The 115,343-nt window shown below is 32.7% G+C and carries 97 protein-coding genes (2 of these 97 running past the window's edge); 54 read left to right on the top strand and 43 right to left on the bottom strand.

Annotated elements, in window-relative coordinates:
• Window positions 1-908 carry the final stretch of a KUP/HAK/KT family potassium transporter gene (locus tag OYT91_RS07505; RefSeq protein ID WP_269222349.1) on the top strand. Its footprint begins 1,063 nt before the window's first position, so the window shows 908 of its 1,971 coding nt (coding positions 1,064-1,971); its start codon lies beyond the left edge, outside the window; it ends in the stop codon at window positions 906-908.
• A 99-nt stretch (window positions 909-1,007) separates the two neighbouring features.
• On the top strand, window positions 1,008-2,225 hold the full coding sequence (locus OYT91_RS07510; protein ID WP_281240143.1) for an RsmB/NOP family class I SAM-dependent RNA methyltransferase: 1,218 nt from the start codon (window positions 1,008-1,010) through the stop codon (window positions 2,223-2,225).
• Between the two features lie 88 nt (window positions 2,226-2,313).
• Here OYT91_RS07510 and rho read toward each other — a convergent pair whose 3' ends face one another.
• Window positions 2,314-4,155, bottom strand: a complete 1,842-nt coding sequence (gene rho / locus OYT91_RS07515) for a transcription termination factor Rho (protein WP_281240144.1) — start codon at window positions 4,153-4,155, stop codon at window positions 2,314-2,316.
• A gap of 183 nt (window positions 4,156-4,338) precedes the next feature.
• Between rho and OYT91_RS07520 the strand changes: the two genes are divergently transcribed.
• The 3 genes from OYT91_RS07520 to OYT91_RS07530 all read left to right on the top strand — a co-directional run bounded on the left by OYT91_RS07520 (window position 4,339) and on the right by OYT91_RS07530 (window position 7,325).
• Window positions 4,339-4,752, top strand: coding sequence for a DUF4293 domain-containing protein (locus OYT91_RS07520; protein WP_281240145.1), 414 nt, complete (start codon window positions 4,339-4,341; stop codon window positions 4,750-4,752).
• A 156-nt stretch (window positions 4,753-4,908) separates the two neighbouring features.
• On the top strand, window positions 4,909-5,571 hold the full coding sequence (locus OYT91_RS07525) for a response regulator transcription factor (RefSeq protein WP_269224618.1): 663 nt from the start codon (window positions 4,909-4,911) through the stop codon (window positions 5,569-5,571).
• Between the two features lie 50 nt (window positions 5,572-5,621).
• Complete coding sequence (locus tag OYT91_RS07530; RefSeq protein ID WP_281240146.1) at window positions 5,622-7,325, top strand: tetratricopeptide repeat-containing sensor histidine kinase; 1,704 nt, start codon at window positions 5,622-5,624, stop codon at window positions 7,323-7,325.
• Here the strand turns inward: OYT91_RS07530 and OYT91_RS07535 are convergent.
• Window positions 7,322-7,819: a metallophosphoesterase family protein gene (locus OYT91_RS07535; RefSeq protein ID WP_281240147.1), complete on the bottom strand. Its 498-nt coding sequence runs from the start codon at window positions 7,817-7,819 to the stop codon at window positions 7,322-7,324. The genes OYT91_RS07530 and OYT91_RS07535 overlap by 4 nt on opposite strands.
• Before the next feature lie 260 nt (window positions 7,820-8,079).
• On the opposite strand from OYT91_RS07535, the gene truA reads away from it, so the two are divergent.
• From truA to cysK, 5 genes are all read left to right on the top strand, one after another.
• Window positions 8,080-8,820, top strand: coding sequence for a tRNA pseudouridine(38-40) synthase TruA (truA, locus tag OYT91_RS07540; RefSeq protein ID WP_281240148.1), 741 nt, complete (start codon window positions 8,080-8,082; stop codon window positions 8,818-8,820).
• An 85-nt stretch (window positions 8,821-8,905) separates the two neighbouring features.
• Window positions 8,906-10,660: an ABC transporter ATP-binding protein gene (locus OYT91_RS07545; RefSeq protein ID WP_281240149.1), complete on the top strand. Its 1,755-nt coding sequence runs from the start codon at window positions 8,906-8,908 to the stop codon at window positions 10,658-10,660.
• Window positions 10,661-10,792: 132 nt separating this feature from the next.
• Window positions 10,793-11,377: an NUMOD4 domain-containing protein gene (locus OYT91_RS07550; RefSeq protein WP_281240150.1), complete on the top strand. Its 585-nt coding sequence runs from the start codon at window positions 10,793-10,795 to the stop codon at window positions 11,375-11,377.
• A gap of 374 nt (window positions 11,378-11,751) precedes the next feature.
• Complete coding sequence (gene lpdA / locus OYT91_RS07555; protein ID WP_281240371.1) at window positions 11,752-13,140, top strand: dihydrolipoyl dehydrogenase; 1,389 nt, start codon at window positions 11,752-11,754, stop codon at window positions 13,138-13,140.
• Between the two features lie 205 nt (window positions 13,141-13,345).
• Window positions 13,346-14,260 carry a cysteine synthase A gene (gene cysK, locus OYT91_RS07560; RefSeq protein ID WP_269222342.1) on the top strand — a complete coding sequence of 305 codons (915 nt, stop codon included), beginning with the start codon at window positions 13,346-13,348 and terminating at the stop codon, window positions 14,258-14,260.
• A gap of 56 nt (window positions 14,261-14,316) precedes the next feature.
• On the opposite strand, the gene OYT91_RS07565 is transcribed toward cysK, so the two are convergent.
• Window positions 14,317-14,769 carry an Lrp/AsnC family transcriptional regulator gene (locus OYT91_RS07565; protein WP_281240151.1) on the bottom strand — a complete coding sequence of 151 codons (453 nt, stop codon included), beginning with the start codon at window positions 14,767-14,769 and terminating at the stop codon, window positions 14,317-14,319.
• Between the two features lie 154 nt (window positions 14,770-14,923).
• Here OYT91_RS07565 and OYT91_RS07570 point away from each other — a divergent pair, with 154 nt between their 5' ends.
• Entirely contained in the window at window positions 14,924-16,084 is a 1,161-nt protein-coding gene (locus OYT91_RS07570) for a histidine decarboxylase (protein WP_281240152.1), read from the top strand.
• A 109-nt stretch (window positions 16,085-16,193) separates the two neighbouring features.
• Here OYT91_RS07570 and OYT91_RS07575 read toward each other — a convergent pair whose 3' ends face one another.
• Window positions 16,194-17,462: an NRAMP family divalent metal transporter gene (locus tag OYT91_RS07575; RefSeq protein ID WP_269222340.1), complete on the bottom strand. Its 1,269-nt coding sequence runs from the start codon at window positions 17,460-17,462 to the stop codon at window positions 16,194-16,196.
• 168 nt (window positions 17,463-17,630) lie between these two features.
• Here OYT91_RS07575 and OYT91_RS07580 point away from each other — a divergent pair, with 168 nt between their 5' ends.
• The 6 genes from OYT91_RS07580 (at window position 17,631) to OYT91_RS07605 (ending at window position 22,576) form a co-directional block, all read left to right on the top strand.
• The gene (locus OYT91_RS07580) at window positions 17,631-18,314 is read left to right on the top strand and encodes an SGNH/GDSL hydrolase family protein (protein WP_281240153.1); all 684 of its coding nucleotides are present in this window, start codon (window positions 17,631-17,633) and stop codon (window positions 18,312-18,314) included.
• A gap of 157 nt (window positions 18,315-18,471) precedes the next feature.
• On the top strand, window positions 18,472-19,263 hold the full coding sequence (gene epsC / locus OYT91_RS07585) for a serine O-acetyltransferase EpsC (RefSeq protein ID WP_269222338.1): 792 nt from the start codon (window positions 18,472-18,474) through the stop codon (window positions 19,261-19,263).
• Window position 19,264: 1 nt separating this feature from the next.
• Window positions 19,265-20,152 (top strand): cysteine synthase CysM, encoded by an 888-nt coding sequence (gene cysM, locus OYT91_RS07590; protein WP_281240154.1) that lies wholly within the window; start codon window positions 19,265-19,267, stop codon window positions 20,150-20,152.
• Window positions 20,153-20,542: 390 nt separating this feature from the next.
• Complete coding sequence (locus OYT91_RS07595) at window positions 20,543-21,529, top strand: aldo/keto reductase (RefSeq protein ID WP_281240155.1); 987 nt, start codon at window positions 20,543-20,545, stop codon at window positions 21,527-21,529.
• Window positions 21,530-21,545: 16 nt separating this feature from the next.
• Window positions 21,546-22,100, top strand: coding sequence for a hypothetical protein (locus OYT91_RS07600; protein ID WP_281240156.1), 555 nt, complete (start codon window positions 21,546-21,548; stop codon window positions 22,098-22,100).
• 44 nt (window positions 22,101-22,144) lie between these two features.
• Window positions 22,145-22,576: a hypothetical protein gene (locus OYT91_RS07605; RefSeq protein WP_281240157.1), complete on the top strand. Its 432-nt coding sequence runs from the start codon at window positions 22,145-22,147 to the stop codon at window positions 22,574-22,576.
• A 153-nt stretch (window positions 22,577-22,729) separates the two neighbouring features.
• On the opposite strand, the gene OYT91_RS07610 is transcribed toward OYT91_RS07605, so the two are convergent.
• Entirely contained in the window at window positions 22,730-23,140 is a 411-nt protein-coding gene (locus OYT91_RS07610) for an OsmC family peroxiredoxin (protein ID WP_281240158.1), read from the bottom strand.
• 206 nt (window positions 23,141-23,346) lie between these two features.
• Here OYT91_RS07610 and OYT91_RS07615 point away from each other — a divergent pair, with 206 nt between their 5' ends.
• The 5 genes from OYT91_RS07615 to OYT91_RS07635 all read left to right on the top strand — a co-directional run bounded on the left by OYT91_RS07615 (window position 23,347) and on the right by OYT91_RS07635 (window position 28,032).
• A complete protein-coding gene (locus OYT91_RS07615) occupies window positions 23,347-24,411 on the top strand; it encodes an AI-2E family transporter (protein ID WP_281240159.1) in 1,065 nt (354 codons plus the stop codon).
• Window positions 24,412-24,548: 137 nt separating this feature from the next.
• Complete coding sequence (locus OYT91_RS07620) at window positions 24,549-25,013, top strand: hypothetical protein (protein ID WP_281240160.1); 465 nt, start codon at window positions 24,549-24,551, stop codon at window positions 25,011-25,013.
• Window positions 25,014-25,238: 225 nt separating this feature from the next.
• Window positions 25,239-26,651 carry a 23S rRNA (uracil(1939)-C(5))-methyltransferase RlmD gene (rlmD, locus tag OYT91_RS07625; RefSeq protein ID WP_281240161.1) on the top strand — a complete coding sequence of 471 codons (1,413 nt, stop codon included), beginning with the start codon at window positions 25,239-25,241 and terminating at the stop codon, window positions 26,649-26,651.
• Between the two features lie 42 nt (window positions 26,652-26,693).
• Window positions 26,694-27,233 carry a DUF6452 family protein gene (locus OYT91_RS07630; protein ID WP_281240162.1) on the top strand — a complete coding sequence of 180 codons (540 nt, stop codon included), beginning with the start codon at window positions 26,694-26,696 and terminating at the stop codon, window positions 27,231-27,233.
• The gene (locus OYT91_RS07635; RefSeq protein WP_281240163.1) at window positions 27,205-28,032 is read left to right on the top strand and encodes a DUF6048 family protein; all 828 of its coding nucleotides are present in this window, start codon (window positions 27,205-27,207) and stop codon (window positions 28,030-28,032) included. The genes OYT91_RS07630 and OYT91_RS07635 overlap by 29 nt, the downstream gene beginning before the upstream one ends.
• Before the next feature lie 91 nt (window positions 28,033-28,123).
• Here OYT91_RS07635 and OYT91_RS07640 read toward each other — a convergent pair whose 3' ends face one another.
• Window positions 28,124-28,360, bottom strand: a complete 237-nt coding sequence (locus OYT91_RS07640) for a hypothetical protein (RefSeq protein ID WP_269222328.1) — start codon at window positions 28,358-28,360, stop codon at window positions 28,124-28,126.
• A gap of 402 nt (window positions 28,361-28,762) precedes the next feature.
• Between OYT91_RS07640 and OYT91_RS07645 the strand changes: the two genes are divergently transcribed.
• The gene (locus OYT91_RS07645; protein WP_281240164.1) at window positions 28,763-29,170 is read left to right on the top strand and encodes a hypothetical protein; all 408 of its coding nucleotides are present in this window, start codon (window positions 28,763-28,765) and stop codon (window positions 29,168-29,170) included.
• Between the two features lie 42 nt (window positions 29,171-29,212).
• Window positions 29,213-30,463: a hypothetical protein gene (locus OYT91_RS07650; protein WP_281240165.1), complete on the top strand. Its 1,251-nt coding sequence runs from the start codon at window positions 29,213-29,215 to the stop codon at window positions 30,461-30,463.
• 123 nt (window positions 30,464-30,586) lie between these two features.
• Here OYT91_RS07650 and OYT91_RS07655 read toward each other — a convergent pair whose 3' ends face one another.
• Window positions 30,587-31,759: a THUMP domain-containing class I SAM-dependent RNA methyltransferase gene (locus OYT91_RS07655; protein WP_281240166.1), complete on the bottom strand. Its 1,173-nt coding sequence runs from the start codon at window positions 31,757-31,759 to the stop codon at window positions 30,587-30,589.
• A 94-nt stretch (window positions 31,760-31,853) separates the two neighbouring features.
• On the opposite strand from OYT91_RS07655, the gene OYT91_RS07660 reads away from it, so the two are divergent.
• The 14 genes from OYT91_RS07660 (at window position 31,854) to OYT91_RS07725 (ending at window position 42,453) form a co-directional block, all read left to right on the top strand.
• Window positions 31,854-32,642, top strand: a complete 789-nt coding sequence (locus OYT91_RS07660) for a class I SAM-dependent methyltransferase (protein WP_281240167.1) — start codon at window positions 31,854-31,856, stop codon at window positions 32,640-32,642.
• A gap of 37 nt (window positions 32,643-32,679) precedes the next feature.
• On the top strand, window positions 32,680-33,348 hold the full coding sequence (locus OYT91_RS07665; RefSeq protein ID WP_281240168.1) for a ZIP family metal transporter: 669 nt from the start codon (window positions 32,680-32,682) through the stop codon (window positions 33,346-33,348).
• Window positions 33,349-33,771: 423 nt separating this feature from the next.
• Window positions 33,772-34,194: a hypothetical protein gene (locus OYT91_RS07670; RefSeq protein ID WP_281240169.1), complete on the top strand. Its 423-nt coding sequence runs from the start codon at window positions 33,772-33,774 to the stop codon at window positions 34,192-34,194.
• Window positions 34,195-34,562: 368 nt separating this feature from the next.
• Window positions 34,563-35,378 carry an N-acetylmuramic acid 6-phosphate etherase gene (gene murQ, locus OYT91_RS07675; protein WP_281240170.1) on the top strand — a complete coding sequence of 272 codons (816 nt, stop codon included), beginning with the start codon at window positions 34,563-34,565 and terminating at the stop codon, window positions 35,376-35,378.
• Between the two features lie 35 nt (window positions 35,379-35,413).
• Window positions 35,414-35,632: a DUF6095 family protein gene (locus tag OYT91_RS07680; RefSeq protein ID WP_281240171.1), complete on the top strand. Its 219-nt coding sequence runs from the start codon at window positions 35,414-35,416 to the stop codon at window positions 35,630-35,632.
• A 26-nt stretch (window positions 35,633-35,658) separates the two neighbouring features.
• Complete coding sequence (locus tag OYT91_RS07685) at window positions 35,659-35,889, top strand: hypothetical protein (RefSeq protein WP_281240172.1); 231 nt, start codon at window positions 35,659-35,661, stop codon at window positions 35,887-35,889.
• Window positions 35,874-36,188: a type II toxin-antitoxin system RelE/ParE family toxin gene (locus tag OYT91_RS07690; RefSeq protein ID WP_281240173.1), complete on the top strand. Its 315-nt coding sequence runs from the start codon at window positions 35,874-35,876 to the stop codon at window positions 36,186-36,188. The genes OYT91_RS07685 and OYT91_RS07690 overlap by 16 nt, the downstream gene beginning before the upstream one ends.
• The gene (locus tag OYT91_RS07695; RefSeq protein WP_281240174.1) at window positions 36,176-36,748 is read left to right on the top strand and encodes a pentapeptide repeat-containing protein; all 573 of its coding nucleotides are present in this window, start codon (window positions 36,176-36,178) and stop codon (window positions 36,746-36,748) included. The genes OYT91_RS07690 and OYT91_RS07695 overlap by 13 nt, the downstream gene beginning before the upstream one ends.
• 93 nt (window positions 36,749-36,841) lie before the next feature.
• On the top strand, window positions 36,842-37,849 hold the full coding sequence (locus OYT91_RS07700) for a PDDEXK nuclease domain-containing protein (RefSeq protein WP_281240175.1): 1,008 nt from the start codon (window positions 36,842-36,844) through the stop codon (window positions 37,847-37,849).
• Window positions 37,850-37,852: 3 nt separating this feature from the next.
• Entirely contained in the window at window positions 37,853-38,428 is a 576-nt protein-coding gene (locus tag OYT91_RS07705; protein WP_281240176.1) for a DUF1572 family protein, read from the top strand.
• 182 nt (window positions 38,429-38,610) lie between these two features.
• Complete coding sequence (locus tag OYT91_RS07710) at window positions 38,611-38,985, top strand: DNA topoisomerase IV (RefSeq protein ID WP_269222314.1); 375 nt, start codon at window positions 38,611-38,613, stop codon at window positions 38,983-38,985.
• Between the two features lie 31 nt (window positions 38,986-39,016).
• On the top strand, window positions 39,017-39,793 hold the full coding sequence (locus OYT91_RS07715) for a TerC family protein (RefSeq protein ID WP_269222313.1): 777 nt from the start codon (window positions 39,017-39,019) through the stop codon (window positions 39,791-39,793).
• Between the two features lie 72 nt (window positions 39,794-39,865).
• Window positions 39,866-41,785, top strand: a complete 1,920-nt coding sequence (locus OYT91_RS07720) for a DUF294 nucleotidyltransferase-like domain-containing protein (protein WP_281240177.1) — start codon at window positions 39,866-39,868, stop codon at window positions 41,783-41,785.
• Window positions 41,785-42,453, top strand: a complete 669-nt coding sequence (locus tag OYT91_RS07725; protein ID WP_281240178.1) for a 3'-5' exonuclease — start codon at window positions 41,785-41,787, stop codon at window positions 42,451-42,453. Before OYT91_RS07720 ends, OYT91_RS07725 begins: the two co-directional genes overlap by 1 nt.
• Before the next feature lie 30 nt (window positions 42,454-42,483).
• On the opposite strand, the gene OYT91_RS07730 is transcribed toward OYT91_RS07725, so the two are convergent.
• The 8 genes from OYT91_RS07730 to ychF all read right to left on the bottom strand — a co-directional run bounded on the left by OYT91_RS07730 (window position 42,484) and on the right by ychF (window position 52,036).
• Entirely contained in the window at window positions 42,484-45,207 is a 2,724-nt protein-coding gene (locus tag OYT91_RS07730) for a DNA gyrase/topoisomerase IV subunit A (protein WP_281240179.1), read from the bottom strand.
• 16 nt (window positions 45,208-45,223) lie between these two features.
• On the bottom strand, window positions 45,224-45,526 hold the full coding sequence (locus OYT91_RS07735) for a nucleotidyltransferase domain-containing protein (RefSeq protein WP_269222311.1): 303 nt from the start codon (window positions 45,524-45,526) through the stop codon (window positions 45,224-45,226).
• On the bottom strand, window positions 45,526-45,936 hold the full coding sequence (locus OYT91_RS07740; RefSeq protein ID WP_281240180.1) for a nucleotidyltransferase substrate binding protein: 411 nt from the start codon (window positions 45,934-45,936) through the stop codon (window positions 45,526-45,528). Before OYT91_RS07740 ends, OYT91_RS07735 begins: the two co-directional genes overlap by 1 nt.
• A gap of 135 nt (window positions 45,937-46,071) precedes the next feature.
• Window positions 46,072-46,956, bottom strand: a complete 885-nt coding sequence (locus OYT91_RS07745; RefSeq protein ID WP_432419418.1) for an IS982 family transposase — start codon at window positions 46,954-46,956, stop codon at window positions 46,072-46,074.
• 252 nt (window positions 46,957-47,208) lie between these two features.
• A complete protein-coding gene (locus OYT91_RS07750; RefSeq protein ID WP_281240181.1) occupies window positions 47,209-49,074 on the bottom strand; it encodes a DNA topoisomerase IV subunit B in 1,866 nt (621 codons plus the stop codon).
• Window positions 49,075-49,274: 200 nt separating this feature from the next.
• Window positions 49,275-49,796 (bottom strand): NADPH-dependent FMN reductase, encoded by a 522-nt coding sequence (locus OYT91_RS07755; protein ID WP_269222308.1) that lies wholly within the window; start codon window positions 49,794-49,796, stop codon window positions 49,275-49,277.
• An 11-nt stretch (window positions 49,797-49,807) separates the two neighbouring features.
• Window positions 49,808-50,725, bottom strand: a complete 918-nt coding sequence (locus OYT91_RS07760; protein ID WP_281240182.1) for a YihY/virulence factor BrkB family protein — start codon at window positions 50,723-50,725, stop codon at window positions 49,808-49,810.
• A gap of 216 nt (window positions 50,726-50,941) precedes the next feature.
• Complete coding sequence (gene ychF / locus OYT91_RS07765; RefSeq protein WP_281240183.1) at window positions 50,942-52,036, bottom strand: redox-regulated ATPase YchF; 1,095 nt, start codon at window positions 52,034-52,036, stop codon at window positions 50,942-50,944.
• A gap of 537 nt (window positions 52,037-52,573) precedes the next feature.
• On the opposite strand from ychF, the gene OYT91_RS07770 reads away from it, so the two are divergent.
• Window positions 52,574-55,438, top strand: coding sequence for a TonB-dependent receptor (locus tag OYT91_RS07770; RefSeq protein WP_281240184.1), 2,865 nt, complete (start codon window positions 52,574-52,576; stop codon window positions 55,436-55,438).
• A gap of 92 nt (window positions 55,439-55,530) precedes the next feature.
• Window positions 55,531-56,277 (top strand): class I SAM-dependent DNA methyltransferase, encoded by a 747-nt coding sequence (locus OYT91_RS07775; protein ID WP_269222304.1) that lies wholly within the window; start codon window positions 55,531-55,533, stop codon window positions 56,275-56,277.
• 55 nt (window positions 56,278-56,332) lie between these two features.
• Here the strand turns inward: OYT91_RS07775 and OYT91_RS07780 are convergent, their stop codons facing one another.
• Entirely contained in the window at window positions 56,333-56,683 is a 351-nt protein-coding gene (locus OYT91_RS07780; RefSeq protein WP_269222303.1) for a 4Fe-4S dicluster domain-containing protein, read from the bottom strand.
• A 129-nt stretch (window positions 56,684-56,812) separates the two neighbouring features.
• On the opposite strand from OYT91_RS07780, the gene OYT91_RS07785 reads away from it, so the two are divergent.
• The 7 genes from OYT91_RS07785 to bcp all read left to right on the top strand — a co-directional run bounded on the left by OYT91_RS07785 (window position 56,813) and on the right by bcp (window position 62,730).
• Window positions 56,813-57,871: an acyl-CoA reductase gene (locus OYT91_RS07785; protein ID WP_281240185.1), complete on the top strand. Its 1,059-nt coding sequence runs from the start codon at window positions 56,813-56,815 to the stop codon at window positions 57,869-57,871.
• 192 nt (window positions 57,872-58,063) lie between these two features.
• Window positions 58,064-59,134, top strand: a complete 1,071-nt coding sequence (gene serC / locus OYT91_RS07790) for a 3-phosphoserine/phosphohydroxythreonine transaminase (protein WP_281240186.1) — start codon at window positions 58,064-58,066, stop codon at window positions 59,132-59,134.
• A gap of 107 nt (window positions 59,135-59,241) precedes the next feature.
• On the top strand, window positions 59,242-60,207 hold the full coding sequence (locus tag OYT91_RS07795; RefSeq protein WP_281240187.1) for a D-2-hydroxyacid dehydrogenase: 966 nt from the start codon (window positions 59,242-59,244) through the stop codon (window positions 60,205-60,207).
• 107 nt (window positions 60,208-60,314) lie between these two features.
• A complete protein-coding gene (locus OYT91_RS07800; RefSeq protein ID WP_281240188.1) occupies window positions 60,315-60,872 on the top strand; it encodes a DUF937 domain-containing protein in 558 nt (185 codons plus the stop codon).
• Between the two features lie 158 nt (window positions 60,873-61,030).
• Window positions 61,031-61,462 (top strand): DUF6146 family protein, encoded by a 432-nt coding sequence (locus OYT91_RS07805; protein ID WP_281240189.1) that lies wholly within the window; start codon window positions 61,031-61,033, stop codon window positions 61,460-61,462.
• Between the two features lie 395 nt (window positions 61,463-61,857).
• Window positions 61,858-62,163, top strand: a complete 306-nt coding sequence (locus OYT91_RS07810) for a DUF6787 family protein (protein ID WP_281240190.1) — start codon at window positions 61,858-61,860, stop codon at window positions 62,161-62,163.
• A 114-nt stretch (window positions 62,164-62,277) separates the two neighbouring features.
• Window positions 62,278-62,730 (top strand): thioredoxin-dependent thiol peroxidase, encoded by a 453-nt coding sequence (gene bcp, locus OYT91_RS07815; protein ID WP_281240191.1) that lies wholly within the window; start codon window positions 62,278-62,280, stop codon window positions 62,728-62,730.
• Window positions 62,731-62,832: 102 nt separating this feature from the next.
• Here the strand turns inward: bcp and OYT91_RS07820 are convergent, their stop codons facing one another.
• A complete protein-coding gene (locus OYT91_RS07820) occupies window positions 62,833-64,293 on the bottom strand; it encodes a TonB-dependent receptor (RefSeq protein ID WP_281240192.1) in 1,461 nt (486 codons plus the stop codon).
• A gap of 99 nt (window positions 64,294-64,392) precedes the next feature.
• Here OYT91_RS07820 and OYT91_RS07825 point away from each other — a divergent pair, with 99 nt between their 5' ends.
• Window positions 64,393-65,157 (top strand): MBL fold metallo-hydrolase, encoded by a 765-nt coding sequence (locus tag OYT91_RS07825; protein WP_281240193.1) that lies wholly within the window; start codon window positions 64,393-64,395, stop codon window positions 65,155-65,157.
• A 10-nt stretch (window positions 65,158-65,167) separates the two neighbouring features.
• Window positions 65,168-65,671 (top strand): hypothetical protein, encoded by a 504-nt coding sequence (locus tag OYT91_RS07830; RefSeq protein WP_269222295.1) that lies wholly within the window; start codon window positions 65,168-65,170, stop codon window positions 65,669-65,671.
• A 38-nt stretch (window positions 65,672-65,709) separates the two neighbouring features.
• On the opposite strand, the gene OYT91_RS07835 is transcribed toward OYT91_RS07830, so the two are convergent.
• The 4 genes from OYT91_RS07835 to OYT91_RS07850 form a co-directional block, all read right to left on the bottom strand.
• Window positions 65,710-66,384: an alpha/beta hydrolase gene (locus OYT91_RS07835; RefSeq protein ID WP_281240194.1), complete on the bottom strand. Its 675-nt coding sequence runs from the start codon at window positions 66,382-66,384 to the stop codon at window positions 65,710-65,712.
• A gap of 64 nt (window positions 66,385-66,448) precedes the next feature.
• Window positions 66,449-66,775, bottom strand: coding sequence for a hypothetical protein (locus tag OYT91_RS07840; RefSeq protein ID WP_281240195.1), 327 nt, complete (start codon window positions 66,773-66,775; stop codon window positions 66,449-66,451).
• Window positions 66,776-66,784: 9 nt separating this feature from the next.
• Window positions 66,785-68,038 carry a dihydroorotase gene (locus tag OYT91_RS07845; RefSeq protein WP_281240196.1) on the bottom strand — a complete coding sequence of 418 codons (1,254 nt, stop codon included), beginning with the start codon at window positions 68,036-68,038 and terminating at the stop codon, window positions 66,785-66,787.
• Between the two features lie 33 nt (window positions 68,039-68,071).
• On the bottom strand, window positions 68,072-70,000 hold the full coding sequence (locus OYT91_RS07850) for a vWA domain-containing protein (RefSeq protein WP_281240197.1): 1,929 nt from the start codon (window positions 69,998-70,000) through the stop codon (window positions 68,072-68,074).
• 299 nt (window positions 70,001-70,299) lie between these two features.
• Here OYT91_RS07850 and OYT91_RS07855 point away from each other — a divergent pair, with 299 nt between their 5' ends.
• Window positions 70,300-71,424, top strand: a complete 1,125-nt coding sequence (locus OYT91_RS07855; RefSeq protein ID WP_281240198.1) for a lactonase family protein — start codon at window positions 70,300-70,302, stop codon at window positions 71,422-71,424.
• A 145-nt stretch (window positions 71,425-71,569) separates the two neighbouring features.
• Here the strand turns inward: OYT91_RS07855 and OYT91_RS07860 are convergent, their stop codons facing one another.
• The 8 genes from OYT91_RS07860 to OYT91_RS07895 all read right to left on the bottom strand — a co-directional run bounded on the left by OYT91_RS07860 (window position 71,570) and on the right by OYT91_RS07895 (window position 82,430).
• Window positions 71,570-72,922: a DEAD/DEAH box helicase gene (locus OYT91_RS07860; protein ID WP_281240199.1), complete on the bottom strand. Its 1,353-nt coding sequence runs from the start codon at window positions 72,920-72,922 to the stop codon at window positions 71,570-71,572.
• A 440-nt stretch (window positions 72,923-73,362) separates the two neighbouring features.
• Window positions 73,363-73,806: a response regulator transcription factor gene (locus OYT91_RS07865; RefSeq protein ID WP_269222289.1), complete on the bottom strand. Its 444-nt coding sequence runs from the start codon at window positions 73,804-73,806 to the stop codon at window positions 73,363-73,365.
• Window positions 73,807-74,213: 407 nt separating this feature from the next.
• Window positions 74,214-76,433: a glycoside hydrolase family 20 protein gene (locus OYT91_RS07870; protein ID WP_281240200.1), complete on the bottom strand. Its 2,220-nt coding sequence runs from the start codon at window positions 76,431-76,433 to the stop codon at window positions 74,214-74,216.
• A 238-nt stretch (window positions 76,434-76,671) separates the two neighbouring features.
• Window positions 76,672-77,943 (bottom strand): YaiO family outer membrane beta-barrel protein, encoded by a 1,272-nt coding sequence (locus tag OYT91_RS07875; RefSeq protein ID WP_281240201.1) that lies wholly within the window; start codon window positions 77,941-77,943, stop codon window positions 76,672-76,674.
• A gap of 42 nt (window positions 77,944-77,985) precedes the next feature.
• The gene (locus OYT91_RS07880) at window positions 77,986-79,356 is read right to left on the bottom strand and encodes a glycosyltransferase family 2 protein (RefSeq protein ID WP_281240202.1); all 1,371 of its coding nucleotides are present in this window, start codon (window positions 79,354-79,356) and stop codon (window positions 77,986-77,988) included.
• 50 nt (window positions 79,357-79,406) lie between these two features.
• Window positions 79,407-80,468, bottom strand: a complete 1,062-nt coding sequence (locus OYT91_RS07885; RefSeq protein WP_281240203.1) for a HEAT repeat domain-containing protein — start codon at window positions 80,466-80,468, stop codon at window positions 79,407-79,409.
• A gap of 433 nt (window positions 80,469-80,901) precedes the next feature.
• Window positions 80,902-81,666, bottom strand: coding sequence for a TIGR02757 family protein (locus tag OYT91_RS07890; RefSeq protein WP_281240373.1), 765 nt, complete (start codon window positions 81,664-81,666; stop codon window positions 80,902-80,904).
• A 65-nt stretch (window positions 81,667-81,731) separates the two neighbouring features.
• The gene (locus tag OYT91_RS07895; protein ID WP_281240204.1) at window positions 81,732-82,430 is read right to left on the bottom strand and encodes an ABC transporter ATP-binding protein; all 699 of its coding nucleotides are present in this window, start codon (window positions 82,428-82,430) and stop codon (window positions 81,732-81,734) included.
• Between the two features lie 150 nt (window positions 82,431-82,580).
• On the opposite strand from OYT91_RS07895, the gene folE reads away from it, so the two are divergent.
• The 3 genes from folE (at window position 82,581) to OYT91_RS07910 (ending at window position 84,364) form a co-directional block, all read left to right on the top strand.
• A complete protein-coding gene (gene folE / locus OYT91_RS07900) occupies window positions 82,581-83,252 on the top strand; it encodes a GTP cyclohydrolase I FolE (RefSeq protein WP_269222284.1) in 672 nt (223 codons plus the stop codon).
• 40 nt (window positions 83,253-83,292) lie between these two features.
• Entirely contained in the window at window positions 83,293-83,613 is a 321-nt protein-coding gene (locus OYT91_RS07905; RefSeq protein WP_281240205.1) for a hypothetical protein, read from the top strand.
• Between the two features lie 100 nt (window positions 83,614-83,713).
• Window positions 83,714-84,364, top strand: a complete 651-nt coding sequence (locus OYT91_RS07910) for an endonuclease III domain-containing protein (protein WP_281240206.1) — start codon at window positions 83,714-83,716, stop codon at window positions 84,362-84,364.
• A gap of 84 nt (window positions 84,365-84,448) precedes the next feature.
• On the opposite strand, the gene OYT91_RS07915 is transcribed toward OYT91_RS07910, so the two are convergent.
• The 14 genes from OYT91_RS07915 to OYT91_RS07980 all read right to left on the bottom strand — a co-directional run bounded on the left by OYT91_RS07915 (window position 84,449) and on the right by OYT91_RS07980 (window position 113,842).
• Complete coding sequence (locus OYT91_RS07915) at window positions 84,449-84,592, bottom strand: hypothetical protein (protein ID WP_281240207.1); 144 nt, start codon at window positions 84,590-84,592, stop codon at window positions 84,449-84,451.
• Between the two features lie 51 nt (window positions 84,593-84,643).
• Complete coding sequence (locus OYT91_RS07920; RefSeq protein WP_269222280.1) at window positions 84,644-85,228, bottom strand: RNA polymerase sigma factor; 585 nt, start codon at window positions 85,226-85,228, stop codon at window positions 84,644-84,646.
• 570 nt (window positions 85,229-85,798) lie between these two features.
• On the bottom strand, window positions 85,799-87,361 hold the full coding sequence (locus OYT91_RS07925) for a sugar porter family MFS transporter (protein ID WP_281240208.1): 1,563 nt from the start codon (window positions 87,359-87,361) through the stop codon (window positions 85,799-85,801).
• A 271-nt stretch (window positions 87,362-87,632) separates the two neighbouring features.
• Window positions 87,633-89,060 (bottom strand): MFS transporter, encoded by a 1,428-nt coding sequence (locus tag OYT91_RS07930; RefSeq protein ID WP_281240209.1) that lies wholly within the window; start codon window positions 89,058-89,060, stop codon window positions 87,633-87,635.
• A gap of 335 nt (window positions 89,061-89,395) precedes the next feature.
• Window positions 89,396-90,670 carry a glycoside hydrolase family 17 protein gene (locus OYT91_RS07935; protein WP_281240210.1) on the bottom strand — a complete coding sequence of 425 codons (1,275 nt, stop codon included), beginning with the start codon at window positions 90,668-90,670 and terminating at the stop codon, window positions 89,396-89,398.
• A 1-nt stretch (window position 90,671) separates the two neighbouring features.
• A complete protein-coding gene (locus tag OYT91_RS07940; protein ID WP_281240211.1) occupies window positions 90,672-94,073 on the bottom strand; it encodes a 1,3-beta-D-glucan phosphorylase, GH149 family in 3,402 nt (1,133 codons plus the stop codon).
• 44 nt (window positions 94,074-94,117) lie between these two features.
• Window positions 94,118-95,386 (bottom strand): glycoside hydrolase 5 family protein, encoded by a 1,269-nt coding sequence (locus OYT91_RS07945; RefSeq protein ID WP_281240212.1) that lies wholly within the window; start codon window positions 95,384-95,386, stop codon window positions 94,118-94,120.
• A gap of 267 nt (window positions 95,387-95,653) precedes the next feature.
• Complete coding sequence (locus tag OYT91_RS07950; RefSeq protein WP_281240213.1) at window positions 95,654-97,306, bottom strand: family 16 glycosylhydrolase; 1,653 nt, start codon at window positions 97,304-97,306, stop codon at window positions 95,654-95,656.
• A gap of 15 nt (window positions 97,307-97,321) precedes the next feature.
• On the bottom strand, window positions 97,322-98,929 hold the full coding sequence (locus tag OYT91_RS07955; RefSeq protein WP_281240214.1) for a hypothetical protein: 1,608 nt from the start codon (window positions 98,927-98,929) through the stop codon (window positions 97,322-97,324).
• A 12-nt stretch (window positions 98,930-98,941) separates the two neighbouring features.
• Window positions 98,942-100,420 carry a RagB/SusD family nutrient uptake outer membrane protein gene (locus tag OYT91_RS07960; protein ID WP_281240215.1) on the bottom strand — a complete coding sequence of 493 codons (1,479 nt, stop codon included), beginning with the start codon at window positions 100,418-100,420 and terminating at the stop codon, window positions 98,942-98,944.
• An 11-nt stretch (window positions 100,421-100,431) separates the two neighbouring features.
• Window positions 100,432-103,476, bottom strand: a complete 3,045-nt coding sequence (locus tag OYT91_RS07965) for a SusC/RagA family TonB-linked outer membrane protein (RefSeq protein WP_281240216.1) — start codon at window positions 103,474-103,476, stop codon at window positions 100,432-100,434.
• A gap of 243 nt (window positions 103,477-103,719) precedes the next feature.
• Entirely contained in the window at window positions 103,720-106,521 is a 2,802-nt protein-coding gene (locus OYT91_RS07970) for a triple tyrosine motif-containing protein (protein ID WP_349293198.1), read from the bottom strand.
• Between the two features lie 419 nt (window positions 106,522-106,940).
• Entirely contained in the window at window positions 106,941-107,627 is a 687-nt protein-coding gene (locus OYT91_RS07975; protein WP_269222268.1) for a glycoside hydrolase family 78 protein, read from the bottom strand.
• 2 nt (window positions 107,628-107,629) lie between these two features.
• Window positions 107,630-113,842, bottom strand: a complete 6,213-nt coding sequence (locus OYT91_RS07980) for a T9SS type A sorting domain-containing protein (protein ID WP_281240217.1) — start codon at window positions 113,840-113,842, stop codon at window positions 107,630-107,632.
• 792 nt (window positions 113,843-114,634) lie between these two features.
• Here OYT91_RS07980 and uvrA point away from each other — a divergent pair.
• Window positions 114,635-115,343, top strand: the 5' end (the start) of a protein-coding gene (gene uvrA, locus OYT91_RS07985; protein WP_281240218.1) for an excinuclease ABC subunit UvrA. The gene runs 2,087 nt beyond the window's last position; only the first 709 of its 2,796 coding nucleotides appear in the window; the start codon lies at window positions 114,635-114,637; its stop codon lies beyond the right edge, outside the window.

Raw genomic sequence — 115,343 nt, forward strand, 5'->3', positions numbered from 1 at the left:
TGCATTTTGAAGAATCAAGTAATATGGAACATGCTTACGGTTTAGCGATTATTTTATGTATGATAATGACAACTATTTTGCTAAATTATTATTTAATCATGAAACGAGTAAAATGGTATTTCTTTGTGCCTCTAATTTCCATTTACTTATGCATTGAATTAAGTTTTCTAGCAGCAAATATCACAAAGTTTGCCGAAGGTGGATACGTAACACTTTTAATAGCCCTTATCCTAATTGGTATAATGACCGTTTGGTACAGAGCCAAACAAATTAATAAAAGCTACACTAAATTTGTAAAAATTGACGATTATAAAAAAGTTCTTAGCGAATTAAGTGCCGATTTATCTATTCCAAAATACGCAACCCATTTGGTTTATATGACAAATGCAAATCGCTCTGACGAAATAGAGGAAAAAGTAATGTTTTCTATATTACAAAAAAGACCTAAAAGAGCCGATATTTATTGGTTTGTTCACGTAAATATTTTGTCTGAACCCTATAAAACCGAATACAAAGTAAAAGAAATCTTAAAAGACGATTTATATAGAGTTGACTTTAATTTAGGATTTAGAGAACCTACAAAAATAAACCTAATGTTTAGGGAAGTTATTAAAGATATGGTGAAAAATGGCGAAGTTGATATCACAAGTAGATATGAATCCTTGAATAAAAACAACATCATTGGAGATTTCAAATTTGTATTGTCAGAAAAATTCCTTTCCAATGACAGTGATTTATTATGGCATGAAAAATTGATAATGAACTCCTATTTCTTTATTAAAAAATTAAGCCTTTCCGAAGAAAGTGCTTTTGGATTAGACAGTAGCTCTGTAAAAATCGAGAAATTTCCAATGGTGCTGCATCCACCAGAAAATATTGGACTAACGAGAGTTTATGTTAAAAACTAAAATATAAAAACACTGTTTACATGCAGTGTTTTTTTTTGATTAAAATATAAAACTTAGAATTAATCAATAAATAGTACCTTTGCAATTCAATTATTTAAAATGAGATTACACAGAAATTTAGTTTATACTACTATCGACGCCCTGAATGCTATTTTTAACGAAGGAGAATATGCAGACAAAGTAGTAGCACGATCCCTAAAAAAAGACAAACGTTGGGGAAGTTCAGATAGAAAATTTGTAGCAGAGACCATATACGAAATCGTACGTTGGAAAAGGTTATATGGCGAAATTGCAGAAGTCAAAGAACCTTATAACAGAGACAATCTTTGGAGAATGTTCTCTGTTTGGGCTGTATTAAGAGGATATCCTATTCCAGATTGGAGACAATTAGAAGGAACTCCAGAACGAAAAATAAAAGGTCGTTTTGATGAACTTTCAAAAGTAAGAGCCCTAAAGGAATCTATTCCGGATTGGATGGATGAATTAGGTGTAAAAGAATTAGGCGAAAAAGTTTGGGCAACAGAAATTGCAGCCCAAAATCAACCAGCTAAAGTTATTTTGAGAGTAAACACTCTTAAAACCACTAAAGAAAATCTTAGAGCTATTTTGATGGATTTAAACATCGAAACTGAGTTCTTAAAAGACCAACCAGATGCTCTAGTTCTAAAAGAAAGAGCCAATGTATTTCTAACCGATGCTTTTAAACAAGGATTCTTTGAAGTTCAGGATGCTAATTCACAATTAGTAGCGCATTTTCTGGATGTAAAACCGGGCATGAGAGTTGTAGACACTTGCGCTGGTGCAGGTGGAAAAACTCTTCATATTGCTTCTTTGATGGAAAACAAAGGACAATTGATTGCAATGGATTTATACGAAAGTAAACTAAAACAATTAAAAATTAGAGCCAAAAGAGACGGGGCTTTCAACATTGAATACCGCATTATAGACTCTACAAAAATCATCAAAAAACTTCATGAAAGAGCAGACAGGGTCTTGATTGATGCTCCTTGTAGTGGATTAGGTGTTTTAAAAAGAAATCCAGATTCCAAATGGAAATTAAAACCTGAATTCATAGATAACATTAGAAAGGTACAATCAGAAGTATTGGAAAGCTATTCTAAAATTGTAAAACCAGGCGGAAAATTAGTTTATGCAACTTGCTCTATTCTTCCTTCTGAAAATCAAGAACAAATTGCTCGTTTTCTAACAACAGATATTGGAAAACAATTTAATTTTATAAAAGACCAAAAAATATTGGCATCAGAATCTGGTTTTGATGGTTTTTACATGGCTTTGCTAGAGAGAAAGGTAATTTAGAAAGCAGTTTGCAGTTTATACACAAAAAAGTCCTCAATTGAGGACTTTTTTGTGTATACTTATATATTAAATATTGAAAACTTTCTTATTAATCATTCATTGAAATCAAGAATTCATCGTTAGTTCTGGTTTGTTTGAAGCGATCATTTATCAAAGTCATTGCCTCAACAGGATTCATATCAGAAAGCATTTTTCGCATAATCCACATTCTTTGCAATGTTTTTGGATCCAATAATAAATCATCACGTCTTGTACTGGATGAAGTTAAATCAATAGCAGGGAATATTCGTTTATTCGCAATCTTTCTATCCAACTGCAATTCCATATTACCCGTTCCTTTGAATTCCTCAAAGATAACCTCGTCCATTTTAGAACCAGTTTCTGTTAGAGCAGTAGCTATAATACTCAAAGATCCCCCGTTTTCTACATTACGCGCGGCTCCGAAGAAACGTTTTGGTTTTTGCAACGCATTAGCGTCTACACCACCACTCAATACTTTACCAGATGCTGGTTGTACCGTATTATAAGCACGAGCCAAACGAGTAATTGAGTCTAATAAAATAACCACATCATGACCACATTCTACCAAACGTTTTGCTTTTTCAAGAACGATATTAGCAATCTTTACATGCTCTTGAGGTTCTCTATCAAATGTTGAAGCAATAACTTCTCCACGTACACTACGTTGCATATCTGTTACCTCTTCAGGACGCTCATCTATCAATAATACTATTAAATAAATCTCAGGATGATTTGCTGCAATTGCATTGGCAATTTCTTTCAACAGCATTGTTTTACCTGTTTTAGGTTGCGCCACAATCATACCACGTTGCCCTTTTCCTATTGGAGAAAACAAATCAATTATTCGGGTAGATATTGTGCTTTGTTTTTCGGCCAGTCTAAACTTTTCAGAAGGAAAAACAGGTGTTAAGTGTTCGAAAGAAACTCTATCACGAACTACTTGTGGATCATGACCATTAATTTTTAAAACACGTACAAGAGGAAAAAATTTTTCTCCTTCTTTTGGAGGACGTACAACACCTTTTACGGTATCACCAGTTTTCAATCCAAATAATCGAACTTGAGATGTAGATAAATAAATATCATCTGGAGAAGCCAAATAATTATAATCAGAAGAACGCAAAAAACCATAACCGTCTGGCATCATTTCTAACACACCTTCACTTTCTATAATACCATCAAACTCAAAATCAGCATCTTTGAAATTACTTTTTTTGTTCTTAAAATTTGGATTTTGATTGGGGTTTTGGTTGGGATTTTGATTAGGATTCCCATTTTGATTGGGATTTACTTTTGTAATTTGAGCTGGTCCCTTTTTATTCAATTGACCTACTTCGCCAGTACGTTTGGATTCGTTTGGATTCCCTTTTTTTTCTGGAGTAGAACTTTCAACTTTTTCAACCGTTACTTCTATTTTACTATCCAAAGAAGTTTCTTCAACAACAGCAGTTTCTTTCAAAGCTTCCTTTTCTCTTTGCAAGGCCATTTTTTTCTCGTAGGCTGATTTACTAAACTTTACGACTTTTATATCTTTCTGGGGAGCTGGTTCACTCTCAGCAACATCACTTGTATCATTCGAAATAATTTTTTCCTTTTTTTGAGGTACCACAACCACTTCAGGTACTTCTATATTTTCATCATTTACGAATAAAGAAGGAGAATCTTTTTTTGGAGTGATTCCCTTTTTTACAGCCGTAATTCGAGCTCTTTTGGGTTTATCTTCCTCATTATTATTTTCTGATTTTTTGTCTATTGTTGATTCTGATTCAACAGTAGCTGCTTGATGTTCTAAAATCTGGCTAATCAAAGTCTCTTTTTTAACACCGTTGAATTTTATAGTTTTAGCCGCTTTAGCTATTTCTTGAAGCTCAGCAAGCTTCATTTCTTTTAATACAGAAATATCAAACATGAATGTTCTATTTGTTTAATTAATTTGGAAATAATACAAAAGATTTTTTTTAGGTAGTATCTTATCTAAATGACCCGCAGTATGAAGTGCTTACGGAATTGTCATGCAATAATACAAATAAATTTTATCATACAATAGTATTTATTAAAAAGAAAATATATTTTTGTAAAACAATAGAAAGACATGATACAAAGAATTCAAACTATATATTTAATCCTAACCTTTTTGATAATAGGAATTTTGCCATTTGTTTTTCCATTATGGGTATTAAAAGATGGCAAAGAATTTTATTTTATGCAAAATCAATTTTATGTGATTTTGTTAGGATTAAGTACTGCAATTACAATTTATAGTATAGTATCCTTTAAGAAAAGACAAACTCAATTTGTTGCTAACAGATTGAACATAATATTAAATTTGATTTTATTAGGATTATTTGTTTATCATTCACTAAATTTATCTGGAGAGACAGTAATTGTTTCTGAGAAAGGTATTGGGATGTTTCTACCTATCTTGGCTATCGTTTTCTTAGTTTTAGCAAACAAAGCCATCAAGAAGGATGAAGATCTTGTAAAATCTGTGGATCGATTGAGGTAAACCTATAAAATTAATTTATTAATGTGCGAAGAGAACCCGAATGTAATATTCGGGTTTTTTTATTCAAAAAACAATTTTAGAATATTTGTTAAATAAAAAAATTAGTACGTAATAAGAACCTTTTTTTTTATAAATTTGAATACAGTAATTGATAATATGACAAAGAATATTAGAATTCACCTCGCAGATGATCATCAAATAATTATCCACGGAATTCAAACCTTACTCCATACCGTCCCAAATTTTGAAGTAGTAGGTTTCTCTCTTAACGGGACTACTATTTTTGAAGATGTAACTAACAACAAAGCAGATGTTTTGGTGCTAGACATCAGTATGCCAGAAAAAGATGGCATTGAAGTAATTAAAGAATTTGCAGAAAAAGGTTTTCCGTGTAAAGTAATTATACTTTCAAGCTATGATGACTTAAAATTAATCAAAGAAATCATGGATTTGGGAGTTAGTGGTTATTTGACTAAACAATGTGCTGGCGATAGCATTATCGAAGCCGTGCAAGCTGTAGCTAATAATGAGGAATATTTTTGTGAATCCATTAGAGAAAAAATCTTTAGCAACGCCACTAGAAATAACCCAAAGTTAAATACATATAAACCCAATGTCAATCCATTATTAACAGAGCGTGAAATAGAAATCATCATTTTGATTGCTCTTGAATACAGTGGAAAAGAAATAAGCGAACAACTTTTCATAAGCACCAATACGGTAGAAACACACAGAAAGAATATTATGAAAAAATTAAGAGCAAAAAACACAATTGGGATTGTCAAATATGCCATGAACAATCATTTGATAATATCATAATTTCTTTAAAAAAACTAATTTTTCATTTTTATTCATTGCAATTACTGTTTATGTTTTTAACTAGATTTCGATTATTTACTTTTATTATAATTCTAACCTATTTTAGTTCAAATTTACATGCTCAGATAAAAAATCTTTCTAAAAAAGAAATCACTACCTTAATAAAAGACGCTAATAAAAATTTAAACAATGGAGAATTTGAAGCTTCTTTATTAAAATTAAGGGTAGCATTAGAACAAGCCAACAAAATAAAAGCCAACGACTTAATTGCCAATGTTTACCTAAATATTGCTGCAAATTTTGATGAATTATCAGATCCAAACAAAGCTTTATTTTACTACAATTTAGGACTACATCATGCCAAACAAACAAAAAATAATTGTTTAAAAAATCAATTTTACAACAATCTTGGTAACATATACTGTTTTGACAAAAAAGAGTACAACAAAGGAATTTACTACTACAAAAAATCATTATTACACAGTCAAAAAATTTTAGATCGAGAACAATTACTTATTACGAATCTAAATTTAGCTTGGGCTTTTTTTGACATCGGTAAATTTGAAGAAGGCTTAACTCACCTAAATTACATCAACAAATACCAATCAATTGACGGAGATGATTCGACTATTGTAGCTTTGCATATGCTAAATGGCATTTATAATAGCTACATAAATAACATAGAAAAAACAAAATATCACTTTGACAAAGCAATAGAACTCGGAAATAAGGGGACAGAAAAATCAGATTTATCATATTCTTATCAAGAGTATTCAAAATTTTTAAATAAAAATAATGAACCTCAAAAAGCTTACAACTGTCTTTTGAAGTATAACGAAATCACTACTCAATTAAACATCGAAGAAAAACTAAATAAAGCAAATATAATAGGGATTAATCTTGAACTTGACCAATATAAAAGAGAAATAGACAAAATTGAAACTGCATATAAATCAAAAGAAAATATCCTACTAGAACAACAATCCAAAAACAAAAAAATAGCAATTGTTATTATAGCTTTGCTGTTAAGCCTAAGTATTTTCTTTTATTTTTTTGTACAAAATGTACGCTTGAAAGAAAAAAATAAACTCAAAGACATCCAAAGCAAAGTGCAAGAAAACATAATAAATGCTTCGATTGATGGGCAAGAATTAGAGCGAAAAAAAATTGCTGCGTTTTTGCATGATAATATAAGCTCATTACTTTCTTCAGCAGGCATGCATCTTCATGTTTTTTCGTCCAATCTAAATACTCAAACAGAAGAAGTCATAAAGACCAAAAAATTACTAGAAGAAGCGCACAAACAAATCCGAAATTTATCACATGAATTAATGCCTTCGCTACTAGTTCGATTTGGATTACTCTTTGCCTTAGAAGACTTATGTGAAAAAATTTCTAATTCAAAACTCAAAATAGATTTCAATTCAACAATTCATATTAAAAAAAGATACAATGAAGATTTTGAAATGAAACTTTATTTTATCATCACAGAATTAATTAATAATATCATTAAACATAGTAATGCCGAATATGCTATAATTAACATAGATGAGACAAAATCTCATTTAATCATAAATGTCGAAGACAATGGCAATGGTTTTACAAACAATCAATTTGAACTGTTAGAAGGCTTTGGAATCAATCAAATCCGAGCTCGAATAAATAATATGAAAGGAGAATTTAATATTAATTCGATACTCAATAAAGGAACTAGTATTAGTTTGAAAATTCCTTTTATCAATCCGCAACCTTAAGCTTTTTTATCAATCTCTATAATTTCCAAATTTTTAATAGCATCACTCTCTATTTCAAAACGAAGCATGGTTCGCACTTGATGAAAACCACTTTTTCCAGCTGCTCCCGGATTCATGTGCAACAGATTATTCTTCTTATCAAAAATCACTTTTAGAATATGCGAATGCCCACAAATAAACAACTTTGGAGGATTTAATGCCATTTCAGTCTTCAAAGCGGGATTGTATTTCCCAGGATAACCTCCAATGTGTGTAATCCAGACATCGACACCTTCACAAAAAAAACGATTGTGCAAAGGAAATTCCAAACGCGCTTGACTATCATCAATATTCCCGTACACAGCTCGCAAAGGCTTCAGCTTTTTTATAGTATCCGTTACTATTAAATCACCAATATCACCAGCATGCCAAACCTCATCTGCCTGATTAACATACTTTAAAATAGTGTCATCAATATGACTGTGCGTATCGGAAAGAAGGAGAATTTTTTTCATATTTCTAAGGAGCTAATCCTGCTATCCGCTTGTATCTTTTTATTTTTAAAGAAAAAATAAAAAGGATACCGCTTCTATCAGGGCTATGGCATTTGGACAAAAATAGACATTCTCTTTTAAATAAAAATATGTTTTCAATCCAAAAAACTTTGCTCCAAAGCCTATTCATGACAAAAAAATTAATAAGTATCTTTGCAACTTCAAATGATAAATCTGATTTCAATCAAAAAAATCTGAAATCTAAACTTTAAAATTCGACCTTGAGGTATTTTATAAAACTAGCATACAACGGAACGCATTATCACGGTTGGCAATACCAGCCCAATGCTGCATCTGTACAAGAAACAATGAACAAAGCTTTTTCGGTTATTCTCAACAACGAGATTAACCTTATGGGCGCAGGCCGAACAGATACTGGAGTTCACGCCAAAGAAATGTATGCGCATTTTGATTTGGAAACCCTATTTGATATTCCGAATACAATACACAAACTCAATTCTTTTTTACCGAAAGATATTGTTATCTACGCCATTTTACCAGTTCCTAATGAAGCGCACAGTCGTTTTGATGCTACCAAAAGAACGTATGAATACCATATAAATACTTTTAAGGATGCTTTTCTTCAAGAGCAAAGTTGGTACTTTCATCAAAAATTGGATTTGGATTTAATGAATGAAGCAGCGAAATCATTGCTGAATCATACCGATTTTCAATGTTTTTCCAAGGTCAATACGGATGTAAATACCTTTGATTGTAGTATATTTGAAGCCTATTGGAAACAAGAGGATGATAAATTAATTTTCACCATTTCGGCCAATCGTTTTTTAAGAAACATGGTACGATCCATAGTAGGAACCTTGATTAATATTGGCTTGCACAAAATTACATTGGATGATTTTGAAAAAATTATCGAAAGTAAAAACAGAGACAAAGCTGGGTTTTCGGTTCCGGCACATGGGTTATATTTAACCAAAATAGCATACGATTACATTACACCATAGCCCCGATAGAAGTGGTATCTTTTTTATTTTTTCTTTAAAAATAAAAAAATACAAGCGGATAGCGGGAATAGCTCCTAAAAAATAAATGAAAGCAAAAGCATTTGATACTCGATTATTCAAGAGAATATTAAAATACACCAAACCCTACCAATGGCGTTTTAATGGTGTGATTATTTTTGCCATTTCACTGTCGGTATTTGCGGCGCTTCGCCCATATTTGTTGAAACAGACGGTAGACAGTTACATTCAACCCAAAGATCAAAATGGTTTATTACTGTATATCACTTTGATGGGAATTATACTTTTATTGGAAGTTTTCTCTCAATTTTTCTTTGTGTATTGGGCGAATTGGCTGGGACAAGATATTGTAAAAGACATTCGGGTAAAACTGTTCAAACATATTTTGAGTTTCAGGATGAAATATTTTGATTTGGTTCCTGTGGGTCAACTCGTGACGCGTTCTGTATCGGATATTGAAGCGATTGCCCGTATTTTTAGTCAAGGATTATTCATGATTATCAGTGACTTGATGAAAATGCTAGTAGTTCTTATTTTTATGTTTTATATGAACTGGAAACTGACGTGGATTGTGATTGTTGCCATGCCAATTTTAGTTTTCATCACAAGAATTTTTCAAAAAAAGATGCAAGTTGCCTTTGAGGAAGTACGAACACAAATTGCCAATATGAATTCTTTTGTACAAGAAAGAGTGACGGGAATGAAAATAGTTCAGCTGTTTCATCGCGAAGATATTGAGGCCGAAAAATTCAGAGTCATCAACGACAAACACAACAGGGCGTGGATAAAAACGATTTTGTACAACTCAATTTTCTTTCCAATTGCCGATATTATTTCATCATTAACACTTGGATTTATCGTTTTGTATGGTGGATTTAATATCTTGCAAGGAGATACGACAACTACTTTTGGAGATTTATTTTCGTACACGATGTTTATTGGAATGTTATTCAATCCTTTGCGCCAAATTGCAGATAAATTCAACGAGATGCAATTGGGAATGATTGCTGCCAACCGTGTTTTTGATATATTAGATACACAAGACCAAATTCAAGATACAGGAACTATTGAAGCTCCTTTATTTAATGGAGAAATCCGTTTTGAGAACGTTTATTTTGGCTATATTCCAAATGAAGAAGTCATCAAAGGAATCAATCTCGAAGTAAAAGCAAGTCAGACTATTGCTATCGTAGGTTCTACAGGAGCCGGAAAATCGACTATAATCAATCTACTGAATCGTTTTTATGAGATCAATAGCGGCTCAATATTTATAGACAATCAGAATATTGAGAATTACACTTTAAGTTCGCTGCGCAAGCAAATTGCGGTTGTTTTGCAGGATGTCTTTCTTTTTGCCGATACCATTTACAATAATATCACCCTCAATAATCCTGAAATCACTAGAGAACACGTTTTGGCTGCTGCCAAAAAAATAGGAGTCCACGATTTTATCATGAGCTTACCGGACAATTATGATTTTGATGTAAAGGAACGTGGCGTTATGCTATCTTCAGGACAACGCCAATTAATAGCTTTCCTGCGTGCGTATGTGAGTAATCCGAGCATTCTTATTCTGGACGAAGCAACATCTTCAATCGATACCTATTCGGAAGAATTAATTCAGCGCGCCACCGAAACTATTACCAAAGGAAGAACATCGATTGTTATTGCACATCGTTTGGCTACTATTGTCAATGCTGATAAAATTGTAGTAATGGACAAAGGACTCATTGTAGAACAAGGAACGCATCAGGAATTAATCAACCAAGAAAAAGGATATTACAAAAACTTGTATGATTCGCAGTTTTCGGTTGCCAATTAATTTAAATTAAGAAAATTACCTTATTATCTGCAATTATCTCATCAAAACTCCAAAGAAAAACCTAACAAACAATCAATTAACACATTAAATACTTTTATTTAAATATCTTTGAATATCTAAATTCAAATTCAAATGCCACAAATTAGAATTTACCCAAACGAAAAATTTAAAGAAATAGAAATTGAATATCCTTTGAAACTTCGATATGCTATTTCAAATAAAGGACGATTAATTAGCTTTTCAGAAAACTTGGAAGATTGTCGTCTTTTAAAAGGATCTATAAGTGATGGTTATCCAACTTTTTCATACCAAATAAAAAGAGACGGCAAAAGGAGTAGCAAATGTTTATTTCTATATAAACTAGTAGCGCAATATTTTATTCCGAAACAATCTGAGGATCAAACGTATGTATTACATTTAGACTACAGTCGTAATAACGATGATGTAAATAATTTACGTTGGGCTACCAGAGCTGAAATGATTGAACATAGAAATAAGAGTCCAAAAATAATTCAGGCCAGAAAAGATCTAATCGAACACAACTTAAAAGCTGACGGAAGAAAATTAACGATTACCAAAGTCATGTTAATCAAAACCATTTTATCTCGACCAGAACAAAAAACGCGCCTAAAAATGATTGCCAAACAATTTGGTGTAAGCGAAATGCAAATCAGACGTATTGCATCTGGTGAAAATTGGGGACATGTAAAGATTTAATTATACCGTTGGGTGAAATTAATTATTAGTTTTTAAACAATTAACGATCGATGTTATCTCCACAAGCAACCTATAGTTATTTTTTCTATATAAAAAATTCCTTCACCTGTTTATAATTTCATAAGTATCCAATAAATATAATTTATAACCAAAAGTATATTCTACAATTATTGAAAACGAAATCTACTACTATTTCGAAAATAAAAAATCAAAGTCAGATCTATCAAAAAATAGAGAAAAACTTTGTCTTAACTAAATTTTTCAATAATCAAATAAATCCTTAAATTCGCACTCTCAATTTATTATTTTAAATAAACATTAAAATGAAACGTGGTATTCATGTTCCATTTTTATTAATTAATAACAAATACAAAATGAAATACGATATTATAGTTTTAGGAAGTGGCCCTGGAGGATATGTTACCGCAATTAGAGCCTCACAATTAGGATTTAAAGTTGCCGTAGTAGAAAAAGAAAACCTTGGTGGCGTATGTTTAAACTGGGGATGTATTCCAACTAAAGCATTATTAAAATCGGCTCAAGTTTTTGATTATTTAAAGCATGCTTCTGATTACGGATTGACTGTTTCATCATTTGACAAAGACTTCCCTGCAGTAGTGCAACGTAGTCGTGGAGTTGCCGAAGGAATGAGCAAAGGAGTTCAATTCTTGATGAAAAAAAATAAAATTGACGTTATTGATGGTTTTGGAAAGTTAAAAGCTGGTAAAAAACTAGACGTTACTGATAAAGACGGAAAAGTAACTGAATACAGTGCCGACCACATTATCATTGCTACTGGAGCTCGCTCTCGTGAATTACCAAACTTACCTCAAGATGGTATTAAAGTAATTGGTTACCGTCAAGCAATGACATTACCAACTCAACCAAAATCGATGATCATTGTAGGCTCTGGAGCTATTGGAGTAGAATTTGCACATTTTTATAACTCAATGGGAACGGATGTAACTATTGTAGAATTTATGCCAAACGTAGTTCCTGTAGAAGACGAAGACATTTCAAAACAATTTGAGCGTTCTTTGAAAAAAGCGGGTATCAAAATCATGACCAACTCATCTGTTGAACGTATTGATACTACTGGTACTGGAGTAAAAGCGTTTGTTAAAACAGCAAAAGGTGAAGAAGTTTTGGAAGCTGACATTTTATTATCAGCTGTAGGTATCAAAACCAACATCGAAAATATAGGATTAGAAGAAGTGGGTATTGCTACCGATAGAGACAAAATCTTGGTAAATGCATACAACCAAACAAACATTCCAGGATATTATGCTATTGGAGATGTTACACCAGGTCAAGCTTTGGCTCACGTAGCTTCGGCTGAAGGAATCAATTGTGTAGAAAAAATTGCTGGATTGCACGTAGATCCTATCGATTATGGAAACGTTCCAGGATGTACGTATGCCACTCCCGAAATTGCTTCTGTTGGATTAACAGAAAAACAAGCCAAAGAAAAAGGATATGAATTAAAAATTGGTAAATTCCCATTCTCTGCTTCAGGAAAAGCAAAAGCTGCTGGAACTCCAGATGGTTTTGTAAAAGTAATTTTTGATGCCAAATACGGCGAATGGTTAGGATGTCACATGATTGGTGCAGGTGTTACCGATATGATTGCTGAAGCAGTTGTTGCACGTAAATTGGAAACAACTGGACATGAAATCCTAAAATCAATTCACCCTCACCCAACTATGAGTGAAGCAGTTATGGAAGCAGTTGCTGATGCTTATGGAGAAGTGATTCACTTGTAAAAAAGTAGTCCTTTTGAGATTCATTACATTGGATTTCAAATATATACCACTACAAAACATATAAACAAAAAACACCCCGATAGAAAATATTTTAGATCGGGGTATTTTTACAAGTAAATCTCTATAATTTTTATAGAATTAATATATTTATAATTTTGAAAATAACATTTTCTATCATATATTTACTCAAATAAAATATACAAACATGGTACACAACAACATATTAGAAACTATTGGTAATACACCACACGTAAAAATCAATAAATTATTTGGTCCAAACGCAAATGTTTGGGTAAAACTAGAGAAAACAAATCCAGGCGCCAGTATCAAAGATAGAATCGCATTATCGATGATAGAAGATGCCGAGCAAAAAGGATTTTTACAAAAAGGGAGTACCATAATCGAGGCTACATCTGGAAACACAGGAATAGGTTTAGCAATGGTTGCTGCTGTAAAAGGCTACCGATTAATCCTAGTAATGCCCGAATCTATGTCTATTGAAAGACGTCGTTTGATGAGTATTTACGGTGCTGAGTTTGTTCTTACACCTCGCGAAAAAGGAATGAAAGGCGCCATAGAAAAAGCACAAGAATTAACAGCCGAAATTCCACAAGCTTGGTCTCCTCTACAATTTGAAAACCCAGCAAATATCGACATCCACAAAACCACAACAGCTCAAGAAATCATTAAAGCTTTTCCAAATGGTTTAGATTATTTAATAACTGGTGTTGGTACTGGCGGACATATTACCGGTTGTGCCGAAATACTAAAACAAAAATTTCCAAACCTAAAAGTCTTTGCTGTAGAACCTGAAGCCTCTCCTGTCATCAGTGGTGGAGCCCCTTCACCTCACCCTATTCAAGGAATTGGCGCAGGTTTTATTCCAACCAATTTACATACTTCAATTCTTGACGGAACGATTCAAGTAAGCAAAGACGAGGCATTTGAATTTACACAAAGAGCAGCCAAAGAAGAAGGTATCCTTCTGGGAATTTCTTCAGGAGCTTCGCTGGCAGCGGTTGCCAAAAAACTTAAGGAGATTCCATCCGATTCCAAAATACTTACCTTTTGTTATGACACTGGAGAACGCTATTTGAGTATCGAAGGTTTATTCGAATAAAAAAACAACTTTTAACAAACCTACCGATTTGTGAAAGCAAGTCGGTTTTTTTTGTTTTACAAATTAAAAGCAAAATCGTTTTTTATTTCTTCCATTACAAAAGAACTTTGCACGTTAGAAATCCCTTTGATAACCGATAATTTATCGATGACAAACTTTTGGTATTCATTCATATCATTGACTGCCACTTTTAATAAAAAATCATAATTACCCGAAACGTGAAAACAGCCTATAACTTCTGACAATGCAAGAATATGTTGTTTAAAATCATCTATCAATTCCCGGGAATGTATTGCTAAAGTCACTTGACAATACACACTGATTGATTTTCCAATTTTGGAAGCATCCAACAAAGCCACGTATTTTTTTATGTATTTTTTTTGCTCCAACTTTTTAATTCTTTCAAAGGTAGGAGAAACAGACAATCCTACTTTTTCGGCTATTTCTTTGGTGTTTTGTTTGGCATCCTGCTGCAAAAGCATCAAAATTTTTTTGTCTATGGCATCCATTTCAGAATAATTATATGGTTTAAAAAATTACAAATATCAAATACAATACATAAAAACTGTATTTAGACACAAATCTAGAATTATATTTTGAAAACGATAACATATAAAGTTTTTTTAAATCATTAAAACTACATTTACGGTAAAATATAATACAATGCTACCTGTTTCAGAATCATTATCACCACAAGACAATCAACGTTTATTCGAGCTAAATCAATACATAGAAAATGCCAGAGATAATTTCTTGGGTTATCCAGTATCCAAAGATTTTGACTATTCGGAAATCAATCATTTTTTTAAATATCCAATCAATAATCTCGGCGATCCTTTTGAGGATTGTACCTATAAAGTACAAACCCATGAATTGGAAAGAGAGGTGGTTGGCTTTTTTGCAAAATTATTTCGTGCCAATCCAAAAGATTATTGGGGCTATGTCACCAATGGCGGATCGGAGAGTAATTTATACGGATTGTATCTCGCTCGAGAATTGTACCCAAAAGCTATGGTTTATTACTCGGAGTCGACTCATTATAGTGTTCGCAAAAACATTCATTTACTCAATATTCCAAGTATTGTAATCCGTTCTCAAGAAAATGGGGAGATCGATTATGTCGATTTTGAAAACACCCTAAAAATGAATCGCCACAAACCCGCCATTGTACTTACTACTTTTGGTACAACTATGAAAGAAGCCAAAGATGATGTTTCAAAAATTAGAAACATTCTAAAAGGATTAGCCATACAAGACAGTTATATTCATTGTGACGCAGCCTTATCAGGCAGTTACGGCGCTTTTATGGAACCTCGTTTACCCTTTGATTTTAAGGATGGAGCAGATAGTATTTCGATAAGCGGACATAAATTTATAGGCTCACCGATTCCAACCGGCGTTATTATTACGAAGCGTTCCAATAGGGACCGAATTTCAAAAGGAATATCTTACATTGGCTCTTTAGACACCACCATTACTGGGTCTAGAAACGGTCATTGTCCATTATTTTTATGGTATGCTATAAAGAAACTTGGAGTTGATGGTTTAAAAAACCGTTATGAACACAGCTTAGAAGTAGCCAAATATTGTGAACAAAGACTTAATAATATTGGAATTCCGGCTTGGCGAAATCCAAATGCCATTACGGTTGTTTTCCCAAAGACTACGGACGAAGTCAAAACAAAATGGCAATTAGCTACAGAAGGTGATATCTCACATATTATTTGCATGCCCAATGTAACAAAAAACCAAATTGACCTTTTTATAAACGATATTGAAAATTGTATTGAAAACCCGGAAGAAATAATGGAATTTAGTTTTTAGAATTCTAAATGATTCCAAAAAAATTTCATCCTACTTATTTATTTTTAATTCTAAAATCCAGTCACAAATTGAATTTATCTTAATCAATTTGTGGCTTTTTTATTAAATATTAATCCACAAATTGAAAATATATTAATAAGCTTGCAGCCAATGTCATGATAATCAAAGCAACAAATCCTAAAACATTAGCTATCCAACCATTCACAAATTCACCCATAATTTTTTTATTATTGGAAACATGTAAAATGATGGCAATTAAAACGGGAGCTGTCAGTCCGTATAAAATTGCTGTATAAATTAGTGCTTTGACTGGTGATATTCCAATATAATTAAGCGATAAACCCAGCAATAATGAGATCGCAATAATGATATAAAATCCTTTTGCTTCATGAAATTTTTTATCCAATCCTTCTTCCCACCCAAAAGTTTCAGTAAAAATATAAGACAATGAACCACTCAATACTGGAATTGCAATAAGCCCAGTTCCTATCACACCTATTGCAAAAAGCAAGTATGCCATATTACCTGCCAAAGGTTTCAAAGCTTGTGCAGCTTGTTCTACTGTATCAATTTGATGAACTCCTCCTTTGAACAAAACTGTACCAGTTGTTAGAATGATAAAATACATCACCAATCCAGAAAACGTCATTCCAAAATCGACATCCTGCTTCATTTCATGGATAATTTTTTTATTTACCATCAAATGTTTCCTCTTGTGTTTCATTTCCTCAACTTCAACAGAAGCTTGCCAGAAAAATAGATAAGGAGAAATAGTTGTCCCTAAAATACCAACAAGAATAGCAATAAAATCCTTGTTCCATTTAATACTTGGAACAAAAGTAGCTTTCATAATAGCTACAAAATCTTGTTTGTATAAAAAAGGAACGATAAAATAAACCAACATTACAATACATAAATATTTAAGGACTGAGGCTATTTTTTGATAAGGCAAATAAATAATGAGTCCCAAAAGCAAAATTGTAAAAAATACACTAAAAAAAGAAGCATCAATAGCTGGAAAAAGCAAGTTACCAACCGCTCCCATTCCAGCAATATCAGCGCCAATATTCATAATGATAGCAGGAAAACTAAACAAAAGCATCAAATACAAAACCGGTCTTGGATAACTTTTCTTTAATGTCCCAGTTAAACCCTGACTGGTTACCAAACCAATTCGAGCGCACATTTGCTGAATAGCCGCCATCAACGGGAAAGCAACAATTGATGTCCATAAAGTGGCAAGACCGTAAGCTGCACCCGCCTGAGAGTATGTAGCAATTCCGGAAGGATCATCGTCGCTGGCACCCGTTACAAGTCCTGGCCCGATTAATCGCCAAAAATGAGAAATTCTATTTTTTAATCCTTTTCGATTATACATTATACGATTTTACAATTTCAAAAAACAATTTAACCAACTTATAATCAGAACTATCATGCTAATTTACACATTTTAAACGATAGATCTTTGATTCCAATTTTATTTCAATTCAAACAAAATATAATGTATATTAGTTTATAATTTGAATAAATCCTTAAGCAAGAATAAATGAAAAAATTTAAATTTAAATATCTACTATCCCTTTTTATAATTATCATGGCAGGAAAAGCAAAAGCACAAGATTGGGCAAATCTAAACAAATACAAAAACGAAAACACTATACTTACAACTCCTGTATCTGGAGAAAATAGAATTGTCTTTTTTGGCGATTCCATTACTGAAGGCTGGGAAACAATTTCTCCAGAATTCTTTAGTAGTGCTCCATATATCAATCGAGGAATAAGTGGACAAACAACATCACAAATGCTATTGCGTTTTAGACCCGATGTTATTGAACTAAAACCCAAAATTGTTTTAATTTTGGCTGGAACCAATGATATCGCAGAAAATACTGGACCTATAACGCTCCAAACCATTCTAGGAAATATCATATCAATGTGCGAATTGGCGCATGCAAATAACATAAAAGTAATTCTTTGTTCTATTCTTCCTGCCTTTGATTACCCATGGAAAAAAGGAATGAATCCTGCTGCAAAAATTGAAGCATTAAATACAATGATAATACAATATGCCAAAGCAAACCATATTGACTATGTAGATTATTATTCGGCAATGGTCGATGACCAAAAAGGTTTAAAATCCAATTATAGTGAAGATGGAGTTCATCCCAATAAAGAAGGATACCTTGTAATGGAAGATATCGTTCGAAAAAAATTGGCAAAACACAAATAATGTGATATAATTTTCTAAAAAATAATGATTATGCTACAGCAATACAAACTTCCTTTATTCGATAGATGTTAGGTTAATTCTTTAAGCAATCATTGCTGTTTTTCCTGAAAAACACCTTACTTTTATCCCTTCAAAATAACAATTCAATTTCATAATCATGACCAAAGATCTGATTGTTCAAAATATTAGTGCCTCTAAAAGTCATTTTACTATCAATTATAGCATTAAGACCAAAACAGAAGCCTTTACCGAGAAACTGTTTTACACCTTATTCGATTCTAATGCACCACTAGATGAAAGCATTAACGAATTAGAAAAACAATTTAAAGAGATTGCGTCTATTGCTTGCAAAAAAGCACATGATTCTTGTGATTCTGCTTGGGATAAATTTTTAGAAAAACTCCCTTCCGTACTTGAAAACTTAAACAAAGATGCTTCTTACATCTTAGAAAATGACCCCGCATCGAATGGGATTGAAGAAATTTATCTTGCTTATCCAGGATTTTATGCCATAGCGATTTACAGATTAAGTCACGAACTATATTTGTTGGATTTGATGCTTTTTTCAAGATTAATGAGCGAATATGCACATCGTATTACAGGTACAGATATTCACGCTGGAGCAACAATTGCATCGCCTTTCTTTATTGATCATGCTACTGGAATCGTTATTGGTGAAACCGCTGTTATCGAAAAAAATGTAAAAATATACCAAGGTGTAACTTTGGGAGCATTAAGTGTGAGCAAAGACATGAAAAATTCCAAAAGGCATCCTACAGTCGAGAAAAACGTTTGTCTTTATGCCAATGCTACGATATTGGGTGGAACGACAATCATTGGCAAAAATAGTATTGTAGGTGGAAATTCATGGGTAACCAAGTCAATTCCTGCTGATTCAATCGTGTTGAATACCACTACAACCGAAGTTAAAATAAAAGAGAAGAAGTAAAATGAAGACCTTTAAATTAGTAGAATTAATCGGAAATACTCCACTAGTAGAAACAACCCGCTTAATTAAAAACAAAAATGTAAAACTTTTATTGAAACTCGAAGGAGACAATCCTGGGGGTAGTGTAAAAGACCGTGCCGCTTACAATATGATTGCATCGGCTATCGAAAGAGGGGACATCAAAAAAGGAGACAAATTAATTGAAGCGACTAGTGGTAACACCGGAATTGCACTTGCTATGATAGCCCAATTATTCAACATAGAAATTGAATTGGTATTACCAGAAGATTCAACTATTGAACGTACACAAACCATGCAAGCTTATGGCGCAACGGTTATTCAAACTCCTGCTAGTTTGGGAATAATAGGTTCCAGAGATTATGCCGATAAAAAAGTAGCAGAAGGTGGTTATGTGATGTTGAATCAATTCGCCAATGATGACAATTGGAAAGCGCATTACAAAACCACGGGACCTGAAATATGGAATGACACTGATGGAACGGTAACTCATTTTGTATCGGCAATGGGAACAACGGGAACTATTATAGGAACCTCAACATACTTGAAAGAAAAGAATCTAAATATTCAAATCATAGGGGCACAACCGAGTGAGGGCTCACAAATTCCGGGTATTCGAAAATGGCCGCAAGAATATTTACCCAAAATTTTTGATGCCTCAAAAGTAGATATTACTCTTGATGTCAGCGAAAAAGAAGCACGCGAAATGACCAAAAAATTAGCCCAGGAAGAAGGTATATTTGCAGGCATGAGCAGCGGAGGATCGGTGGCAGTCGCCGTAAAAATCGCCAATCAATTGGAATCTGGAGTGGTAGTTGCCATTATCTGTGACCGCGGAGACCGTTATTTATCTTCGGATTTATTTGATTAAAAACAAGTTGCTATGTTCCTGAGAGACTAAGTTCCTAAGTTTTTTTTTGACTTATTAATCTCAAAAATTTAAAAATTACGGCTTTATTCTATGATTAACAGCATTAAATTTTAACCATATAAGCCATATAAGTTGTTTTTTACTGTGCTTTAAGCGGGCACCCTAAAGAGAATATAAGTTAAAACCCTTGATCCGACTACGAGCTTTGACTTAAATGAACTTAATTTTATGCGCTTTCTTAAAAAAGAAAACTTATTTGACTTATATTGTCGAAAAATAGTAAACAAATGCTGTTGTTTATAGAATTAAGCGGAAATTACCATCCAATATTTTAGAAAAAACCTCAGTGTCTTAGAAACTTAGTCTCTCAGAAACTTAAAAAAAGAAAAAATGAACTATCGTAAACTAGGAAAAACCAATTTCAATATTTCAGAAATAGCGCTTGGAACATGGCAAGTGGGCGGAAAATGGGGTTCTCCCTTTAATGACAAAACCGCAGACGAATTGATCAATACCGCCATTGATAACGGAGTGAATTTTATTGACACCGCCGATGTTTACGAAAATGGACTAAGCGAAACTGCAGTAGGAAGAGTAGTTCGTTCTCGTTCTGAACGTATCTATGTAGCGACAAAATGTGGCCGACACATCAATCCGCATGTAAATGAAGGATATCAGCCCAAAGTTTTGCAAAAATTTGTAGAAGACAGTTTGAAAAGAATGGGATTGGAAACAATCGATCTTATTCAGTTGCATTGTCCTCCCAACCAAGTATTTTATCGTCCCGAAATTTTTGAAATGTTTGACCGATTGAAAGATCAGGGAAAGATTTTGAATTTGGGTGTTAGTGTAGAAAAAGTGGAAGAAGGTTTGAAAGCCATTGAATTTTCAAATGTGACTACCGTTCAAATTATATTCAATCTTTTTCGTCAGCGTCCATCAGAATTATTTTTTAAGGAAGCTCAAAAAAAAGACATCGGTATTATCGCCAGAGTACCTTTGGCCAGCGGATTATTAACCGGTAAATTTGATGCGAATTCTACTTTCGACGCACAAGATCACCGAAACTTCAATCGTGATGGAGCTGCTTTTGACAAAGGAGAAACATTCGCAGGAATAAATTATGAGTTGGGTTTAAAAGCAGTGGAAGAATTAAAAGCATTATTTCCTGAAGCAACAAATTTGGCACCTATCGCGCTGCAATGGATTCTTAGTTTTAACGAAATTAGCTGTATAATTCCAGGTGCTTCCAAGCAAAGTCACGTTGTATCGAATCTTTCGTTGTATGATTTACCAAAACTAACTCCGGAAAAAATTGCTGCAATGAATGCCATTTACGAGCAATACATCAAACCGCAAGTACATCAGCTTTGGTAATTCATCAAAAGGAACTATGAGAGAATTCATCAAAAGAAATATAAATGGTAAGACTGTATTATTGCTTTTTATACTTTGTAATATCGTCTACGCCCTAATGCTTATCGTAACCATTCCTGAAATAATGCACTATTCTGGTGGAATGAAAATTCTCGATATGATGCCAACGGGTTATGATACGCAATATGTCAACACGCTTTTTAACACTTTGGGAACAGTTGGAAGAGATGTATATTTGTATCATCAACTTCCGTTGGATTTGATATATCCTTTGCTTTTTGGAATTAGTTCCTGTTTGGTACTCGCCTTTTTTCTAAACCAATTAGGAAAGCTAGACAGTTGGTTATTCTATTTTTGTTTGATTCCATTGTTTTCAGGATTTTTTGATTACTGCGAAAATTTCGGAATCATAAGCATGCTCAAAAATTATCCCAATATAAGTGTATTACAAGTTCAAATCACAAGTGTCTTTACCGTTTTAAAAAGCGTATTAACTTCTATTTATTTTATTATTCTTATCATCACTTTATTGGCATTAGCCAAAAACAAATTATTTATTAGAAAGGTTTAAAAACTAAAATCTTAATTCTAATTCTCTAAAAAAAACACAAATAAATGTTCAATAAAGCCAATTTCAAAGAGTGGTTCGATCGCTATAAATATTCCGAATTGGCAGCTACTAGCGCCGCTTTGATTGCTTCACAATTCAGTAGAATTTTTAGTGGATTGGTTACAGCGTATCTAATAACATTTGCCGAATATTTTGCATTTTATGGTATTATGATATACCGATCTTATAAAAAACATCAACATCAGCATGGAAAAACAACTCTAAAGGGTATCTTATACTTAATCCGAAATTTATTTTTGGAATTTGGTTATCCTGCGGCATTGGATTTCTTTTTTATTCGACCGTTTTGCATGTATTGGATGCCAATCCTGACAGGAAATTATTTCGTTGGAATTATTTTAGGAAAAATTACTGCTGATTCCTTTTTTTATACTTTATCCATTGTGAACTACGAATTGATTAAGAAGAAAGAATAGCCTTCAAACAAATAGCTTTACTATAATACAACCATAAAGATTGTAAAAAAATTAAAGCGCAATGAACACAAAACTTTGCGTTCATTGCGCTTTTTTATCATAAAACATATTTTCCTTTTGCGTTCCTTGCGGTTAAACTCAAAGTTACATTTTTTATACCAATGTAGCTGTTGTCGTGATTTCGGCTGTGAAAAGTTTAGAAATCGGGCAATTTTTTTCTGCTTTAGTTACTAATTCTTGGAACGTTTCATTGGATATGCCACTTATTTTGGCATTTACCGTTAAATGAGAACCAATAATTGTTCCTTCTACCAAATTAATATCACATTTTGTTTCAATACTTTCGATTACGGCACTTGTTTCACCAATAAAAGCAGTAAGCTGCATGGTAAAACATCCCGCATGTGCAGCAGCAACAAGTTCTTCGGGATTGGTACCTACTCCTTCCTCAAATCGGGATTTGAATGAATATTGCGTATTGTCTAAAGTTTTACTTTGTGTGGTTAATTTACCGGCTCCTTCTTTCAGTGAGCCATTCCAAACTGCGGTTGCATTTCTTTTCATATATCTATTTAATTTATAGTTTTTAGCTTACTCAAATTTAGTTGTAAATTGAAAAAAAAAGTTTCAAAACTTATTTATTTAACTAATATTTAATAATGATTTTGATCAAATAAAAAAGTCTTCCTATTTTTTTTGTATATTGTATGTCAGTTCTTTATGAATTATATAACTAATCCATTTACCTCAGCTGTTAAAACAAAATTCAAATGGCAAAAAATCAAATATCCCCCTCTAAAAAAGGAACGACCCTTGAAATTTTACAATATTTATTTATTGCTGTAGTTCTTATGTATTTTGGAAGATCACTATTTATTCCATTGAGTTTTGCGCTGCTTATAAGTCTTATACTTTACCCAGTTTGCAAATGGATGGAACGGAAAGGAATTAACTTTAATCTAGCAATTGGAATTTCTTTAATTGCGGTAACCTTTTTGTTGGCATCCCTATTCTTTCTTTTATTCTCCCAAATTTTGGAATTTTCTAATGAATGGCAAAGTTTAGAAACAAAATTAGAGGAAACTCTAAACCAGCTGAGTATATTTCTAACCGATCAATTTGGTATAAACGAAGAAAAACAATTGAGTTATATTAAAAATACAATTAACAACTCTGGTTCGCAAATATTTTCTTTACTTAAAGACACACTCTATTCTTTATCAGAATCATTATTTTATCTTTTAATTGTTCCTGTTTTTTCGGCATTGATATTGTTTAATCGTCAATTATTGGTTGAGGCATTATACCATCTTTTTCCATTGGATAAAACAGAAATGATTCACGAAATCATTGTTGAAACGATTCATGAATACTACAAATTCATAAAAGGAATGCTTGTCGTTTACGTAATAGTAGGAATTTTGAATAGTATCGGACTTGCTATTATTGGCGTTCCTTATCCCTTTCTTTTTGGGTTTACCGCTTCCATACTAACTTTCATTCCTTACGTTGGTATTATGGTTTCGTCGCTTTTGCCAATTACAGTAGCTTGGATTACTTTTAATTCTATTTGGTATCCATTGGGAGTGATTGCGGTCTTTACATTGGTACAAGTACTGGAAGCTTACATTATTTTTCCTTACGCCGTAGGAAGTCGCTTGAAGATTAACACACTCGCTGTATTAATTATGATTATTGCTGGTGGCATTCTTTGGGGAGCAGCCGGAATGATTCTTTTCATTCCTTTTATTAGTATTGTAAAATTAATAGCCGACCGAACAGAAGGTCTAAAATCATTATCGTTGTTACTTAGTGATGGGAAACAATTTCAATAGTAATTACAATGGCAATATTCAAATAAAAACCACTACTCCCCTGCCCCGATTGTAGTAAAAAACGGGATTAAGCTCTAATAATGAATTAATTACACTTTATTTCACTAACTTACGTTCTTATTGAAACTTATAGTATCATGAAAAAAGTAATTATAATATGCTGTCTATTGGCGTTTATTGGCTGTAAAACCAAAACCGTTAATGGAAAAAAAATGGGTAAAAGTATTGAGCCGACGGAAATGAATGCAGAGGAAGTAACTCAAAAAGCCAAAGCCTACGAATTGGGAAAAAGAATTTTGACAACCTGTAATAATGTAAAATTTAAGCCTTTTACACAAAGCGAAGCCACCGACAAAGTCATTGCTAAATCTACTCCAGAAAACATTAAGCAAATCTGTGTAAAATACAACCTGAAATATGGTATTTTCAAGGATCTTGAATTTGTAGAAATGATTCCAAATAAAACTGACAATACAAATATCTTCCGATTTAAAGCCCAATTTGAATATGCCAAAGCTAATAAAGAACTTCGGGTGACAATGAACTCCGAAAATAAGGCTTCGGCCATCACGACCAAAAACTGGAAGGATGAATATGAGTGAATTTTAAGTTTTCACCCGTGCAATGAGCAGAGAAAAGTTTTCAGTCCGAGTGGCAGTTTTCAGAGTTAAGACGAGTCAAAAAAAGTTTGCAGTACCGCTTGAAAATATGAAATATCAAAAACTCTGACAGAATACTGAGACTAGACACCAAATACTTCTCATGATTTTATTAAAAAAAATTAAAATTAAAATCCATAAATAAATTCAAAGCCTTATTTTTGCGCTATGGCAAAGAAAAATACAGACAAAGTTGTCTTTCATCAAATAAAAGTCCTTGATGCTGGTGCAAAAGGCGTTTCGGTGGCAAAAGCTCCCGATGGAAAAGTAGTTTTTATCCCAAATGTAGTTCCTGGGGATGTGGTTGATGTGCAAACTTTTAAGAAGCGTAAAGCATATTATGAAGGCAAAGCAGTTTATTTTCATGAATTTTCAGAATACCGCGTAGAACCAATTTGCGAACATTTTGGTGTTTGTGGCGGTTGCAAATGGCAAAACATGAACTACAACCAACAATTGGTTTTCAAACAAAATGAGGTAAAAAACCATTTGCAACGCATTGGAAAAATTGAACTCCCTGAATTTGAACCCATTTTAGGTTCTGAAAAGCAGTTTTTTTATAGAAATAAAATGGAATTTTCGTTTTCGAACAGCCGTTGGTTGACTGAAGCCGAAATTGGAAACGAAGAAGATTTAGGTAATAGAAATGCACTTGGTTTTCACATTCCAAAAATGTGGGATAAAATATTAGACATTAACAAATGCCATTTACAGGAAGATCCATCCAATGCTATACGTAACGAAGTTCGCGCTTTTGCCAACGAGCATGGTTTGACTTTCTTTAACCCGAGAGCGCACGAAGGTTTACTAAGAACCTTGATGTTGAGAACGGCTTCGACAGGAGAAATCATGGTTTTGATTCAGTTTTTTGAAAACGACAAAGCCAACAGAGAGTTAATTCTAGATCATCTTTACGAGAAATTCCCTCAGATTACGTCCTTGCAATATGTGGTAAACAATAAAGCAAACGATACTTTGTATGACACCAATATCAAATTATACAAAGGAAGAGATTACATCTTGGAAGAAATGGAAGGACTAAAATTTAGCATTAATGCCAAATCTTTTTACCAAACCAACTCGGATCAAGCGTATGAATTGTACAAAATAACCAGAGATTTTACTGGACTTACCGGTAACGAAGTCGTTTATGATTTGTACACTGGAACAGGAACAATTGCCCAATTTGTATCTAAAAATGCCAAAAAAGTAATTGGTGTAGAAAGTGTTCCAGAAGCGATTGTTGATGCCAAAGCCAATGCAAAACGCAATGAAATTACCAATTGCGAGTTTTTTGTTGGAGATATGAAAGTGGTTTTCAACGAAGAATTTATTGCACAACATGGCAAACCCGATGTGATTATTACGGATCCACCAAGAGATGGAATGCACAAAGACGTAATCGAACAAATTCTAAAAATAGAACCTTCAAAAGTGGTTTATGTGAGTTGCAACTCGGCTACTCAAGCTCGTGATTTGGCTTTAATGGATGAAAAATACAAGGTTACAAGAGTGCGCCCTGTGGATATGTTTCCGCAAACGCATCATGTAGAAAATGTTGTACTTTTAGAAAGACGATAAGCCGCCACTCCCTAACCCCCAGAAGGGGGAACAAGAAAAAATATGAAAAAAATAATTGCATTTTTACTGATACTTGGTTTCGCCTCATCCAGTTGTGAACCGGATGACATTTGTGACCCAAATACTCCCACTACACCAAGAATGCTTATTCAGTTTTATGACATTTCAAATCCTTCCGTTAAAAAGAATGTAACCAATTTAAAAATTATTGGAGAAGGAAAAACGGAAGGTGTAGTTTTAAACACAAGTAGTACAACTGAAACAAAATATTTATCAAATGCAGATACTGTTTTGTTGCCATTAGACACTGAGACTGATGTTGTAAAATATAAGTTCATTTTAAACTTTGGCAATTCAAACCCTTTATTGGTTAATGAAGACAATTTGGAAATTAAATATACTCGTGAAAATATATATGTTTCCAGAGCTTGTGGTTTCAAAACCAATTTTAATCTAGATCCAATTTCACCTCTAATACATACCGACGCTTCTACAGCAGATGATAAATGGATGCAATACATATCCGTCGCAAAAAATAACATAGCAAATGAAAATGAAATTATCATTAAAATATTCTTTTAGTATTTGCTTTTTGTTGTCATTATTTTTTGCTCAAGCACAAGAAAAGACTACAACAAGCAAAGAGCAAGGAGTTACAATAACCGAATCTAAAAGTATAGTTACTTCTAAAAAGAAAGCTGATAAAAAACTTGAAATAGTTGAAAAAGACAGCATCAAACCCAAAACGGATCGTTATGGATTGATCGTTGGTGTCGATATAAATAAAATCGCACGATCACTTTACGATACTGATTACAAAGGAATTGCCTTTACAGGCGATTATCGGTTAACTAAAAACTACTACCTATATGGTGAACTTGGAAATGAAAACATCACTGTAGATGACCCTCAATTAAATACTACTAGCAAGGGGTCATATATAAAAGTAGGATTTGATTATAATGCGTATACAAATTGGTTGGATATGGAAAATCGTATCACTTTGGGAATGCGTTATGGCTTTGGAACATTTAGTGAGACATTAAACAGTTATGAAATTTACAATCCTCATCCTTATTTCCAGCAATCTCCAAGCGTAACATCTGGAACTACCTTTGATGGTTTAACAGCAAGTTGGGCCGAAGTAGCTGCTGGAGTAAATGTAAAAGTTTTTAATAATATTTATGTAGGCTTTAGTCTGCAATTGAAAATGTTAATTACAAATTCCGAACCTACAAACTTTGAAAACCTATACATTCCAGGATTCAATAGAACGTATGATGGTAATTTTGGAGCTGGATTTACCTACAGTGTTTCTTATTTTATTCCTATCTATAAAAAGAAAGTTACTGCCACCAAAAAAGTAGCGCCAAAAAAATAAAAGTATAACAAAACCCAATAAAAAAGGAGAACAATTGAAATTTAAAACTCAATTGTTCTCCTTTTATTTTAGTTAAAAACTAAACTGCTATTTATCCGATTTCTTTAATCCCTTTAACAAACAACCAAGACATGAAAAGCTTTTCACCATCTTTGGTTTTTACAGCTTGAAATTTTGGCGCCAATATAGTACCTGCAATAAATGCGGTCATCGGAATCCAAAAACCAGTTAAATTGGTGTAATGTTCTACCAAATAACGAAACAAGACAAACAATATTGCAAAGCAGCCTAAATTGTATAGAAACGCTCTTACCTGTAATTTTGACATTTTTTTAAATTTAAAATATAAATTCAAAATTAATTCAAAATCTAGATAATTCTCCATAAAAACAATTATTTATTTTACCTCATTGATAAGCTTTTTAAAATACAAACCAATCAATTACAATTTTAATAATTAACTTTACTTTTTTTGTATTGATTTATGTATTAATTTTATCAAATACCAAAAAATAAAAATACCAACTTTTTGACTACTAGCAAAATACACTATACTAATGAATAAATTAATATTGAGAATTATATTTTTTATTGTAAAATACATCAACTCAAATTTATTTCGATTCCAAATGCAAAACGTTAAACTGTCTAATTGAATGTTTTTTCAAAAAATAGAAACCTATTAATTAAAATAGAATAAAAATATTAATCCACCTTAAGCCATCCAATTATGGAAAATGAAGTTTACTTAATTGAAAAACGAGAGAATGAAATTTTTATAACTGTAACTGTTTCAACACACGGTATTGCAACTACAGAAATAAAATTATTCCAAGATGGAAGCATCATTAATAAAGGATTTTCAAACAATGGAGCCGGTTTAATCAGCAAAACAAGCTTAGGAATAGACAGTAAACTTAATGGTGCTACAGTAAAAATAGAAACAGATATTGTTTTGACAAAAGTGCCAAAATCGGCTTGGGAAAATTGTTTCAAAAATTTAGAGATTCATTATTATTTGGAAGGTGGCAAAGCCAATCAAAAACAGCCAATAGAATTACTTGTGTCCGAAAAAAAGAAAAGTAGTAGTGGAGAAACTATTGTTGCTGTAAAAAGGATAGACTTGCTTTTGGGATAAATGATATTTCAATAAAATAAAATTCAACCAATCTATTTTCTGATGAAAAATAAAATACTGGCTATACTAATACTCTTCTGTTCATTTCCATTATTTGCACAAGATATTGAAATTAAAGATCTAAAAACACTGAATGCACCTGGATTTCAAATTCTTGACATTGCGCCCAATACTATTGATAAACCTTCAAACCCAAAAGCGTTTGCAGCAAGTCTTATGAGTTTAACAAGTAATGGAACAGCACTTCCAAAAAACGTTGCACTTGAAATTTCACCTTATTGGTATTTTAAAAATAAAAATGCAACCGTTTCTCAATATTTAAACATCCAAGAAAATAATAAATCAAATTCATTCTCCGGGTTATTCAACAAAATGAGTATCTCAATTGCATCGGTTTTGAATGATTCGACTTCAGGAAGTTTAGTGAAAAACACAAACTATATTGCTTTTGGCGTTAGAACAAATGTGTTTACTTTTCGAAATGAGAAACAAAATCAAAAATTAAGGACAGCATTGGATAACTTTTCCAAAAGAGTAATTGAATTACGACCCAACCAAAAAGGCACTGATTCCCTTGAGATTCTACTCAATGCAACATCATATAAAATCAGAAAACTTTACAATGAACTAATGACTGAAAATAACGATTCATTAAAGCGGGTCATCAATGAAAAATACATAAATGCCATTTCTCAAAAAACACTGATTAAAAAGAAATTAGATGATTTAGAAAATCAAGCTCCTGATTTATTAGAAACCAACATAAAAAAAGATACGCTCAGTCAAAATTACCTTAAAGAACTAGATGATCTCCCTTTATTTCAATTAGATGCAGCCTTTGCTTATTCAGAAGCCTTTCCAGAAAATAAAACAGAAAACAAACGCTTCAACAGAAGTGGTATATGGATAAATGCAACACTAAATGCGTTCAGTTTTGACCATGAAGAGCTGAATGATAATCTTTCGCTCATGATGTGCTCCCGATATATCAGTGACAATATACTAATAGAAAACACAGTAAATGAATTTGACAAACAAAATGCTTTTGATTTAGGCTTCAAGATAGAATATTCCATAAAAGAATTATCCCTTTCCTTTGAATATTTAAAAAGAGACTATTCGAATAACAGCAACTTGAATAGCGAAAGAAGAGTTGGAACATTACAATACAAAATCAGCGATAATTTATACCTCACAGGATCTTACGGAACCAATTTTGGCTTTGACAAATCGCTATTTACAGTTTTTGGTATAAACTACGGGCTTGGAAAATCTGATTTAAAGTCAAAATAAAAACAATCAGGATCTAGGTTTAAAAACTCAAAAAAAATCCGAAAAAAAAATCCAACAATTAAACTTTTTAAGTTGCAATTATTGGAATCCTTTTTAAACTAAGATTTTAAATACTGTGACCTATTAACTTATATCCGAATTCTGATTTTGAAACTTCGTTCTCTTACTTCCTTCGTACATTTCGTATTTCACTAAACGGGCTTCAAGGCTTGCATTAAAAAGTTTTATTTTTCGAGAAGGTTTTAACCCTACATATTTCAGCGCTTCTAGGTTTGCTGTAATAAACCAAGCATTTGTACCCGGATAATTTTTTTTCAAGGTATCTCCAATACTTTTATAAAATTCTTCCATGTGAATATCCAAACGCTCATCATATGGCGGATTGAAAACGATATGCAATTTCCCTTCTGACGTTTTCTCAGTATCAAAGAAGTTTTGCTCTTCTATCTTAATGTATTCATCAAGATTGGCATTCTTAATATTATCTCTTGCTTTTTGAACTGCAGATGGAGCTTTATCATACCCTTTTATAGTATAATGAAATTCGCGAACTCGCTTCAATAAACTATCTTGAATATTATCAAACAAATCGTTGTCCCAATCGTTCCATTTTTCGAAAGCAAACTCCTTACGATTTATATTCGCAGGAATATTACAGGCGATCATTGCTGCTTCGGCAAGAAAAGTTCCAGAACCACACATGGGATCCAAGAAATCCGTTTGGCCATCCCAACCCGAAAGCAATAAAATACCCGCTGCCAAAACCTCATTTATAGGAGCAATGTTCGTAGCCGTTCTATACCCACGTTGGTGCAATGAATTCCCAGAAGTATCCAAAGCTACCGAAACCTGATCTTTATCAATATGAATATTGATTCGCAAATCAGGAAAAGCCTTGTCAATACTTGGTCTTTGTCCCGTTCTTTCACGAAATTGATCTACAATAGCATCTTTACATTTTTGAGACACAAACTCCGAATGATTAAAATACTCCGAATGTACCGTTGCATCAATCACAAAAGTCTGATTTGCATTGATATATTTAGACCAATTTGTACCTCTTATTCCTTTATATAACGATTGCTCGTCTCTTGCTTTAAAAAAATAAATCGGTTTCAATATCTTCAAAGCTGTACGCAAGGATAAATTTGCTTTGTACATAAATCCTTTATCCCCCTTAAAACTAACCATTCTCACTCCCTGCTCTACATCCTGTGCGCCCAGTAATGTCAACTCTTTTGCTAGTATTTCTTCAAAACCAAAAAAGGTTTTAGCAATCATCTTAAAATTCTCCATATCACCCTAACCCCCAAATGGGGGAATTGTTATCATTAATATTCAGCAAAAATACACTAAATTTGCGGGACTTAAATTAATTGAAAAAGAATAAATGCCAGATTTAAACAATCCTAAATCAAATAACAGTATCCAGAACGCAACCAACGGTACCAATTCCGATGGGGAAAACTGGTTTGCATCATGGTTCGACAGTCCTTATTATCATATTCTTTACAAAGAAAGGAACTATAGAGAAGCGCAATTGTTTATGGACAATTTAACTCATTATCTTAATCTTCCCGAAAAAGCCAAAGTACTTGACCTTGCTTGTGGAAAAGGCCGTCATTCTATTTACTTAAACCAACTGGGATACAATGTCATAGGAGCCGATTTATCCGAAAACAGTATTCTAGAAGCGCAAAAAAACAGCAATAAAACCCTGCATTTTCAAGTACATGACATGCGCGAAACCTTTGAAGATAAATTTGATGCCATTTTCAATTTGTTTACCAGTTTTGGATATTTCGAAAACGATGAGGACAATCTAACCACACTAAAAGCCATTAAAGAAAGCTTATCCGAATATGGTTTCGCTGTAATCGATTTTATGAATGTACCCAATGTACTTAATACTTTGGTTCCAGAAGAAGTAAAACAAGTTGATGGAATTAATTTTCACATTAAACGTTACCTAAAAGAAGGTCATATTTATAAAGAAATTGACTTTGAAGACCAAGGTAAAAAATACCATTTCACCGAGAAAGTAAAAGCACTTACATTAAAAGACTTTGAACAAATGATGGAAGAAACAGGCATCTTTTTATTGGATATTTTTGGAGATTACAAACTAAAAAAATTCCATAAAACGGAGAGCGAAAGATTAATTATGATTTTTAAGTAATTGGTTCTACCACAAAACAAACGATTAAACAAAAAACATGAATTATCTTTTGCCTTTACTTTCCGTACTTATTGGTTATATTATTGCTTTGTTTCTAAAGCCAAAAAGTAAAACCAACCTCAAACTTTTACTGGCTTTTAGTGGTTCGTTCTTGCTATCTCTAACTGTAATGCATATTTTGCCAGAGGTATATGAAAGTAAAAACCACAACATCGGCCTTTTTATAATGTTGGGTATTTTGTTCCAAATCATTTTAGAGTTTTTTTCCAAAGGTGCCGAACACGGTCACGTACACGGACATGCCAAAATGTACCAAATTCCTTGGTTATTATTCATCAGCCTTTGCATCCATGCTTTTCTTGAAGGATTTCCGGTAAGTCATCATCACGATTTAGCCATAGGAATTGCAATTCATCATTTACCCATAGCCATCATTTTGACCTCCTTTTTTGTGAGTTCCAGTCTTAATAAAAAAGCTATTTTTTTATTCATGGTCACTTTTGCAGTTATGACACCGCTAGGCACCGTAGTATCAGAATATATTCCTCAATTTAACAACTATTATTCAGAGATAACTGCGATCGTTATTGGTATATTATTCCATATTTCATCCACTATTATTTTTGAAAGTAGCGAAGGACACAAATTCAATATCGCCAAAGTATCCATGATCGTAATTGGAATACTTCTTGCCTATCTTATCTAAAAAAATTACTTCTTTAGTCCTATAAAAATCTTTGGGCGTGACCCCATTAAGCAAAGGGGCTTATTTATAGTATCGCTCATAGAGCCCCTTCGCTCAATGCGGTCGGGCAATCCGCGCTACTTCGGTAGCTAGCTCCTGTCCCTCACGCAATTCACGTATCAAACAACATTGATCTTCAAAAAGCACCCCAAATTGGTTTTATTTAATTGCAATTTAAGAGGTCTATTCATAATGAAAATATTTTGATTACGCACAATTAATCCAAATAATTTGCATTATCAAAAACAATACTGTTAATTTGTCTCAATATAAACTGAGAAGTTTCTGTCCATAGTAGAATTACCACAAAAAAAGTACTAAATTTAACTAACAGGAAAATGATGAGAAAAAATAAAAACAAAACACTAACTATTAGAGACATACATGTTTAGTGTTTTCAAAAAAAAACCTAGAGCATATTCCAAAATTGAAAATCATATTTTCGGAATAATTACCGAGTTGCTAAAAATTGGAGCAACCGATATTAATTGCGACGAATTGGGTGGAAAATACTATTTAAGCAATGAAGAACAACACTTTAGAGTTACAATATTTAGTAATGAATCTGTAATACGATTGACCAACACACGAGATTCTGTTGCTGAAAAATACGATAAATTTTTTGTAGAAAATGTTCTAAAAGCAGTAAAAGAAGAAAAACACCGCAGAATGGAATTGGTGTGCGATTCAATTACAAATAGCATCGAAAAGATGGCAGAACGTTTGCATAATGTACTTATTGAATCAAACGAAGAAGAAGTAAAAAAAAGTAAAGATGAAGAAGACGCATATCTAAAAAGCGTTTAGTTTATTAAAAAATCAGATCACATCCTCATTGACATTTATAAAAATAATTCAGTTTTTAACGACTTTATTGTTCCAACCGTATTTTCTCAAATGGAGACTTCTTAATAATTCTAAGAACACCTGTTTCTAAAACATACTTTCAATTCCAATGTTTTACTAAAGAAAAAAATTATTTATTTATCTGCATTAAATAATACATTCAACATCTTTCATTTATTTAATACCAAAATATAAGCTTTATATTAAATTTTGCCTTTTTTGAAATAGTTGATTTTATTCCAGTTTTTTCATCTATCAGAGAATAGATAACTTTTAAAATTCCCTAACTTTACCAACCCACAAAAAGTTGTCAATTTTAAAGCAAAACAATGAACTTCACAAAGACTACCGAACAATCTTCCAAATACGAACATTTGGAAAAAATGTCCGTTCAAGAATTACTTTCCAATATCAATAAAGAAGACCAAACCGTTCCTTTTGCTGTAGAAAAAGCATTACCGCAAATAGAAACATTGGTTACCGAAATTGTAGCCAAAATGAAATTAGGTGGACGCTTATTTTACATTGGAGCAGGAACCTCAGGTCGTTTGGGAATCTTGGATGCTTCAGAATGTCCTCCAACTTTTGGAGTTCCTTTCGATTTGGTTGTTGGAATTATAGCAGGAGGTGATACCGCTATTCGCAAAGCCGTAGAAAATGCCGAAGACAACGCAACACAAGCTTGGGAAGATTTAAAAGCATTCAATGTAAACGAAAATGATGTGGTTGTTGGTATTGCCGCTTCCGGAACAACGCCTTATGTTATAGGAGGTTTGCAAACCTGCAATGCCAAAAATATTAGTACCGGAAGTATTTCCTGCAATGCCGGAAGTCCACTTTCACAAACGGCAAAATTCCCCATAGAAGTTATTGTTGGGCCAGAATTTGTGACGGGAAGTTCCAGAATGAAAGCTGGAACTGCACAAAAATTAGTACTGAATATGATTACGACTTCCACAATGATTCAGCTTGGAAAAGTGAAAGGAAACAAAATGGTCGATATGCAATTGAGCAACAGCAAACTGGTTGATCGTGGTGTAAAAATGATTATGGATGAAATTCCTGTTACCTACGAAGAAGGCTCCGAATTATTAAAAACACACGGAAGCGTGAGAAAAGCAGTAGATTTTTATAACAACAAATAGAAAATAGTCTTTAACAAAAACTATAAAATACAAAAATGGCAAACAAAGAGCACTTAGCAAAAGGAATCAAATATTTAACGGGTGCTTTACCCCTTATGTTTATAGGGCCATCAGTGATTTATAATGCATTTATGAATCAGAAAAATGATTGGCACTATTTGGTTTTGGCCATTGGAATCATTGCGTGTCTAGCATCGATGGTTTTAATGTTTGTGGGTTTGAAAATAATAATGAAAGGCATATTTAACGACTAATTTGTATCTTTACAAAAAATGCAATTATGGATATTCAAGCAGAAATAAACTGGATTCATCAAGAAATCGACAAAGTAAAAGACCCCTCTTTTATAGAAAAAATTAAACACCTATTGCAGTCTATCAATTCCACTTCGGAAGATACTGCAATTGAATATAATCTTGATATTGATAATGCATTAGAAAGTATTAAAGACGGACGTTTTTATTCAGAAGAAGAAGCTAAGGAAATTTCAAAAAAATGGGGAAGAAAATAATCTGGTCTTATGATGCATTAGAACAGTTGGAGGATATTCATTTTTATATTTTTTTTGAAAGCAAATCAATTCGAATTGCAGATAAAGTAACTGACACTATCTTCGAAAGTACCGAAATCCTAAAAACTAATCCCGAAATCTACAAACTCGACATTCAAAAAGTCAATAACGACGAGAGTTTTAGAGTTTATTATATTTACGACTATAGTATTTCCTATCGAATTACTGATAGTTCCATTCAAATTCTCCGTGTGAGACATACTGCACGCAAATCCAAAAAACTCCCATGGAAAACCTAATTCACGTTCAAAAAACATTCGAAAAAGTCATATATCTTGACAAAAAAATCAACAATCGGGAATTTGAAGATTGCGTTTTCAAAAACTGTGATTTCTCCAATAGTGATTTCTCCTATAATACCTTTATGGATTGTGAGTTCATTGATTGTAATTTATCAATGACTCAATTAGGAGGAACAAGTTTAAAAATGGTTAGTTTCAAAAACTGTAAACTTCTAGGCATTCAATTTCAGAGCTGTGAAGATTTCTTGTTCAATGTTCAATTTCTGGAATGTGTTTTGGATTATTCTTCGTTTGCCAATAAAAAAATGCCCAAAACCAAATTTAATTCGTGTTCGATGAAAGAAGTTACTTTTATAGGAACAAATTTAACCAATTCGGTATTTAGCAACTGTAATTTGGATAATGCCATTTTTAACGATACTCTTTTGGCCGGAGTCGATTTTACAACCGCTTACAATTATAAAATAGATCCCGAATTCAATCCGATGAAAAAAGCAAAGTTTTCCAGTCAGGGAATTGTTGGTCTTTTGGATAAGTATGATATAAAGATTGAATGATGATCCGAATCAAATTAACACCTTTGTCAAAGTTTTGAACTTTGACAAAGGCTCACGAAAATAAGCATCAGTTGTTACAATTTAATTTACCGTATGGAACTCCAAGAACAATTTTCACACATAACGACGCTCATATCAAAAGCAAAAGAGAATGCTTTCCATGCTGTAAACAAGGAATTGGTAACTCTTTATTGGCATGTTGGGGAGTATGTAAGCCAGCAAGTAGAAAAGAAAGCTTGGGGTAAATCGGTTGTAAAAGAGTTATCCCTTTTTATTCAGCAGTCAGAACCCAATATAGTTGGGTTTTCTCCTCAAAATATATGGAGAATGAAGCAATTTGTTGAGACCTATAAAGATTTTCCAAAACTCGCAACACTTTCGAGAGAATTAAGCTGGTCACAAAATAGACTGATTTTACCGCTTAAAAGTCCAGAGGAACAAGAATTTTACTTACTTTTTTGTATCAAGGAAAAATGGTCAGTTAGAGAACTTGAAAGACAAATCAATACATCTTGTTTTGAACGTATAATGCTTGCAAATGAAAAACTCGCCACACTGTCGGGAGTTTTTCCAAAAGAAGTAACAAACACTTTTAAAGATACATATGTATTAGAATTACTTCAATTACCTGAAAGTCATTTAGAGAAAGATTTAAGAAAAGCAATTACACAAAACATAACCAAATTTCTATTGGAATTTGGGCGAGACTTTGCTTTTATGGGAGAAGAATATCCATTGCAGGTAGGAAATCAAGATTTCGCCATTGATCTTTTGTTTTATAACAGAACCCTAAATTGTATGGTCGCTATTGAAGTGAAAATAGAAAAATTTAAACCCGAACATTTAGGACAGCTTAATTTTTATCTTGAAGCACTAGACAGAGATATTCGCAAACCACATGAACAACCCAGCATTGGTATATTGTTGTGCAATGGCAAAGATGACATTGTTGTAGAATATGCTTTAAGCCGAACAGTATCGCCGACATTAGTAGCCGATTATCAAACAAAACTTCCTAGTAAAGAACTACTACAGCGCAAGTGGAAAGAGATTTTAGAGTCACTCGATACGGGATATAGTAACGAACAAGAAATATTTTAATTTATGAATGCAACCACATCCTATCTTGAAAGCGTAAAAAAGCAATTTCTCTACTATAAAATGTTGGGAGAAAAAGCCATGGAGCAACTAGAGCCGGAACAACTTTTTGTATCTATAAACAAAGACACCAATAGTATTGCCGTGATTGTAAAACACCTTACGGGAAATATGGTGTCACGTTGGACCGATTTCCTAACTACAGATGGTGAGAAAGAAACAAGAAACCGTGATACTGAATTTGAAAATGATTTACAAACCAAAGATGAGTTATTGATCTCTTGGAATGCAGGTTGGGATTGCTTTCTCAGCGCTTTAGACGGTTTGCAAACAGATCAACTTTCGGAGATAATTTACATCAGGAATGAAGGTCATACGGTTATTGAAGCCATCAACAGGCAACTGGCGCATTATCCGTATCATATTGGTCAAATTATTTTTTATGCCAAACAATTAAAAAATAGTGACTGGAATAGTTTATCCATTCCAAAAAATAAATCGAATAGTTATAATGCCGATAAATTTGCACAAGAGAAATCGATTAAAAATTTTACGGAAGAAGAATTTAGAAGATTGAAATAAGACAACGAACATCACTGCCCCAGATGGAAGTGAAAACCCCGCAGGGCTATACCCTATTTTTTCCTGCTCCAAAAGAGCGACCAAAGGAAGCTCCTTTTGGGGCATTGGAAAAAAAGGGGATAGCACGAGGAGTTGCAACGAACAGCTGGACAAGGCCCAAATAATACTTAAAACGACTTGAAATGAAAAAAATAATAATGCTTTCTCCACTATTACTCTTTATGTCCTGTTATAATACGGATCGCAACTGTGCTGACTTTAAAACTGGGAAATTTAAATTTGAATATGAAATTGACGGAATTAAAAAAACTACAGTCTTTGAACGTAATGACAGTATTGAAATTGAGACTTTTGAGGGTAAAACGGACACTTCAACAGTACGTTGGGTGAATGATTGCGAGTATGTTTTGCAAAAAAAACATCCTAAAAACAAGGCCGAAGAGAAGGCAATTGACATGAAAATCTTGACAACTACAAAAAATTCCTATACCTTTGAATTTGGAATGATGGGTGTTGATGAGAAACAACGCGGTACAGTTACCAAAATTTCAAATTAAGAAACACATACTAAACCTCTAAGAATATAAAATGGAAGTATTTTTGAACCCCGATGCTTGGATTGCCTTATTAACATTAACGTTTCTCGAAATTGTTTTAGGTATTGATAACATCATTTTTATCTCTATTGCAACTGGAAAATTAGCAATTGAAGACCGTAAAAAAGCTACTAAAATAGGAATGTTTTTAGCCATGTTCATGAGAATTGGGCTTTTGTTTGGAATCAATTTTTTGATCCAAATGAAAAAACCCTGGTTCACGATAGATTGGGCTTGGTTACATGCTGGAATTACGGGGCAAAGTGTTATTTTATTATTAGGGGGCTTATTCTTAATTTATAAAAGTACGAATGAAATACGTGAAAAAGTAGACGAAAGAGGTCATGAAGAAAAAGAATTAGGCAAGGCTGCGGCAAAATCTTTTCAAAGTGTAATACTTCAAATTATAATGATAGACTTGGTTTTCTCTTTTGACAGTATTTTGACTGCTGTTGGTATGACCAATGGCGTTGAAGGTGCTTTGTATATAATGATTACTGCAGTAGTTATTTCGGTTTTGATTATGATGCAATTCGCGGTTCCTGTTGGAAATTTTGTCAACAAACATCCATCTATTCAAATTTTGGGTTTATCCTTTTTAATTTTAATTGGGTTTATGTTATTGACCGAAAGTGCCCATTTATCTAACGCCCTTATTTTTGGCAGTCATGTGACTCCTGTTCCAAAAGGGTATTTGTACTTTGCTATTTCATTCTCCTTATTTGTAGAAATATTAAACATGAAAATGACCAAAAAGAAAAATTCATAATAGGATTCAAAGAATCCAGTTACCAAAAGTAGCTGGATTTTTTTTTACATAATTTATTATCGTTTCAGTACAATGAAAAATACTATTTCCCATAGAGTTGCCGATTTTTTAAAAAACTTCCCTCCTTTTACCTTTTTAAACCAAAAAGATATCGAAATCCTTTCGGAACAAATTTCTATCATCTATAAAGAAAAAGACAGTGTTATTTTTTCAGAAAATGAAGAAACACATCATTCATTTTATGTAGTTCATAAAGGAGCTGTCGCACTAAGGAAAAGTCCAAAAAACAACATTATCGATATGTGTGATGAAGGAGATGTTTTTGGTTTAAGACCACTTATCGCTAATGAAAACTACAAAATGGAAGCTAGAACTTATGAAGAAAGTATTCTTTATGCTATTCCTATTTCAATTTTTAGACCTTATGCACTAGAGAATAAAGATGTTGGTAATTTTTTGATTCAAAGTTTTGCTTCAAATACTCGAAATCCATATTCCAAAAGTCATAGAGGAAAACTATACGGAGAAACTTTAGCTGGAGAAATTCTGGATACTGATACCAAATTATTTGATATTCAACCCGTAAAATATTCTAAAAAAATAGTCACTTGTTCGTCTATAACTTCAGCAAAAGTAATAGCCCAAATTATGACCAAAAAAAATGTTGGCGCAATACTTGTTGTAGAAGATAAACTCCCCATTGGAATCATTACCGATAAAGATTTAAGAAACAAAATTGTAACTGGTGAATTTCCAATCACAACATCGGCATCAGAAATAATGACAAGTCCTGTAATTACTTATCATAAAAAACTGACTACCACGCAAGCACAAATGGCAATGATGAAATGTAACATCAGTCATATTTGTTTAACAAAGGATGGTACTCCAAACACAAAAGCGGTTGGAATCCTTTCTAAACATGATGTGATGGTTTCGCTAGGAAACAATCCAGCCGTATTGATAAAAGCGGTAAAAAGAGCCAAAAAATATAAGGAAATAAAACCCATACGAGCCAATATCATGCAATTATTACAAGGCTATTTGGATCAAAATATCCCAATCACGCTGACATCAAAAATAATTACAGAATTGAATGATGTGTGTATTCAACAAGTAATTGAAATTGCATTAAAAAAAATGAGTACCCCACCACCTGTCAAATTTGCTTGGTTGGCCATGGGAAGTCAAGGGCGCAGTGAACAATTATTACAAACTGATCAGGACAATGCTTTAGTTTATGAAGATGTACCAGAAGAATTAAAAGAGAAAACTAAAAAATATTTCTTGGAATTAGCCACTCATGTCAACAAAGGATTATTTGAAATTGGTTATGATTATTGCCCAGCCGAAATGATGGCATCTAATCCTAAATGGTGTTTGAGTCTTGATGAATGGAAAAAACTTGTACACCATTGGATTACAAATACCGGAAAAGATGAAGTCCTATTATCTTTCATATTTTTTGATTACAGCCTTTCGTATGGCGATAGCGAACTGGCAAACAAGCTATCCGATTATATACTAGAAGATATAAAAGCAAATCCTGTATTTTATCTTCATTTGGTGAGTGGTGCATTACAAAGTCCTTCTCCAACAGGATTTTTTAGAGAATTTTTATTAGAACAAGATGGGGCTAACAAAGATTTTTTTGATATAAAAAGAAGGGCACTAATGCCATTGAGTGATGCCGCAAGAGTTTTGATTTTATCTCATTCCGTAAAATCCATCAGTAATACTCCAGAACGTTTTGAAAAATTAGCGGAATTGGAACCGCAGAATAAAGAATTGTACCTAGCTTGTTCTTATTCCTATAGAGCATTATTAAAATTTAGAACAAAACAAGGACTTTTGCATAATGATTCCGGTCAATATATTGCTTTGGGAGATTTAACCAAATTAGAAAAAATAAAACTCAAGAGTACCTTTAAAACTATTAAAGAAATACAAGAGATTATTTCTATTCGCTTTAATCCATCAAATATTTTGTAATGGAAAATTTTTATATAAAATGCAAAGCAATTGTATTTAGTTTTCTAGAATACTTTAAAAAACCAATTGACGAATCCTTCTTAAAAACAGTCGAAAGTACTCGATTTGTAGTTTTAGATACTGAAACTACTGGTTTTGATTACACCACTGATCGAATACTATGCATTGGTGCTGTCACTTTACAAAATGGAGTAATCGCTATTCCAGAAAGTTTTGAAATTTTTATAGAGCAAGAACATTATGATGAAAATACGGCGAAAATACATGGGATTCTAAAAGATTGGATCATTAAAAGACCGTCAGAACTGGAAGCTTTAGAACAATTCCTTACTTTTTTGGATGATGCAATAATTATTGCCCATCATACTTTTTTTGATATAACAATGATTAATTGCGCTTTAGAAAGAAACAATCTCCCTAAATTAAAAAACAAAACGTTAGACACTGCTTTTCTTTATAAAAAAACACTAATTATATCCAATCTTTTGGAACGAAAAGAACATTACACATTGGATGATCTTGCCGATAAATTTGATATTTCAAAAAAAGACCGCCATACTGCAATGGGAGATGCTTACATAACCGCTATCGCTTTCTTGAAAATTGTAAAAAAGTTGAAGGATAAAAAAGGTAAATCCGAATTTACTTTAAGAGATTTATTTAATTAAGAAAAGCTCCTTTTGGAGCTTTTCTTGATTCTAAAACAAAACAACCTGACCATCATCTTCCAATTGAATGTCCGAATCGTCAATATTAGTATCTCCTTTAACTTCTAATTCTTCTGGAATAATTTCCTCAGGAACTTCGTAAGGCAATGGTTCTAATAAATTTACTTGTTTCAGTTTATCGGTAGTCAATTGATTTCCTAGTGCTTTAAAACCTTTTACAGCTATAAACGACTCAATATCTACAGTCTGATTTTCTTTTTGAACTCCTTTTATTTTAGGAAAAACGAGTTCGGCTACAGGACGATAATCTGTTGCTACGATTTCTAATCTTGAATTAGGATGTTCTGTGATAAATGATTCCTCTTTATTTTCGGTTTCTACCAAGAAACGTTTGATGTAATAACGCTCTTTTTCACCATCATAATAAATGGCCGAAATTGGTTTTTTAGGAATCCATTTCTCCAAGACAATCATATCTTCATCAAAGTGTGTAGATAACTCAGGCGTAATGACTTTGATTTTTCCCGCTTGTGATACCACCAAAATTTTATCACTTGGTCTAAATTCGCCCAACAGTTCTCCCCTAGCATCAACATTCAATCGTTGAACGGTATCATCAAACCAAACTTTTCTAGGCAATAAAGTCGAAATTCCTTTCTCCTTCAATTCAATTTTCTTAATTGGATATTTAGAAACTAAATTCCCTTTGGAAGCACGACCTTTAATTGCTAAAGAAGCAAAATCAATATCAAATTTCAATTTCTTTATACTTCCCACTTGTCGCAATAAAATGGTAATAACCTCTGCTTCTCCATTTGGATTGCAAGAAAAATATAAAATTTGTGATCCCGCAGTTTCATTCGTTAAATCATACGGTTTGTCACGTGTAACCCCCGTCACATTAAATCGCTTGATATACGATGGACCAGATTTTCCATCACGATAAATCATATTATAAATGGTTCGTTTGTCACTTTTGTCAAAAATAGCAATATGAATAATATCTTTTCCAACAAAGGTTTTTGCATCGACTTTGGTAATCATCATTTTTCCGTTTCTTAGAAAAACAATTACATCATCAATATCGGAACAATCGGTAACATATTCGTCTTTTTTCAAGCTTGTCCCAACGAAACCTTCTTCCCTATTTACATATAATTTGGTATTTCTTAAAACCACTTTTGTAGCTTCGATATCATCAAAAATACGCAACTCGGTTTGGCGTTCTCTGCCTTTTCCGTACTTCTCTTTTAGCTTTGTAAAATAAGCAATCGCAAAATCAACTAAATTAGCTAAGTGATGCTCTACTTCCTTCATTTCTTCTTCTAACTTAGCAATAAAGTCATCAGCTTTGTCAGAATCGAAACGAGTAATACGAATCATTGGAATTTGAGTTAATCGATGCAAATCATCATCATGAATATCTCTAACAAATGATTTTTTGAAAGGCTCAAAACGATCATATAAATAGACATACAGCGACTCTCTATCTCCATACAACTTAAATTCAATGTACATTTCTTCCCGAATAAAGATTTTCTCTAAAGTTGAGAAATGCCATTTATTTTTTAATTCTTCTAATTGAATTTCTAATTCTTGTCGAAGCAAATCAACCGTTCTGTTCGTCGAAATCTTCAACATATCCGAAACCCCAATAAACAACGGTTTATTATCCTCAATCACACAACCCAATGGCGCTACCGAAGTTTCGCAGGCTGTAAAAGCAAATAAGGCATCGATCGTTTTATCTGGAGAAACCCCAGGGAAAAGATGAATTAATATCTCAACCTCAGCAGCGGTATTGTCTTCAATTTTTTTGATTTTGATTTTACCTTTATCGTTGGCTTTCAAAATACTGTCAATCAAAGTCGTCGTATTAGTCGAAAACGGAATTTGAGTAATCACCAACGTATTTTTGTCAAGTTGACCAATTTTGGCACGAACACGAACACGTCCGCCACGCAATCCATCATTATAATTGGACACATCGGCAATACCTTGTGTCAAGAAATCCGGATATAAGGTAAATGGTTTTCCTTTTAAGATTTTAATTGACGAATCAATCAGCTCATTAAAGTTATGAGGTAAGACTTTGGTCGAAAGACCTACTGCAATCCCCTCCGCTCCCGACGCCAGTAATAATGGGAATTTTACCGGTAAATTATTCGGTTCGGCACGACGTCCATCATAAGAAACACCCCAATCGGTGATTTTCGGAGAATACAATACTTCCAAAGCAAATTTTGACAAACGTGCTTCGATATAACGAGAAGCCGCAGCTCCATCACCCGTCAAGATATTCCCCCAGTTCCCTTGGCAATCGATTAATAATTCTTTCTGGCCAATTTGTACCATTGCATCACCAATACTTTGATCCCCATGCGGGTGATACTGCATGGTGTGACCAACAACATTGGCAACCTTATTGTAACGACCATCGTCCAACTCTTTCAAAGAGTGCATGATTCTTCGTTGCACGGGTTTGAAACCATCCTCAATAGCAGGAACAGCACGTTCTAGAATTACATAAGAAGCATAATCCAAAAACCAATCTTTGTACATTCCTGTAACTTTGGTAATGGTATCGCCTTCCTCATTATCATTCTCATAAAAATGCCCGCCTTCAAAATGTTTGGCTTCTACTTCAATAATTTCATCGGAATCAGTATCATCCTGATTTTCATCATTTGATTGATCTTCCGAATTATTTTCTTCGTTTGCTGGGATTATGTTATCGTCTTCTTCGTCTTTCATTTATGCTGAATTTATTTCAGTTTATTCTTTTATAAAAAATTTTACCAACTCTTTGAATATGCTCAATTAAACTTTCCGATTTCAAATCATTATAAATTGAAATATCGAATTTATACGGAATAAAGCTATCATCTAGTTTGTGCCACAACTTATTTAAATCTTTTTTATCGACATTTCCCTTTAGTGTAATATCTATATCCGAACCCTCTTTAAAATTTCCCTTGGCTCTGGAACCATATATAACAACCTCATCAATAGAAGAACAATCTTCAATTATTGATAAAATCTCTTCCCAACTTTTAGGATATATTCCAAACATTACAAATAAGTTTTCATTTTATTTTCAAAATCTATAAAAACAGGAAAATAATCATTTAGAATAATTTCTAAAATTGCTAAAACTTCACTTTCATCGTATATGTGAGAAGTCAAATTCCTGCTTTTAATCATATCAAACCAAACATCACCATTTGAAATAAGTCCAACATTAAATGCTTCTTTGACTGCAATTTTACTCCCAAACAAATCTGTTTTCCCTTGGTCTTCCAGGAAGTCTTTCATTACTTTCCATGATAATTCTTGCGAAACTTCAAAAGCTTGTATCACACCTTGTAATTCTAATTCAGTGTAATCTCGTTCATTTTTTAACTCTTTGGCATTTTTTAATTGCCTAAAAGCTTTTACAAAATGCTCAAATCTTTGCTTCCAACGAATATCTTGATTTTCCATAGTTTCAAATTACAAAATTAATTGTATTAAATCTTCTCTGCTTGGCAGAATTGTTTTGTATTTACTGGCAAATATTTGCTCGATTTTCATTTAGAAAAGATATCGAAAAATTAATATTTAACCCGTTGGGTGAAATTAATTGATTTGAATTTTAATGTTATTAATTGGTCTGTCAAATATAAATTTATTGATATATTGAACCATTGTTAATGCTGTAATTTTTGCTAAAATTCTGGTTTTAAAACCTTCGAAAGATTTAGCATAGTTGTTTCTTATTTTGAATTGGTCGCATAATTGTGAGAACAAAGTTTCTATTCTTTTTCTTGATTTTCTAAATATATATGGTTGTTTTACATACCCTTTTTGATTCATTCTCATTGGTGTTTCTAAAACTATATTTGCTGTTTGAAATAAATCTAATTGTTGGGTTGAAGATAAATATCCTCTGTCTCCAAGTAACACGCAATCAGATAATTGATTTTTTGCATCATTCAAAATTTGAACATCATGAACACTTGCTTTAGTGATATCAATGGAATGAAACACTCCAGAAACCGAACAAATTCCATGTAATTTATAGCCATAAAACCAAGTGTCTTGCGATGCACAAAATCCTTTAGAGGGAGCAGTCTCAAAATCTTTTTTACAAATTTTAAGCCTATTTTCTCTAGCTTTTTTACATATTTCCAAAGGCATACTGTCTATAATGAAATAGTCTTCAAATTCTAAAAACGAACTAGCTAAAGTTGTTCTGATTGTTTCTGAAAATTCAAACAATTTTCTGCGTCTTTTGTTGAACTGACTTCGTTCAATTAAATTCGGAATTGATGTATTAGCTAATTGTTTGAACAAATCATTTTCACTGTCAATAGACATATACTCAGCGGTTAAACTCAAAGCAACTACTTCAATATCATTCATTTTTGCTTTTCTGCCAACTTGAAATTTATTGTTCAAATCAATATTCAAAGAACTTATAACTTCTAAAACTCTAAAATAATTTTTTACTATATTTGACATGGATATTGGTTTGTTTTTCGACTTCAAGATACTGAATTTCAGTATCTTGACCAATATCTTTTACTTATTTATTTCCTTATAATAATTTCACCCAACGGGTTAATATTTATCCTAAATAATACCAAACTTGAGTTTTTAGAAATACTAGACAGTGTTTCATAATTCTTGATTTACAAAATCCACAATACTGTCTCGGATTTTTAAATTTGAAAATCGCAGACAGTGCCTAGGATTTTCAATAAAGTATTAAACTTATTTCACTTCTTCCAAAACATCAATCTCTACCTTCAAATTCTTGATAATAAAATCTTGTCGGTCTGGAGTATTTTTACCCATATAAAACGACAATAACTGTTCGATTGAAGTGTTTTTATCCATCATAATAGGATCAAGACGAATGGTTTCTCCGATAAAATTTTTGAACTCGTCTGGTGATATTTCTCCCAATCCCTTAAATCGAGTGATTTCTGGTTTTGGTTTTAGTTTTTCTATGGCGTCTTTTCGCTCTTCTTCCGAATAGCAATAAATGGTTTCTTTTTTGTTTCGTACTCTAAAAAGCGGTGTCTGCAAAATATACAAATGCCCTTCTTTGATTAATTCTGGGAAAAACTGCAAGAAAAAAGTAATCAACAGCAAGCGAATGTGCATTCCATCGACATCGGCATCGGTTGCAATTACGATGTTGTTGTAACGCAATTTTTCCAATCCATCTTCAATGTCTAACGCCGCTTGCAATAAATTGAATTCTTCGTTTTCATACACGATCTTTTTACTCATTCCATAGGAGTTCAAAGGCTTACCACGCAAACTAAAGACCGCTTGGGTATTTACATCACGAGATTTGGTAATCGACCCCGAAGCCGAGTCCCCCTCGGTAATAAACAAAGTGCTTTCTAAACTCTTAGGATTTTTGGTATCCGGAAGATGCGCACGGCAATCCCTTAATTTTTTATTGTGCAGATTGGCTTTTTTGGCACGATCAGTAGCTAGTTTTCGAATCCCTGATAATTCTTTACGCTCGCGTTCGGCTTGAAGAATTTTTCGCAATAAAGCATCTGCTGTTACTGGATTTTTGTGCAAATAATTGTCCAGTTTTGTTTTCACAAAATCATTTACAAAAGTACGAACAGAAGGCATTCCTAGTTCAGAACCCATATCGGTAGATCCCAATTTGGTTTTTGTCTGTGACTCAAAAACAGGTTCCATCACTTTGATACTTATCGCACTCACAACCGATTTACGTACATCCGAAGCTTCAAAACTTTTGTTGTAAAACTCTCTGATTGTTTTTACAATTGCCTCACGATAAGCCGCGAGATGCGTTCCTCCCTGTGTGGTGTTTTGTCCATTAACAAATGAGTGGTATTCTTCACTATATTGGGTTTTACTGTGGGTCAAAGCCATTTCGATATCATCTCCTTTGAGGTGAATAATCGGATACTCTAAATCATCAGCGTGTATGGTTTCTTCCAGTAAATCTTTTAATCCATTTTCGGAATAATATTTTTCGCCATTAAAAATAATCGTCAGTCCATTGTTTAAGTAACAATAGTTTTTGAGCATTTTGATGACATACTCATATCTGAATTTATAATTTTTAAAGATGGTCTCATCTGGAATAAAAGACACTTTTGTTCCTTTTCGTTTCGTAGTTTCAATTATATCTTCCTCCAAAACCAAATTACCTCCAGAAAACTCGGCAGCTTTTTGTTTTTCGTCACGAACAGATTCAACACGAAAAAAATGAGACAAAGCATTCACAGCTTTTGTCCCGACTCCATTCAAACCCACCGATTTTTTAAATGCCAATGAATCGTATTTACCACCGGTATTCATTTTGGACACCACATCAATTACCTTTCCTAATGGAATTCCACGGCCATAATCACGAACGGTAACTGTTTTGTCCTTAATGGTAACTTCGATGGTTTTGCCGGCACCCATTACAAATTCATCGATACAGTTATCGAGAACTTCTTTTAATAAAATATAAATACCATCGTCTGGCGAAGAACCATCCCCTAGTTTTCCGATGTACATCCCAGGACGCATACGGATGTGTTCTTTCCAGTCGAGAGAACGAATATTATCTTCGGTATATTGATTTTGATCTGACATTTTGGAATTTTATCGAATTTAACTGCGTTCTGTTTGATCCTTGCTTTTCACACAGACCTCGAGTGTGCTAATGTAGTGTAATCTGATAAAATTTAAAAGAGGATTACCGCAAAGTTATCAAAAATAATATTGACAGATTTGAATGTGAATTTTAGTATTCTGGTTATTTTTATTTTAGAATTGATTTGGCCAATTAACATTTACAAACCAGCAACAATCTCTTTTAATTGATTATCTAATTCAACGTTTGAAATAACATTAGCTTCAATATCAAAATTTTCATTAAAACTTGGCAGTGAGAAAACTGCTTTAATATCGGCAGTAAAACGAGGGAAATTATTTTTGGCAATTTCTAAAACACTAGCTCCACCTCTGGCACCCGGTGAAGTAGCCATCAATAACATGGGTTTATCTTGAAAAATTTTTCCGTTTATTCTAGAACACCAATCCACTGTGTTTTTGAAAGCGGCACTGTAATTACCATTATTTTCGGCAAGCGAAACTACCAAAACATCGGCCGATGCAATTTTATCCAAAAAGGCTTTCGCCAAGGGGTGTTGACCAATTACAATTTCCTTGTCAACGCTGAATAACGGCATTTCAAAATCATTTAAATCCAACACTTCCACTTCAGCATTTTTAAATAAATCCGAAGCATAAGTGGCCAATTTTTTATTTATGGAATTTTTACTTGGACTTCCGGCAAAAGCTATGATTTTCATATATTCATTTTTTAAGGTTTATCTATTTCAAAAATTTCTTTTTTTATTTCGACAGAATATTCATTTGGAAAAATTTTACCGCCATACGTTTTCGCATACACCTTGGTAAACTCAGCACCAAAGTAAAGAATTATAGCCGAATAATATACCCAAACCAAAATAATTATTACCGAACCCGTAGCACCATATATAGAACCAATAGTAGAATTCCCAAGATAATAACCAATGCCAAATTTACCTACCATAAACAATATTGCAGTACAAGCAGCTCCAAAACAAGCATCTCGCCATTTTATAATCCCGTCTGGCAATGTTCTAAAAATAATGGCAAAAAGCAATGTGATTATGCTAAAGACAATTACCGAATTAATGACATAAAATAAGTAAATCGTACTTTCTGGAAAATATAATTTCAACCTAGAATTTACTATATCCAATATAACATTTACCAATAAACTCACTATCATCAAAAAACCCAATGAAACAATCATCGAAAAAGACATCAATCGATTCTGGATAAACTTTTTAAACCCTTTATTCGGTTTGGCACGCAGTCCCCAAATATAATTGATTGAGCTTTGAATCTCCGCAAAAACTCCTGAAGCCCCAATTAGCAGCATGACAACTCCAAATACAGTGGCAAAAACAGTATTCCCAGACAGTTCAACATTTTTTATAGCCTCCTGAATTTGAACAGCGGCATCGTTACCAACCAAAGATTTTATTTGTCCATAAAGCTGCCCCGTGACGGCTTCCTCGCCAAAGAAAAAACTACAAATTGTAATAATAATGATTAAAAGTGGCGGTAGTGCAAAAATTGTGTAATACGCCAAAGCAGCACTTAGTTTTATAGCATTATCATCGATAAATTCTAAAGTTGTAATTTTAAGTAAAAACCAAGATTTTGACATTGAGTCTTTATTTAGCATACTATTTTAATTGAAAATTTAATCAAAGTTATACCAACCTTCTTACCAAAGTTTTACATAATTATTTTTATTTTTTACAACTTTAAAAATACTTTTTAAATTAAAATTCTATCTTAAATTAATTATTAATCCAAAACAAATCAATAAAAAAACCTGCAAAATGACTCTTGCAGGTTTTTATCTATTTTCTTTATTCTTTTCTCTATTTTCTAGAAACTACACATTAAATCTAAAATGCATTACGTCTCCATCTTTTACGATATATTCTTTTCCTTCTACTTTGAATTTTCCTGCCTCTTTGCATTTGGCTTCCGATCCGTAGTGAATAAAATCTTCGTATGCAATTACTTCGGCGCGGATGAAACCTTTTTCAAAATCGGTATGGATAACCCCAGCTGCTTGTGGCGCAGTAGCTCCAATATTGATGGTCCAAGCACGTACTTCTTTGACACCAGCAGTAAAATAAGTTTGTTGTTTTAATAATTTGTAAGCTGCACGAATTAAAACAGATGCTCCTGGCTCGCTTAATCCCATATCTTCAAGAAACACTTGACGCTCTTCGTAACTTTCCAATTCGGTGATATCGGCTTCAGCACCTACAGAAAGTACTATTACTTCTGCATCTTCATCTTTTACCAATTCACGAACTTGATCTACATATTTATTTCCGTTTACTGCTGAATTTTCATCCACATTACAAACGTACAATACAGGTTTTGCAGTAATCAATTGAAAACTTTCCAACAATAGTTCCTCGTCATTATTTTGAGGCAATACTGTTCTAGCAGATTTTGCTTGTAAAAGTGATTCTCTAATTCGATCTAAAAAAGCTTTTTCAGTCTGCGCCTCTTTATTACCAGTTTTGGCAGCACGATTTACTTTTTCCAAACGCTTTTCAACGTTTTCAAGATCTTTCAATTGCAATTCGATATCAATAGTTTCTTTGTCACGAATAGGATTTACATTACCGTCAACGTGAACAATATTATCATTATCAAAACAACGCAATACGTGAATAATAGCGTTACACTCTCTAATGTTTCCCAAAAATTGATTTCCTAAACCTTCTCCTTTACTAGCTCCTTTAACCAATCCAGCAATATCAACGATATCTACTGTCGCCATTTGAACGCGTTCTGGTTTTACCAACAATTCTAATTTTTCAATTCTTGGATCGGGTACATTTACCACACCAATATTAGGTTCGATAGTACAAAAAGGAAAGTTAGCACTTTGCGCTTTTGCATTCGATAAACAATTGAATAATGTTGATTTTCCAACATTTGGTAACCCTACAATTCCTGCTTTCATAGTATGTATGTTTACAAATAACAGTTTTCTGTTACCTGTCTTTTAGTAATTCCTTTTTTAAAGTTTGCAAATATAAGATATAAAGGTGTTACTCCACAAGTATTAAGCCCTCGTTTTCATCCTTACCGTTTAAACGGATACTAGAAGTACTAAAATCACAAGATCATAATAAAAAATAGTATAGTATCCTGCTATATCTATTCATTTAATATGAATGTATTTTTTAGTCTGTCATCTAAAAAAACAGAACTTTTTATATCACTACAAATATAAACTGCAGTAAAATAATCTCAATTAAACCAAGAATATTTTAGATTTCCTCTGTAAATTATTTTATACAAAAAAAAGAAAATCATAAAATAAACCCCAAAAATTATCGATTACTTTTTTTACAATAAATAGGATTGCATCAAATTACCATATTAGCAAATACACCTTACTTTTTAGATAAAAAACAACATTACATATATTTTATGTTAATATTATGTTATATTTGACACAATACTAATTAACCAATAACCAAACCAATACCTAATTATGAAAAAAATCACACTGCTATTCTTTTTATTAAATGCTACTTTCCTGCTAGCTCAAAAAGAAATTTCTGGAGTTGTAAAAGACAAAACAGGAACACCACTACCAGGCGTTAATGTACAGGAAAAAGGAACAAAAAATGGAGTTTCTACTGATTCAGAAGGAAGCTACAAACTAACGGTAAACGAAGGAGCCACCATAATCTTTAGTTATATAGGATATACAACGGTTGCCAAGCCTGCAAACGCAAAAATTATAGATATTGAACTGGAAGAAGACAATGCTGGCCAAAAACTGGATGAAGTTGTTGTAACAGGAACTCGTACTGCCCCTAGAAGTAATACAACGAGTGCTTTACCAATTGATATTTTATCTTCAAAGGATTTAGCAGCAACAGGCCAAGCAACATTTGATAAGGCATTACAATATAAGATTCCATCCTTTAATACAGTTCAAACTCCAGTAAATGATGCAACATCATTATTAGATCCGTATGAAATTAGAAATATGGGGCCTAGTAGAACTCTAATCTTAATTAACGGCAAACGTAAAAATTTAAGTTCATTATTGTATGTTCAAACCTCTCCAGGTCGTGGTGAAACAGGTGCAGATATTTCCGCCATTCCTACAGACGCCATCGAAAGAGTTGAGATTCTAAGAGATGGAGCTTCTGCTCAATACGGATCAGATGCAATCGCTGGTGTAATGAACATTATTTTAAAAAAGAATAGCACAGATGGATCTGTTACTTTACGAACAGGTATTACAGCTGAAGGAGATGGTGAAATGCTTGGAATAACAATAAATAATGGTACTACTGTAGGGGATAATGGTTTTTTAAATTACACTATCGATTTCTCTAAAGTTAAGTTAGCCAATAGACCAGGAACAGTTGATGCTGAGGGCGATTTCAACGATTTCTTAAAAGTAAATCCGGATAGTTCTTCTAGCTATATAAATGATGACAATACACTAGGTGGGACAGATTTAACTGGATTAAGTGATGCGCAAATAGAAACTGTTTTTGATGGATACAAAGGATCTCCAGATTACAATACTAAATTAGCTACAATCAATCAAGGTAATATAGACGGAAAAAAATCAGTAGATGATTTTCTAAAAGAAAAACCAGACGGCGGAAATATAAATGGTTCACCTGAGACAGCAGCTGCAAAATTCTCTATAAATGGTGGAAATGACATAAATGAAACTACTCAAATGTATTATAATGCTGCTTATGTTTATAAAAAAGTTAGCTCATTTGCAAACTATAGAACTCCATATTGGAGATCTATTAAAAATCCTTTTGAAAATACAAGTATCCCAAATTGGGGAATTGGATCAACTTATCCTACTTACTTAAAAGACTTTTTTAGTAATGGTTCTGCTGCAGCATATAGAGGTTATGTACCTACTTTTGTTGGAGATTTAAATGACTACAATGCGACTTTAGGTTTCAAAACTACAAAAAATGGATGGAATACAGATGTAAGTATAACAACCGGCGGAAACAGTCAAACTTACACAGTCGAAAATTCTCAAAACAGATCTGGAATTATAGATCCTGACACGGGTGAAAATGTTTATCAAGAAAATAGTCCAATTACCTTCAAACCAGGAGGAACTTCATTTAACCATATCGTTGGTAATATCGATATTTCTAAAACACTTTCAGACCACATCAGTATAGGCTTTGGATCAGAGTTTAGAACAGAAACTTTTGGGGTGCAAGCAGGAGATCTAGCTTCGTATGATGGTTTAGGCGCAGATTCCTTTGCAGGAAATCGTCCAGAAAATTCTGGAAAATGGAATCGTTACAATTTGGGTCTTTATCTAGATGTAGCCTATGATGTAACCAAAGACTTTTTAATAAACGGAACCGTTCGTTATGAAGACTACAGCGATTTTGGAGATGCAACAGTATGGAAATTGAGTTCAAGATATAAGTTCCTAGATGATAAAGTAACTTTGAGAGGATCACTTTCAACTGGATTTAGAGCACCAACCTTACACCAAATTTATACTCAAAAATCACAATATTCTTTTGTTCCAGGACAAGGAATTCAAGTAAGCGGAATTATAAATAATGTCTCACCTCAAGCACGTCAATTAGATATTCCTGAATTATCTCCAGAAAAATCAACAAACATTACAGTTGGTTTAGGATCAAAACCATTCAGAAATTTCAATTTCACACTTGACTATTACAACATCAAAGTAGAAGACAGAATTGTATTAGGAGACAAACAAAATACAAAATTTGGAACTGTTGCATGGTTTTCAAACTCATTCGACTCAAGAACTTCAGGATTAGATGTCGTAATGAATTATAATAATTTAGGTATCGGATCAGGTAAATTAGGACTGGCATTATCAGGCAATGTAACATTTCAAAATAAAAGAATTTCCGGCATACGACCTGGAGATAGCTTCAGTCCAACTTTAGACGCTTTAATGTTTACCTCAAGACCAGAAACTAAATGGATTTTGGGAGCTAATTACGAAATAGGGAAATTTGGTTTTTCTCTTAACAATACTTATTTTGGAAAAACTACTTTCCATCAAGATGGTTTAAGTGATGGTTTGAATACTCAATTTATCCCTAAAATTGTTACTGATTTAGGAATTAACTTTTCAGCAACAGATAAGTTGACTATAGCATTTAATGTAAATAACATTTTTAATGTCTTGCCAGAGTGGGAATTCATTACTGCCGATGGAAAAACTTTTTCAAAAAATGATCCTAGTTTAAAAACTGCTAACAACTTAATTACTTTCAACGGTCGTTATGATACAACCACTTATGATGGATCTCATTTCAGTCAATTGGGAACCATGCTTAATCTATCATTAAACTATAAATTCTAATTTGAATTCCTATTTTCAAAAGAGCTATCTTCGGGTAGCTCTTTTTTTATTGCATTTAATTATCTAAATTTATACTCATCAATTCTACAATTATGGCAAATTTATTTACTGGTAAAATGGCCGCAATATTTGATGCCATGTACCAAACGTTTATCGATTATGACGAAGAATATGAGTTCTACAATACCTTAATACAGGAAGAAAACTGTAAATCAATTCTTGAAATTGGCAGTGGAACCGGTAATTTGGCCAAACGTTTTCAAGAAAACAATCAAGATTATACAGGACTCGATTTTAGTCAAAGCATGATAGCTATTGCGCAAGAGAGAAACAAAAACAGCCTATTTATTCATGGAGATATGCGTAAATTTGACCTCAAAAACCCTGTAGATGCTATTATAATCACCGGAAGATCTACGAGTTACTTGATCAATAATGACGATATCAATAGAACTTTTGAATCGGTTTTTAAAAATTTAAACCCAAATGGTGTTTTGATTTTTGATTTTATTGATGCCAATCGTTTCATACCATTTTTAAAAAAGAATGAAATTATTCTTCATGAAGCTTCCTATGAAGGAATCAATTATATTCGAGAAAGTCACTGGGAAATAACACCAATGGAAAATTTTTTATTGGAATGGAGTGCACAATATTTTAAAATCACAGATAATGAAAGGGAAATTCTCTTAGATGATTTCTCAACTGTTCGCGTTTTTACGTTAAACGAAATAGAACTTTTTCTGTATCTTAATAATTTCGAAATCATAAAAACCATTGATAGAAAAACATACGCCTATGACACCTATGTTATTATGGCTCGAAAAATAATTTCATAAAAAAATCCCAAGTGTAGTACTCAGGATTTTGATATCAATTATTTTGTCAAAAAGACTATTCGTTGTGTAGAAATGCTTGTCTGTTTAATAAAGTTTCTTCAGTCTCAACGTGATTATCATCTGGAATACAACAGTCTACTGGACAAACAGCAGCACATTGAGGTTCATCATGAAAGCCTTTACATTCTGTACATTTACCGGGTACAATGTAATACACTTCATCAGAGATTGGTGTTTGTGCAGCATCCGAATCTACTTCAGTGCCATCAGGCAAAATAACTTTACCCACAAGTTTTGTACCATCTTTATATCTCCAATCATCAGCTCCTTCGTATATTGCAGTATTTGGGCATTCTGGTTCGCATGCCCCACAATTGATACATTCATCAGTTATTATTATTGCCATCTTTTTAGATTAGAATTTTGAAGTTTGAAATCAGAAGTAAGTTGTTTTGCAAATTCACTTTTGACTTATAACTAATTAAAGCTTATTTTTGCGCAAAATTACAATCAAAACTTTTCATAAACAAACATTATGACATTAGAAACAAAAAAAAGTGTTTTTGTTGAATTAGGCAAATTTTTGAGTCAATTCAATGAAGGAAATTGTGCAAAACGCGAAAATGTATTCGGTAATGATTTATTTTTTGAAAAATTCATTGATTTAATTCAACTTTCTCAATCGCATAATGGCTGGTATACTCCTGAGCAAGTTTATTTCTCCATACAATCTTGGGCCGAAGCATTAACAGATGATAATTTAGAAAAATGGCTTTCTAATTATGACTTACAAAACGTAAAAACCAAAAAAGTGGCACTTATTTTGGCAGGGAATATTCCTCTAGTTGGATTTCATGATTTTCTATCAGTTTTAATTACGGGACATGAAGTTTTAGTAAAAACATCTTCAAATGACCAACATCTTTTGCCGTTTTTGGCAAATTATCTGACAGCAATAGAACCAGATTTTAAAAATAAAATAAAATTTGTAGATGGAAAACTAGAAGGATTTGATGCTGTAATTGCCACAGGAAGCAATAATACGGCACGTTATTTTGAATATTACTTTAAAGATAAACCTTCAATTATAAGAAAAAACAGAAATTCAATTGCTGTACTAAATGGTAAAGAGACCAAAGAGCAGATGGCTGCATTGGGCGAAGATATATTCAGATATTTCGGATTAGGATGCCGCAATGTTTCCAAACTTTTTGTCCCGAAAGACTACTCTTTTGAACCTTTTTTTGAAGCTATTTTTGAATACCAAGATGTGATACATTATGAAAAATACGCCAATAATTACGATTACAACAAAGCTGTTTTCTTGATGAGTAATTTTAAATTACTAGACAATGGATTCTTGACAATAAAAGAAGATCCGAGTTATGGTTCGCCAATTACGAGTGTGTTTTACGAATATTATGAGAATTTAGAAGATTTAGAAAACCGTTTAGAAAACGAAAAAAATCAAATTCAGTGTATCGTGAGTAACCATCTTGTAAAAAACAGCATTGAATTTGGAACCACTCAAAAACCAAATTTATGGGATTATGCAGATAATATTGACACTATCTCGTTTTTGTCAACAATATAATGCAATGCATTTATATTATTACGAATAATTTAATACTTTTTCAGCACTTATTCCCGAAATTTGCACTTTGTGATTTTAAAGACAAATTACAATTTGAAATCGTTATGGGTCCTAATTCCAAAATAACATGTAGACCAGCGATTTCGTCCAAAAATGAATTGGAACAAATAAAAAACAAATAGTAACTACACCATGAAAAAACACAACTACAGCGCAGGACCTTGCATTTTACCACAAGAAGTTTTCGAAAAATCAGCTCAAGCCATTCTAAATTTTAACGATTCTGGCTTATCACTTTTAGAAATTTCCCATCGTAGTAAAGATTTTGTAGCCGTTATGGAAGAAGCTAGAGAACTTGTTTTAGAACTTTTGGATCTAAAAGGAAAAGGATATCAAACTATATTCCTAGGAGGAGGTGCCAGTCTAGAATTCTTAATGGTTCCATATAATTTAATGAAAGAAAATGGAAAAGCTGCCTATTTAGACACTGGAACTTGGGCATCTGCTGCCATAAAAGAAGCCAAAATCTTTGGAGACACTACTATTGTTGCCTCTTCAAAAGAACAAAATTACAACCATATCCCAAAAGGATACACTATACCCGCTGACGCAGAATATTTCCACTGCACTAGTAACAATACCATTTTTGGAACTCAAATGAAAGAATTTCCTTCAACAAACATACCTGTTGTATGTGATATGAGTTCTGATATTTTTTCTAGAAAATTAGATTTTTCAAAATTTGATATTATTTATGCTGGAGCACAAAAAAATATGGGACCTGCAGGTACCACTTTGGTAGTTATCAAAGAAGAAATTCTAGGTAAAACAGGACGTACTATTCCGAGTATGTTGGATTATGCCAAACACATCAAAGCTGACAGCATGTACAATACTCCTCCGGTTTTTCCAGTTTACGCCTCTTTATTAACCTTACAATGGTTGAAAAAGCTAGGAGGAATTGAGGCTATCGAAAAAATAAATGATGCAAAAGCAACTTTGCTTTATACAGAAATAGACAGAAACCCATTGTTTAGAGGAACTGCAGCGGTTGAGGATCGTTCTAATATGAATGCAACCTTTTTATTGAACGATGAATCACATGCAGCTAAATTTGATGAAATGTGGAAAGCAGCAGGAATCTCTGGTTTACCAGGACATCGCTCTGTTGGAGGCTATAGAGCTTCGATGTACAATGCACTTCCATTAGAAAGTGTACAGGTACTTGTCGACGTAATGAAAGAACTAGAAAGTAAAATATAATCAATTAATCGTTATCGAAAATAATCAATATAACGAATTGATTTTAAAGTAATAATTTATGTTAACCATCATTTAAATAATTAAATGGTTGACCAAATAAACTCAAAATGAAAATATTAGCAAACGACGGCATTTCAAAAAGTGGTATTACTTCTTTAGAAAAAGCCGGTTTTGAAGTTATTACAACAAAAGTAGCACAAGAGCAAGTAGCAAATTTTGTAAACAAAAATAACATAAGTGTTCTATTAGTCCGAAGTGCCACAAAAGTTCGCAAAGACATTATAGATGCCTGCCCCAATCTTAAAATAATTGGTCGTGGCGGTGTCGGGATGGACAATATTGATGTTGACTATGCCAAAAGTCAAGGAATTCATGTTATAAATACTCCAGCCTCATCATCAGAATCCGTTGCTGAATTAGTCATTGCCCATTTATTTACAGGAGTACGGTTCTTACACGATTCCAATAGAAATATGCCACTTGAAGGTGATACCAATTTCGACGGTTTGAAAAAAGCGTATGCAAATGGTATCGAATTAAGAGGGAAAACACTCGGAATTATCGGTATGGGGCGCATTGGTAAAGCAACTGCAAAAATAGCCATTGGTCTTGGAATGAAAGTAATTTATAGTGATACTCATATTCCTAAAAAAGATCTCAAAATTTCATTTTTTAACGGTCAATCTATAACACTATCTCTTGCTTCTGAACCTCTAGAAAATGTATTCGCAGACTCAGACTTCATATCCTTACATGTACCCGCACAAGATGGCTACGTCATAGGTGAAAAAGAGATAAAAATGATGAAAGATGGAGTTGGAATTGTCAACTGTGCAAGAGGTGGTGCAATTGATGAAGTGGCATTAGTAAAAGCACTAGATGAAAACAAAGTTCTATTTGCAGGATTGGATGTTTATGAAAATGAACCTAATCCGGAAATTACCATTTTAATGAATCCTAAGATATCTTTAACTCCTCATATAGGTGCTGCTACAGAAGAAGCACAAGACAGAATAGGTAATGAACTGGCGCAACAAATCATTAGCTTTTTCAATAAGTCACTAGTGCACTGATACAAATCATTGATTTTTAACAATATAACGGTATTTTATTAATTAAAATTAATAGAATAGCGTTATTTTTTTATTAAATTTGAAATCTAATTTTAACTTTTAAACCTATGTTTGAACAATTGACACAATTAGTACAGCAGTATGGACAAGAAGTAGTTGTAAATAACAATGCAGTCCCAAATGAACATAACGAAGGAGTTATGAATGAAGCAGGAAATTCAATTTTTTCGAGCTTACAAAAAATGGCTTCCGAAGGAGGTATAGAACAACTAGCAGGATTATTACAAGGAAACAACGCCCAAAATCCAGAAAACCCAGCTGTTCAACAAATTACTCAACAACTTACAAGTAGCTTGGGAGAAAAATTTGGTTTAAGCAGTAATGTGTCCCAAGAAGTAGCAGGAAGTATGATTCCGCAAATTCTTGGTGGATTGGTAAACAAAGTAAATGATCCAAAAGACAGCTTTCAAATAACCGATTTAATTGGAGCAATTACTGGAAGTGGTACAGAAACCTCTGGAATTATGGATACTATTTCAAAATATGGAACACAATTTGGTTTAGACCAAAATGCCGATGGAAAACTAGACCTGAATGACGCTATTGCAGTAACAAAAAGCAGTGGTGGCATTGGTGGATTTCTAGGGAAACTTTTTGGAAAATAAAAAAATCTCAATTTTAAAATAAAAAAGGCATTTACAAATCAGTGAGTGTCTTTTTTTTAATACAAAAAAACATAAACACCACATTATCATTACAAAACATTTTTTTTATATAACTTTATGATTATTATTTTTTTTAAATTATTCAAACATCCATTATTATGAAAAATATAATTTACATAGTAATCATTCTTTTGACAATTATTGGATGTAACACTTCCAAACCAAAATTTTCAAATGATGAAAAACAAAAAACAGGAAGCAATGACACCATAAAAATTGCCAATGAAGAATTGAATTATGAAATAATTATCATAGAACCTGGTTTTGATTTTTGGCTACATTCAACAGCATATCCACGAGGATATCATTCCCAAGCTTATTTAGAAAACAAAAATAATATATTTGTTATGGAATGGAATAATCGAGTTAGACAACCCCAACTCTACCCTCCTAATTTATATGAAATGATAATAGATTATTCCCCTAATATTAATTATGGATATGAAGTTAACTATCTGCTTTATAATTACATGATATATTTTCAAAACAAATACAATCAAAAATTAAATGGATATGTCCCCCTACGATAATGTATACAAAACTGATTACCAAAATATTATAACCACATGAAATAGATTTTTTATTTTTACTTAAATCCATCTTACGCACAATTAGTCAATTTACCTAAGCATAGCGTTTAATGAAATCAATAAATTAAAAGAGCATCGCATTATACAATATCAGTCTATAAAATAAGATTAGGGCGTGACCCATTGCCTCGTCCAAAAAGACGAAACAATGGGTCGTGCTGTTCGCTCCCGCTTTTTTTTGATTCCGTAAAAAAACGAAATCAAAAAAAGAGCTCCACTACCATCACTCACGCAAAAAAGAAGTAACAAATCAAATTTATCCAAATAAAAAAAAGAAATTAGAATAAATTCAACCATTAAAACCTGTTATATTTGCAAAAAGGAATTAATTAAAAATGAAGCGATTAAAACAACGTTGGGGATTAACATCCAATTGGCAATTAGCCATAATATTTGTTGTTTTTGCCATTACAGGATCGGCTTCCGCATATTTGTCTCGACCATTTTGTATTTGGTTGGGAATTGGAAAAGAGGAACTAGGCCATTGGTATACTCCCATTCGATTATTGTTGATTTTTCCTATTTATCAAGTTTTATTGGTTTCTATAGGTTTCCTTTTTGGCCAATTTAAATTCTTTTGGGGATTCGAAAAAAAAATGCTAAAAAGTATGGGATTTGGTTTTCTTTTCAATGATAAATAAGGACATTTGAATTATCGGTTATCAGACAATTTTGAATACTCCGATAAATAATTCAACTTACTATTTTAAAACTTTTTTCGTATTCAATTTTCTACATTCAAAAAAACATAAAATATGACCACATTAAAAAAAGGAGATAAAGCACCAAAATTTTCAGGTACAGATCAAGACGGAAAAACGCATGAACTTGCTGATTATACTGGCAAAAAATTAGTTGTTTTCTTTTACCCAAAAGCTTCAACACCCGGTTGTACAGCAGAGGCTTGTGATTTAAGAGATAATTTTGAGCGTTTTCAAGCCAATAATTACGAATTGCTCGGCGTAAGTGCAGACAGCGCCAAAGCGCAAGCTAAGTTCAAGGATAAATATGAATTTCCTTTTCCTTTATTAGCCGATGAAGATAAAACGGTTATCAATGCATTTGGGGTTTGGGGACCTAAAAAATTTATGGGAAAAGAATATGATGGAATTCACAGAACCACATTTGTTATTGACGAAAACGGAATTATAACCGATGTGATTACAGATGTAAAAACCAAAGTGCACGCAAATCAGATATTGAAATAAGAACAAATGATTCTCAAAATAAAAAAAACTCCAATAAAAAACAATTTGTTCTTTTTGGAGTTTTTTTTTATATAAATGAAAATCTACTTTATATCTATTTGCTTATTTAGCTTCTATAATTGAATTAGGTTGATATCCAAAAAGGCGTTTTTCTTTAATGATTTCAGGTACCCCATCAGGTAACATCGATTCCCAACCTGGTTTACCAGCACTAATCATTTTTAATACTTCACGTGAGAACACCTCTAATATTTCAGGATTGTAATCTTCAATATCCACAACTTTTCCATTGAATTTAAAGAATTTGTAAAGTTCTTTCATTCTAGGATGCACTTTTAAATTTTCGGAAGTAATGATTTCTCCTTCTTCCCCCAACATTGGATATAAAAATACTTTCATATCACGATAAAATAATTTACCAAAAGCCTCCAAAATTCCTCCACTTAAATGGCGGTAATATTTTTCGTCGAATATATCCACTAAATTATTAACCCCCATGGCAAGCCCCATTCTGGCTTTAGTATAATTCGAGAAATATTCAACAACTTTGTAATATTCTTGAAAATTAGAAATCATTACGGTTTGCCCAAGAGAACAAAGTAATTCGGCACGATCCATAAAATCTCTTTCATCGATTTCTCCGTCGGAACGAAGATTCGATAATGTAATTTCAAAAATGACCAAAGTATTTTCTTTTTCTACTTTATTCTCTTCCAAAAACATCTTAAGAGATTGTTTGTACATGTCCATATTCACTTTGGTAACAGGACGAAAACTACCTCTAAACGCAAGTATGTTTTTTTTATAAAGAATAGATGCCGGTAAGATATTTTTACCCTGTGGATTGAACATTACCGCATCAGTCATTCCGTTTTTGACCAATTGCAGACTCATTAATCTATTGTCTACATCTGCAAAACGAGGACCTGAAAAATTGATAGTATCTATTTCAAGTTGATCTTTATCTAAATGATCGTAAAGGTATCGAAGTAATTTCTTGGGATCATTGTATTTGTAGAATGCACCATATATCAGATTCACTCCCAAAATACCTAAAGTTTCTTGTTGCAATCGTGAATCCGTTTCTTTGAAACGAATATGGATGATGATTTCGTTATAAGCTTCACTTGGGTCTAGTTGGTATCGAATGCCAACCCATCCGTGACCTTTGAATTGTTTAGCAAAATCGATAGTTGCAACAGTATTGGCATAACTAAAAAATAATTTATTAGGATGTTTAGTTCTGCTAAGTCGTTCTTCTATTAATTCTCCTTCAAAAGTTAGCATCTTTTTAAGTCTGCTTTCTGTTACATAACGACCGTCTTCTTCTATACCATAAACAGCATCACTAAAATCTTTATCATAGGCAGACATTGCTTTTGCGATGGTTCCAGAAGAACCTCCTGATCTAAAAAAATGTCTCACTGTTTCTTGACCAGCTCCAATTTCAGCAAAAGTACCGTATATATTTTCATTCAAATTAATACGAAGTGCTTTATCCTTTAAAGAAGGAATTTGCTCAATAACTTTGTCCCCTTTTAGTTTTATCTTTTTGGCTTCCATTTTTTTTCGTTTAAATTCGGCGATTATGTTACAAAGTTAATTAATTAGGCTTCTAATGAAAGAGAATTAATTCTATTTTTGTAAAAAAAAGAAACACAATTGAAAGTATATTTTTTAGGTACTGGAACATCTCAAGGTATTCCAATTATAGGTAGTGATCATGAAGTATGCAAAAGTACTGAACCTAAGGACAAAAGGCTCCGCGTTTCGGTATGGATTTCATGGAATGACTACTCCTACGTAATCGATTGCGGCCCTGATTTCAGGCAACAAATGTTAGCTTCAAATTGTAAAAAAGTTGATGGAATTTTATTTACTCATGAACATGCTGATCATACGGCTGGATTAGATGATATTCGGCCATTTAATTTCAAACAAGGAGCTATTCCAATTTATGCTCACAAAAGAGTATTGACTAATATTGAAAAACGTTTTGACTATATTTTTGAAACCGTTAATAGATATCCTGGCGCTCCTTCTGTAGAAAAACATGAAATAAAAAACAATACACCTATTTCTATTGGAAATAAAATAGCCGTCCCAATCAACGTAATGCATGGTGATCTTCAGGTTTTTGGTTTTAGAATAGATGATTTTGCGTATTTAACTGATGTAAAAACAGTAGAGGAAGTAGAAATCTCCAAACTAAAAAACCTCAAAGTACTAGTGGTAAACGCATTACGAATTGAGCCTCATAAAACACATTTTAATTTGCAAGAAGCACTCGATTTTATAGCTTTGCTGAAACCGGAGAAAGCATATTTAACCCATATTAGTCATATGCTAGGCTTTCACGAAGTGGTTCAAAAACAACTTCCTTCAAATGTTTTCTTGGCTTATGATAATTTAGAAATTACAATTTAATAGCATTTTTATGAAACAATCATTTTTCCTTTACGCCTTAATTTTGTCTTTGGTATTTAACATTTACACTTATATGTATTTGAGCAAAGAAGTGACTTTTGAACAAGAAAAATATAAAAAAACAACAACTAAATTAAAAGATAGTTTAGTATCTGTTACCAATAAATTATCTGATGTAGATTATTTTTCATTAGAAAAAAATGAAAATGCCCAAAACTACTTTGAAACGGCTAAATCTGAAAAAATACGAAATTACACAACATTAATTCCGTATGTTACGGCACAATTATTAGACTTGAATGCCAATCCAAAAGGGAATCCATATACAGGACAAGTACAATTGGGAGCTACTAAATTTTCGATAAACAAAATAAAGGTACTAAATAACCGCTGGATAATTGCTGACTACAGTGACGGAGAATATTGGGGAGAAGTATTATTGAAATACTTTATCAACGAAGATGAAAGTGTTTCATTCGAAGTTAATCAAACATTTTTATACCAAGCCCCCTAATTCCAAAAGGGGGATTTTTGTACGAAAACACATTTAGGTTATTCGGTTTTTGTTTCCCCTTCGGGGGTTAGGGGGCTAAGCCAGTTTTTTAAATCATAAAAATTTTGAGGAGCTACTCCATGGCCTACTGGATATTCTTTGTATGTGATTGCAATTCCAAGTTTCTCTAAAATACCCGGTGTTTTCCTAGCCCATTCAATTGGGATAACCTGATCTACTGTTCCATGAGATGCAAATACTTTAAGTTTGCTAAGGTTATTTTTTAAGTAATCATCGGTTATGATATCCAAATTGACATATCCACTCATTGCTATAACCTTATTGATTTTTTCTGGATACGAAAGTGCCACAGCATAACTCAAAATTGAACCTTGACTGAAACCTAATAGATTGACATCATTGGCATCTATTGGATAATTAGCCACCAATTCATCAATGAAATTTGAAATTAAATCTCTTGAAATTCGAGCTTGATCATTATCTGAGAATTTGTTTTGGTCAGCGTCAAAATTGATAGCATACCAAGCATAACTTCCATATTGAAGGTCATAAGGAGCTCGTGCTGAAATAACAAAATATTCTGCTGGTAATTCCGGTGCAAACGAAAATAAATCAGCTTCATTACTACCATATCCATGAAGTAACAGTAATAATGGATTTTTGTTAAGAATCACTTTAGGTTCTCGTATTTTATATTCTAAGGATAGTTTCATTTTGTGTATTTTAGTCCCTTAATTTATGAGGCAAAATTTAGAATTCAGATTTTGAAATGTATTTTTAAGAAATGCTTTTAAGCCATTTCTGAAAGTATTCTCCAAGTAAAGGGATTGGTTTTGTTTCCCCCTTGATGGCGCTAAAAATTCCGTAGGACCATAAAATCGAAATGAAAATCCACATAGGTGCAGAAATCATCAAACTATCAAAATTGCTTATTATTAATCCCAAAGAAATAAAAGTAAGCGTTAGTCCTAATCCTTGACGGATATGAAAGGAAGCAAATTCATTTTTATCTTCACTATTCATGGACATTGCAATTAATACGCCAATTCCTAAAATATAACTGGTAATTGCTGCTGTTTTTCCAGCTTCGATTGTATTGTTCATGTTGTTTGGTTATCCTAAAATTAATTTCCCTTGATTCAAAATTCCGTATGCTTTTCCTTTTAGATTAACACCTAGAAATGCAGAATTTTTTGATTTAGAAAGTATGTTTGCTTTTGTGAATACACTGTTTCCTTCGGGATTAAATAAAGTAATATTAGCTATTTCACCTTCGGCTAGGCTATTATTAGGGATACTGAAAATTGATTTTCCAAGAGTCAATTTCTCGATTATAGTTTCTAATGGGAGTACGGTCATCAATGCACCAAATGCACTCTCTAATCCGATAGTCCCGTTTTTAGCCAAATCAAATTCCATTTTTTTGTGTTCAATATCTATCGGATTATGGTCGGAAGTAATTAAATCAATCGTTCCGTCAAGAACTCCATTGATTAAGGCTTGTCTATCAATTTCGGTTCTTAATGGTGGAGTAACTTTATATCTAGAATCAAAACTTTCTAATTTATCATCAGTTAATACCAAATGATGTACCGTAGCGCTACAAGTTACATTTAATCCTTTTGCTTTAGCTTCTTTGATCAATTGTACAGATTTTGCAGTTGAAATTGTTGGAATATGCATTTTACCACCAGTATATTCTAATAAAAATAAGTTTCTGACTATTTGTATTTCTTCGGCTAAATCTGGAATGCCTTTCAGCCCCAAACGAGCCGAAACAATACCTTCATTTGCAACTCCATTCCCTTTTATTTTGTCATCTTGTGCAAAAGCAATTACGAGTCCATCAAAATCTTGTACATATTGCAAGGCAATTTTTAGCAAATTGGCATTGTCCAAACTTTTAGCATAATCTCCAAAAGCAACAGCACCAGAATTTTTCATATCAAATAATTCAGCCATATCTTTTCCTTCACTTTCTTTCGTTAAGGCCCCTATCGGAAAAAGCTGTGTAGCAAAACCATTGGCTTTATTTTTTACAAAATTAACTTGCGATTGATTATCTATTACAGGCAAAGAGTTGGGCTGTAAAGCAATGGCAGCAAAACCACTTTTGGCAGCAACATCTAAGCCATTTGCAATAGTTTCTCTATCTTCAAAGCCAGGTTCCCCAAGTGAAACACTACTATCAAACCAACCTTGTGAAATATGTAGATTTTCTAATTTTAATTCTTCAGAATTATCTGTATTTAAAAGTGATGTTCCGATTTTTTTCACAAAACCATCTGCAACTAAAACATCAACAGTCTGATTGTGAAAAGAACTATTTGAATCTATTATTTTGGCGTTTCGGATGATGATGTTCATATGTTATGTCGTTTACTTTTTAAAACTGTATTGTTACTTCACAAATTTGATAATTGCCATTTCTAAGGTTAAAAATAACAGTGCAAAGATAATAAACCATTTCCAAATTTGATTGTCACTTCGGCTGGTTTGTAGCGTATCAAAAATAGTTGAAATGGAATCACTTGTTTTATAATCGGATAGAATATTAAGATCGACTTGATCAAGATTACTTTCGGTTCTTGGATAGTTAAAACTGATGTTTTCGATTGCTTTTTTAGCATCATAAATGACATAATTCCCCGCTTTATCCGGAGAATCATCAAAGAACAACTGTACCTTATTGCTCAATAATTGTTGTACTGGAATAAAACTGTTTTCTTGGTTTTTTACTGTCAGGATTTCATCTTTCGACAATAAAACTGGAACAAAATATGAAGACTTATTTCCTATCGTAAAGGCATTAATTCCGTTATTTTGCTTGCTTAAAGCCATTTTATAAAATACAGGAACAATTAAAGGTGATTGCTGAAAATTTGAATTTGAAATATTTAACGGCGCTGAAAACACATAAACTGATGAAGTATTAATTCGGTCAGCCATTAAAAAAGGAGATTGATCCTCATAGTTCAAAACAGCTGAACTGTTAGTTGTTATTGTAAAATCTTTTTTGGTTTTAGGATATTGAAAATTATTGGTCTTACTTTCAAAAACTCCTGAAAATAAAGGATGACTAAAATTGATTTTGGTAATCTGTTTATCATTCGATTCTAATGATTGAAATTGCGTGGAGCCAAATTGTTTTAAAAATGAATTTAGATTTACAATTGAACCTCCTTCAGATGGAATTACAATTAAATTACCCCCTTTATTAACAAAGGATTTCAAAGTGGTTTGCAAGGCTTGCGGAATTTCGTCCAACTCATTTAAAACAATAGCATCTTGCTTGTCAATACTATTATAATCCAAAGCATTTAATGCAAAAGAAGCATAATTGAATTCATCATCGGTATAAATTCGACTTAAAAAATTATTTTTATCTAAGGCACCTATACTTAAGACATTTGTTTTTTTGATTTTTGAAATACTAAAAAACAATTTGTTATCATAAACTAAGTCATTGTCTTCTATTGAAACATAACCATGAAAAACCTGCTTTGGAATAGTGAAATTGACTGTTTCATTTTTATTCTTAAAGTTAAGTATCGTTTTAGCAATCAACTTATTTTGATTGTATAAAGCTACTGGAACAGGTTTAAAATCATTACTATAATTAGTAGTATTGATACTGACCTCATAAAAATCATCCAATGTTTGACGAATAAAAACACTGTCAATTGAAACGTTGTTTCTTTGTTCAGCCTTTGGAATAATAAAATACGGAATAATATCAGTCCCTATATTTTTTAATTGGTTTGATGTCAAACCAACAGCATCAGTAATAATTACAATGTCTTTTTTGAAAGCGGATTTATGTGCTTTTATTTTTGCAATACTATTATCGATTTGAAAAGGAGTTGCACTGTATTTAAGGTTTTGCAATTCACTGCGAATGGTTTTTATATCCGTATTCCAATAATTATCAGTATTGGTCAATAAAGAAAAATTAGTGCTTTCTGGGGTTTCTTCAAGTAATTCCTGAATGGCTCGTTTTAAAAGTTCACCTTTTTTTCCTTTGGTTTGCATACTAAAGGAATTATCAAGAATAATATACATTTCATTACTTGCATTTTTACTGTCTTTTGATTCAAAAAAAGGTTGTGCAAAAGCTAGAATAATAGCAGTAAGCAATGCTATTCGAGTAGCCAGAAGCAACCATTTCTTGATTTCGGAACTTTTTCTGGTTTGTATCGAAAGGGCCTTTAAGAATCGTACATTCGTAAAATATTCTTTTTTGAATCGTCTTAATTGGAATAAATGCACCAAAATTGGAACAATCAGCAGGAATAGAAAGTAAAGAATTTCGGGTTGTTTAAAATGCATTCTAAAGGTTTGTTTGCTTCAAAGATTTATTATGAAAGTATTCAAGGAATTCTGCCGTTCAAAAATACAAATTTGTAAACAGTTTTATAGGAAGTTGTAATTATTTTTCAAAACAAATAACAAAACATCACTTTATTAAATTAATTACGTAATTTTACTTTTGTAGCAATACCACTACAGTCAAATATGTATTTTTTTAATCTAAAATAGATTCAATATTGCAATATTCGAAATCAACTTTTGAAATAGATATATTTCAACAAGAATAACTGTACTAATATCAAATTCAATTAAAGCTTATGAAGCACACCTACCTTATTATTCTGTTGATTGTATCCTTTTTTACAATGCAGGCTCAGAAAAACAAACTTAATCTTGTCGTAGGAACTTATACTAAAACCTGTGAAAGTAGAGGAATATATGTGTATGAGTTTGATAGCAATAATGCCAATATTAGATTAAAAAAATCTTCGGACAGCATAATAAATCCTAGTTATTTGTCTCTTTCAAAAGGGAGTAAATTTATTTATGCAGTCAAAGAAAATGGAAATGAAAGTGAAATAAGTTCATTTGGATTTGATCCTTCAAGTGGAAGAATGAATTTCATTAATAGTGTAAATTCTAAAGGAGCTGATCCTTGTTACCTAATCAATGATGAAACAAATGTAATTGTTGCCAATTATTCTGGAGGTAATATTGTGGTTTTTGGTAAAAACTCAGACGGTAGTCTAACAGAAGCCAAACAAGTAGTTCAGCATTTTGGGAAAAGTGTCAATACAGAGAGACAAGAGAAACCCCATGTACATATGGTTTATTTTTCGCCAGATAAAAAATATGTATTGAGTAATGATTTAGGAACAGACAAGGTGTTTTTGTATGCTTATGAACCTAATGCAAGTACTGAAATTTTAACTTTAAAAGACAGTGTTTCTGTAAAAGCAGGAAGTGGACCAAGACACTTAATATTTAGTAAAAAAGGTAAATTTGTATATGTATTGCAAGAATTAGATGGTTCTTTGACAACATTCAAATATAAAAATGGTACGCTAACGCAAATCCATGAAACAACAATTTTACCAAATGATTTCAATGGAACCACTAGTGCTGCGGATATCCACATTACACCAAATGGGCGTTTTTTATACGCTACAAATAGAGGAGATGCCAATACAATTTCAATTTTTAAAGTTTTGAAAAATGGAAAATTAAAATCCAAAGGACAAACGAGTACTTTAGGCAAAGGTCCTAGAAATTTTGTAATAGATCCAACGGGTAAGTTTCTATTGATAGCACATCAATACTCAAATGATATTGTGATTTTTAAAATCAATAAAAGGAAAGGTACATTAAAAGACTCTGGGCAAAAAATAGAATTATGTTCGCCCGTTTGTTTGGTTTTTAGTGATGAGAAAAAGGAAAAATAAGAAGTAGCATTGCGTGCTCTTTTTCGATTTTCTACAAAAACACTAAGGAACACACTACTTTAAAAAAGTAGATTAACAACTCATTTACTACCAAAAAAAATAGCCTAGAGTAAACTTTAGGCTATTTTTTTTTACAAATTGAAAACTATTTATTTTTGTCTTTTCGTTTTTTATCTCTGGTTTTCAACATATTTCTATTTACAGAACCATGTGTTTTTTTCTTGGTAACTCCAGGCCCTCCAAGATTTACTTTTTTGTTCTTTTTACTTTTCTCTTGAAAAGCACCATCGCCTTCCAATTTTTGTTTTTTCATCAAAAACTTAATTGGCTGTCTGTCTTTTTCTGGCTCGATTAGTTTAGCTGATACTTCCACTTCTACAGGAAAAGTTTCAATGGGCAATTCGGTATTCATTAATATTTCGATCGCTACTTTGGATTCCTCTTCCCTAGGCGTAATAAAACTTATAGCGGTTCCTGTGGCATCTGCACGTCCTGTTCGGCCAATACGGTGCATGTATAATTCGGGCAATTCGGGCATCTCAAAATTGATTACATGCGTAATATTCGAAATATCCAAACCTCTGGCCATAATATCCGTAGTGATCAAACCACGAAGATTTCCTTCTTGGAAAGATGCCATAGTACTCAAACGATAATTTTGAGATTTATTGGAGTGAATAACACCAAACTGATCCTCAAAATCTTCTTCGATACGTTCGTGAACCATATCAGAAATCTTTTTATTATTTACAAAAACCAATACACGACTCATGTCTTCATTGTTTTGCAATAAATGTTTTAAAAGATTGATTTTGGTATTAAAATTTGGAACAAGATAACTTGATTGTGAGATATTTTCTAAAGGTGTTCCGGATGCAGAAAGTGTAACTTCTTCGGGATAATCGAAATAATCATTCAAAATCGCATCGACCTCATCCGTCATTGTTGCTGAGAATAATATGTTTTGACGTTTTTTTGGCATCATAGCCAAAATTGCGGTTAATTGAGTACGGAAACCTAAATTCAGCATTTCATCAAACTCATCGATAACTAGTTTTTGCATTTCCTCAAAACGAATCACATTATCCAATGTTAAATCCATGATTCTACCTGGAGTTCCTACAAGAATATCGCAACCTTGATAAACAGTTGTCTTTTGGGTGTTGATATTTACTCCACCAAAAATTCCAATTGTTCGAACCGACATGTATTTGGTCAATTTTTCAACTTCTTCTACAACCTGAACTACCAATTCTCTTGTAGGTACAAGAACCACAATTTTTGGAGTATGTCCAGGAGTAAATTTATATAATTTTAATAAAGGTAATAAATAGGCAAATGTTTTACCTGTACCTGTTTGTGCAATTCCCATCATATCACGACCAGACATTATCACAGAAAAAGTTTTTTCCTGAATTGGAGTTGGAGTCGTAAAACCTAAATCATCTATTGCTTTTTGGACAGATTTAGGGAGATTGAATTGTTCGAAAGTGCTCATTGTATGTAAATTTTGTGCAAAGATAGGTTTTTTGAAACTAAGGATAGAAAGGTCTTGCTAACTTTGATTGTAATTGATTTTGAATTAACAAAGAACATCGTTATACTTTGTCAACTAAATTATATAAAAATGAAAAAAAGTAAAAATAAACAAACCCCTATTGACTACTTTTACAAAAAGCACATAGAGGTTTTATAGTATTGAAAAGGAATATTAAAAAGACTTATGAAATATTACAACTCAGATTCGCATTAGAAATTTGCTACATCTGGTTTCTTCAGTAAAACCAAATACTTACACCTATTTTTTAAAATCAAAAACACAAAAATATTAGATACTTGATTACTATTTATTTTTGGCATTCACAGAACTTCATTTCCTTCTTGAAAAATAGTCTGTTCACATTGTTATTATCGAATAATCGAGCTTCGTAACGAAGCTTAAGCACTAATACTTACGGGCATTTCTTTTTGTTTTAAAATGTGATTATTTAAGGTAAACAAACGTTTTACTCTAAGCAATAACTCATTAGGATTAAAGGGTTTTGAAACAAAATCATCAGCACCTAAACGAAAAGCTTCAACCACTGTCCCTTCTTCTTCTCCTAGTGAAGAAACTACGATAACAGGTATATTTTCAAAAGTCTCTTTGGAATACCCTATTATTTCTAATCCAGATCGAAAAGGAAGCAATATATCAGTAATTATCAAGTCAGGAATAAGTTCAGGAATTTTTTCTATGGCGCTCAAACCATCCTTGCATGAAGTAACTTGATAGCCTTCTTTTTTTAGAATGAATTCAAGGATTTTAACCATCAACTCATCATCCTCTGCAATTAGTATTTTTAAATCTGAATTCTTTATGTTGTTATTTTTATTCATCATCTTTTGGATAGACTCGTTTTATTGAAATTTTTTTTTCACTGTAAAATGAATGTGTGATAAATCATTTTACTCACATTTACAACAATCGTGCCAAAACACCTAACTATATTTTTAAAAAGAACAAAACCTTCGATAAAGTCAACAAAAACGGCATAAAAAAATCGACCGTGGGTTAAAATTATTTTTTAACTTAGGAGAAACAAAGACTTTATAATGTGTAAAAAAGTAGAATAGACCTTTTACTTTTCTAACAGCTACGCTATGTGAACAATAGTGCCGTTTTCTATTCATTCTGTACTGAATTAGACTAAACCCAACGAAAAAATAGAATATGACAATTAAAAAAAGAAAATTGTTTTAAAGTAAATAGAATTACTTATTCAGTTAACAGGATTTAGCAGAAATGATTATTTGTTATAAAGCTCAATTTCATCAAGCATTACCATTGGTTTTTTGTTTTTTCGCTTTCTCCAATACGGCAATTCTTTTACGTTTTCGACTTCAATTTTTAGAGAACTACATTGGTTAAACGTATCTGATTTGAATTCCCATTCTTTAATAGTTACTTCGCTAATTTCGGTGAGTTCATCACTTTTTAATCGAACAATAAGTTCCCACTTGTCATTTTTGAATCCGTAGATGCTAATTTTTTGGGGAGTAAAAATCCAATGCCTTTGATCATTTAAAGTATTAATTCTAATAGTATTAAAATTCATTTTATGGGTGCTCAGTTGAACTTTGGGATTTGTACCATACCACCCAATCCAGTTTATAGCGTAGTTTTTGTATCCACGAACCCCGTCTACCAATCCATAAGTTCCTTTGCCTTTGTTTCCATCGGCTGGAGGAGTCAAAAATTGAATTTCCATATTTTCTCCTAAATGATTGCAAGCATTTTTTTCTATCGCCAGCCATTCTTCATAATATTGATCGGGTGAAAGTCCTCCTTCACTGAGTTCGTATATTCCAAATTCATTACACTTTTTTGTAAAATTCAAAACCCGTTCTCTTAATTTCTTACCTTGATCTTCCTTGTTTTTTCCAGCAAACATTCCGTGCTTGTCTTTGCCATAAAATTTGGATTGCTCAAAATAAACATACTCCAAAGCGAGCCTCAATTTTAAGACTTTTTTTGCCAATACAGCATCATCATGAACGGCATTTTCGGCTTGACTTATGATTTGATCGTATTGATCCATAGCTTCGGGCGTAAGAAAGCTGCTCCTACTTTGAATTGGGTCTGAATAAATATCCAAATAACGATCCATATTCCCCTGATTTTGAGTAAGTAAATCAATATATTTTTTAACAAAAGGAGCTGCATTCCCATAAAAACCTTTTAGAAAATCATTGGTAACTGCTTCAACATCCATTTGTGTATTCCAAATTATTTTAGCCAAAAGATATTGCCTTAACTCATATAAATCCCCTGGAACATCAGCATATCCTTGTACAAAAAGTCCTTTTACCTTATTTTGTTTATACAGTTTAAAATTTTTTGAAAAGGTATGCAAATTGGGAAATGGTGAAAGGTAATTGGTGAATTCTACCGTATAATCCCATAAATACAAATGTGGTGCCGTTGCACTCCAATTGTTTAGGATATTTAGAAAGTTTTTGTTGTTTGGGGATTCAACAATGGCTTTACCCCTATTCATTTCAATCGGGCAAAAAAGGGTATAAATATTGGACTCGATTTTTAGGTTTTCGGGAGCACGGTACGTATGCAGGTAAGCTAATGTAGTAATTTTGGTATTAGGAAATTGCTTTGCTATTTTGTTCAGAAAATAATAAAAAGAACCTTGTGGACCTCCGTGTTTATCATTCAAAGCTTTGCAATTGTTACATTCGCAATAAACTACATCATCATTTTGGCTGATGGAGAAAAAGCCAGCATTGGGATTTTTGGCAATAATTTCGCCCATTTTTTTGGCAACAATAGCGACAACCGTATCGTTTGTCATACATAGCGACTCGCTGTTTCTTTGTCCTTCGTAAAGTGCAAAAAAAGATGGATTGGATTGGAAATAAGTTTTGGCACTCAATAATTGATAGAACGAATGTCCCCAAATTCCGAAATCATTGATATGCCAATCCAGTTTGTGCCAATCTCTAAAAGCTTCATCATAACAATCTGGGTAAAACAATGCTCTATATTCAAAAGAAGGTTTGTAGGTTTGACTCGTATTTTTGGGAAATGTGATATATTTTAGTTTGGGTATAAAGCTGTCTTTTGCAGTATATTTTCGAAATCCCCATGTTTCTAAAACAGTATAAATAGCATATCGTACCGTTTTTTCATTAGAACCAATTAAAGTGATATTTTTTTCATCGCTTTTGATAATGAAAGAATTTTCGTCAACTGTATTATCTGCAATTTCAAGAATTATTTTGGCGTTTTGATTCCTTATTTCTTTCCCAAATTCAATACGAAATGGATTTTCAAATGCTCGATCTAAAAAGGTTTTTAAAAGCGTTGCAGCATTATTGGTTCTATCACTTGTGGAAAGGATAATCACTTCCTGTCCTTTTGAATTTGCTAAAGTTAGAGCGTTTTGTGCCATCATATTGCAGTTAAAAAAGAATAAAAAAAGAATAATTGCTGGATAGATTAGTTTAGTTTGCAATTTATGTATGTATTAGTTCACTGAAATCATATTGGCCTTTAAAGTGTTTTAAAGCACTTATTTTCTTGTTTGCAGTCGCTCGCGTGAGGGATTGCAGTGGAGCTCTTTTTTATTTTTAATTGTTACAGGTCTAAACCTGTGGCAATTGAAAATAAAAAAAGCGGGAACGGAAAGCCCGACCCTCAGTTTCGACTTTTGGGACGAGACTGAGGGTCACGCCATCATTAAAATGCTGTTTTTAAAATTGATATTGAAGCAGCAATGCAATTTCGGTTTCTATTTGTTTTACCCCAGGGGCATATTCTTGGTTGTTAAGTAACACTTGTATTCCTGTTACATAATGGTCATTTATCAATCGATAATAACCGCCTCCAAGTCGAAAGGAATCGAGCGAAAGTCTATTTTGTATTTGTCCGATGGTGGTTCTTTCGTCTGGCGAAGTTCCGTATCCTGCAATTAGGGTTAGGTAATCAAATCGGGTGTTGAAATAATACCTGCTTGTGAATGTAAATGCAGGATAAACCGAACTGTTATCAAATTGAAAATAAGACCTTAAATTGAGCCAATAGGAGCCTAAATATTTACCAATTCCGAAAACTGCAGTGGTAAAATTCGTCGCTTCGGTATTAATATATCGAATTCCTAAATCGCCTTCCCATCCTTTTTTAAAATCATGAAAGAAAGAATAACCGAGTCTTACTTTTGGGAATATTGGGTCACTACTATAGCCTGCGCTGATGTAGGAGTAGCTACTTTTGCTTGTAAAAAAGTACGTTTCGGCTTCATATTGAATACCGTCAATTTCACTTTGACCATTTGCATTGCGATTGGAATAATTGATTCTAGCAATGGCTGAGCCCCAATTTCGTTGTTTGATGTATTGCAAACTTGCCAAATGCCAAGGACCATATCCTGACCTATCAAAAAAAGTATAGTTATAGTTTACTCCAATGCGATCCGACTTGAATCGGCTGTCTCCTATAAAATAATGCAATTTGAAATAGGAATCATTGGGATACTTTGCTTGCATTTCGTTTAAATATAGTTCTCTCTTTTCTTTGTCGTCTTGCAATTCATAAATTGTAAGTTTTTTGTATCGAAAATCTTTATTTTCAGGATGAAAAACAATGGCTTTATCAACAATTATTTGGGCGACATCATAGTTCTTTTCTTCGATTTCCATATTGATTAAATATGTAAAAGCATCTTCATACACCGGTTTTTTGTCGATAACATAATTGTAATAATATCGAGCACTGTCTTTGGCATTTGTTAATTGATATATTCGGCCGGTCAACAAATGAAAATCCAAATAATCAGGAGCTAATTTCATTCCCAAATGGGTGTTTTTCAATGCTGATTCGTAGTTTTTGTCCTTGTTTACTTCGTTTAGGGCAACATTCAAGAGACTGTCTACATCTATTTTTTGAGACCAAACCAAATTATTTTTTGCCATTCCTAAAACTAGGAAAAGAATAAAGAATATTTTTATGTGGTGTCTATTTATCATAACAATTTAAAGTGTTTAAATTTTGGATTTGCCTTTCACTTTTTAATTTTTCTTAGTACTGAAACCTTGTCTTTGCATGTTTCCCCAGGATTGCTCCTTTTGTCTAAAAAAATGATAATACCCTTTTAGCGAAGCATATACATTTACAGGATGATAACAAAATGGTTCTATAATTGCCATTACTATGAGAATAATAATTTCCTTGGTATTGGCATAATTTTTATAAATAATATCATCTAACAATATCGAGATAAATGTTACGATAAGATAAAATAAATAAACGACTAACGACAAATAAAGAAAATTGATATAATTTACATCCAAAATAAAAAGCCCCAGAATCAAAACTATTACACCTGTTACCTCAAGAATTGGAATTAAAAACTCAAAGAAAAAGAAATAAGGAAATATCAAAAACCCTGTTTTTTCATATTTAGGATTAAAGAAAATATTTTTATGCATATACAACGTTTGAATCAATCCACGAGCCCAGCGTACCCGTTGTCTGATCAAAACTTCTCTTGTAGCTGGAACTTCTGTCCAACATAAAGATTCTGGAATGTATTTTATAGCAAAAGGTAATTTATTGTCATACATGTATTTTCTCATGCGCGTAATTAGCTCCATATCCTCACCTAATGATTTGTGCCAATAGCCACCTGCAGCTACAGCAATTTCCTTGTCAAACATACCCAATCCTCCAGAAACCAATAACAAACCATTAATTTGACTCCATGCCATTCGGCCAAAAAGGAAAGCGCGAACATATTCGAGTTCTTGAAATCTAGGATACCATCCTTTTGGAAAATGGATTTTGACTAAAAAGCCTTCTTTCACTTCACAGGAATTTGATATTCGGATTCCTGCTCCAGTGGCTATGACTCTTTTTTTAGCTTCAATAAATGGTTTAGCCAATTTTATAATAGTATCATTTTTCAAAATACAATCCACATCAGTACATAAAAACAAAGGGTATTTTGTTGAATTTATTCCCGCATTTGAGGCATCTGCCTTGCTTTTTCCATTCTCTTTATCAACCACTAGCAATTTTGAATAGAGTGGGTTTTTGGATTTATAATGACCTCTAACCGGTTGGGTTTTAATTTTTTCCTGATAATAAAAATCAACTTTCACCAATTCAAATTCATCGATTAATTGTTGTAGCGTATCATCAGTACTCCCATCATTGACTAAAACAACTTGGTATTTTGGGTAAGACAGAGAGAGTAATGATTTTACATTATAAACCACATTGGGACCTTCATTATAAGCGGGAGCAACAACAGAAACACCTGGCAAGTAGTTGGATTTTAAAACAACATTATTTGGGATAAAATACTTGTTGTTTAAATACGTTTTTATGGCATAGTAGGACAATATTGCCAATATGCAATACCAAAGAATATAAACCATTGAAAAAATGCCTATACAATTAGTATATATATTTAGAATATCATTTATCATTATATGTTTGGAATTTTTACATGTTTAGCCATTTTTTGTATCTCTTTATTATCTAAAAAATGATTTTCGAAAAAATGGGGATTTATTTTATAGAGAGAATATACGGCGTCAAGTTTTATAGTTTCATCTGTTTTTTTTAGCAACAATTGGGCAATGAAACTCTCGGAATCGTTGCCTCCAATTTCAGAAAGTGTATTGAAAATTTCTAACTTATTTTTCGTGTCTTCTTTTTGAAATTGTTCTATCAAAACTTGTTCCGCTTCAAAAATAAACAAAAATCTAACGGCTGATATTGCAACATAACGCACTGATTTACTTGGATGTTCTACTAATTTTACAATCGTTTCATTCTCATTAGTATAATTATAAAACACCATTAATTTTATTCCTAATTTAACAATAGATACATTCTCTGAATTAATCCATCGGTGCAAATTTGCAGGTATTTTTGTTTTTTTATGATGTAGAATATCTAAAATATTGATTTCTTCGGCAATGGTAATTTGATGAGAAAAATCAATTAAATCTTCTAATTTATTCGGTTTTAAAGAAATTAAAGTTAAAAATGCTTTGGATTTTACACTTTTGTTTTTGTGATTTAACAACGGAGTTAAATAAGAGATTCCTTTTTTATAAACCAGTGCTTCGAGTTGGTACATTCCTAAACACTTTAAATAAAAGTAATTACTTTTTAGAAGTCGTTTGGTATAATCAAACAATTCAAATTCTTCGTATAAGAAATGAAATGTATTCGTTATTTCCCCTTTTAGATTCAAATTCAAAAAAATAATTTCATTAAGTAACAGTTTTTTGCACCATTTTTTCTGGAAAGGAATTCTTTTTTTGAATTGTTCAATTTCTAATTTAAAAAAAGTTTCCTCAAAGGGAGAAAAAATTAAATTGGTAAGAAAACTGTCAATTTCGATTTTTGTAGCTTCAAATTTTGGTCTAAATAAATCGAATCTATATCTATTACCGATTAAAATGATGATTAATAGAAAAAACCCGCAAATTAAAACAGGTAAAATGATGAGTATAAAATAATAAATTAATACATCCATTAATAAGTGTTCCGTTTTAAATACTTTTTAATAAATAAATGCAGGATAGTATTCTTTTTCATATAAAAGAATCTAGATAAAGATAATGATTTTTCTAAAATATCTGAATAAAATAAATCCAAACGGTTTATAACATACTTAAAAAGAGTTAATTTGCGTATAAAAACAAATTGAGTTACCTACTTAAATACCAATATTAAGTCTAATGAAATTAAACTTTCCTGTTGTTTATTTTTATTACTGTGAATACTTGAAATCAACATTTTAAAAATGAAATAATTCCAATTTAAAGAAAAAAACAGCCCTAACCACTCGCAAGAGGTGAATTCGCTTCTGCTACTATTAAACTTCTAGTTGTTTATAAAGTAAATAAGTCAAAAAAAAACGAACAATTCATACTGAAAGTTTAAAACTCGGAAATTGATTTTATTTACTAAAATCCCTCAAAAACCCCTAATCCAAATAAAGCAAAATCATATTTAACAGGATCAATTGGATCGAGTCTTCTTAAATTTAAATCCAATTCGGCTAAAGCTTTGCCATCATTTTGTTTCCGGGTTAGCAATCCCAATTTTCGGGCTACGCTTCCAGAATGGACATCTAATGGACAAGAGAGAAGAGCTGGCGAAATGGATTTCCAAATGCCTAAATCGACACCTTTATTATCTTGGCGAACCATCCATCGCAGGTACATGTTAATCCTCTTGGCTGCGGATCCCTTTAAAGGATCTGAAATATGCTTTTGGGTTCTATTAAGATGTTGAATTTCAAAAAAAAGCTGTTTGAATTTATGGATACTATTTTGTAAATCGTCCCTTTTTATATTTTGACTAAAGACAGGTTCTAATCCGCCATGATTTTGATAAATATGTTGCAAACCTTTTATGAAACCCCTAAAATCTTGACCATTGAAGGTTCTGTGTACAAAAGTATCCAATCGCTCTAAGTCGGTTTCTTGATGGGACATTACAAAATCATAAGGCGCGTTGCTCATCAAATCCATCATTTTATGGGCATTTTTGATAATCATTTTTCGATTACCCCAAGAAATAGTGGCGCTTAGGAAACCAGCAATTTCGATATCTTCCTTTTGAGTAAATAAATGCGGAATTTGCACGGGATCACTCTCGATAAAATCGGTATTGTTGTACAAAACAACTTTCTCGTCAAGAAATGATTTGAGTTCAGAATCGGTCATGATTTGAAAATACTTAGAAATGATTAAACCCAACTTTTAATAGGCAAAAATAAATCGTACTTGGATTACTGACCGCTAATTTGCCCGTCAACCATAACTAATTTTCGATCCGCCATATTGGCCAATTCTTCGTTATGGGTAACAATCACAAAAGTCTGCCCAAATTCATCACGAAGCTGAAAAAATAATTGATGCAAATTTTCGGCAGAATGCGTATCTAAATTTCCGGAAGGTTCATCTGCAAAAATAACATCTGGCTTGTTTATTAGAGCTCTTGCAACAGCAACACGTTGTTGTTCTCCGCCCGATAGTTCATTTGGTTTGTGATGAATTCGATGGGACAAACCTAAATAATCCAGTAATTTAATGGCTTCTTTTTCGGTTTCAGCTTTGGATTTATTAGCAATAAAAGCTGGGATACAAACATTTTCTAAAGCAGTAAATTCCGGCAACAATTGATGAAATTGAAAAATAAAACCCAAATTTAAATTTCTGAATTTAGACAATAATTTATCGCTCATTTTTAGAATATCTTCCCCATTTATGATCAATGAAGCTGAGCCTTTTTCGAATTCAGTTCCTCCTTTTGGAGATACGGGAGCACTTGGTTTGTCTAAAGTCCCCAGAATTTGTAAAAGTGTAGTTTTACCGGCGCCTGATGCTCCAACAATAGAAACAATTTCGCCTTTTTTGATGTGAAGATCTACTCCTTTTAAAACTTCGAGTTGATCATAATATTTATGGATATTTTTTGCAAGTATCATTTAAAACTGTTTTTACAAAGAAACAAAGTATTTACTAATTATACTTCTCATAGAATTTTTTTATGGCCTTATAAATTATAAATTATTGTTAAGTTGTTATTTTTGTTTAATTAATATGTAGATTTGTTAAACAAAATAAAATATAGCATTATGTCAATACTATTAGAAAAAGAAATTTACGATTTGATTGGGGATAATCATCAAATGACTTCTGCTGAAACGCCATTGCGTCTAGACGCTTTTGTTAAAACAGACGAACAAAAGATGAATACTATTGAAAAGCATTTTCATATTATTATGGAAGAAATGGGATTGGATATGACTGATGACAGTTTGAAAGGAACTCCCCATCGTGTTGCAAAAATGTTCATTCAAGAAATTTTCTCGGGTTTAGATCCAAAAAACAAACCAAAAATTTCAGTTTTTGATAATAGTTACAATTATGACAAAATGTTAGTAGAAGCCAATATTAGTTTTAATTCTACTTGCGAACATCATTTTTTGCCAATTGTAGGGAAAGCACATATCGGTTATGTTTCCAGCGGAAAAGTTATTGGGTTATCAAAACTAAATAGGATCGTAGATTATTATTCTAGACGACCACAAGTTCAAGAGCGATTGATTATGCAAATTTTCAATGAACTCAAAACAGTTTTAGAAACAGAAAATGTGATTGTAGTGATGGAAGCCAAACATTTGTGTGTTTCAAGCAGAGGAATAAAAGATGAATCCAGCTATACCTCAACAATACAATATGGTGGTATTTTTGACGAAAAAGAAAACCGAAATGATTTTTTCAATATGATTAATTCTGAGAAATAATCGATTAGCTTTGTATTTTTATACAAAGCTAATCTAGAATATGGAAAATAAAATCGAAATTATTGAAAATAAAAATGCCAAAAACAAGAAATTAATTTTAGGTATTTTGTTCGATGCTATTGGAATGTTATCTTTCACGGTCCCACTTATTGGCGATTTTACGGACGTCGTATGGGCTCCACTCGCAGGATTTTTGATGACCAAAATGTATGAAGGCAGAGTTGGAAAAGTAGCTGGTGTTTTGACTTTTGTCGAAGAAATATTTCCTTTTACAGATATCGTTCCTTCATTTACCCTAACTTGGATGTATACCTATTGGATAAAAAGAAACAAAAATATAATAAGCGATAAAAAACAATAAACACTGGCGCTGTTATTTCCCATTAGTATAAAATTGAAATTGAGTTTGCTTTTGTATTTGCCAATGAAAATGCTTTTCTTTACCAATCAAATCTTATGAAATGACGAAGAAGGAACGGGTATCTTTTGTAATAAAAACTTTAAAAGAATTATATCCCACTATACTAATACCACTGGATCATAAAGATCCTTATACATTATTGATTGCGGTTTTACTATCGGCACAATGTACCGATGTAAGAGTAAATCAAATCACACCTTTACTCTTTGCAAAAGCAGATAATCCATACGATATGATCAAAATGTCTGTAGAAGAGATTAAAGAAATCATTCGCCCTTGTGGATTATCCCCTATGAAATCAAAAGGAATACATGGATTATCTCAAATTTTGATTGACAAACACAATGGAAAAGTTCCGCAAAGTTTTGAATATCTCGAAGAATTACCAGCAGTTGGGCATAAAACTGCGAGTGTGGTAATGTCGCAAGCTTTTGGTGTACCTGCATTTCCAGTAGATACCCATATTCATCGATTAATGTACCGTTGGAATCTTACCAATGGAAAAAATGTAATCCAAACCGAAAAAGATGCCAAACGTATTTTTCCAGAAGAAATATGGAACGATTTACATTTACAAATTATTTGGTATGGCAGAGAGTATTCTCCAGCAAGAGGTTGGGATTTAGAAAAAGATATTATCACCAAAACTATTGGAAGAAAATCAGTTTTGAATGCAATTCTTACCAAATAGTGAAAAAAAAATTCACTAATCTTTAATAAAATTAGTGAATTTTTGATTTTTGATTTATATGCTAAGTTGTATCAGTTATACATCCTAATTAACGATTACTTCGAAAATTTTTTCCTCTATTTTTAAAACTTTCAAAGCTTTGGAATAGTTTAATAAAAAAGACACCACTTCCTTATCGGGTTTCATCCTTTTAGTAATTTTTAATGTTTTAGAGTAATTCTTTTCCATATTAATATAAATTTTAGTTTACATTATAACGGAAGATATATTGATTTATTGTCAATTTGTTAAAACTATTTGATGTTTTTCAATTATTTTTCTCAAATTCATTATTGCATAACGCATTCTTCCCAATGCTGTATTGATGCTAACGCCTGTAGTTTCTGAAATTTCTTTAAAACTCATATCTTGATACATACGCATGATTAATACTTCTTTTTGGTCCATTGGAAGTTCATCAATTAGCCTACGAATATCAACATCAACCTGATCCGCAATAATTTGATTTTCAATAGTTAAAGAATCATCAGACATAATAGAAAAAATAGAAAACTCTTCTGTTTCTCTGAAAAGAGGCATTTTTTTTGATTTTCTATAAAAGTCAATGATTAAATTATGAGCAATTCGCATGATCCAAGGTAAAAACTTACCTTCTTCGTTATAAGAATTGGTTTTTAAAGTTTTGATAACTTTAATGAAAGTATCTTGAAAGATATCATTAGATACATCTCTATCTGCAATTTTAGAATAGATAAAACCATAAATTTTAGATTCATGTCTTTTGATTAATATAGATAAAGCACTTTCGTCGCCTGCTATATAATCGTTTACTAATAAAGCATCAGATTTTTGTAAATTTGCCATAGTCGTTCCTTTTTAGATTTGGTTAGTTTGGGGATCTTCTAAAAAAGTAATTTTTTACTATAGGCTATGGTTGGTTAATTAAGATAATTTTTATTCAAATTTAACAAATAATTATTAATAGTAGCAAGAAAAAAGTTGACAAATATCATTTTAATTTTAATTTCCTTTAAACATTAAACATAAGAACGGTTAATTTTTTAAACAAAAACTTACTTTTTAATTATTTGAAATAAAATTCACTCAAAATAAAATAACACTCTACAATCAATGTTTTAACTAGCTTAATAAAAACAACTTACAAAACCAATTAAAAAAGAATAATTTAATCTAAGTAACAACCAAATTTTGATCTCATTTTTTAATGAAACCAAAAAAACAAAACAGATTTCAAAGAGGAGCACAAATTAATTAGTCATAAAACTTAAAAATTTTTTAAATGTGAAATCTATAGCAACAACTCTTTTTAGTACCAATTGAAATAATTTGTATTGAGAAAATTTATCTTTCCAATCATTTAATTTGCTTATTTTTCAAACATAAAATGAGCAATTCAATCTGAAATAAAACGGCTTAACTCATTAAAACAACCTCTAATTCTTCTAATGATTTACCTTTAGTTTCAGGCAGTAATTTCAAAATAAAGAAAAGTCCAAAAAAAGCGAAAAGTCCAAAAAGTAGAAAAGTCCAAGTAGTACCTAATTTTGACAATTCCCATGGAAAAAGAAGTTGAACTAGAAAACTGACAGCTGAATTGACAAAACCTACTAGCGAAATAGCAATACCCCGAATTCTATTTGGAAAAAGCTCTGAAAATAATACCCACATTACTGGCCCCAGCGATATGGCAAAAGAAGCAACAAAGCCTAAAATGCAAAATAATATTAAGGTAGCATTCATTTCAATCGCTGCTGATATGATTTCTGATTCATACCTATTGGCAGCTTGAATTCCGATAGTTGATCGTACCGCTTTTTTAAATTCAGTATCCGTGTTAAAAGTTTTATCTTTTAAAATCAACAATTGATCTTTATTTATTTCAATGGGTAGCTTAGCCATAGCCGCAGTTGTAAGCGTATAATTTGCCGCATTAAAACTATAAGACAAAATAAACATACTTAAAGCTATACCACTAACACCTATAATTAGCAAAGGTTTTCTGCCTAGTTTATCTATTAATGACATGGCAACCAAAGTAAAAATAACATTTATAATTCCAACCAAGATAGCTTGTATAAACGAGGCATCTGTTCCTATCCCAGATTGTTCAAATATCATTGGAGCATAGAAAAACACACAATTGATCCCAACAATTTGTTGTAAAATTGCAATACCAATACCTATAGTCATAACCAATTTCATAGAAGGGTCAAATAACTCTTTAATCGATATTTTTTCTTTTGGGATTGCATCCAATAAAATACTTTCTTGTATTTCGGCTACTAATTTATCTGCTTCCTTTTCATCCCCAACATTTTTCATAATATCCAGTGCCTCATTTAATCGGCCTTTCAAGATAAGCCATCTTGGACTTTGAGGAACCAAAAACAATAAGAAAAAATACAATACTGCAGGAATAAATTCGATACCCAACATCCATCTCCAATTGTATTCTCTAATTTTAAACGTTTCAACCCATGACGCATTTGAATTGCCTAAGTGAACTATAAGGTAATTTGTAAAAAAGGCTACAGAAAGTCCAATTACAATATTCAGTTGATTGAAAGAAACCAGCCTACCTCTCTTTTCTGCAGGAGCAATTTCGGCAATATACATCGGGGCAATAATTAAAGAAATTCCGACTCCGATCCCAGCTAACATTCTTGCTAGAACCAATATAAAAAAACTCGGAGCAATGGCTGATAACAGTGCAGAACAGACATAGAGTATGGCAGAATATTTTAAAACTACAATCCTACCAAATTTGTCGCTAATTGGTCCGGCAACCATCATAGCAGCTGTAGCCGATAATGATAAAGAGGCTACAGCCCATCCCAATTCAATTTTTGAAAGTTGAAATTCGGGTTCAATAAATTTTATTACTCCAGAAATAACAGAAGCATCAAATCCCATTAAAAAACCACCCATAGCAACAACAAGAGCGATTAGAGTTACAGAACTTTTTTTTGTTTGCATAGTAGTAATAATTTAATAAAACGGTCTTCTTTGCATTTATTTATTAGTGATACCCCGTTGGGTGCAATTATTTTAATCACATAGATTTTCTAAGCTCAAAAAAGAGGTGTTTCACTTATTTGAAACACACATAATGCTCTATGAGAAAGAAATATATTTCTTTTTGATATTCTTTTTTAAAATAAAGTCTATGTTTCAATGTGTTTTATAAAAATTTTTATGAATTACACCCAACGAGTTATTGACAATATATTACTGAATAGTTTAAATCCTAGATTTCTCCTTTTCTAGTTGCTAATTCATTTTTAATATCTCTTGCTTTTTCTTCAGTTAAGTCATAATTTCTCATTATCCACATAGCAATCAAAGTGCCTAAAATTGGAATACCTGAGTAAAAAAGTCTCAAACCAGTAATTGCGCCCTCAGTTTGGGTTGCCGCATCTGTATTGAATCCAACTAAAGACATAATAACTCCCGTTAATAATCCTGCGATAGCAAAACCAAACTTTACCATCCACCAGTAAATGGCTCCGAAGATTCCTTCTCTTCGTTTGCCAGAGGTCAACTCATCCATATCGCAAACATCTGCAGTCATAGACATCATCAGTGTAAACAAACTTCCAATACCAAAGGAAAAGAAAGGCAATGCGAATAAAAACATGTAGGGTTTACCAGGAATAAAAAGAAACCAAAGTAAAATGTAACCCAAAACAGAAATTCCTTGACAAATTAAGAAAGCATTCTTTTTTCCTGTTTTTCTAGACATCCATGCTACTATTGGTATTACTAAAAATGTTGTTGACAAAGCTCCAACACAGCCAAAAAGGGTAGGCCAAATACCTGCAGCCTCCGTACTTCCATTAAAAAGATAATACACTACAATAAAAAACGAAAAGGCAGCTACTGTATTAAAAGCGTTAAAAATCAAAAAAGTAGCAATACATAATTTTCTAAAGGGCTTACTTATAAAGGCTTCTTTGAAACTAATAAATATTTCTTTAAGACTGCCCCCAATAGTTTTGAATGTTAGTGGTGCAAAACTCTCTTCATTTTTGGTTGATTTACTTGTAATAAAAATAGCTGGAATCATAGCCAATATCATACACGAAACCCCTACCCAAACGGCTAAAGTTCTAGTGGCTGTATCTGCATTAGGGAACCATTTTGGATCATACATAACCACCCAAAACCAAGGTGCAATTACCCATGCCCACTGTCCAATCCATTGTGAAATGGCCATAATATTGGTACGCTCATGAAAATCATCACTCATTTCATAACCCATAGCAACATAAGGAACACTAAAAATCGACAGTCCCAAATAAAAAACAAACGACCACAACAGGAAGAAGATAAAATTATAATCCAATCCATTTTCTCTATACAATTGCCACATTACAACAAAAGAAACGCCCATAATAATAGCTCCAATAAAAACATAATGACGTCTTCTACCCCATTTAGAGCGAGTATTGTCTGAAATAAAACCCATTATTGGATCTATAAAAGCATCGAATATTCTAGGCAAGAAAAACAAAATTCCCCACATCCAAGCTGGAAAACCTAAATCCTGCACTAATACAACCATGAAAATACCTAGAGCCGCAGGAAACATTTGATTCGCTAACATGCCTAAACCAAAGGCGATTTTTTGCCCCATAGGAACCATTTTTTTGGGATTTATATTAACACTTTCCATAGTAAGAGATTTTGGGTTATTTGATTTTGAGTATTTAAAATTTATTTATTTTTTGAACTTGTAAATTTATTTTATAGCTATTTTTAATGTTTTCATTCTACAATTAATATAACTTGTAACCCGTTGGGTGCAATTATTTTAAACACTTAGAAACATAGATTTTCTAAGCTCAAAAAAGAGGCGTTTCACTTATTTTAAACACATATAGTGCTCTATGTGAAAGAAATATATTTCTTTTTGATATTCTTTTTTAAAATAAAGTCTATGTTTCTAAGTGTTTTATAAAAATTTTATGAATTACACCCAACGAGTTAATTTTTATGCTTTTTTATAAATTAAAATTTATCGGTATTGGTTATTTTTTTCAATACTGTAGAAGGCGTTTTAACATCCAACCACAAGGATTCTTCTTTACCATTGTATGTTTTAGTAATGGGTTTTCCATCACGGGTTAAGCCATTAAAAATGCCTTTGTCAACCATTTCCCAAAGCGCAAATTTTGCCTGACCTTGAAGATTGATTAATCCAAAATGATTTTCTGAACCCAATGTATTTTTATCTTTCCACTGCTCATCAAAAGCTTCGAAATAAAAAAGAGACATTTTCTCTTTATTCGTCCATTCTCTCATGAGTTTGTAATACATTGCCGATTTGTATTCGTCTGTTGCTCTAGAACCTGAATCTCCATAAAACTCATTAGATACCGTAGCCCAGCCTGTTTCACCAATGTGAATGGGCTTATTTACACCTAATGATTTCATGTAATTCAAAACCCCATTGTATTGAGCAATACTATAATCTCTTGCTCGAATCATAGCTGCATTAATTTTTTCACGTTCAGACAACTGTGCTTCGACATCTAAAACTCCCCAAAATTGAGGGTTGTAATGCGTGTCATGCATAGGATAGGAATGCATTGAAATATAATCAACTGCTTTTATAAGTTGATTCAAATCTTCAACATGGTATTCATTGCTTCCGCCACCCCAAGAGGCAAAATTATCGGAACTTGTTATCCAAACCTCTTTGCCTAATTTTTGCTGTTTCTTCAAATCTTGCAAATAATTGACCCATTTCAATATAATGCTTGGTTCGACATAATAAGCCCATGCCCATTTTACCATTGCTTCATTTCCAACAGAAATAATCTTAACAATATCTGGGTATTCATTTGCTAGTTTTACAGCTTCGGCAATTTCTATTGGGTTGCGTTCACTGTCTTCATTTCGGATAAGTGGATTTGATGTCCAAGAATTTTTGCAATCAATCCAAGCTCCTAACATTACATACATTTCAAATTTTGGATTCTCTTTCTTTACAATTCTAATCGCTTTCAACAAGTTAGAGATTTCAGTATGATGCACATTATAAGTTCGAAGCACTTTGATATTCATAGCCGAAAGGATTTTTAAATCATCGGTTATTTGCGAAACGGTAGGCTCAATATCCCTGGTATTGTCCCGATAGCCACCATAGCACATGGCTTGATAATTAGGATTCCCCAGTATTTTCTCGGCCGTCATTTCAGTAGGAACAGCATTCATACTTTTGCAATTGCTAAACAAAATAGCCAATAAAAAAAGGACCAATATGGCTTTGATTTTTTTCATTTTACAAATTGTTAAGACAAACTGTTACTTGAATGATTTCGCCTGTACGATTGAATATTTTTTGACTATTTTCATGACTTAAAGTCAAAGTAGAAGCAGTTTCGGTTTTACCATCTTTGAATTTAATTTCAACTTGATTCGCATTTCCTTTTTTATAAACAATTGGCACTTGACAAACGGTAAACGCTAGACTTCCTTTATCTAAAGTTATTGAATAAGGTTTGTTACCAAAATCTATAAAACTCACGATTTCCTCTTGTTGCAAAAATTGATTTTCATTGAGTAAAGTAGGTTCAAATGAAAGTTGACCATTTTTTATTTTTACACCCAATTCGCCTTTTCGAGTAAGAACATCTTCTTTAACTTGTCCTGTCATTCCAGGTTGTTGCGCACCTCTATGCGAAGGAGTATGCGAGTAAGGATCCGTTGGGAAAGCACCATATACTTCAGGAGATTTATGCACACCAATACCGTCTCCAATTGCAGCATAATGTTTGGACAATGCTAGAATTACGTTATCATCAGCATGATCAGTATGCGCTTTTTCAACTACTTCTTGTACTGCCAAATGCAGTTTGGAAACCATGTGCCAGTAAATAGAACCTAAGCCCTCATAACCAAAGAATGTCCCAGATCTACCCGTAAAAGCTTTGTGATTGAATACATCTTCAAATATTTGAAGAATTTCATCTGCTTCATTTTTGGCCATAACTTTAAATTCTTCGTTATTTTCAAGTTGAACCAAAGCCTCTTTTAGGTCATTTGCATTGTGGAAATTTCCATTAAAATGATAATCTCCTTTTACATCTCTATTGATAATTGCATTGTTTGAAGTTGCAATTAATGTTGTTAATAAAGTAGATTTTTCTACACTTTCTTTAGGAATGCAATTTTTTTCTAAGAATTTTGGTAATTCTTTGTTTGGATACAAAATATAACTGTTTTGATCTGGACGATACAAAGCACTGTTTCTTAAAGCATCTATTATTTCTAATGAGGCTCTTGCATCTAAATATCCTGAACTCAATACAGCAACTTGTCCTTCCAGCATTTCACTCAGGTTCGAAACTACTACTCCATCATTTTCAATAGACATTAAGTTATAAGCGTGATACAATTTATCTGGCCTTTGATTGGCCTGAATCGAATGATCTATGTACGCTAAACTCACTTTAGAAAATTGTTTTAAACCTTCAATTGACAACGTTCTTTTTTTGTCTGAAAATCCATTTTTATAAATATTCAATCTATATTCTGAAGCGGCTAAGCCTAATTGATCTAGGATTTTTTTGCGTTTTTTATCGTCTATTTTACCCGAAAGCACACTCTCATTTGCTAACAAACACTCTCGAATACTTTGATAAAAACTAACCATTTCGGTTGAAATATTTACATATTCTAGTTCAGATTTTTCTAGAATATTTTCGAATGTTTTCAAGAACCTACGCAAGTAACATAGTGTAACCATTGAAACTCCATTTCCTACCAAAGCATTATTAGCATCATTCCACTCTGGTCTTTGGGTATTCATCCAAATTCCGCCTTCTGGGATAAAATTTGACATTTTGGCCAAAACAGTTGCTAATATTTTTTCGATAAAATTTACATGATAAATTTCATTGTTGGCATTAACGATCAGTGCACCATCTGCACCAATTTTTGCCCTTTGTTCATTTATTTTTTTCTCCCAAACGTGATTGTATTCTATGGTATCTTTTGGATTTTTCAAGATATCTTGATACGCTTTTATCGTGTAAGGAACGGCTGCATATACAAAACATTCTTCATCAAAATAAGAATTTAATTTTCCTGGATAGAACTTTTCGATAAACTCTAAAAACTTCAATAAATAAATAATTTGGTGATCCCCCCAATAGCCAATATACGACCAAGGATTATCGGGTTCAATTGCTTCCCAATCAAAACCGCCTTTGGTAACTCTATAAGGGTTATAACCATCAAAAGTTGAAGCATTCAGGAATTTAGAAATCATTCCTTCAATAAAATTGGGATAAGCGTAAGCTAAAGCTTCCCAGTTTTGAAAAATATCTCTCCAGTTTCCTTCGTAATCCAAAATTTTAGAATCGTCTACTTCACTACGAGTATTGATCGAAAATTTATTCCAAGGACGGCTTGGATCTCCGTGTCTGCGGCTAAATTTTAAAGGTAAATATTCCGTACAAAGTCTTATCAAATCTTCATCTTCTTGATTTTGAATCAATTGAAGAAGTTCAATAGAAGAAAACTCATTATTTAAATTATTTAAAAACACCTTATTTTTATCAAACACCTCAGCATTTGCTTTGGCTATATAGTGTGTAAAATCCTTTTTCCCTATTTGATAATTTTCGTCAAAAATACCTCCACGCATTATATTGAAAAGAGAATTAGCAAAATGGCGTGTATCTATTAATTTATCTGCCGTAAATTGCAAACCATCAGCCCCTGCATTCAAAGCGATCAGGTTATGTTTACCTAATTCAACATCATCAATAAGTTGTTGTTCAAGCGTTTTATCATGTTTAATTGACTCACAAAGTTGAATCACTTGAGATTGGTTTTGATTTACATTGGCAATAATTTTCCAATCTTTAGAAGTGTTTTGAGGCAAATGCAACTCATTCGAAATAAAATAAGCTCCTTTTTCGCCTTTTACATCTGTTTCTCCAGTTATTTTTTGCAACTTTCTAAAAGCAGGAAGTTGTTTTGAAGACAATAAATGAGTTGGATTGTTCATTCCCAATGACCAAACAATATTAGCTTTTAGTGCTTCACTTGGCTCAGCTCTATCAACAATAATGGCGCTCAGAGCAAAAATCCCTAAACCACTTTCGGCATTTAATTCGCTTCTTTTATAGGCATCAACTAGATTACTGGTACTATTTTGTAAATCACTGCCTACTCCATGCGGTAGTATATTTTGAATACCGTCTAATACTCGAATAGTATAATCAATAGAAGAGTTGTTTATAATCTCCGATTTCTTTACAAATCCAAAAAGGTTACTAGAACTCCATTGGTATCTAAAAGTCAGTTGCAAATCGTTATGAATCTCTTCGAAAATGACTTTGTTCCCATAGAAGTTTTTGTATAAATTTCGGGTAAGATTGTAGTTTTCATTAAAGCGTTCTGTAAAGGGTTCCCACATCCAAACTTTACCTTCGTGAAGAACCTGAAAAATAGTTTTACTTCCAGTAATATCGGCAAATTCGGTTATTTTATCATCTGTATAATAGGGAAAAAGAGCAAATTCTGCGTTTTTCCTACCTGCTGTAAGTCCACCATTACTTGAAATAAACAACCAATGATTGGAATCACTCACGATGCTCATAAAAAAAGGTCTTATTGTATCGTGGTTTTCGATTTTATAATATTTCTCTCCTTCTAATTCGACTATCTTCATGTTTTTATGCTTTTATATATTTTTATTTCGTGTTTTATAATTACTTATTCTGCCTTTTTTGAAGTTTCAATTATTTTAATTTTCTTAAAACTATTTTGAAGCTTCTTTAATGAATTGCTGTTGCTATATGGATTAAGTTGATGTACTTTTTTTAATAAATAATAAGCTGATCTTGGTTTTAATTGATACATTCCGTTTTCAGTTGTTGGCCCTTTGGCACAAATACCGAACCATTCTTCATTCATATTATTTTTGCCTTTTTCAAAATCAAAAACATAACCACCATTACCCCAAGAAGCGCTTGAATCATGAATGTCTAGATTTGTGGTTTGTCCCATTTTCCACCAACCATCGCTAAATTGAAAAGTAAAACCACCAATACAATTTCCGCTTTTGCCAATACCCGCAGCATTTTCATAAATTTCTTGCCAGTTTCCTTTTAGAATAGTTGCCTGTGCCTTTTGATCTTCTTTATTGGTTATGGCATTAAAAGCATCCGAACCAAATTCAGTAAACAAAATAGGTTTTCCATATTCTTTTTTCACCCTTTCGAATACATCACCAAAAGAGATTCCGCGATACACATTGATTCCAAAAACATCTACATCTGGGCAATCTTTTGCTATTAGATCCAGAAAAAGAAGATCACCATTACAAATTGCAATTGGATGCGAATTATCAATAGTTTTGATGACAACGGCAGCCTCATTAAACAATTGGTACAACGCTTGAGCACGGGCAGTAGATTTTCGGTCTTGCACTGGAATATTCTCTGTTTCGGCACCTTCCCAAAACAAACCGTAATTGTTTTCATTACCCAATAAAAACAATAGCAAGCCTTTGGTGTCTTTATAATCTGAGGCTAATTGTTTGACCTCATTCAAAAGTACTTCGTGAGTACTGGGGTTTGAATATTCGGTATTGGCAACCCAAGTTCCATTAATTGACAAACCATATCGGCCAAATGGATGATTGAGCATCGTATAAATGCCATAGTTCTTATAAATGTATTCAATCCATTTTTTGGGAATACCAGTGTAAACTCGAATGGTATTTACCCCCATATTTTTTAATAATGGCATTTCATTGTCCAATGCCTTTCTGATTATTTCCTCTGGCTGTTCCCAAAGGATATAAGTATAATTTTTGCCAATGGGGAAATAATCCCAATTCATTCCATTGACAATAAAATCTTGTCCGTTAACCTTAAGTTTAAATCCTAATTTACTTTGATTTATCGTAACCTTATCTGCTTGAGAATAAATAGTGGTTGTACAATTCCAAAGGAGCAGTAAAAAAATAATTTTTCGCATAATTATAGCTTAATTTGAACGTTTTTTAAAAATGAAAATCAGAATCTAAAAAACATTAAAATTGGTTTAATTGAGTGTTTAGAAAAAAATACTAGTTTAGAATTTTATGGTTTTATACAATCATAATTCATTCTTGAAAATTAGAATTGAGTTCCGATAATTTCGTATAATGGATTATAAATTGAGATTAACTTTATAAATACAATCAATGTACAAGTAAGTTAGCCTGAGCCAACCTACTTGCAATTGATGCATTTCATTAATTATTTATTGATATACTTTTACGTAATCTACAATCATTGCTGATTGTGTAAAAGCAGGATCAATTGCTCCACCAAGATTTCCGCCCATTGCCACATTTAAGATCATAAAGAAGTTTTTGTGAAATGGTAATGAAGTATCTGAATTGTCAAATGTGAAGTACAATGCTCCGTCTAAATAAAAACGAATGGTTTTTGGAGACCAAATGGTTTTGTAAATATGATACTCGGTATCGGCATTTGCAATTACAGTCGTTTTTACCTTAGCATTACCCCCTGAATTATTAGGATAATGTAGAGCAGATTGTGTTTGAGTTGGTTTTGCTCCCACAAACTCCATAAAATCGATTTCTCCAATTTCTGGCCATGTTCCAGCCGAAGCACCAAGTGACCAGAAAGCAGGCCATGTTCCAGCGCCTTTAGGCATTTTGGCTTTCATTTCGATCGTACCATATTTAAAATCGTACAATCCTTGTGTTTTGATACGAGCCGAAGAATATTCTTTTCCACCAGAAGCTTCTTTTATTGCAGTAATGATAAGGTTTCCACCTTCAACTTTTACGTTTTTAGCTACATTCGTATAGTTTTGAGCTTCATTATTTCCCCATCCATTTGAGCCTGTTCCTAAGTCGTAAGTCCATTTTGCAGGATCTGGCGCACCATCTGTGCTGAACTCGTCTGACCAAACTAGGTTGGTATAAACGGTATCATCAGCAGCAACGGGAGGCGAAGTAGTAAATATTTGGTACCAAGCCAATCCAGTATTATTTGCTTGTACAAAACGAACTACCATTCTGTTTTCTGTAAGTGATAAAATCTCATATTGAGTTGCTCCTGCATAATACCCCATGAAACCACCATCAGAAAAATTCATCACCGTTCCAGTTGTTTGTTTGGCCGCTTCAGGATTTTTAGAAACAACAGAAGTCGAAGGACTTAGCGCTACAATTTTAGTTCCGGTTGTATTGTAAGGTAAACATTGGTCATCACCTCCATTAGTACCACCACCAACACTTTTGTACGAATTTTGGAAAAAAGTATTCCCTTTATTATCGTGTTTGTATTCAATTTTACCTCCTACTAAAGCAAAAGTATAATCACCATCATAGAAACAAGTAGCCGATTTCTCAAAAGGACCTGCTTGATAATAATTGGCAAAATAATTTTTAGCCGCATCACCATCATTTTGACCCACACCGAGATGACCTTTTTCTCCAGCAGCCAAATACCATTTTTTCCCAGTAGCAGTTCCACCTGTTAATAAATTAGTAGATTTTTCATCGCTAAAATTACTCAATACTTTTACATCAACTGTTGTATTGCTAGTCACTCCACCTTTTCCAGATGCAATTATGGTTACAGTATAAGTGTTTACCCCAACCGTTGTAAAAGCGTGCTCTGCAACTCCACCAGGAGAAGTTTCGTTTACACCATCTCCATAAATATATTTATAAGAAATTGCATTATCTGCAGTTGTAGTAAACTTCACTTTACCTGAACCGTCTCCAAATGGAGCTTGATCTGTTACACCTACTATTTCTGCAGTTATTTTTAGATTAGAAGGTGCAACTAATGCCCCGAAAGAATAATTATCTTCCTGACAATTCACCATCAGTAGCAAACTAAAAATGGCTATTATATTTAAAACTATTTTTTTCATGTTCCTTTAATTTAATTAGTTATGAAAATAGACATTGTCTATATATACTGTATTTGCACCTGATGGAGCTCCAACATAAATAAGCTGTGCAATATGAGCTCTTGTTGTTAAACCTGTAAAATCGCTCAATGGAATATCAAGACTCACCCAAGTGTTTTGAGCTGGTGCATTGACAGTAATTTCATGCTCTTTGTCATCGCCACCTGCAAATTTTCCATCTGCTCCAAAATCAACCAATTTTACTTTGAAAGTGGTATAATCAGCAGAATAGACGTCGGTGTGAAAATGAGTCATTGCTGTAGCATCGATAGGTGTTGTTGTAGCTTCGATACCAACAAAATCCAAATTGATATACTTTTTGGCATCATTTCCTGCTAAAACAACTTCTTCAAGAGTTGCATTAGACCAACCCGTTCTCCAAGTATCAACAGCAACATTTGTATAAGCATTACTAAACATCGAAATCACTTTGGATGCTGCTACCGTAGGTGTAGGTGCTGCAGAAGGTCCTGTACTTGTCGCGGCTTGTTTATAAAAATAAATATTATCAATAAATACAGACCCTGTAGCCCAAGGAGTTCCAACAAATTTTAATTGATGAATATCTGCAACTGTTAATCCTTGAGACGTAAATGCTGAAATTGGAATGTCAATACTATTCCATTGACCAGCCACTAGATCTTTTACAACTGGTTTCTCCCCATTTGTTTTACTAATTAAAGAAGTTTCAAGTTTTTGAACATCGGCAGTCCATACATCCATGTGAAGAAATTCCATTCCCGATACATCAACAGATGAACCAAATTGTATCCCTTGGTAACTCAATTTGATATAATTCAGCATTTTGTCTCCATTCAAATCAAATTCAGTCCAACTACTACCTTGACCCCCTTGTCCCCAATCTGGGAAATAATCAGTTCCAGCAACATTTGCATATTTTGAACTGTAAATAGAAATCACATCAGTAGCTAGTCTATTTGGAGGCGTTGCTGCAGAAGCAGAAGGTTTATTAACAACTGTTACTGTAAAATCTTCTGTGTATTCCGTTGTTTTAACAGCAGCGCTTTTAGAAACCACACGAATAGTGTAAACTCCTGCATTTTGATATGTATAAGAAACAGCAGTACCATTATTTCCAGAAATAGGATCTGGTTTTCCAGCTTCGCCAAAATACACATCATAAAATAATGCAAAATCAGCTTTAGCAGTTACCGTTACTTTTTTGGAAACGGCCAAATCATTTGTAATTGTCACTACTAAATTTTCTGGCGCTTTAAACGAGACTACTACTTCTTGAATTACTTCAGTACGTTTTCCGTTTAATGTAGTCCCAACAATTTTAGATTGGTACACCCCTTCTTTATACACATGAGAGACTGTTTCTCCTGGATTAACCATTGCTGGAGTTGTAGTACCATCTCCAAAGTAGATTTCATATTGAGAAACCCCTTCTCCTTTTGGTAAGAAAGTAACTTTACCCGTATTATCCTGCGTAACTGTTGTCAAAGCAGAAATATTGGTTGGTGCTGCTATAGCATCCAAATCAACTGTACTTGTATCATCTGAACAACCCATTGCGATTGCCAGAACAAAAAGACTTATAATAAAATGTATTTTTTTCATAATAATAGTTTTTTAATATCCAGGGTTTTGACTCCAATTTCCATTAGAAAATTGTATTTCCTGCAAAGGAATAGGGAATAATTCATGTTTGCCTGCTACAAATCCAGGGATTGTACCAACAGCTTTACCTGTACGAACTAAATCGAAGAAACGAAACCCTTCACCAACAAATTCAGATCTTCTCTCTTTCCAAATTGCATCTGTTAATGCAGGTCCAGTTGAAGAAATTCTATGATCGGTATCGCCAAAAGCACGATCTCTTACTTGATTCAAATAGCCTTGCGCTTTGGTATCATTTATACCGCCTCTATTCAAAGCTTCAGCAGCCATTAACAATACATCAGCATAACGTATCGATCTGTAATTATTAGGGTTTGTTAAGTTCAAATCTCCTACAGCATTACTACTTCTCAATCTTGGTAAGTATTTTTGATTAAAGTACCCAGTATCTTCATTTCCTTTACCATAAGTAGCACTATTGGCAGTTGCCCAAGCGGCAATATCCAACAAGGAAGCATTTAATCTTGTATCTCCAACTTCGAATGAATTGTACGTTTCTTTGGTAGGAACATTAAAACTAAAACCAGAGGTATATTTTGGTCCAGTATAATTTCGTACTCCACTAAATCCAACAGCTACATTCCCTTCGCTACATTGCAAACATCCAAAACCGGCACCTTCGACATCGGTATATTGTACTTCAAAAATAGATTCTGCTCCGTTTTCACCTGCCATTTCAAAAATAGAAGCGTAATCTGATACTAAAGAATATTTAGACGAAGTAATTACTTGTTCTAATGCAGCAGCTGCTTCTGGAAATTTATTTTGATACAAATAGGCTTTTCCTAATAAAGCAAGCGCAGCACCTTTTGTAGCTCTTCCTGTTTCTGAAGCAGTAGGTGATAAATTTTGAGAAGCATAAATCAAATCGGCTTCGATAGAAGCGTATACTTCTTGAACTGAAGAGCGAGGCACTTTAGTTTCATCTCCTGGCATAAATCTTTTATCTCCATTCATTGGTATTCCACCAAACCATTTAACCAATTCGAAATGGTAGTAAGCTCTAAGAAAACGAGCTTCTCCTATAATTTGTGCTTTACCTTCAAAATCAGTTCTATCTTTAAACTCCAAGATATAATTTGCTCTTTGTACACCTGCAAACATCCAATCCCAAAGATTTTTAAGATTGTCATTTACGGGAGTATGCGTCATATCATCAATCTGCTGAAAACCAATAACATCAGTAGGACTTTCTCCTCCGCACAAAGTATTATCCGATGCTATTTCCCCCATCAAGACATTAATATAACTAGATTGAAGCATGTCATAAGCAGCAATAAGTGCTTTGTCATAATCGCTTTTAGAATTAAAGAAATTCTCTGAATCTATGGAATATTCAATATCACGCTCGATGAAATTATCGCTACAAGAAACGAAAATTGCAGAGAAAAGCGCTAAACTTGTAACTGTAATAAATATATACTTTTTCATTTTTTTACTAATTAAAAATTAACGTTTAAACCTAATAAGTACGTTCTTGGAATTGGATAAAAACCGTAATCGATTCCTCCACCAATAGGCGCACCATTCGAAGCCCCTGGATCATACCCTTTGTATTTTGTAAAGGTGTATAGGTTATTTACTCCTGTGTAAACTCTAAATTTAGAGATTCCAGCTTTTGCAAAATAAGCAGGATCAACAGTATAACCCAACTGTACATTCTGAATCCGAATAAAAGAAGCGTCTTCTACAAAATAATCAGAGAAAACATTATTGGAAGTGGCACTTGTTGTAACTCGTGGTACAGAATTACTTGTTCCTTCACCAGTCCAACGATCTAATACATAATCTAGACGATTTACATCTGTAAGTGTTCTTTCATAATTACGAACCATATCATTTCCTACTGAAGCGAAAGTATAAGCAACAAAATCGAAGTTTTTATAATCCAATTGTACATTGAAACCCATTGTTGCAGCAGCAATTGGACTACCAATATCGGTTCTGTCTAAAGTATTAATTACACCATCACCATTTACATCTACATAACGTAGATCTCCTGCTTGCGCTTCGGCACCTAACGCTACTTGAGAAGGAGCTGCATCGACTTCGGTTTGGTTTTGAAAAATACCATTGGTTTTGTACCCAAAGAAATACCCCATTGGTTTTCCAACTTGCATTCTAGCAGGAGCAGGTTGGCCAACTCCAAATGCACCGCCCTCAATAAAACCAGTTCCATTATTTACTTGGGTTACTTCATTTTGAATAAAAGCCACATTATAACCTAAACTCAAAGTAAGTTTATTTGAAAACGTATTTTTATAATCTATAGCAAACTCAACTCCCGTATTTTTCACATTTCCAGCATTGATTGTAGGGGCACTAGCTCCTGGAGCGGCTGTCCCTAATATTCCAGATACTGGTATATTTGGAATTAATAAATCAGCACGGGTATCAATAAAATAATCGGCTATAATATTGATTTTATTGTCAAACATTTTTAAATCAAGACCCAAATCAAATTTTTTGGCTTGTTCCCATTTTAAATTAGGATTTGGAATTTGACCTGTTGCTAATCCAGCTGTCAAAGTATTGTTGAAAACATAAGTTGCTTCTCCATTTAATTGAGAAATGTATCCGTTGTTTGGAATTTGATCGTTACCAAGTATACCATAACTACCTCTTAATTTCAAGAAATTAACAATTCCATCAGTACCTCCAAAGAAACTTTCGTCAGAAATAATCCAACCAGCCGTCATAGAAGGGAAGAAAGCGATTCTATTATTTGGTCCAAATTTGGTAGAAGAATCTCTTCTTAACATGGCAGACAAAAGGTATTTCCCTTTAAAATCATATTGCAATCGTGCAAAATACGATAATCTTCTTTCGTCATATACATAAGAAGTATTTGGTGCTACAGTAGGTAAACCATTCGCTAGGCTGATATCTGCATAATTCCATGAATTGTAAGGAACATCAAATCCAGTAGCCGAAAGTTGGTTTCCATATTCTTTAAAAACAGTTGTACCCAAGGTACCAACTACATTATGATCACCAATTTTCTTAGTATAATTTCCATATATATCCAATGAATAATTATTATCGAATGTAGCTCTTTGAATCACAGAGCTTCTGTTTACATCAAAAACTTTTCCTCCATAAGATATTTGTTTTGCAAAAATTCTTTCTTGAGAGTTTTGATTATTGAATCCTAAAGTTCCTGTTAATACAAATGCATCCGTAAACTTATAATCTAAACCAACAACTCCGTTTAGTTTTGTCAGTTCATATTCATTAAAAGTGTTCGCTATTTGAGCTAAAGGATTGATAATTTCTATCCCTAAACCAGCAGTACTTGGCACTAATGAATAATCCCCATTGCTATCATAAGGACTTTGTGTGGAAGGTACATTCAATGCATTGAACAAAACAGATCCTAAACCATTATCATTTATAGTTTTTCTGGACTGTAAAGTATAAATCGCATTGGTTTTAAATTTTAATTTATCGGTAATATCTGCACCTAAGGAAATCCTTGCCGTATTTCTTTCAAATCCAGATTTATCACCACCGATGATACCTTCTTGACCTAGGTGAGAGGCACTGAAAGCATAAGTAATTTTATCAGAACCACCAGATATTGACAGATCATAATTGATAATAGGTGCTGGATTAAAAATTTCTTTTTGCCAGTTTGTTCCTTCACCTAATCCTGAAACGTTTGGATAAGGCAAAGCTTTTCCACCATTAGCATAGCTTTCGTTTAATAACAATGCATATTCGGTAGCGCTTAACGTTGGTAAAATTCTACTGGATTCTTGAATACCTGTTGAAGAATTGAAAGAAATTTTAGCTTTAGAATTCTTTTTACCACTTTTAGTAGTAACAAGTATAATTCCATTTGCACCAAGTACACCATAAATAGCCGCTTGAGCATCTTTCAATACTGTTAATGATTCAATATCACCAGGGTTTAATGTACTTATATCCCCTTGATATCCATCAATAATCGCTACTGGTTTGTTTTCTCCATTTGTTGCTATACCACGTATACGCACACTAATATCAGCTCCTGGTGCACCACCAACAGTGGTTACATTTACTCCAGCAACGGTTCCTTGTAGTGCTTGTTCAACTTTCACTGGTCTTAGTGCTTCAATAGTTTTGCTATTGACCACACTTACAGCTCCTGTTACTTGTTTCTTTTTTACGCTTCCGTAACCAATTACTACAACTTCATTTAAGGTCTTCGCTTCGTCTTCTAAAAAGATATCCACTTTAGAATCGTTTGCTGTAGTTTTATATTCTCTTGTTTTGTAACCTACGTATGAAAAAACTAGAGTAGATCCAGGAGTAACTCCTTTGAGCAAAAATTTACCGTCAAAATCGGTAGAAACCGTATTCCCAGAATTCTTGTCTGAAATATTTACCCCGTATAAAGGAATACCGGTATTTCGTTCTTTTACTGTTCCTGCAATATCCTTCTTTTGAGCAAAACCAAAAGCTGAAAAAAGCAAAAAGATAATTAATAAATGATTTGACTTCATAATTCAAATGTTTAAGTTAGTGAGTAACAAACTTATTAAGAAGTACTATGAAATCTATAAAACCAACCTCAACAAAAAACATACAATTTAAAAATATTTGCTTTTTTTTACGAATTCCTCATAAAATGCCTTTTATACAAGCGAATATAAAAATATTAATTTCACATAAATCCAAAAAAATACCACAACTATCACGTTAATGTTGTGGTAATGTATAGGTGTTTTTAGTAAAGAAGCATATACCTATACCTCCATTATATACTCTACAAGTCCTTGATCATGCAACAAATTCATTTTTTTACGCAAACGATATCTTTTTATTTCTACACTACGTACAGATATGTTAAATAAAGGAGCTACTTCCTTAGAAGTTAGGTTCAATCTTAGATAAGCGCATAATCTCAAATCGTTCGGAGTTAGCGTAGGATGCAATAGTTTTATTCTTTTTAGAAAGTCTTTATCCGCATTATCAAAAGCTTCTTTGAATACACTCCAAGAATCTTCTTCGCTAATGTTTTTATTAATGGTACTAATCACCGATTTTAAATTATTGGTTCCATTTTCGGGCGACTTTTTCAAATCTTCTTTGATAAAGGCTAATAGTTCATTTTTACTATTCAAACTCATCGTTGAAACGGCTAATTCTCGATTTTTAGAATCTACATCTAAAGAAAGCTGGTCATTTCTTAATTTCATCATTTTTTGCTCGTTTTCTAGCTCTTGTATTTCTAATAATAAATTATTTTCTTCAATTAGTTTTTCTCTTTGTTTTCTATAATAATTTAAATACGCTTTATTTATAAAATGAGCCATAAACAACAACAGAATAAAATAAATAAAAACAGCCAAATTAGTGCTGTACCATGGCTTTAAAACCGTAAAATGATAAACTCCTATTTCTTTTAAAATTGAATTGGCAAATTTCGCCCTTACTTTAAAAGTATAATCGCCTGGAGATAAATTTTTAAAACTAACAACTGTTTTAGTGCTCCATCCACTCCAATCCTCCTGGAACCCCTCTAATGAATATTGATATTCCGCATTGATAAACTTATTATATTCCGGAATAGAATAATTAAAAGTAATGTTATTAAAATCGTGATCGAAAGTCCCTTGGTCAATTAAGTTTCCGAATATAGGATTTTCATTTTGCTTATTAACCGATACAGAAGTTATTGAAACAGCATAATTTTTAAAACTAAAATCATCCAAATTCATCATATAATAACCATCTGTAGTTCCTATTAAATATACTGAATAAGAAATTCGAGAAATATTTTCAAAACCCAACATGGAGTTTGTTAAAGAAGCAGGAATTGGTATTACATTTTTTTTAAGCTGATTGCTCATTTTGCTCAAAGAAAAATAATGAATGTAATTTTTAGAGAAAAGCCAAATTTTATTAGAATTATCTACAATTAACTTACCGGATGTGTATTGATCATTTTTAAAAACAGAACTCAGCAAATCATCTTTTATAAAAAGTTTAGTTTTGGGATTTAATTTAAAAATACCTTCTTTATTTGCATAATAAATTAAATTATTAAACTGAATCAAACTGGCATTTTTTCCTTTTCTTGGCGATTCATAAGAAAAAATAGTACTTGCATTTTTCAGTTCTTTATCCAATTGAAATCGAAACACCCCTTGATTTTCATGACTCACATAAACTTCTAATGCATTGGTAATTTCTAAAAATCGGGAAGAGTAATCAAATCCTTTGACTTTATTTCTAAAAACCCACTGATTATTAACTTTTTCTAATACCGATATTCCATAATAATTACCTTGCAGCAATAGATTATCATGATGAGGTACCGTCTCTAATTTCCATGTACCTGAATTTGAAAAAATACATTTAGCAGAAGCATTATCAATTAAAAAAGTACCAGAATCATGCCCACAAAAAAGAGTCCCTTTATATTCAAATAAAGACCAAACTTGACCTTTGGTTCCTTTTATAAATGTAAACTCTTCTTTGCTATTGAAATTTTTATAAAACAATCCTTGATTGGTTCCAATGTAAAGTTTATCCTTATATAAAATCGAAGCATAAACAGTCCCCAAAACGCCAGTATCATCTGTTAAACTTTTTATTGGAGAATTCAAATTGATACAATTAATTCCATTGTCCAATCCTACCCATAGATTTTCATCTACGTCTTCAAACAACGATAATGCAGTATTATTGCTTAAACCTTTGTTTTGAGAAATATGGTATTGCAATTTTCCTTCTTTAGATAATATAAATACACCATTCGATACTGTTCCTATGGCAAATCTCCCATCTGAAAGTATTAAACTACTATACACACTACTGGTTTCTATTTGAGAATCTGCTTCGGTATTAAATTTTGATACCGAGTTTCCTACAACTTTATAAAATCCATTCAATTGGGTTTGCACAAGTAACCCATCACTTATTTCAAAAACATTAATAATTCTGTTTTTTATTAAAATTGGGTTGCTTGAAACCAAATGTGCTGTTCCGCGTTCTAATTCAAACAAACCTTCGCCAACGGTTTGAAAAAAAATGGAATTATTTGTACCGTATGATTTAGTTATAAAACTTTTCGCAGTAATAATTTTAAACGTTTCTGTTTTAGAATCATAAATATAAATACGATTCAGAGATTGAAAAATAACCCACTGATCGTAATTTAAGATATTCCAAAAATTCTCATCATTGAGCATTTGTTTTTTCATGCCCTTACTCAGCGAAGTATAGTTCAATCTACCATTGGTTTGTCGTGTCCAAAAACCAAATTCCATATAGCAGCCAGTATAAATTCGATTATTTATAACTTTCACAGATCTAATAATGGTTTCGTTTGGAGAAGGATACAATTGCCAATTTGCTCCATTAAACTCTAATAAACCAACATTATTTGCCGCATAAACAAATTGGTTTGGAGATTGTGAAATCATCCAGTTTTGATTTCCAGCCCCATAAAAACTAGGAGCAAATTTCAAAATTGGAGGCAATTCTTGCGAAAAAATCACAGAGAATATAAAAAACAACAGAAAGGAGTATTTTGTTTTCAAAGAAGATGTGGTATTTAGATTAAAGACTACTTATTGAAATAATAACATTTTAATAAGTTAAATAATAATTTGGCACTAACTCAACTATTATTAAAAATACAAATCACTAAACAAAAATAGGATAAAAAACCAATAATCGAATAGAATATGTGCTATTTAATAGCATAAGCTTAGTTTAACCCATATTCTGAATTAGAAATCCACTACATATAGATCCTTCATCAAAACCAATTACTCACTTCTATTTTTAAAACCGAAAGACAAAAGTGTTTCATCTTTAAAAAATAGTTCGTCAGCACTTGTTAAATATTGAAAAATTCAGTGTTGTAATGAAGTCTAACACAGAATCTGATTTAAAATAAAAAAAAGCGTCTCGGGAATCCGAGACGCTTTTAACAAAACAATTAAATGTAAAAAAATTAATTCGTTCTAAATCTCCAAGTTTGGCCAATTGTTTCTCCTCCTTTATCATCCTTAACAACAATTTTCCAAAAATATTCTTTTGAAGCCACTACATTTACATCAAGAATTGTAGCATCTTGATTTAAACCAACTTTTTCTGTTGGAGGATTCGTTGTTCCAAAATAAACATCATAAACAAGTTTGTCCTTAGTATCTACATCCTTTGCTGTCCATTGCAACTGAACCGTTTTTGAGCTCAAAACTGAATTTAATTCTGGCGAAACAAGATCTGGTGCGAAAGGTAAATAATTAACCACACCATCTCCCGATGTATAAAAACTAAAAATAGCGGAATAGGTACTTGATAAATTTTCATTATCTGTTGATTTCACTCTCCAATAATAAGCAGTAGCTTTTTCTAAAGTAAAGTTTTGATACGTTGCTGAACTCTCAGCTGTCATTACAATATGAGCAAAATCTTTATCTTTAGCTACTTGTATTTGGTAAATTACCGGATCATTATTTGAATCTACAGTTGCATTCCATTGAAAACTAACAGCATTGTTGGTGCACAATTTATTGTTTACCGGCGAAACCAATGTTGGTGTTGTAGGCGCTACATTCACAGTCTCTGAAGGAGCGTCTTCATTTCCGCAAGAGATCAAAAATGCACTAATGACAGATAAATATATAAACTTTTTCATCTTTATTTTTTTATAATTTTTAAATAGGAAGGAGTATCTAAATATACTTTTACAATATAAATACCAGCTGTTTGCCCTTCAAGACTCAATCTTACAACTCCATTTTCTAAAGGATACGATTTGCTAGAAATAAACACAGAATTTAAAGTGTATAAATCAATAACGACCTCTTTTCTAATAGTTGGAATCGCAATTTCAAAACTTCCAGAAGTTGGGTTTGGATATGCCGAAGATGAATATAATATCCCTTCTATATTCTTAGCATAAGTCCCTTCACATACTTTAGCCGTTTTTACTTCTAACAAACTTTCCTTGTTTACATCTAAAGTAAAAGTAGAAAAAGGGGTTTCAAATTGTTCTTCACCATCCAAATAAACTTTATATGGAGCAGTACCTTCAGTCATTACAACCTTAAGTTTGTTATAAGAAGATTTACTGGTTTTTCCTGTAATAGTAGACCCTTGTGGGACAACCGCAGTAAAGCTTTGAACAGAAGATTCTCCTTTTACAGAAATTGAAATAGTATAAATTCCAGGAGCAAGATTAAAAACTCTTAAACTGTTTGTTGTAAACTCATAGCTTTTATCATTAATAATTGCTATATAAGTATGCGACTCTACAGCTTTAATATTAATTTCTCCATTTTTCTCTCCCAAACATGTTTCTCCAGTTGTTTCAATTGTGAAATTATTTGATTTAAAATCACGAACAACATTCAAACTTATAGTAGTACTTCCACTTCCTAAACTATTTGTACCTGTTACGGTATATAGTGTTGACAGAGTCAATGTTGATGGAGTACCACTAATTGCAGCTGTTGTAGTATCAAAACTTAATCCTGCTGGTAAAGCTGGGCTTATACTATACCCATTTACAGGTACTAAACCGCCACTATTATTGATTGACAAAGGATAAATTGGTTTTCCTAATGGGTAGATTTGCGCTGTAACACCATAACTTAATACGGGTTCCTTAGCAATTTCTACCATCTTAACATCATCAAAATAATAGATTTTCTCCGTTCCATTTGAACCAAATCCGAAGAAAATAGTTGCTTTATCATAATTATAAGCAAGATTCATGGCAGCAGTTCCTGAAACAGGTTTTGCAAAATCAAATACTATTGTTTCCCAACCTTTTGCATTGGTAACAGTACTTTCTGTTTCTATAGTGTGGTTTTTATCAGCATGATCTTCAACTTTTAATCGAACGATAGTTCCTGCATCTGGAGACCAAATACGAACGCTCATTTTGGTTACACTAATTGAAAAAGGAATTTTATTTTTAAATCCTAAACCTGCAGCAGCAGAAATAGTTGTTCCTGCCCAAGTCTCTGATACAGCAGGTTTCACTACTTTGGCCACTTTGTTTGTTGCCAATGTTGGATCAATTACAACGGTAGAACCTTCAGCACCACCAAATCCTAGTAATGAATAATCTACAGTAGCATTATCAAAAGTAACCGGTAAATCCATTTGTGCTAACACTGTTGCCGCATCTTTCCAGAAATAAAAATTATCTAAAAACACATTTGAACCTTGTTTTTCAGAAGTTAACTTCATTTGAAACACTTTAGACAGATCAACACCTGGCATAGTAGTGGAATTCAAATCAACATCAAAACTGTTCCATCCTGTTTTAGTAGGTGTGAACTTGAGAGCAGCTTCTACACTTCCACCAGGCGTTTGTTGAACAAGAGCTAGGCTAATTGATTTTGCATCATTAAACCATAAATCAATATGAACTTTATTCATATCCAAGACATTGAAAACTTCTCCGTCAGGAAGTGTAATCCCTTGGTAAGTGAAATTTTCTAATTTTCGCACTTTATCACCAGCTACAATTACCACGTCCGATACTACAGTAGATTGTCCCCAACATTGACACCAGTTTCCTTCTTTGTATACTGCATAAGAATCACTAAAAATAGATTTAACTTCTGCTGCATTTCTTACAGGAGGTATTGGAGCAGCAACCGTTGGGTTGTCAACTGGAGGAGCTACATAGTTAGGATCAAAAAGTTTTTTGGCAGAAAATTTAATATCGTCAAAATACAAAACTACATCTGCATTTCTAACTGGATCAGTATCTGATCTGAAATCAGGAAAAACAACAAATTTGTTAATCTGAGTGGCATCACCGCTTTTAATAAATGGCGAAATATCAAAAGTCATTAACTCCCATTCATTAATTTTTGTATTATTCTTTTTAATTTCGAAAGTTGTACCGTTATAGCTTGTAGCCATTTTAATTCCAACTGGACTAATAACCGATTTGTACACCATCATGGTTACTGTTGTAGATGTAGCATCTAACTCCCAAGTCCCAATACTTCCTCCTGTCGTTTCACATCCAGCCCAACGTTGTCCCGTTGGAACAGCTGTAAATTTACCCACCTTGTCTGACGTATTTATTCCAGTTTTTGAAGGGTTGCTCGCAAATTCAAATCCAGTTTGGCCTGGGTTTTCAAAAGAATCCCAAGTACCTACAACACTGCCTGTTTCAAAAGAAACCAAATAGTTAGTAGATGGGGCAACTGGAATCGAAGCTTGTTTAACATCATCAAAATAATAAGTCGAATTGGCACTTCCGTCTCCAATAGTTCCAAAATCAAATATGAAAACCATAAAATCGGCTACATTATTGGTCCCTACTTTTGTAAAATCAAAAGTTAATTCTTCCCAAGTATTGGCAGTAGTAACCCCTGTGGATTCTTGTTCAAAATTTCCAGCCGTACCTTCAAATTTTAATAAAAGTTTTTTTCCAGCAACTGGAGACCAAACTTTTACTTTAAATATTTTATTGGTTGAGAAATCTACTGGTGTAGCCATTTTAATTTTGCTACCTGCCCACATTGCCCCAGCACCTTTCACCATTTTGGCAACATTGGCACTTGTATTGATACCGTTACTTTGCGGATTAGTTACTTTAGTTGTTACACCACCATCAAAATCAACAAAAGCATAAGTAGCTGCTTCAAAATCTAATGGAAGAGTAGCTCCTGAAACCGCAACCGAACCGGCTGATTGTGTGATTTCGTCAAATAGATATGTTGAATTGGCGCTTCCATCTCCTGCAGTTCCCAAATCAAATATAAAAACCATATCTGAAGCCGTATTGGTTGTACTCACATTCGAAAAATCAAACGTTAGTTCTTCCCAAGTATTTGCAGCTGTTACTCCTGCTGATTCTTTTTCAAAATTACCATTAGGACTTTCAAATTTTAATAATAGTTTTTTACCAGCAACTGGTGACCATACTTTTACTTTAAATATTTTTTTAGTCGAAAAATCTACTGGAGTAGCCAAAGTAAGTTTACTTCCTCCCCATGGTTGACCAGCCCCTTTTATCATTTTGGCAACAGTAGCTGTGGTGTTAATTCCTGTTTTGTTAGGGTTAGCTATTGTAGTAGTAGCACCACCATCAAAACCAACAAAAGCAAACGTTCCTGTTTCAAAATCTAATGGAAGCGTTGGCCCAGTTACCACTGGCGGTGTAGTAACGGGTTGAGTAATTTCGTCAAAATAATAAGTCGAATTAACACTTCCATCACCAACGGTGCCTAAATCAAATATGAAAACCATATTATCATTCAAGTTATTTACACCGGCAACTCCTGTATAATCAAACGTAAGTTCTTCCCAAGTATTAGCAGCTGTAGTCGCCGCTTCTTTTTCGAATGCTGCTCCAGCGCCTTCAAATTTTAATAATAGTTTTTTACCAGCAACTGGTGACCATACTTTTACTTTAATTATTTTCTTTGTAGAAAAATCTACTGGAGAAGCCATTTTAAGTTTACTTCCAGCCCATGGTTGACCAGCTCCTTTTACCATTTTGGCTACTGTAGTTGTAGTGTTGATTCCTGTTTTGTTTGGGTTTGCAACTGTAATAGCGGCACCTCCGTCAAAATCGACAAAAGCAAATGTTCCTGTTTCAAAATCTAGTGGAAGCTTTGGTCCTGTTACAATTGGAGGTGTACCACTACAAGCAGTTCCAACTTCATATTTAATGTATTTGGTAACCGATTGACCTCCTGCATAAGCGAATTTACAAGCATAACTAATCAAAGAACCCGCCTTTTGACCCGTTAATTTTGCTTTGAATATTTTACTTCCAGCAGGATCGTTAACCATAGCTGTCTCTTCAAAAGGGCTTTCTTTCCATAAACCAACAACTAGGCCATCTTTTGCATCCAGTAACTCAAAAGCAATATTAACATCTGTTCCAACAGTTTCAAAATTAGCCTTGTAACCAGTTGTAAACGAACCTTGACTTGCTTCAGTCAAAACAGCATCACAAACAAGTACTGGTGAAGGAACAGAAGTTTTCGAGAAAGTAATATTGTCAAAGTAAGAAACATTTTCAGTAGATCTAGCTTGATAATCCAATGAAATCATCATTGTTACTATATCTGTCGATTGAATTTTTCCAATTTGATTGTAAAATTCAAATGATAGCTCTTCCCATTCATTGATTTTCGTGTTTTTTACTTTAATCTCTCCTAGCGAACCTCCATCCGCTACAGCAAATTTTAATGCAACATCACTTATAACGGTTTTGTAAACCATAATTTTTACTAAAGAATTTTTAGTATCTAAAGTAAACTTTCCTATATCATTCGTTTTACATCCTGCCCATGGAGCACCTGCAACAGTCGCTGTGTATTTACCAACAGTTGCTGATGTATTAATTCCTGAAGCATTAGGATTAGTCACTTTTTCGTATCCTTCAGGTCCAGTGCCATTCTCAAAATTTGCAAATGTCCAAGATGCACCATGCTCTCCAGTTTCAAAAGTAACAGGGGCATTCATTGCCATTGAAGCATCTACTTCTTTTACAAAATAAATATTATCTAAGTAAACAGTTGTTCCAGCAGTTACGGATTCAAATTTTAACTCTTTAATACTTATTTTATCTACACTCGTATAGTCAGATAAAATAATATCAATTGAATTCCAACCCGTTAAGGAAGGATTCACAGTTACGCTTTGTTCAGCCCCTGTTGTAGGAACCAAAAACACTTTCAAAGCATTACAATCTGGAGACCAGACATCCAAATGAAGTTTTGTCATTTTGGAAACATCAATTGGACTTTGCAATACAACTCCTTGGTAATTGAAATTAGAGTATTTTTTGGTAGCATTTCCAGAGACAAGAACCTCTTCATATACGGTTGATTGCCCCCAACCTGGATTCCAATTGGTTCCTGCCAAATCAGTATAGGCACCACCGCTAAAAAGCGAAATCACGTTAGCTGTAGCGGCTGTTGGTGTTGCAGCAGCTGCAGTTGGACTGGTTGGTTTAATTCCATCACAATAGCTACCTACCTCATATTTTATGTATTTTGTTACAGACTGTCCCCCTGCATAAGCAAATTTACAAGCATAACTTATTACATCACCAGGCGTTTGTCCAGTAATTGTTTTAGTGTAAATTTTAGAGCCAACAGGATTGTTTGTCATTGGTATATCCTCAAAAGGAGTTTCTCTCCACAATCCAACAACTAATCCATCTTTTTGATCTAGTAATTCAAAAGAAATATTCACATTTGTCCCTACTGTTTCAAATTTTGTTTTGTAGCCAACAGTAAATGAACCTTGTTGAGCATCTGTTAAAATAGCATCACACGCCACAACTGGTGGAGCAACCAAAGATTTCGAAAAAGTTATATTATCAAAATAGCTAATACTTTGATCAGTTCTATCTCTAAAATCCATAAAGAAAACAATCTGATCAATTGCTCCAGAAGTGGCTTGACCAATTTTTCCTGAAAAATCAAAAGTTAATTCTTCCCATTCATTAATTTTGGTATTTGCTACTTTAATCTCTCCTGTAGAACCTCCATCAGCTACAGAAAATTTTATACCAACATCACTTATAACCGATTTGTAAACCATTATTTTTATGGTACAATTAGAATAGTTGAGTTTAAAAGTACCAAGATCCGCAGCATGTTTAGATTCACAACCGGCCCATGCGGCAGCTCCTGCCGTAGTGGTTGACAAAGCAGTAAATTTACCAACTGTTGCTGAAGTATTTATTCCAGAAACACTAGGATTGGCTACTTTTTCATAGCCCTCTGGTCCAGTACCATTCCCAAAATTGGCAAAAGTCCAACCAGAGCCATATCCTCCAGATTCAAAGGTTATAGGCGCATTTTGCGAAAAACCCAATGCATAAAGCATTAAGAAAATCAACAAAGTAATTTTTTTCATATGGTTTAGTTTTAAGTTTCTCAAATTTAGTTCAGAAACAAAAAAACCTTTACAAAAACTAGTATGTAAAAACTATACCAAAAAAATAATATAAGTAAATAACCAATATTCTCTTGTATTCACAAGTCTAAATCTGTTTTTAAAATGATTCTTTGTAACAGCTTCATAATAGGTTATTTTGTAAAAAATGATAAATGATGTAGTAATGTATAGGTATTTACGAAAACGTTGTATTAAATATTATTTAAAATTATAACACTATAAAAATCATATTTATAAATAAATGGCCTTAATTTGAAATTATCTTAATTATTTATAACATATTATACCCAACTTTTAATGCGATTTTGTAGTTTAAAAGAACTATAAAATCAAATATCATAATAGCTAAATAAAAAATCAAGATGTAAAACACTAAACAAAAGCTATTATTAACCCGTTGCGTGAAATCATTTTTTACCACATAGAATTTATAGTTTTTAAAAGAAAAAAATAGACGTTTTACTATTCACATAGCTATACTATTTGTGAAATAGTACTATTTCAATATATTCTTTACCTATTTAGCATTAACCTATGATTCTATGTATTTAAATTTTTATTTTATTAGAATTTCACCCAACGAGCTATTATTAGTATTTAATTCGCAAAAACATGTTTTTGAATGCTATAAATAAAAAATAGTAGTGAAATTTTATGTTATAAAACAAAACTAAAAACAACTCATTGCATTTACTTCAAAACCCCATTCTCATCTATAAATTAAGTACTTTTGTGTAAAATTTACTTTTTATGCCAATTGATATTTCCAAACTCGATCCAAAGAAAAACATCATAATAAAAGGAGCGCAAGTACATAATTTAAAAAATGTTGATGTCGCTATTCCTAGAAACAAACTTGTAGTCATAACAGGGTTATCTGGTTCCGGAAAATCAAGTTTAGCATTTGACACCTTATATGCAGAAGGACAACGTCGTTATGTAGAAAGCTTATCTTCTTATGCGAGGCAATTCCTAGGTCGTTTAGACAAACCAAAAGTAGAATACATAAAAGGAATTGCACCCGCGATTGCCATCGAGCAAAAGGTCAATACCACAAATGCTCGTTCAACAGTTGGAACTTCTACCGAAATATACGATTACATTAAACTACTATATGCTAGAATTGGCAGGACATACTCGCCTATTTCGGGATTGGAAGTCAAAAAAAATACGGTAACTGATGTTGTCACAACTGTAAAAGATTTTGAATTGGAAAGCAAATGGTTACTCCTTGCTCCTATTCATCTTGAAGAAGGTCGCCAGCTCGAAGACAAACTAAAAGTATTATTACAACAAGGATTTGCAAGGATTTTAGTCAATAATGTAATGGTACGTTTGGATGATTTTGATATTTCTGAACAACATACTTTAGATCACAAAGACATTTTACTTATTATTGACAGAATAGTAGTCAAAGAAGAAGAAGAGTTTTACAATCGATTATCAGATGCGGTACAAA

This window comes from Flavobacterium praedii, assembly GCF_026810365.1.
GTDB classification, from domain to species: domain Bacteria; phylum Bacteroidota; class Bacteroidia; order Flavobacteriales; family Flavobacteriaceae; genus Flavobacterium; species Flavobacterium praedii.

Excerpts from the sequence above, each read along its gene's own strand:
- OYT91_RS07580 (WP_281240153.1), top strand. The coding sequence starts at position 17,631 with ATGAAAAAATTTAAATTTAAATATCTACTATCCCTTTTTATAATTATC.
- OYT91_RS07810 (WP_281240190.1), top strand. The coding sequence starts at position 61,858 with ATGAAGCGATTAAAACAACGTTGGGGATTAACATCCAATTGGCAATTA.
- folE (WP_269222284.1), top strand. The coding sequence starts at position 82,581 with ATGTCAATACTATTAGAAAAAGAAATTTACGATTTGATTGGGGATAAT.
- epsC (WP_269222338.1), top strand. The coding sequence starts at position 18,472 with ATGACCAAAGATCTGATTGTTCAAAATATTAGTGCCTCTAAAAGTCAT.
- OYT91_RS07865 (WP_269222289.1), bottom strand. The coding sequence starts at position 73,806 with ATGATGAATAAAAATAACAACATAAAGAATTCAGATTTAAAAATACTA.
- OYT91_RS07670 (WP_281240169.1), top strand. The coding sequence starts at position 33,772 with ATGTTTAGTGTTTTCAAAAAAAAACCTAGAGCATATTCCAAAATTGAA.
- OYT91_RS07630 (WP_281240162.1), top strand. The coding sequence starts at position 26,694 with ATGAAAAAAATAATTGCATTTTTACTGATACTTGGTTTCGCCTCATCC.
- OYT91_RS07945 (WP_281240212.1), bottom strand. The coding sequence starts at position 95,386 with ATGCGAAAAATTATTTTTTTACTGCTCCTTTGGAATTGTACAACCACT.
- OYT91_RS07980 (WP_281240217.1), bottom strand. The coding sequence starts at position 113,842 with ATGAAAAAAATTACTTTGTTGATTTTCTTAATGCTTTATGCATTGGGT.
- OYT91_RS07615 (WP_281240159.1), top strand. The coding sequence starts at position 23,347 with ATGGCAAAAAATCAAATATCCCCCTCTAAAAAAGGAACGACCCTTGAA.
- OYT91_RS07680 (WP_281240171.1), top strand. The coding sequence starts at position 35,414 with ATGGCAAACAAAGAGCACTTAGCAAAAGGAATCAAATATTTAACGGGT.
- OYT91_RS07730 (WP_281240179.1), bottom strand. The coding sequence starts at position 45,207 with ATGAAAGACGAAGAAGACGATAACATAATCCCAGCAAACGAAGAAAAT.
- OYT91_RS07975 (WP_269222268.1), bottom strand. The coding sequence starts at position 107,627 with ATGAAAAAGTTTATATATTTATCTGTCATTAGTGCATTTTTGATCTCT.
- OYT91_RS07700 (WP_281240175.1), top strand. The coding sequence starts at position 36,842 with ATGGAACTCCAAGAACAATTTTCACACATAACGACGCTCATATCAAAA.
- OYT91_RS07955 (WP_281240214.1), bottom strand. The coding sequence starts at position 98,929 with ATGAAAAAAATACATTTTATTATAAGTCTTTTTGTTCTGGCAATCGCA.
- OYT91_RS07530 (WP_281240146.1), top strand. The coding sequence starts at position 5,622 with ATGTTTTTAACTAGATTTCGATTATTTACTTTTATTATAATTCTAACC.
- OYT91_RS07685 (WP_281240172.1), top strand. The coding sequence starts at position 35,659 with ATGGATATTCAAGCAGAAATAAACTGGATTCATCAAGAAATCGACAAA.
- OYT91_RS07520 (WP_281240145.1), top strand. The coding sequence starts at position 4,339 with ATGATACAAAGAATTCAAACTATATATTTAATCCTAACCTTTTTGATA.
- OYT91_RS07750 (WP_281240181.1), bottom strand. The coding sequence starts at position 49,074 with ATGTCAGATCAAAATCAATATACCGAAGATAATATTCGTTCTCTCGAC.
- OYT91_RS07550 (WP_281240150.1), top strand. The coding sequence starts at position 10,793 with ATGCCACAAATTAGAATTTACCCAAACGAAAAATTTAAAGAAATAGAA.
- OYT91_RS07715 (WP_269222313.1), top strand. The coding sequence starts at position 39,017 with ATGGAAGTATTTTTGAACCCCGATGCTTGGATTGCCTTATTAACATTA.
- OYT91_RS07690 (WP_281240173.1), top strand. The coding sequence starts at position 35,874 with ATGGGGAAGAAAATAATCTGGTCTTATGATGCATTAGAACAGTTGGAG.
- OYT91_RS07850 (WP_281240197.1), bottom strand. The coding sequence starts at position 70,000 with ATGCATTTTAAACAACCCGAAATTCTTTACTTTCTATTCCTGCTGATT.
- OYT91_RS07785 (WP_281240185.1), top strand. The coding sequence starts at position 56,813 with ATGACATTAGAAACAAAAAAAAGTGTTTTTGTTGAATTAGGCAAATTT.
- OYT91_RS07805 (WP_281240189.1), top strand. The coding sequence starts at position 61,031 with ATGAAAAATATAATTTACATAGTAATCATTCTTTTGACAATTATTGGA.
- OYT91_RS07830 (WP_269222295.1), top strand. The coding sequence starts at position 65,168 with ATGAAACAATCATTTTTCCTTTACGCCTTAATTTTGTCTTTGGTATTT.
- OYT91_RS07640 (WP_269222328.1), bottom strand. The coding sequence starts at position 28,360 with ATGTCAAAATTACAGGTAAGAGCGTTTCTATACAATTTAGGCTGCTTT.
- OYT91_RS07875 (WP_281240201.1), bottom strand. The coding sequence starts at position 77,943 with ATGATAAATAGACACCACATAAAAATATTCTTTATTCTTTTCCTAGTT.
- OYT91_RS07770 (WP_281240184.1), top strand. The coding sequence starts at position 52,574 with ATGAAAAAAATCACACTGCTATTCTTTTTATTAAATGCTACTTTCCTG.
- OYT91_RS07890 (WP_281240373.1), bottom strand. The coding sequence starts at position 81,666 with ATGACCGATTCTGAACTCAAATCATTTCTTGACGAGAAAGTTGTTTTG.
- OYT91_RS07745 (WP_432419418.1), bottom strand. The coding sequence starts at position 46,956 with ATGTCAAATATAGTAAAAAATTATTTTAGAGTTTTAGAAGTTATAAGT.
- OYT91_RS07895 (WP_281240204.1), bottom strand. The coding sequence starts at position 82,430 with ATGATACTTGCAAAAAATATCCATAAATATTATGATCAACTCGAAGTT.
- OYT91_RS07840 (WP_281240195.1), bottom strand. The coding sequence starts at position 66,775 with ATGAACAATACAATCGAAGCTGGAAAAACAGCAGCAATTACCAGTTAT.
- OYT91_RS07860 (WP_281240199.1), bottom strand. The coding sequence starts at position 72,922 with ATGAGCACTTTCGAACAATTCAATCTCCCTAAATCTGTCCAAAAAGCA.
- OYT91_RS07725 (WP_281240178.1), top strand. The coding sequence starts at position 41,785 with ATGGAAAATTTTTATATAAAATGCAAAGCAATTGTATTTAGTTTTCTA.
- OYT91_RS07855 (WP_281240198.1), top strand. The coding sequence starts at position 70,300 with ATGAAGCACACCTACCTTATTATTCTGTTGATTGTATCCTTTTTTACA.
- OYT91_RS07545 (WP_281240149.1), top strand. The coding sequence starts at position 8,906 with ATGAAAGCAAAAGCATTTGATACTCGATTATTCAAGAGAATATTAAAA.
- lpdA (WP_281240371.1), top strand. The coding sequence starts at position 11,752 with ATGAAATACGATATTATAGTTTTAGGAAGTGGCCCTGGAGGATATGTT.
- OYT91_RS07650 (WP_281240165.1), top strand. The coding sequence starts at position 29,213 with ATGAAAAATAAAATACTGGCTATACTAATACTCTTCTGTTCATTTCCA.
- OYT91_RS07845 (WP_281240196.1), bottom strand. The coding sequence starts at position 68,038 with ATGAACATCATCATCCGAAACGCCAAAATAATAGATTCAAATAGTTCT.
- OYT91_RS07885 (WP_281240203.1), bottom strand. The coding sequence starts at position 80,468 with ATGGATGTATTAATTTATTATTTTATACTCATCATTTTACCTGTTTTA.
- OYT91_RS07775 (WP_269222304.1), top strand. The coding sequence starts at position 55,531 with ATGGCAAATTTATTTACTGGTAAAATGGCCGCAATATTTGATGCCATG.
- OYT91_RS07965 (WP_281240216.1), bottom strand. The coding sequence starts at position 103,476 with ATGAAGTCAAATCATTTATTAATTATCTTTTTGCTTTTTTCAGCTTTT.
- OYT91_RS07660 (WP_281240167.1), top strand. The coding sequence starts at position 31,854 with ATGCCAGATTTAAACAATCCTAAATCAAATAACAGTATCCAGAACGCA.
- OYT91_RS07665 (WP_281240168.1), top strand. The coding sequence starts at position 32,680 with ATGAATTATCTTTTGCCTTTACTTTCCGTACTTATTGGTTATATTATT.
- OYT91_RS07620 (WP_281240160.1), top strand. The coding sequence starts at position 24,549 with ATGAAAAAAGTAATTATAATATGCTGTCTATTGGCGTTTATTGGCTGT.
- OYT91_RS07535 (WP_281240147.1), bottom strand. The coding sequence starts at position 7,819 with ATGAAAAAAATTCTCCTTCTTTCCGATACGCACAGTCATATTGATGAC.
- OYT91_RS07695 (WP_281240174.1), top strand. The coding sequence starts at position 36,176 with ATGGAAAACCTAATTCACGTTCAAAAAACATTCGAAAAAGTCATATAT.
- OYT91_RS07820 (WP_281240192.1), bottom strand. The coding sequence starts at position 64,293 with ATGGAAGCCAAAAAGATAAAACTAAAAGGGGACAAAGTTATTGAGCAA.
- bcp (WP_281240191.1), top strand. The coding sequence starts at position 62,278 with ATGACCACATTAAAAAAAGGAGATAAAGCACCAAAATTTTCAGGTACA.
- OYT91_RS07950 (WP_281240213.1), bottom strand. The coding sequence starts at position 97,306 with ATGAAAAAAATAGTTTTAAATATAATAGCCATTTTTAGTTTGCTACTG.
- OYT91_RS07605 (WP_281240157.1), top strand. The coding sequence starts at position 22,145 with ATGTTCAATAAAGCCAATTTCAAAGAGTGGTTCGATCGCTATAAATAT.
- OYT91_RS07920 (WP_269222280.1), bottom strand. The coding sequence starts at position 85,228 with ATGGCAAATTTACAAAAATCTGATGCTTTATTAGTAAACGATTATATA.
- OYT91_RS07800 (WP_281240188.1), top strand. The coding sequence starts at position 60,315 with ATGTTTGAACAATTGACACAATTAGTACAGCAGTATGGACAAGAAGTA.
- OYT91_RS07645 (WP_281240164.1), top strand. The coding sequence starts at position 28,763 with ATGGAAAATGAAGTTTACTTAATTGAAAAACGAGAGAATGAAATTTTT.
- OYT91_RS07740 (WP_281240180.1), bottom strand. The coding sequence starts at position 45,936 with ATGGAAAATCAAGATATTCGTTGGAAGCAAAGATTTGAGCATTTTGTA.
- OYT91_RS07935 (WP_281240210.1), bottom strand. The coding sequence starts at position 90,670 with ATGAAAAAAATCAAAGCCATATTGGTCCTTTTTTTATTGGCTATTTTG.
- OYT91_RS07915 (WP_281240207.1), bottom strand. The coding sequence starts at position 84,592 with ATGGAAAAGAATTACTCTAAAACATTAAAAATTACTAAAAGGATGAAA.
- OYT91_RS07635 (WP_281240163.1), top strand. The coding sequence starts at position 27,205 with ATGAAATTATCATTAAAATATTCTTTTAGTATTTGCTTTTTGTTGTCA.
- rlmD (WP_281240161.1), top strand. The coding sequence starts at position 25,239 with ATGGCAAAGAAAAATACAGACAAAGTTGTCTTTCATCAAATAAAAGTC.
- OYT91_RS07565 (WP_281240151.1), bottom strand. The coding sequence starts at position 14,769 with ATGGATGCCATAGACAAAAAAATTTTGATGCTTTTGCAGCAGGATGCC.
- OYT91_RS07655 (WP_281240166.1), bottom strand. The coding sequence starts at position 31,759 with ATGGAGAATTTTAAGATGATTGCTAAAACCTTTTTTGGTTTTGAAGAA.
- OYT91_RS07910 (WP_281240206.1), top strand. The coding sequence starts at position 83,714 with ATGACGAAGAAGGAACGGGTATCTTTTGTAATAAAAACTTTAAAAGAA.
- cysK (WP_269222342.1), top strand. The coding sequence starts at position 13,346 with ATGGTACACAACAACATATTAGAAACTATTGGTAATACACCACACGTA.
- OYT91_RS07720 (WP_281240177.1), top strand. The coding sequence starts at position 39,866 with ATGAAAAATACTATTTCCCATAGAGTTGCCGATTTTTTAAAAAACTTC.
- OYT91_RS07525 (WP_269224618.1), top strand. The coding sequence starts at position 4,909 with ATGACAAAGAATATTAGAATTCACCTCGCAGATGATCATCAAATAATT.
- OYT91_RS07735 (WP_269222311.1), bottom strand. The coding sequence starts at position 45,526 with ATGTTTGGAATATATCCTAAAAGTTGGGAAGAGATTTTATCAATAATT.
- OYT91_RS07835 (WP_281240194.1), bottom strand. The coding sequence starts at position 66,384 with ATGAAACTATCCTTAGAATATAAAATACGAGAACCTAAAGTGATTCTT.
- OYT91_RS07925 (WP_281240208.1), bottom strand. The coding sequence starts at position 87,361 with ATGCAAACAAAAAAAAGTTCTGTAACTCTAATCGCTCTTGTTGTTGCT.
- OYT91_RS07930 (WP_281240209.1), bottom strand. The coding sequence starts at position 89,060 with ATGGAAAGTGTTAATATAAATCCCAAAAAAATGGTTCCTATGGGGCAA.
- OYT91_RS07755 (WP_269222308.1), bottom strand. The coding sequence starts at position 49,796 with ATGAAAATCATAGCTTTTGCCGGAAGTCCAAGTAAAAATTCCATAAAT.
- serC (WP_281240186.1), top strand. The coding sequence starts at position 58,064 with ATGAAAAAACACAACTACAGCGCAGGACCTTGCATTTTACCACAAGAA.
- OYT91_RS07595 (WP_281240155.1), top strand. The coding sequence starts at position 20,543 with ATGAACTATCGTAAACTAGGAAAAACCAATTTCAATATTTCAGAAATA.
- OYT91_RS07510 (WP_281240143.1), top strand. The coding sequence starts at position 1,008 with ATGAGATTACACAGAAATTTAGTTTATACTACTATCGACGCCCTGAAT.
- ychF (WP_281240183.1), bottom strand. The coding sequence starts at position 52,036 with ATGAAAGCAGGAATTGTAGGGTTACCAAATGTTGGAAAATCAACATTA.
- OYT91_RS07570 (WP_281240152.1), top strand. The coding sequence starts at position 14,924 with ATGCTACCTGTTTCAGAATCATTATCACCACAAGACAATCAACGTTTA.
- OYT91_RS07710 (WP_269222314.1), top strand. The coding sequence starts at position 38,611 with ATGAAAAAAATAATAATGCTTTCTCCACTATTACTCTTTATGTCCTGT.
- cysM (WP_281240154.1), top strand. The coding sequence starts at position 19,265 with ATGAAGACCTTTAAATTAGTAGAATTAATCGGAAATACTCCACTAGTA.
- OYT91_RS07760 (WP_281240182.1), bottom strand. The coding sequence starts at position 50,725 with ATGCTAAATAAAGACTCAATGTCAAAATCTTGGTTTTTACTTAAAATT.
- OYT91_RS07795 (WP_281240187.1), top strand. The coding sequence starts at position 59,242 with ATGAAAATATTAGCAAACGACGGCATTTCAAAAAGTGGTATTACTTCT.
- OYT91_RS07960 (WP_281240215.1), bottom strand. The coding sequence starts at position 100,420 with ATGAAAAAGTATATATTTATTACAGTTACAAGTTTAGCGCTTTTCTCT.
- OYT91_RS07880 (WP_281240202.1), bottom strand. The coding sequence starts at position 79,356 with ATGGTTTATATTCTTTGGTATTGCATATTGGCAATATTGTCCTACTAT.
- rho (WP_281240144.1), bottom strand. The coding sequence starts at position 4,155 with ATGTTTGATATTTCTGTATTAAAAGAAATGAAGCTTGCTGAGCTTCAA.
- OYT91_RS07575 (WP_269222340.1), bottom strand. The coding sequence starts at position 17,462 with ATGTATAATCGAAAAGGATTAAAAAATAGAATTTCTCATTTTTGGCGA.
- OYT91_RS07610 (WP_281240158.1), bottom strand. The coding sequence starts at position 23,140 with ATGAAAAGAAATGCAACCGCAGTTTGGAATGGCTCACTGAAAGAAGGA.
- murQ (WP_281240170.1), top strand. The coding sequence starts at position 34,563 with ATGAACTTCACAAAGACTACCGAACAATCTTCCAAATACGAACATTTG.
- OYT91_RS07905 (WP_281240205.1), top strand. The coding sequence starts at position 83,293 with ATGGAAAATAAAATCGAAATTATTGAAAATAAAAATGCCAAAAACAAG.
- OYT91_RS07600 (WP_281240156.1), top strand. The coding sequence starts at position 21,546 with ATGAGAGAATTCATCAAAAGAAATATAAATGGTAAGACTGTATTATTG.
- OYT91_RS07705 (WP_281240176.1), top strand. The coding sequence starts at position 37,853 with ATGAATGCAACCACATCCTATCTTGAAAGCGTAAAAAAGCAATTTCTC.
- OYT91_RS07940 (WP_281240211.1), bottom strand. The coding sequence starts at position 94,073 with ATGAAGATAGTCGAATTAGAAGGAGAGAAATATTATAAAATCGAAAAC.
- OYT91_RS07780 (WP_269222303.1), bottom strand. The coding sequence starts at position 56,683 with ATGGCAATAATAATAACTGATGAATGTATCAATTGTGGGGCATGCGAA.